Source organism: Pontivivens nitratireducens, assembly GCF_014235845.1.
Lineage (GTDB): Bacteria > Pseudomonadota > Alphaproteobacteria > Rhodobacterales > Rhodobacteraceae > Pontivivens > Pontivivens nitratireducens.
In genome coordinates, this window is the sequence record NZ_JACJUQ010000004.1 from 1 (window position 1) to 113,102 (window position 113,102).

Annotated in this window: 105 protein-coding genes, 1 tRNA gene, 1 other RNA gene and 1 pseudogene (1 of these 108 running past the window's edge); 40 read left to right on the plus strand and 68 right to left on the minus strand. The window is 63.7% G+C overall.

The genetic code is table 11. From position 1 onward, the window contains the following. Positions 1–80: 80 nt before the first annotated feature. From H1S03_RS05845 to H1S03_RS05870, 6 genes are all read right to left on the minus strand, one after another. Positions 81–1,700 carry an alpha-glucosidase gene (locus H1S03_RS05845; protein ID WP_185803588.1) on the minus strand — a complete coding sequence of 540 codons (1,620 nt, stop codon included), beginning with the start codon at positions 1,698–1,700 and terminating at the stop codon, positions 81–83. Next, positions 1,697–3,583, minus strand: a complete 1,887-nt coding sequence (gene glgX, locus H1S03_RS05850) for a glycogen debranching protein GlgX (protein WP_185803589.1) — start codon at positions 3,581–3,583, stop codon at positions 1,697–1,699. The genes H1S03_RS05845 and glgX overlap by 4 nt, the downstream gene beginning before the upstream one ends. A gap of 80 nt (positions 3,584–3,663) precedes the next feature. Then, positions 3,664–5,067 carry a glycogen synthase GlgA gene (gene glgA, locus H1S03_RS05855; RefSeq protein ID WP_185803590.1) on the minus strand — a complete coding sequence of 468 codons (1,404 nt, stop codon included), beginning with the start codon at positions 5,065–5,067 and terminating at the stop codon, positions 3,664–3,666. Positions 5,068–5,070: 3 nt separating this feature from the next. Next, on the minus strand, positions 5,071–6,324 hold the full coding sequence (glgC, locus tag H1S03_RS05860; protein WP_185803591.1) for a glucose-1-phosphate adenylyltransferase: 1,254 nt from the start codon (positions 6,322–6,324) through the stop codon (positions 5,071–5,073). 233 nt (positions 6,325–6,557) lie between these two features. Continuing rightward, positions 6,558–8,732 (minus strand): 1,4-alpha-glucan branching protein GlgB, encoded by a 2,175-nt coding sequence (gene glgB / locus H1S03_RS05865; RefSeq protein ID WP_185803592.1) that lies wholly within the window; start codon positions 8,730–8,732, stop codon positions 6,558–6,560. A gap of 197 nt (positions 8,733–8,929) precedes the next feature. Then, the gene (locus H1S03_RS05870) at positions 8,930–11,377 is read right to left on the minus strand and encodes a glycogen/starch/alpha-glucan phosphorylase (RefSeq protein WP_185803593.1); all 2,448 of its coding nucleotides are present in this window, start codon (positions 11,375–11,377) and stop codon (positions 8,930–8,932) included. 220 nt (positions 11,378–11,597) lie between these two features. Between H1S03_RS05870 and gghA the strand changes: the two genes are divergently transcribed. Then, on the plus strand, positions 11,598–13,952 hold the full coding sequence (gene gghA / locus H1S03_RS05875) for a glucosylglycerol hydrolase (RefSeq protein WP_185803594.1): 2,355 nt from the start codon (positions 11,598–11,600) through the stop codon (positions 13,950–13,952). Here gghA and H1S03_RS05880 read toward each other — a convergent pair. Continuing rightward, complete coding sequence (locus H1S03_RS05880) at positions 13,949–14,464, minus strand: DUF421 domain-containing protein (protein WP_185803595.1); 516 nt, start codon at positions 14,462–14,464, stop codon at positions 13,949–13,951. The two genes, gghA and H1S03_RS05880, sit on opposite strands and share 4 nt — an antisense overlap. 125 nt (positions 14,465–14,589) lie before the next feature. Between H1S03_RS05880 and H1S03_RS05885 the strand changes: the two genes are divergently transcribed. Together H1S03_RS05885 and H1S03_RS05890 are read left to right on the plus strand one after the other, a co-directional pair. Next, the gene (locus H1S03_RS05885; protein ID WP_185803596.1) at positions 14,590–15,819 is read left to right on the plus strand and encodes an LL-diaminopimelate aminotransferase; all 1,230 of its coding nucleotides are present in this window, start codon (positions 14,590–14,592) and stop codon (positions 15,817–15,819) included. Then, a complete protein-coding gene (locus tag H1S03_RS05890; RefSeq protein ID WP_166189893.1) occupies positions 15,816–16,139 on the plus strand; it encodes a ribonuclease E inhibitor RraB in 324 nt (107 codons plus the stop codon). The genes H1S03_RS05885 and H1S03_RS05890 overlap by 4 nt, the downstream gene beginning before the upstream one ends. Before the next feature lie 61 nt (positions 16,140–16,200). On the opposite strand, the gene recN is transcribed toward H1S03_RS05890, so the two are convergent. The 12 genes from recN to H1S03_RS05950 form a co-directional block, all read right to left on the minus strand. Next, complete coding sequence (gene recN, locus H1S03_RS05895; RefSeq protein WP_185803597.1) at positions 16,201–17,853, minus strand: DNA repair protein RecN; 1,653 nt, start codon at positions 17,851–17,853, stop codon at positions 16,201–16,203. 4 nt (positions 17,854–17,857) lie between these two features. Continuing rightward, a complete protein-coding gene (locus tag H1S03_RS05900) occupies positions 17,858–18,691 on the minus strand; it encodes an outer membrane protein assembly factor BamD (RefSeq protein ID WP_185803598.1) in 834 nt (277 codons plus the stop codon). Positions 18,692–18,791: 100 nt separating this feature from the next. After that, positions 18,792–19,724 carry a UDP-3-O-acyl-N-acetylglucosamine deacetylase gene (gene lpxC, locus H1S03_RS05905; RefSeq protein ID WP_185803599.1) on the minus strand — a complete coding sequence of 311 codons (933 nt, stop codon included), beginning with the start codon at positions 19,722–19,724 and terminating at the stop codon, positions 18,792–18,794. A gap of 236 nt (positions 19,725–19,960) precedes the next feature. Then, positions 19,961–21,523 carry a cell division protein FtsZ gene (ftsZ, locus tag H1S03_RS05910; protein WP_185803600.1) on the minus strand — a complete coding sequence of 521 codons (1,563 nt, stop codon included), beginning with the start codon at positions 21,521–21,523 and terminating at the stop codon, positions 19,961–19,963. A 242-nt stretch (positions 21,524–21,765) separates the two neighbouring features. Further along, entirely contained in the window at positions 21,766–23,073 is a 1,308-nt protein-coding gene (ftsA, locus tag H1S03_RS05915) for a cell division protein FtsA (RefSeq protein WP_166193937.1), read from the minus strand. Between the two features lie 32 nt (positions 23,074–23,105). Beyond that, a complete protein-coding gene (locus H1S03_RS05920; RefSeq protein ID WP_185803601.1) occupies positions 23,106–23,972 on the minus strand; it encodes a cell division protein FtsQ/DivIB in 867 nt (288 codons plus the stop codon). Further along, positions 23,960–24,889, minus strand: coding sequence for a D-alanine--D-alanine ligase (locus H1S03_RS05925; protein ID WP_185803602.1), 930 nt, complete (start codon positions 24,887–24,889; stop codon positions 23,960–23,962). Before H1S03_RS05925 ends, H1S03_RS05920 begins: the two co-directional genes overlap by 13 nt. Positions 24,890–24,934: 45 nt before the next feature. After that, the gene (murB, locus tag H1S03_RS05930; RefSeq protein WP_185803603.1) at positions 24,935–25,870 is read right to left on the minus strand and encodes a UDP-N-acetylmuramate dehydrogenase; all 936 of its coding nucleotides are present in this window, start codon (positions 25,868–25,870) and stop codon (positions 24,935–24,937) included. Between the two features lie 9 nt (positions 25,871–25,879). Continuing rightward, complete coding sequence (gene murC / locus H1S03_RS05935) at positions 25,880–27,283, minus strand: UDP-N-acetylmuramate--L-alanine ligase (protein ID WP_185803604.1); 1,404 nt, start codon at positions 27,281–27,283, stop codon at positions 25,880–25,882. Beyond that, complete coding sequence (murG, locus tag H1S03_RS05940) at positions 27,280–28,377, minus strand: undecaprenyldiphospho-muramoylpentapeptide beta-N-acetylglucosaminyltransferase (RefSeq protein ID WP_185803605.1); 1,098 nt, start codon at positions 28,375–28,377, stop codon at positions 27,280–27,282. Before murG ends, murC begins: the two co-directional genes overlap by 4 nt. A gap of 70 nt (positions 28,378–28,447) precedes the next feature. Continuing rightward, the gene (locus tag H1S03_RS05945; protein ID WP_185803606.1) at positions 28,448–29,629 is read right to left on the minus strand and encodes a peptidoglycan glycosyltransferase FtsW; all 1,182 of its coding nucleotides are present in this window, start codon (positions 29,627–29,629) and stop codon (positions 28,448–28,450) included. Between the two features lie 204 nt (positions 29,630–29,833). After that, the gene (locus H1S03_RS05950) at positions 29,834–31,264 is read right to left on the minus strand and encodes a Glu/Leu/Phe/Val family dehydrogenase (RefSeq protein WP_166189872.1); all 1,431 of its coding nucleotides are present in this window, start codon (positions 31,262–31,264) and stop codon (positions 29,834–29,836) included. Between the two features lie 268 nt (positions 31,265–31,532). Here H1S03_RS05950 and H1S03_RS05955 point away from each other — a divergent pair. Together H1S03_RS05955 and ykgO are read left to right on the plus strand one after the other, a co-directional pair. Then, a tRNA-Val gene (locus H1S03_RS05955) sits at positions 31,533–31,607 on the plus strand. Between the two features lie 86 nt (positions 31,608–31,693). Beyond that, complete coding sequence (gene ykgO, locus H1S03_RS05960; RefSeq protein WP_024810264.1) at positions 31,694–31,819, plus strand: type B 50S ribosomal protein L36; 126 nt, start codon at positions 31,694–31,696, stop codon at positions 31,817–31,819. Between the two features lie 149 nt (positions 31,820–31,968). Here ykgO and H1S03_RS05965 read toward each other — a convergent pair whose 3' ends face one another. From H1S03_RS05965 to H1S03_RS05980, 4 genes are all read right to left on the minus strand, one after another. Beyond that, positions 31,969–33,531 (minus strand): peptidoglycan-binding domain-containing protein, encoded by a 1,563-nt coding sequence (locus tag H1S03_RS05965; RefSeq protein ID WP_185803607.1) that lies wholly within the window; start codon positions 33,529–33,531, stop codon positions 31,969–31,971. A gap of 77 nt (positions 33,532–33,608) precedes the next feature. After that, positions 33,609–34,445: a 1-acyl-sn-glycerol-3-phosphate acyltransferase gene (locus tag H1S03_RS17460; protein WP_185803608.1), complete on the minus strand. Its 837-nt coding sequence runs from the start codon at positions 34,443–34,445 to the stop codon at positions 33,609–33,611. Beyond that, positions 34,442–35,230 (minus strand): L-ornithine N(alpha)-acyltransferase, encoded by a 789-nt coding sequence (gene olsB, locus H1S03_RS05975; RefSeq protein WP_185803609.1) that lies wholly within the window; start codon positions 35,228–35,230, stop codon positions 34,442–34,444. Before olsB ends, H1S03_RS17460 begins: the two co-directional genes overlap by 4 nt. 170 nt (positions 35,231–35,400) lie before the next feature. Then, complete coding sequence (locus H1S03_RS05980) at positions 35,401–35,577, minus strand: DUF3553 domain-containing protein (protein ID WP_185803610.1); 177 nt, start codon at positions 35,575–35,577, stop codon at positions 35,401–35,403. Between H1S03_RS05980 and H1S03_RS05985 the strand changes: the two genes are divergently transcribed. Continuing rightward, positions 35,576–36,217, plus strand: coding sequence for a histidine phosphotransferase family protein (locus tag H1S03_RS05985; protein WP_185803611.1), 642 nt, complete (start codon positions 35,576–35,578; stop codon positions 36,215–36,217). The two genes, H1S03_RS05980 and H1S03_RS05985, sit on opposite strands and share 2 nt — an antisense overlap. A 3-nt stretch (positions 36,218–36,220) precedes the next feature. Here the strand turns inward: H1S03_RS05985 and H1S03_RS05990 are convergent, their stop codons facing one another. Then, positions 36,221–38,515, minus strand: coding sequence for a xanthine dehydrogenase family protein molybdopterin-binding subunit (locus H1S03_RS05990; protein WP_185803612.1), 2,295 nt, complete (start codon positions 38,513–38,515; stop codon positions 36,221–36,223). A gap of 260 nt (positions 38,516–38,775) precedes the next feature. Here H1S03_RS05990 and H1S03_RS05995 point away from each other — a divergent pair, with 260 nt between their 5' ends. After that, positions 38,776–39,954: an acetyl-CoA C-acyltransferase family protein gene (locus H1S03_RS05995; protein WP_185803613.1), complete on the plus strand. Its 1,179-nt coding sequence runs from the start codon at positions 38,776–38,778 to the stop codon at positions 39,952–39,954. Between the two features lie 39 nt (positions 39,955–39,993). Here the strand turns inward: H1S03_RS05995 and H1S03_RS06000 are convergent, their stop codons facing one another. Next, complete coding sequence (locus tag H1S03_RS06000; RefSeq protein ID WP_185803614.1) at positions 39,994–40,188, minus strand: hypothetical protein; 195 nt, start codon at positions 40,186–40,188, stop codon at positions 39,994–39,996. Positions 40,189–40,369: 181 nt separating this feature from the next. On the opposite strand from H1S03_RS06000, the gene H1S03_RS06005 reads away from it, so the two are divergent. Continuing rightward, positions 40,370–41,425 carry a G protein-coupled receptor family protein gene (locus H1S03_RS06005; protein ID WP_185803615.1) on the plus strand — a complete coding sequence of 352 codons (1,056 nt, stop codon included), beginning with the start codon at positions 40,370–40,372 and terminating at the stop codon, positions 41,423–41,425. 13 nt (positions 41,426–41,438) lie between these two features. Here the strand turns inward: H1S03_RS06005 and H1S03_RS06010 are convergent, their stop codons facing one another. The 6 genes from H1S03_RS06010 to H1S03_RS06035 form a co-directional block, all read right to left on the minus strand. After that, positions 41,439–42,122, minus strand: a complete 684-nt coding sequence (locus H1S03_RS06010; RefSeq protein WP_185803616.1) for an ABC transporter ATP-binding protein — start codon at positions 42,120–42,122, stop codon at positions 41,439–41,441. Then, positions 42,115–43,401 carry a lipoprotein-releasing ABC transporter permease subunit gene (locus tag H1S03_RS06015; RefSeq protein WP_185803617.1) on the minus strand — a complete coding sequence of 429 codons (1,287 nt, stop codon included), beginning with the start codon at positions 43,399–43,401 and terminating at the stop codon, positions 42,115–42,117. Before H1S03_RS06015 ends, H1S03_RS06010 begins: the two co-directional genes overlap by 8 nt. 126 nt (positions 43,402–43,527) lie before the next feature. Then, positions 43,528–44,730 (minus strand): PQQ-dependent sugar dehydrogenase, encoded by a 1,203-nt coding sequence (locus tag H1S03_RS06020; protein ID WP_185803618.1) that lies wholly within the window; start codon positions 44,728–44,730, stop codon positions 43,528–43,530. Positions 44,731–44,800: 70 nt separating this feature from the next. Then, complete coding sequence (gene proS, locus H1S03_RS06025; protein WP_185803619.1) at positions 44,801–46,138, minus strand: proline--tRNA ligase; 1,338 nt, start codon at positions 46,136–46,138, stop codon at positions 44,801–44,803. 308 nt (positions 46,139–46,446) lie between these two features. After that, on the minus strand, positions 46,447–47,937 hold the full coding sequence (locus H1S03_RS06030; protein ID WP_185803620.1) for a Ppx/GppA family phosphatase: 1,491 nt from the start codon (positions 47,935–47,937) through the stop codon (positions 46,447–46,449). A 79-nt stretch (positions 47,938–48,016) separates the two neighbouring features. Beyond that, positions 48,017–50,206 carry an RNA degradosome polyphosphate kinase gene (locus tag H1S03_RS06035; protein WP_185803621.1) on the minus strand — a complete coding sequence of 730 codons (2,190 nt, stop codon included), beginning with the start codon at positions 50,204–50,206 and terminating at the stop codon, positions 48,017–48,019. 176 nt (positions 50,207–50,382) lie between these two features. On the opposite strand from H1S03_RS06035, the gene H1S03_RS06040 reads away from it, so the two are divergent. From H1S03_RS06040 to recR, 3 genes are read left to right on the plus strand one after another with little or no spacing between them, the layout of a single operon-like run. Then, positions 50,383–50,727, plus strand: a complete 345-nt coding sequence (locus H1S03_RS06040; protein ID WP_185803622.1) for a YbaB/EbfC family nucleoid-associated protein — start codon at positions 50,383–50,385, stop codon at positions 50,725–50,727. Positions 50,728–50,771: 44 nt separating this feature from the next. Beyond that, on the plus strand, positions 50,772–51,899 hold the full coding sequence (locus H1S03_RS06045) for a beta-ketoacyl-ACP synthase III (RefSeq protein WP_185803623.1): 1,128 nt from the start codon (positions 50,772–50,774) through the stop codon (positions 51,897–51,899). Between the two features lie 8 nt (positions 51,900–51,907). Next, positions 51,908–52,504: a recombination mediator RecR gene (gene recR, locus H1S03_RS06050; RefSeq protein WP_185803624.1), complete on the plus strand. Its 597-nt coding sequence runs from the start codon at positions 51,908–51,910 to the stop codon at positions 52,502–52,504. Here the strand turns inward: recR and H1S03_RS06055 are convergent. Next, a complete protein-coding gene (locus tag H1S03_RS06055; RefSeq protein ID WP_185803625.1) occupies positions 52,501–52,863 on the minus strand; it encodes a DUF202 domain-containing protein in 363 nt (120 codons plus the stop codon). The genes recR and H1S03_RS06055 overlap by 4 nt on opposite strands. A 134-nt stretch (positions 52,864–52,997) precedes the next feature. On the opposite strand from H1S03_RS06055, the gene H1S03_RS06060 reads away from it, so the two are divergent. Continuing rightward, positions 52,998–53,402, plus strand: a complete 405-nt coding sequence (locus H1S03_RS06060) for a VOC family protein (RefSeq protein ID WP_185803626.1) — start codon at positions 52,998–53,000, stop codon at positions 53,400–53,402. A 36-nt stretch (positions 53,403–53,438) separates the two neighbouring features. Here H1S03_RS06060 and ffs read toward each other — a convergent pair. Next, positions 53,439–53,537: signal recognition particle sRNA small type (gene ffs, locus H1S03_RS06065), an RNA gene on the minus strand. A gap of 230 nt (positions 53,538–53,767) precedes the next feature. Between ffs and H1S03_RS06070 the strand changes: the two genes are divergently transcribed. Together H1S03_RS06070 and H1S03_RS06075 are read left to right on the plus strand one after the other, a co-directional pair. Beyond that, the gene (locus tag H1S03_RS06070) at positions 53,768–54,727 is read left to right on the plus strand and encodes an aldolase/citrate lyase family protein (RefSeq protein ID WP_185803627.1); all 960 of its coding nucleotides are present in this window, start codon (positions 53,768–53,770) and stop codon (positions 54,725–54,727) included. A gap of 116 nt (positions 54,728–54,843) precedes the next feature. Continuing rightward, positions 54,844–55,800, plus strand: a complete 957-nt coding sequence (locus H1S03_RS06075; protein ID WP_166189824.1) for an acetyl-CoA carboxylase carboxyltransferase subunit alpha — start codon at positions 54,844–54,846, stop codon at positions 55,798–55,800. Between the two features lie 70 nt (positions 55,801–55,870). Here the strand turns inward: H1S03_RS06075 and H1S03_RS06080 are convergent, their stop codons facing one another. Genes H1S03_RS06080 through H1S03_RS06090 form a run of 3 tightly spaced genes read right to left on the minus strand, consistent with a single transcriptional unit; the run spans position 55,871 to position 58,146 of the window. After that, positions 55,871–56,569 (minus strand): lysophospholipid acyltransferase family protein, encoded by a 699-nt coding sequence (locus H1S03_RS06080; protein ID WP_185803628.1) that lies wholly within the window; start codon positions 56,567–56,569, stop codon positions 55,871–55,873. A gap of 9 nt (positions 56,570–56,578) precedes the next feature. After that, complete coding sequence (locus H1S03_RS06085; protein ID WP_185803629.1) at positions 56,579–57,472, minus strand: FtsX-like permease family protein; 894 nt, start codon at positions 57,470–57,472, stop codon at positions 56,579–56,581. Further along, complete coding sequence (locus H1S03_RS06090; protein WP_185803630.1) at positions 57,469–58,146, minus strand: ATP-binding cassette domain-containing protein; 678 nt, start codon at positions 58,144–58,146, stop codon at positions 57,469–57,471. The genes H1S03_RS06085 and H1S03_RS06090 overlap by 4 nt, the downstream gene beginning before the upstream one ends. 172 nt (positions 58,147–58,318) lie before the next feature. Between H1S03_RS06090 and H1S03_RS17760 the strand changes: the two are divergent. Then, a pseudogene (locus H1S03_RS17760) lies at positions 58,319–58,417 on the plus strand (zinc-ribbon domain-containing protein); the annotation flags it as partial. Between the two features lie 21 nt (positions 58,418–58,438). After that, on the plus strand, positions 58,439–59,632 hold the full coding sequence (locus H1S03_RS06095; RefSeq protein ID WP_249777828.1) for a hypothetical protein: 1,194 nt from the start codon (positions 58,439–58,441) through the stop codon (positions 59,630–59,632). A gap of 4 nt (positions 59,633–59,636) precedes the next feature. Here the strand turns inward: H1S03_RS06095 and H1S03_RS06100 are convergent, their stop codons facing one another. The 5 genes from H1S03_RS06100 to argH all read right to left on the minus strand — a co-directional run bounded on the left by H1S03_RS06100 (position 59,637) and on the right by argH (position 65,428). Then, complete coding sequence (locus H1S03_RS06100; protein ID WP_185803632.1) at positions 59,637–62,117, minus strand: DUF4175 domain-containing protein; 2,481 nt, start codon at positions 62,115–62,117, stop codon at positions 59,637–59,639. Between the two features lie 93 nt (positions 62,118–62,210). Then, entirely contained in the window at positions 62,211–63,488 is a 1,278-nt protein-coding gene (gene lysA, locus H1S03_RS06105) for a diaminopimelate decarboxylase (RefSeq protein WP_185803633.1), read from the minus strand. Between the two features lie 13 nt (positions 63,489–63,501). Then, on the minus strand, positions 63,502–63,819 hold the full coding sequence (locus tag H1S03_RS06110) for a DUF2834 domain-containing protein (protein ID WP_166189809.1): 318 nt from the start codon (positions 63,817–63,819) through the stop codon (positions 63,502–63,504). Between the two features lie 80 nt (positions 63,820–63,899). Further along, complete coding sequence (locus H1S03_RS17635) at positions 63,900–64,025, minus strand: hypothetical protein (RefSeq protein ID WP_283810344.1); 126 nt, start codon at positions 64,023–64,025, stop codon at positions 63,900–63,902. Then, complete coding sequence (gene argH / locus H1S03_RS06115; protein ID WP_185803634.1) at positions 64,022–65,428, minus strand: argininosuccinate lyase; 1,407 nt, start codon at positions 65,426–65,428, stop codon at positions 64,022–64,024. Before argH ends, H1S03_RS17635 begins: the two co-directional genes overlap by 4 nt. Before the next feature lie 42 nt (positions 65,429–65,470). Here argH and H1S03_RS06120 point away from each other — a divergent pair, with 42 nt between their 5' ends. Then, a complete protein-coding gene (locus H1S03_RS06120; RefSeq protein WP_249777829.1) occupies positions 65,471–66,061 on the plus strand; it encodes a TlpA disulfide reductase family protein in 591 nt (196 codons plus the stop codon). Here H1S03_RS06120 and H1S03_RS06125 read toward each other — a convergent pair. After that, the gene (locus H1S03_RS06125; RefSeq protein ID WP_185803635.1) at positions 66,058–66,636 is read right to left on the minus strand and encodes a DNA-3-methyladenine glycosylase I; all 579 of its coding nucleotides are present in this window, start codon (positions 66,634–66,636) and stop codon (positions 66,058–66,060) included. The genes H1S03_RS06120 and H1S03_RS06125 overlap by 4 nt on opposite strands. Positions 66,637–66,704: 68 nt before the next feature. Between H1S03_RS06125 and H1S03_RS06130 the strand changes: the two genes are divergently transcribed. Then, complete coding sequence (locus H1S03_RS06130; RefSeq protein WP_221892613.1) at positions 66,705–67,493, plus strand: EAL domain-containing protein; 789 nt, start codon at positions 66,705–66,707, stop codon at positions 67,491–67,493. Here H1S03_RS06130 and phaR read toward each other — a convergent pair whose 3' ends face one another. Beyond that, positions 67,494–68,087 carry a polyhydroxyalkanoate synthesis repressor PhaR gene (gene phaR, locus H1S03_RS06135; RefSeq protein WP_185803637.1) on the minus strand — a complete coding sequence of 198 codons (594 nt, stop codon included), beginning with the start codon at positions 68,085–68,087 and terminating at the stop codon, positions 67,494–67,496. A 118-nt stretch (positions 68,088–68,205) separates the two neighbouring features. Between phaR and H1S03_RS06140 the strand changes: the two genes are divergently transcribed. From H1S03_RS06140 to yddG, 5 genes are all read left to right on the plus strand, one after another. Beyond that, positions 68,206–69,357: an alpha/beta fold hydrolase gene (locus H1S03_RS06140; RefSeq protein ID WP_185803638.1), complete on the plus strand. Its 1,152-nt coding sequence runs from the start codon at positions 68,206–68,208 to the stop codon at positions 69,355–69,357. Between the two features lie 79 nt (positions 69,358–69,436). Then, positions 69,437–70,612 carry an acetyl-CoA C-acetyltransferase gene (locus H1S03_RS06145; RefSeq protein ID WP_185803639.1) on the plus strand — a complete coding sequence of 392 codons (1,176 nt, stop codon included), beginning with the start codon at positions 69,437–69,439 and terminating at the stop codon, positions 70,610–70,612. A 64-nt stretch (positions 70,613–70,676) separates the two neighbouring features. Next, the gene (gene phbB / locus H1S03_RS06150) at positions 70,677–71,399 is read left to right on the plus strand and encodes an acetoacetyl-CoA reductase (protein ID WP_185803640.1); all 723 of its coding nucleotides are present in this window, start codon (positions 70,677–70,679) and stop codon (positions 71,397–71,399) included. Positions 71,400–71,606: 207 nt separating this feature from the next. Beyond that, positions 71,607–72,344 (plus strand): glutamine amidotransferase-related protein, encoded by a 738-nt coding sequence (locus tag H1S03_RS06155; protein WP_185803641.1) that lies wholly within the window; start codon positions 71,607–71,609, stop codon positions 72,342–72,344. Further along, positions 72,341–73,213, plus strand: a complete 873-nt coding sequence (gene yddG / locus H1S03_RS06160; RefSeq protein WP_185803642.1) for an aromatic amino acid exporter YddG — start codon at positions 72,341–72,343, stop codon at positions 73,211–73,213. Before H1S03_RS06155 ends, yddG begins: the two co-directional genes overlap by 4 nt. On the opposite strand, the gene H1S03_RS06165 is transcribed toward yddG, so the two are convergent. From H1S03_RS06165 to H1S03_RS06175, 3 genes are all read right to left on the minus strand, one after another. Then, entirely contained in the window at positions 73,194–73,358 is a 165-nt protein-coding gene (locus tag H1S03_RS06165; RefSeq protein WP_166189787.1) for a YdcH family protein, read from the minus strand. The two genes, yddG and H1S03_RS06165, sit on opposite strands and share 20 nt — an antisense overlap. Before the next feature lie 91 nt (positions 73,359–73,449). Then, entirely contained in the window at positions 73,450–74,208 is a 759-nt protein-coding gene (locus H1S03_RS06170; protein WP_347339209.1) for a tRNA1(Val) (adenine(37)-N6)-methyltransferase, read from the minus strand. Next, on the minus strand, positions 74,205–74,426 hold the full coding sequence (locus tag H1S03_RS06175) for a putative signal transducing protein (protein WP_185803643.1): 222 nt from the start codon (positions 74,424–74,426) through the stop codon (positions 74,205–74,207). The genes H1S03_RS06170 and H1S03_RS06175 overlap by 4 nt, the downstream gene beginning before the upstream one ends. A 116-nt stretch (positions 74,427–74,542) precedes the next feature. Here H1S03_RS06175 and H1S03_RS06180 point away from each other — a divergent pair, with 116 nt between their 5' ends. Beyond that, positions 74,543–75,475, plus strand: a complete 933-nt coding sequence (locus tag H1S03_RS06180; protein WP_185803644.1) for a polyprenyl synthetase family protein — start codon at positions 74,543–74,545, stop codon at positions 75,473–75,475. A 12-nt stretch (positions 75,476–75,487) separates the two neighbouring features. On the opposite strand, the gene H1S03_RS06185 is transcribed toward H1S03_RS06180, so the two are convergent. The 4 genes from H1S03_RS06185 to H1S03_RS06200 all read right to left on the minus strand — a co-directional run bounded on the left by H1S03_RS06185 (position 75,488) and on the right by H1S03_RS06200 (position 80,948). Further along, entirely contained in the window at positions 75,488–76,321 is an 834-nt protein-coding gene (locus H1S03_RS06185) for a 4-(cytidine 5'-diphospho)-2-C-methyl-D-erythritol kinase (RefSeq protein ID WP_347339210.1), read from the minus strand. 1 nt (position 76,322) lies between these two features. Then, the gene (locus H1S03_RS06190; protein WP_185803645.1) at positions 76,323–77,996 is read right to left on the minus strand and encodes a tetratricopeptide repeat protein; all 1,674 of its coding nucleotides are present in this window, start codon (positions 77,994–77,996) and stop codon (positions 76,323–76,325) included. Between the two features lie 140 nt (positions 77,997–78,136). Continuing rightward, entirely contained in the window at positions 78,137–79,786 is a 1,650-nt protein-coding gene (locus H1S03_RS06195; RefSeq protein WP_185803646.1) for an electron transfer flavoprotein-ubiquinone oxidoreductase, read from the minus strand. A 70-nt stretch (positions 79,787–79,856) separates the two neighbouring features. Beyond that, positions 79,857–80,948, minus strand: a complete 1,092-nt coding sequence (locus tag H1S03_RS06200; RefSeq protein WP_185803647.1) for a phosphatase PAP2 family protein — start codon at positions 80,946–80,948, stop codon at positions 79,857–79,859. 127 nt (positions 80,949–81,075) lie between these two features. On the opposite strand from H1S03_RS06200, the gene greA reads away from it, so the two are divergent. Both greA and H1S03_RS06210 read left to right on the plus strand, forming a co-directional pair. Further along, entirely contained in the window at positions 81,076–81,546 is a 471-nt protein-coding gene (gene greA, locus H1S03_RS06205) for a transcription elongation factor GreA (protein ID WP_166189774.1), read from the plus strand. A 28-nt stretch (positions 81,547–81,574) separates the two neighbouring features. Beyond that, a complete protein-coding gene (locus H1S03_RS06210) occupies positions 81,575–82,546 on the plus strand; it encodes a hypothetical protein (protein ID WP_185803648.1) in 972 nt (323 codons plus the stop codon). Between the two features lies 1 nt (position 82,547). Here the strand turns inward: H1S03_RS06210 and H1S03_RS06215 are convergent, their stop codons facing one another. The 7 genes from H1S03_RS06215 to H1S03_RS06245 all read right to left on the minus strand — a co-directional run bounded on the left by H1S03_RS06215 (position 82,548) and on the right by H1S03_RS06245 (position 89,363). Beyond that, positions 82,548–83,726: an MFS transporter gene (locus H1S03_RS06215; RefSeq protein WP_185803649.1), complete on the minus strand. Its 1,179-nt coding sequence runs from the start codon at positions 83,724–83,726 to the stop codon at positions 82,548–82,550. Positions 83,727–83,831: 105 nt separating this feature from the next. Further along, complete coding sequence (locus H1S03_RS06220) at positions 83,832–85,937, minus strand: molybdopterin-binding protein (protein WP_185803650.1); 2,106 nt, start codon at positions 85,935–85,937, stop codon at positions 83,832–83,834. Further along, positions 85,934–86,452, minus strand: coding sequence for a molybdopterin-guanine dinucleotide biosynthesis protein B (gene mobB, locus H1S03_RS06225; protein ID WP_185803651.1), 519 nt, complete (start codon positions 86,450–86,452; stop codon positions 85,934–85,936). The genes H1S03_RS06220 and mobB overlap by 4 nt, the downstream gene beginning before the upstream one ends. Beyond that, on the minus strand, positions 86,449–87,051 hold the full coding sequence (mobA, locus tag H1S03_RS06230) for a molybdenum cofactor guanylyltransferase MobA (RefSeq protein WP_185803652.1): 603 nt from the start codon (positions 87,049–87,051) through the stop codon (positions 86,449–86,451). Before mobA ends, mobB begins: the two co-directional genes overlap by 4 nt. Next, on the minus strand, positions 87,048–87,821 hold the full coding sequence (locus H1S03_RS06235; protein WP_185803653.1) for a hypothetical protein: 774 nt from the start codon (positions 87,819–87,821) through the stop codon (positions 87,048–87,050). The genes mobA and H1S03_RS06235 overlap by 4 nt, the downstream gene beginning before the upstream one ends. After that, the gene (locus H1S03_RS06240) at positions 87,808–88,695 is read right to left on the minus strand and encodes a formate dehydrogenase accessory sulfurtransferase FdhD (RefSeq protein ID WP_185803654.1); all 888 of its coding nucleotides are present in this window, start codon (positions 88,693–88,695) and stop codon (positions 87,808–87,810) included. The genes H1S03_RS06235 and H1S03_RS06240 overlap by 14 nt, the downstream gene beginning before the upstream one ends. Further along, positions 88,692–89,363, minus strand: a complete 672-nt coding sequence (locus tag H1S03_RS06245; RefSeq protein WP_185803655.1) for an esterase/lipase family protein — start codon at positions 89,361–89,363, stop codon at positions 88,692–88,694. The genes H1S03_RS06240 and H1S03_RS06245 overlap by 4 nt, the downstream gene beginning before the upstream one ends. Before the next feature lie 142 nt (positions 89,364–89,505). Between H1S03_RS06245 and H1S03_RS06250 the strand changes: the two genes are divergently transcribed. Together H1S03_RS06250 and H1S03_RS06255 are read left to right on the plus strand one after the other, a co-directional pair. Further along, positions 89,506–90,237, plus strand: a complete 732-nt coding sequence (locus tag H1S03_RS06250) for an AzlC family ABC transporter permease (RefSeq protein WP_185803656.1) — start codon at positions 89,506–89,508, stop codon at positions 90,235–90,237. Then, complete coding sequence (locus H1S03_RS06255) at positions 90,237–90,557, plus strand: AzlD domain-containing protein (protein WP_185803657.1); 321 nt, start codon at positions 90,237–90,239, stop codon at positions 90,555–90,557. The genes H1S03_RS06250 and H1S03_RS06255 overlap by 1 nt, the downstream gene beginning before the upstream one ends. Here H1S03_RS06255 and H1S03_RS06260 read toward each other — a convergent pair. Then, on the minus strand, positions 90,533–91,018 hold the full coding sequence (locus H1S03_RS06260; RefSeq protein WP_185803822.1) for an Lrp/AsnC ligand binding domain-containing protein: 486 nt from the start codon (positions 91,016–91,018) through the stop codon (positions 90,533–90,535). The two genes, H1S03_RS06255 and H1S03_RS06260, sit on opposite strands and share 25 nt — an antisense overlap. A gap of 137 nt (positions 91,019–91,155) precedes the next feature. Between H1S03_RS06260 and ald the strand changes: the two genes are divergently transcribed. Then, positions 91,156–92,262 carry an alanine dehydrogenase gene (gene ald, locus H1S03_RS06265; protein WP_185803658.1) on the plus strand — a complete coding sequence of 369 codons (1,107 nt, stop codon included), beginning with the start codon at positions 91,156–91,158 and terminating at the stop codon, positions 92,260–92,262. Between the two features lie 88 nt (positions 92,263–92,350). Here ald and mscL read toward each other — a convergent pair whose 3' ends face one another. Next, positions 92,351–92,788 carry a large conductance mechanosensitive channel protein MscL gene (mscL, locus tag H1S03_RS06270; protein ID WP_185803659.1) on the minus strand — a complete coding sequence of 146 codons (438 nt, stop codon included), beginning with the start codon at positions 92,786–92,788 and terminating at the stop codon, positions 92,351–92,353. Between the two features lie 147 nt (positions 92,789–92,935). On the opposite strand from mscL, the gene H1S03_RS06275 reads away from it, so the two are divergent. Next, complete coding sequence (locus H1S03_RS06275) at positions 92,936–93,637, plus strand: glutathione S-transferase N-terminal domain-containing protein (protein WP_185803660.1); 702 nt, start codon at positions 92,936–92,938, stop codon at positions 93,635–93,637. Between the two features lie 2 nt (positions 93,638–93,639). On the opposite strand, the gene H1S03_RS06280 is transcribed toward H1S03_RS06275, so the two are convergent. Both H1S03_RS06280 and H1S03_RS06285 read right to left on the minus strand, forming a co-directional pair. Continuing rightward, positions 93,640–94,089, minus strand: coding sequence for a YtoQ family protein (locus H1S03_RS06280; RefSeq protein WP_185803661.1), 450 nt, complete (start codon positions 94,087–94,089; stop codon positions 93,640–93,642). 69 nt (positions 94,090–94,158) lie between these two features. Continuing rightward, a complete protein-coding gene (locus tag H1S03_RS06285) occupies positions 94,159–97,773 on the minus strand; it encodes a hydantoinase B/oxoprolinase family protein (protein ID WP_185803662.1) in 3,615 nt (1,204 codons plus the stop codon). Positions 97,774–97,857: 84 nt separating this feature from the next. Between H1S03_RS06285 and H1S03_RS06290 the strand changes: the two genes are divergently transcribed. The 6 genes from H1S03_RS06290 to H1S03_RS06315 all read left to right on the plus strand — a co-directional run bounded on the left by H1S03_RS06290 (position 97,858) and on the right by H1S03_RS06315 (position 103,409). Next, on the plus strand, positions 97,858–98,325 hold the full coding sequence (locus H1S03_RS06290; protein WP_185803663.1) for a GNAT family N-acetyltransferase: 468 nt from the start codon (positions 97,858–97,860) through the stop codon (positions 98,323–98,325). A 170-nt stretch (positions 98,326–98,495) separates the two neighbouring features. Beyond that, positions 98,496–99,320: a PhzF family phenazine biosynthesis protein gene (locus H1S03_RS06295; RefSeq protein WP_185803664.1), complete on the plus strand. Its 825-nt coding sequence runs from the start codon at positions 98,496–98,498 to the stop codon at positions 99,318–99,320. A gap of 46 nt (positions 99,321–99,366) precedes the next feature. Further along, positions 99,367–100,053: a molecular chaperone DjiA gene (locus H1S03_RS06300; RefSeq protein WP_185803665.1), complete on the plus strand. Its 687-nt coding sequence runs from the start codon at positions 99,367–99,369 to the stop codon at positions 100,051–100,053. A gap of 140 nt (positions 100,054–100,193) precedes the next feature. Beyond that, positions 100,194–100,628: an OmpA family protein gene (locus H1S03_RS06305; RefSeq protein WP_185803666.1), complete on the plus strand. Its 435-nt coding sequence runs from the start codon at positions 100,194–100,196 to the stop codon at positions 100,626–100,628. Between the two features lie 229 nt (positions 100,629–100,857). Continuing rightward, positions 100,858–101,397: an OmpA family protein gene (locus H1S03_RS06310; RefSeq protein WP_185803667.1), complete on the plus strand. Its 540-nt coding sequence runs from the start codon at positions 100,858–100,860 to the stop codon at positions 101,395–101,397. Between the two features lie 248 nt (positions 101,398–101,645). Then, complete coding sequence (locus H1S03_RS06315; protein ID WP_249777838.1) at positions 101,646–103,409, plus strand: M3 family oligoendopeptidase; 1,764 nt, start codon at positions 101,646–101,648, stop codon at positions 103,407–103,409. A gap of 61 nt (positions 103,410–103,470) precedes the next feature. Here the strand turns inward: H1S03_RS06315 and H1S03_RS06320 are convergent, their stop codons facing one another. The 3 genes from H1S03_RS06320 to H1S03_RS06330 form a co-directional block, all read right to left on the minus strand. Next, positions 103,471–105,141 carry a chloride channel protein gene (locus tag H1S03_RS06320; RefSeq protein ID WP_430700883.1) on the minus strand — a complete coding sequence of 557 codons (1,671 nt, stop codon included), beginning with the start codon at positions 105,139–105,141 and terminating at the stop codon, positions 103,471–103,473. 228 nt (positions 105,142–105,369) lie between these two features. Continuing rightward, entirely contained in the window at positions 105,370–105,714 is a 345-nt protein-coding gene (locus H1S03_RS06325) for a DUF427 domain-containing protein (protein WP_166189724.1), read from the minus strand. 74 nt (positions 105,715–105,788) lie between these two features. Next, positions 105,789–107,582: an aminopeptidase P family protein gene (locus tag H1S03_RS06330; protein WP_185803669.1), complete on the minus strand. Its 1,794-nt coding sequence runs from the start codon at positions 107,580–107,582 to the stop codon at positions 105,789–105,791. Positions 107,583–107,649: 67 nt separating this feature from the next. Between H1S03_RS06330 and H1S03_RS06335 the strand changes: the two genes are divergently transcribed. Continuing rightward, positions 107,650–107,955 carry a hypothetical protein gene (locus tag H1S03_RS06335; RefSeq protein WP_185803670.1) on the plus strand — a complete coding sequence of 102 codons (306 nt, stop codon included), beginning with the start codon at positions 107,650–107,652 and terminating at the stop codon, positions 107,953–107,955. Between the two features lie 13 nt (positions 107,956–107,968). On the opposite strand, the gene H1S03_RS06340 is transcribed toward H1S03_RS06335, so the two are convergent. After that, positions 107,969–108,286, minus strand: a complete 318-nt coding sequence (locus H1S03_RS06340; RefSeq protein ID WP_185803671.1) for a DUF6476 family protein — start codon at positions 108,284–108,286, stop codon at positions 107,969–107,971. On the opposite strand from H1S03_RS06340, the gene H1S03_RS06345 reads away from it, so the two are divergent. From H1S03_RS06345 to H1S03_RS06355, 3 genes are all read left to right on the plus strand, one after another. Next, a complete protein-coding gene (locus tag H1S03_RS06345) occupies positions 108,285–109,316 on the plus strand; it encodes an RluA family pseudouridine synthase (protein ID WP_185803672.1) in 1,032 nt (343 codons plus the stop codon). The two genes, H1S03_RS06340 and H1S03_RS06345, sit on opposite strands and share 2 nt — an antisense overlap. 67 nt (positions 109,317–109,383) lie before the next feature. Then, the gene (gene rpoH / locus H1S03_RS06350) at positions 109,384–110,286 is read left to right on the plus strand and encodes an RNA polymerase sigma factor RpoH (RefSeq protein WP_185803673.1); all 903 of its coding nucleotides are present in this window, start codon (positions 109,384–109,386) and stop codon (positions 110,284–110,286) included. A 46-nt stretch (positions 110,287–110,332) separates the two neighbouring features. After that, positions 110,333–111,031, plus strand: a complete 699-nt coding sequence (locus H1S03_RS06355) for an NAD(P)-dependent oxidoreductase (protein ID WP_185803674.1) — start codon at positions 110,333–110,335, stop codon at positions 111,029–111,031. 18 nt (positions 111,032–111,049) lie between these two features. On the opposite strand, the gene upp is transcribed toward H1S03_RS06355, so the two are convergent. The 3 genes in view from upp to H1S03_RS06370 are tightly spaced (each overlapping or abutting the next) and all read right to left on the minus strand, a layout consistent with a single transcriptional unit that may run on beyond the window. After that, complete coding sequence (upp, locus tag H1S03_RS06360; RefSeq protein ID WP_185803675.1) at positions 111,050–111,682, minus strand: uracil phosphoribosyltransferase; 633 nt, start codon at positions 111,680–111,682, stop codon at positions 111,050–111,052. Further along, on the minus strand, positions 111,679–112,668 hold the full coding sequence (gene add / locus H1S03_RS06365; protein ID WP_185803676.1) for an adenosine deaminase: 990 nt from the start codon (positions 112,666–112,668) through the stop codon (positions 111,679–111,681). The genes upp and add overlap by 4 nt, the downstream gene beginning before the upstream one ends. Beyond that, positions 112,665–113,102, minus strand: the 3' portion of a protein-coding gene (locus tag H1S03_RS06370) for a phosphopentomutase (protein WP_185803677.1). Its footprint extends 777 nt past the window's final position; 438 of the gene's 1,215 nt are visible here — the last part of the coding sequence; its start codon lies off the right edge, out of view; its stop codon occupies positions 112,665–112,667. Before H1S03_RS06370 ends, add begins: the two co-directional genes overlap by 4 nt.

Consider the following 113,102-nt stretch of genomic DNA (forward strand, 5'->3'; position numbering starts at 1 on the left):
CGCCGCATCACAACCTCCTCTGTCGGAGATACTGAATCACGCGACGAACGAATGGGGAAGCCTGATTATGGGGACAGGCCCTAGGCCGTCATTGCGAAGCCGAGCGGCGGCAGGATCAACTCACCGCCCTCCTGCGTTGCCAGCAGGTCACGTGCGGCTGGGAAATCCGCTATTTCGTCCAGTGACATGGCGATCCGCCGTTCCTCACGCGCGAAGTTGAACACGCAGGTCCGGCGGGCGCCCTCATGCTCGCGGGTGAACGCCAGCACATCGTGCGGCAATCCGTCGATGAATTTGACATCCCCCTTGACCAGAGCCGGATCGCCCTGCCGCGCGGCGATGGCATCACGGTAATGGGCCAGAACGCTGCCGTCGCCTTGCTGATCGACAGCCAGTTCAATGTGCTCCTGCGGGACGGGCAACCACGGCTTGTCCGCATTCGTCTTGGAAAAGCCGCCGAACGGCCGGTCCCCCTCCCACACCATGGGGGTGCGACAACCGTCACGCCCCTTGAAACCGGGCCAGAAACGAATGCCATAAGGGTCAGTCAGATCCTCATAGGCCACGTCCGCCTCGGGCAGGCCCAGTTCCTCACCCTGATACAGGCAGATCGAGCCGCGCAGCGAGGTCAGAAGCGAAATGCAGAACTTGGCGAGCCTCTGCCGGTCGTCGCCCGGCTCGGCCCAACGGGTAACATGGCGCGTCACATCATGGTTCGAGAAGGAGTGGCACACCCAGCCATCCGAGACCTTGTCCCCGATCCGCTCGATCGTCTGGCGAATGAACCCGGCGGTAAACTGATCCGCCAGCAAATCGAACGTATAGGCCATGTGCAGGCGACCGTCGCGCGTATAGGCGGCGACCGTGTCGTAGCTGCGATGCTCATCCCCGACCTCGCCCACCGAGGTGCGGGCATCGTATTCATCCAGCAGGGCGCGGACCCGTTGCAGGAATGCCAGGTTTTCCGGCTGCGACTTGTCGTAGAGGTGATCCTGAAAGGAATAGGGGTTGGAGGCCTCGATGAAGCTGGAGCCGCTGCCCCGCTGCGCCGGTGGGTTGTTGCGCAACTTGTCGTCGTGGAAATGATAGTTGCACGCATCGAAGCGGAAGCCATCCACGCCGCGATCCAGCCAGAACCGGATCTCCCCCAGCATTGCCTCCTGAACGTCGGGGTTGTGGTAGTTCAGGTCGGGCTGACTGGCGAGGAAGTTGTGCAGGTAGTACTGCCTGCGCACGCTGTCCCATTCCCAGCTTGGCCCGCCAAAAACGCTGAGCCAGTTGGTCGGCGCGGAGCCGTCCTCCAACGCATCGGCCCAGATGAACCAATCTGCCTTGGGGTTGTCGCGCGACTGGCGGCTTTCCCGGAACCACTCGTGTTGATCCGAGCAATGGGACATCACCATGTCCATCGTCACCTTCAGCCCCAGTTCGTGCGCACGGGCGATCAGCGCATCGAAATCGTCCAGAGTACCGAACATCGGGTCCACGTCGCGGTAATCGCTGACATCGTAGCCGAAATCCTTCATCGGGGATCGGTTGAACGGGCTGATCCAGATCGCATCCACCCCCAGCGCCGCGATATGATCAAGCCGCCGGGTGATCCCCTTGAAATCACCGATGCCGTCGCCGGTCGTGTCCTGATAGGAGCGTGGATAAATCTGATAGATCGTGGCACCGCGCCACCAGTCGTTGTCGGTCATGTCTCGTCCTTGATCCAGTAATCGACACTGCGCGCCGGCATCTCACCGTTCCAGCCGTTGAGTGAGCGCCAGCCCCCCTCGGGCGGGGTGAAGGTGATGGGCGCATCGGCTCCGTTCACGTCGATGATGACGGTTTCCATCGCCTTGCGCATCGCGCGGGCGTCGTGCCAATCCTCGTCCTGCTTGGGGCTGCCATCGGGGCGGCACCAGTCCACCTCGTCATCCGACAGGCGCGCGACATCGCGCAGTTCAGGGGTTTCGGCGCGCGCACGGGCATAGGCCTGCGACTGGGCCAGAAGCTCGGGGTCCAGGCCCTGCCAGTCCACCCAGCCGATTTCGTTGTCCTGACAATAGGCGTTGTTGTTGCCGCCCTGCGTGCGGCCGAACTCATCCCCGGCGGTCAGCATGACGCTGCCCCGACTGGCCAGCAGCGTGCCGATCATAGCGGCCACGTCGCGGCGGCGGGCGGCATTCACCGCCTCGTCGTCGGTCACGCCCTCGACCCCGTTGTTCCAACTGAGGTTATCGTTGTGGCCGTCGCGGTTATCCTCACCGTTCGCGGCGTTGTGTTTCTCGACATAGGCGGTGGTGTCCCACAACGTATAGCCGTCATGGGCGGAGATGAAGTTGACCACCCGCGTCCTGTCCCCCGGAAACGTGTCGGAGGACCCGGCCATGCGCGTCGCCAGCACGCCCATCTTGTGCGGCTGCCCCTGCCAGAACGCCCGCAGATCGTCGCGGTAGCGGTCGGACCATTCCAGGAACGGCTCGGGGAAGTTGCCCACCTGATAGCCGCCCGGCCCTATGTCCCACGGCTCCGCGATCAGGACGGACTTGCCGATCACCGGATCGTCGATCATGGCGCGCAGGGTCTGCGCCTGCGGATCGAAGCCCTCGGCCGTGCGGCCCAGAATTGGCCCCAGATCGAAGCGGAAGCCATCGACGCCGGTCTGCGTCAGGAAGTGGCGCAGGCTGTCCACGATCATCCGGCGTATGACCGGATGGTCACAGGCGACGGTGTTGCCGCACCCGCTGTCGTTGATCATCACGCCATCGATATGGCGGTAATATTCCTCATTCGCGAGGCCGCGGAAGCTGACGGTCGGCCCGCCATTGTCGCCCTCGCCCGTATGGTTGAACACCAGATCGAGCAGAACGCCGATGCCTGCCTCACGCAGTTTGGCCACCGTTTCGCGCAGTTCCGCCACACCACCGGGGCACAAACGCGGGTCCAGCGCCATGAATGTCACCGGATTGTAACCCCAGAAGTTGCTGAGGCCGAGCGGACCAAGGTGCCTCTCATCTATCCAGGCCGTGATCGGCATCAATTCGATCGCGTCGATATGCATCGCCTTGAGGTGGTCGATAATGGACGGATGCGCCAGCGCCGCAACGGTGCCGCGAATATCCTCGGGCACGTCGGGATGGGTGGCGGTGTAGCCCTTGACGTTGGTCTCATAGATCAGGCCGCCGGGCTGGAACAGCGGGGCGAGGTCCAACGGTTCCATCGGGGCGCGCAGGATCGAATAGGGCGTGCGTTCGCCGGTATCCATCCCCTCGATCCCCATTGAGGGGTCATAGGAATAGGGCCGGTCCAGTTCCACGGCCCAAGGGTCCACCAGCAGCTTCGAGAAGTCGAACCATGTGCCGGCCTCGGGATCGTAGGCCCCTTCGGCGCGGTAGCCGTACCGCGTGCCGTCGCCCAGGCCATCGACCTCCAGTTGCCACCAGCCCTCATGTTCGAGGGATCGCAGCATCTCCTGCCGATCCTCGACCTGATCGCCGGCCGTGCACAGCCACATATGATCCGCGCGAGGCGCATAGACGGTAAAGCGGGCGCCGGTGTCGGTCAGCGTCGCGCCGGGGCGAAGGTCGTCCTGCATGTCATCTCCTAAAAGGCGCGCACCGATTCGGCACTGCCGCGATGACACCTATGGTGCAATGCACAATTGGCAAGGTCGTGTCAGACTGCAATGGTTTTGTAGAGCGCGGCATATTCCTCGGCCGAGGCGTTCCAGCTTACATCCGCACGCATGGCGTTGCGCTGCATCACACCCCATTCGGGCGTGCCGTGCAACGCCACCGCATCCGCGATCGCATCCCCCAGCGCGGGGCCGCTGTCGGTATCGTGAACGAAGCCGGTTGCAACCGCTGCGCGACGGGCCGCACCGTTTGCATGAATCACGGTGTCGGCCAAACCACCCGTGCGCGCCACAACCGGCAGGCAGCCATAGCGCAGGGCGTATAGCTGCGTCAGCCCGCAAGGCTCGAACCGCGACGGCAGCAGGATCGCGTCGGACCCCGCCTGAACACGGTGGCTCAGCTTCTCATCGAAGCCGATATGGGTCGCCACATGACCGGGATGCCGCCGCGCCGCCTTGCGAAACGCATCCTCCAGCCCCGGTTCCCCCGTACCCAGCACCATCAGCTTGCCGCCCAAGCCCACGAGGTGGTCGATATTGTCCGCCAGCAGGTCGAGCCCCTTTTGCCAGGTCAGGCGAGAGATCACGCAGAACAGCGGACCGCCGGGCGTCAGGCCGAACTCATCGTTCAGCGCCTGGCGATTCACCCGCCTGCGCGCCAGCGTGCGGGCCGTATAGTTGCGGGCAAGGGCATCGTCCGTTTCGGGGTTCCACACGTCGGTGTCGATGCCGTTGACGATGCCGCGCACCAGATGGGCGCGGGGCGCGATCACGCCCTCCATGCCCATACCGAAATGCGGGGTCAGGATTTCCCGCGCGTAGGTCGGACTGACGGTGGTGATGGCATCCGCGGTGACCAGCCCCCCCTTGAGGAAACTAACATCGTCGTAATATTCGACTCCATCGACGGACCAGACGGCATCGGGCAGGCCCAGTTCGCCAAAGACCTGTCCGCCGAAACGGCCCTGAAACGCGATGTTGTGGATCGTCAGAACACTGGGTGGCCCGCCGCCGAAGCGCAGATGCACCGGCACCAGCGCCGCCTGCCAGTCATGCGCGTGCACGACATCGGGTTGCCACCCGGCCTCACCCCGCGCGATGCGAGCGGCGATATGCGCAAAGGTTGCGAACCGCCGGGCGTTATCGTCCCAGTCGCGGCCCGACGCATCGCCATACGGCCCGCCTTCACGGTCGAACAGCGCGGGAATGTCCAGCACGTAGAGCGACAGCCCGTCCTGCGTTGCGTGGCGCACCTGACCGCCATCGACCTTCATCACGGTCTTGGTCCTGCCCAGCGCGGCCATCACCTTGGGATAACCGGGCACCAGCGTGCGCATCTCGACCCCGGCGCCGACCAGCGCGGCGGGCAAGGCGCCCGCCACATCGGCCAGCCCACCGGTCTTGATGAGGGGATAAACTTCCGACGCGACGGACAGGACCTTCATCGTTCAGCCTTCCAACGCGTCGATCATCTTTTGCGTGATGAGGACGACCCCGCTATCCGTGCGCCGGAACCGGCGGGCGTCCAGTTCAGCATCTTCACCCACGATCATGCCGTCGGGAATCCGCACGCCGCGATCCAGCACGACCTTGGTCAGCTTCGCATGACGGCCGATCTCGCAACCGGGCAGGATCACCGCCTGATCGAGACGAGAGAAGGAATTGGTGCGCACACCCGTAAAGCATAGCGAATTCGACATCTCCGTCCCCGAGATGATGCAATCCCCCGCGACAAGCGATTGCACCGCGTAACCGCGCCGGCCTTCCTCGTTGTGCACGAACTTCGCGGGCGGCAGCGTTTCCGCATAGGTCCAGATCGGCCAGTCACGGTCGTACAGGTCCAGTTCCGGCACCGTTGTCGTCAGATCGACATTGGCCTGCCAATAGGCGTCCACGGTGCCGACATCCTTCCAGTAGGAGGTCGCCTCAGACGAGGAGCGTACACAGGATTGGCTGAACCGGTGCGCCTGCGCGTGGCCGTGCTTGACGATATGGGGAATGATGTCGCCGCCGAAATCGCGGTTCGAGCCGGGCGTCTCCGCGTCGCGGCGCAACTCTTCCATCAGGAACGACGTGGTAAAGACGTAGATTCCCATCGAGGCCAGCGCCATGTCGGGCTGACCCGGAATCGCGGGCGGGTCGGAGGGTTTTTCCACGAAATCGGTGATGCGGTCCGTCTCATCCACATGCATCACGCCGAAGCCGCTGGCCTCGGAACGCGGAACCTCCAGACAGCCGACCGTGACGTCCGCGCCGGAGTTCACGTGCTGTTGCAGCATGATCTCGTAGTCCATCTTGTAGATATGGTCGCCCGCCAGGATCACCATGTATAGCGGCGCGTAATCCTCGATAATGTCGATGTTCTGGAACACGGCATCGGCCGTCCCCTCGTACCAGCTGTCCGAGGTGCGTTGCGAGGCGGGCAGGATGTCGAAGCTCTCGTTCCGCTCCGTCCGCAGAAATCCCCAGCCGCGTTGCAGGTGGCGGATCAGGGAATGCGCCTTGTACTGGGTCGCCACGCCCATGCGACGGATTCCGGAATTCAGCGCGTTGGACAAGGCAAAGTCGATGATGCGGGTTTTTCCTCCGAAATAGACGGCGGGTTTTGCACGTATATCCGTAAGCTCCCTCAGCCTGGATCCACGGCCTCCGGCCAGAACGTACGCCATTGCATCGCGGCTCAACGGTCCTTGTCTTTGCATTGTCTTCCTCCTGTTATGGCGCCCCCCGTCGTCGCGCGAGGTAGCTTCGTTTTCTTTAACCCTAGTGCAAAGTTGGCAAATCGCATCCGCTAATTTCCATCGAGCGGAATGTAGGGGTCTCAATCGCTTCTGCGCGCGCATCCCATGCGTGTGATCGGCGCGCAGATGCACGCGCCGGGCAAATACCACAACGGCAAGCGATGCCAGGGTCGGAAAGACCCCTGCATCGCGATCTAGCCTTCGTATTCGAAAAACAGGGTCGCCAGAGGCGGCAACGTCATGGTTGCCGCACCGTTCGATGAATCGACGCCCCCCATATTGCCCACCCCGGAACCGCCATAAATCGGGGCATCAGTGTTCAACACCTCACGCCAGCGGCCCGACAACCGGTCTGGCAACGGAACGCGGTAATCGTGATGCACGTTCGGGGTCATGTTGCTGACCACCAGCACCGGGTTGCCGCCCGGCGCGTGGCGCAACCATGCGAAGACGGAGTTTTCGGCATCGTCGCCCAGCACGACTTCGACGCCGTCGGCCTCGTTGTCCCGACCGTGCAGCGCGGGCAGCGATTTGTAGATGCCGTTCAGATCGCGGACCAGATCACGCATTCCCCGCTTGAGAGGCTGATCCATCAGATACCAGTCCAGGCTGCGGCTCTCGGACCATTCCTGCTCCTGCGCGAATTCCTGCCCCATGAACAGCAGCTTCTTGCCCGGATAACCCCACATCAGACCATAGTAAGCCCGCAGATTGGCGTGTTTCTGCCACGTATCGCCGGGCATCTTGGCCAGCAGCGATCCCTTGCCGTGCACGACCTCATCATGGCTGATGGGCAGCACGAAATTCTCGGACATGGCGTAATGGAACGTGAACATCATGTCGCCGTGATGATGTTTGCGATGGATCGGGTCCTTGGACATGTATTCCAGCGTGTCGTGCATCCAGCCCATGTTCCATTTGAACCCGAAGCCAAGCCCCCCCGCGCTTGTCGGTTGAGAGACGCCGGGAAAGGCCGTGCTTTCCTCCGCGATCGTCATGATGTTGGGGTGCGCGCCATAGACGGCGGCATTCATCCGGCGAACGAAGGCCACGGCCTCCTTGTTGATATTGCCGCCCTCATCGTTGGGGATCCACTCCCCCTCCTCACGCGAGTAGTCGAGGTACAGCATCGAGGCCACCGCATCCACGCGCAGGCCGTCCACATGGTATTTCTCAGCCCAGAAAAGCGCGTTGTTCACGAGGTAATTCTCCACCTCCTTGCGCCCGAAATTATAGATCAGCGTGTTCCAGTCGGGGTGGTAGCCCTGCTTGGGATCTGCATGTTCGTACAGCGCGGTGCCATCGAAATTGCCAAGCCCGTGCGCATCGGTGGGAAAGTGTGCCGGAACCCAATCGAGGATCACGCCCAGACCCGCGCCGTGCGCACCCTCCATGAACCGGGCGAAGCCGTCAGGCTCACCGAACCGGGCAGTCGGCGCGTAGAGGCCTGTCGTCTGATAGCCCCAGGACGGATCGTAGGGATGTTCGGACACCGGCAGGAATTCGATATGGGTAAAGCCCATCTCGACGCAATACGGGATCAGGCGGTCCGCCATCGCATCCCAGCTGAGGAACCCGCCATCGTCCGCGCGCTGCCAACTGCCCGGGTGCACCTCATAGATCGAAACGGGTGTGCGGCGCTTGTCCGTCCTGGCCCAATGCGCGATATGGCCCTGATCGTGCCAGTCCTGGTTGCCCAGCCGGTGCACGATGCTGGCCGTGGCGGGGCGGTATTCGGCGGCGAAGGCGAAGGGGTCGGCCTTCAGCGGCAGCAGCCCGCCATCGGGTCCGATCAACTCGAACTTGTATGAGGTGCCGGGGCCAATTTCCGGTATGAAAATCTCCCACACGCCGGTGCTCTGACGCAGACGCATCGCGTGCTTGCGCCCGTCCCACATGTTGAATTCGCCGACAACAGAAACCCGACGGGCATTGGGCGCCCAGACCGCGAAGTTGGTCCCCTCCACGCCCTCATGCGTCATCACCTGCGCGCCCATGCGGTCGAACAGACGGGAATGTGACCCCTCATTATAAAGGTAGTCGTCCATCTCACCCAGAACCGGCGAAAAGGAATAGGTGTCGATCAGCCGCCACGACGCCTCCTTGTTCGAGGCGTGATAGCGAACCGGCTGGCGTTCGGTCAGGCTCACCGGCCCGTCGAAGAAGCCTTGCACATCGCGGCAGGTCAGCTCCCCCACGACCGTTCCGTCGAGCGTTTCGACCTCCACCCGCCTTGCACCGGGGATAAAGGCGCGGGCGATGAAACCGGCGCTGGTCTGGTGTACGCCCAACAATCCGAACAGGTCGGAATGTGTTCCCGAGAGCACCGCGGAAATGGCGCCGGGTTCGGTCAACTGGGTGTCTGCCATGCGAAATGCTCCTTGGGTCTCTTTGAGCGTCACCTAGTGCCACGCGCGGTACAATCAAAACCGGTACAGGCAAAACCGGTACAGGCAAAACCGGAGCAGGCAAAACCGGAACAGGCAAAACCGGAACAGGCCCCGGTTCGCCTGAATCTTCGCGGTTCCGGCGATCCAGGTGCAAGACCGGATCGCCGGAAACCCTATCAGGGCAGCACGGACCAGATTTCCCGTCCGTACTGGCGGATCGTGCGGTCGGAACTGAAATACCCCATACGCGCGGTGTTGCGGATGGAGATAGCGTTCCAGCGCGACCGGTCGCGCCAGATGTCGTCCACCTCACGCTGAGCGGCGGCGTAGGCGTCGAAATCCGCAGCCAGCATGAACCAGTCGCTCATCCTGATGCCGCCGATCAGATCGTGGTAGCGGCTTGGATCATCGGGTGAGAAAATCCCGCTTTCGATCGCGCTCAAGGCCTGCGCCAGTTCGGGGGAGGCCGCGATGACCTCCTCGGGGACATACCCGTCGGCACGTTTCTGGGCGACTTCGCTGGCGGTCATGCCGAAGATGACGATGTTGTCCGCGCCCAGATGCTCGCGCATTTCGACATTCGCACCGTCCAGCGTGCCGATGGTCAGCGCGCCGTTCAGGCCGAATTTCATGTTGCCGGTGCCCGACGCCTCCATCCCGGCGGTGGAGATTTGCTCGCTCAGATCCGCAGCGGGGACCATGACCTCGGCCAGGGAGACATTGTAGTTCGGCAGGAACGCAACCTTGAGGATATCGCGTGTCGCGGGATCGGCGTTGACGACCTTCGCCACGTCGTTCGCCAGCTTGATGATAAGCTTGGCGTTGTGATAGCTCGCCGCCGCCTTGCCCGCGAACAGCTTGACCCGTGGCACCCAGGGCCGCTCCGGATGGGAGCGGATCTGATCGTAGAGCGCCACCGTCTCCACTATGTTGAGCAACTGGCGCTTGTATTCGTGGATACGCTTGATCTGGATGTCGAACATCATCGCAGGGTCGATGGACAGGCCCATGCGATCCTGAATCAGATTGGACAGGGCGGCCTTGTTCTCAGCCTTGATCGCGGCAATGCGCTGTTGCACCTGCGCGTCTTCGGCCACGTCGTTCAGCGCGGTCAGCCGGTCCAGATCCGTCATGATGCCGTCGCCCGCGACCTCACGCGCCAGATTATAGAGCTTCGGGTTCACCTGCATCAGCCAGCGGCGCGGCGTCACGCCGTTCGTCTTGTTGTTGATGCGCAGCGGATAAAGCTGATGCAGATCGCGAAACACGGTCTGCTTCATCAGGTCGGTATGCAGTCCGGACACGCCGTTGATCGAATGCGCCCCGACAAAGGCCAGGTTGCCCATCCGCACCCGGCGACTGCCGTTTTCGTCGATCAGGCTCATCGCGGAGATCTGCTCAGGCTCGAACGTCCCGACGGAGCGCGCTTCCTTCAGCACACGCGCATTGATCGCATAGATCAACTGCATGTGACGCGGCAGCAGACGCTCGAACAGGGGGACAGGCCAGCTTTCCAGCGCCTCGGGCAGCAGGGTGTGGTTGGTATAGGCGAAGGTCCGCTTCGTGATGTCCCACGCCAGATCGAAATCGAGGTGATGAACGTCGATCAGCAACCGCATCAGTTCCGCGACGCTGACCGCAGGGTGGGTGTCGTTGAGCTGGATCGCCGCCTTGTCGGGCAGCGAAGTTATGCGCCCGAATTGCGACAGGTGCCGCCGCAGGATGTCCTGAAGCGATGCGGATGAGAAGAAATACTCCTGACGCAGACGCAGCTCCTGACCGGCCTCCGTCTCATCCGCGGGATACAACACGCGGCTCAGCGCCTCGGCCTTGTTGCTTTCGCGCAGGGCGCCGATATGGTCGCCCGCGTTGAACTTGCCCAGCAGGATCGGGTCCACCGGCTCCGCCCGCCAAAGGCGCAGAGTGTTCACGCGCTTGGCCTGCCAGCCGACGATGGGGGTATCGAACGCTTCGGCCACGAAGCGTTCCGCCGGGGTCCAGGTGCAGGCGTCCCCTTCGCCGGTCTCGATGCTGCCGCCGAAACCGATGTCATATGCGCTTTCGCGCCGGCCGAACTCCCACGGATTTCCATGCTCCAGCCAAGTTTCGGGCAATTCGACCTGCCAGCCGTCGCTGATCTCCTGCCGGAACATGCCGTTCTGATAGCGGATGCCATATCCGTAGGCGGGAATGTCCACGCTGGCCATCGATTCCATGAAACAGGCCGCCAGACGCCCCAGGCCCCCATTGCCGAGTGCGGCATCCGGTTCCAACTTGCGAATCACGTCCAGATCGACGCCCAGATCGTCCAGCGCCTGCTGCAACTCGTCCACCAGTTCCAGATTGGTCATGGCATCGCGCATCAGACGCCCGATCAGGAATTCGAGGCTGAGGTAATAGACCCGCTTGCCCTCGCGCCGATAGGTGTCGCGCGTGCTTTCCATCCACTTCGTCACGACCCTGTCACGCACCACCAGTATAACGGCCGTCAGCCAATCGTCCTGCGTGGCCACGGTCGCATCCTTGCCGATGCGATAGGTCAGGCGGTTGACGATGTCGGTGGCCAGCAGCGCAGGATCGGACGACTTGGGTGTCGGCTCCAGGGCACCTCCGTGCGGCTTCATATCTGGGTCTTGCGACGTTTGGGTCATGCGTATGTATTCCCGGAATAGGCCCGGGTTAGCCGGGGCGTGGATGTACCACTTCGTTATGCGCGGTTTATGCTGCAATGCAAGAGAATCAACTCAAACCGCTTTGATACTATGGGGCGAAATACGGAAAAGTCGTTTGACGCAACCCGCCCCACGGGCCATCTGTGGAACGAAACGGACCAAGGAGCGCATCATGATCGACCGCAACGAAACCGCGAGCGAGGCACTGCGCGACTGGCTTGAAACGACCCTGAACGGCACCGACGCCGCGTTCGAGGTGCAACAACAGATCGCGCCACGGGTCGGCGCCCATCTGCGCGATGACCGCGCGGAGGTCATTTTCTGGACGCCCGAGCTGCTGGAACAGCGGGTTCCTTCCGGCGATGTCTTTCTGGAATGCCTGCAACCGGACAGCACGCCCGACCTGACCCGTGCCCGGCAGAACATCCGGTTCACGCGCACCTGGATCGCCATGGACCGGGTTCATGATTATTCCTGCGTCAGCATCGACGGCATGGATGCGGGCACCCGTGATCGGATCGGCACGTTCTACCGCCTGGCCTGGCGCGACGCGGCGGGCGACTGGCACCATATCCTGGACCCGATGGCCTGGTCCCTGCCCTTCGGCGCGTTCGCACCAGCCGAGTTCTATGATGTGGAGGGGATGCTGGCGGCCCGCACCGATGGCGACTATTGGACTCAGCGCCGCGAAGACGAGGTCACGAAGTTCGGGCCGCCCGTGAACATCCAGCAAATTCACGTCCCGACCGCCACCGCTGGCGGAACGCTCGCATCGCTGACCGCACTGTATGAGCGGCTGGCCGAGAAGGTCGCCGCAGGTGCTGAACTGGAACCGGCCGAGGAATTGTTCGCAGGCTACGACGCCGTGCAATTGCTGCCGGTCGAACCGACCACGGTGTATGAGGCCGGACCCGCCTTTTGGGAGGAGGAGGACCACGGCAGCGACAGTCTGACCGTCGATCTGACCCGGCCCGACACCACGAACTGGGGCTATGACGTGGTGATCGCGGGCATGGGCACGGTCAACCCGGTGCTGCTGGAATCAGGTCGCCCGGATGAATTGCTGGATTTCGCCTGCGCGTTGCACAATTTCCCCCGGCCCAAGAAGCTGGTGCTGGACGTGGTGTTCGGGCATTCGGACAATCAGGGCACGAACGTACTGAACTCCAACTGGTTCGCCGGGCCGAACATGTATGGCCAGAACATGAACTACCGCCACCCCACCGTGCGCGCACTGATGCTGGAAATGCAGCGGCGCAAGGTGAATTTCGGAGCCGATGGCGTGCGGGTGGACGGGGCGCAGGACTTCAAGTGGTGGGATCCCGAGGTAGAGGCGATGCGCCATGACGACGAGTATCTGCAATCCATGTCCGATATCGTGCAGCAGGTCGCAGGCACATCCTATCGCCCGTGGTTCGTGTTCGAGGACGGCCGCCCCTGGCCGCAGGAGGATTGGGAGCTGTCCTCCACCTATCGCGCGGTGATCGAGGGGCAGCGCGATCCCGATGTCTTCCAGTGGGGACCGCTGACATTCGCGCACAACACGCCGTTTCTGTACGGTTTCTGGCTGTCGAAGTGGTGGCGGATTCGGGAGATTCTGAATCACGGCTCCAACTGGATTTCGGGCTGCGCCAATCATGACACGCTGCGGCGGGGAACCCAGGTTGATACCAAACTGAACGTGAACACGCGTCTGGGTCACACCCGTATGGAGATCCTCGACAAGGCCTATGACAACCCGGCCATCCAGCTGGTGACATATGCCGCGTTTCCCGGGGTGCCGATGGATTTCGTCAATGCCTCTGCCCGGGCCTCGTGGGGGTTCATCCGCAATCAGGATGACAAATACGGGGTCAAGGTCGTGGCGGAGGAAGCCATCAGCCTGAAATGGCAGGTCGATGAATACAGCTACTCCCTGCCGCAGAGCTTTCCACGGCTCAAGGCCATGGGCTTCGAGGATCGTGAAAGTCTGGTAAGGTTCATGGAATTCCTGCCCGCCCTGGTCGAGGTTACGGATTACGACCTGAACGTCATCGCGAAACTGCTCAGCGAAGTGGATCCAGCGCTGGACGGCCCGCGACCGCTCAGTGTCAGTGCTCTCAAGGATATCGCGCGGGCGTGGATGGACGACATGCACGAATATTGCAACGTTGCACGCCACCACGCGGGTTTGAGCGCGACCCAGACCCACTTCAACCACCAATTGCGCGAATTCCGCCGGGACCGTCCATGGCTGCGCGATAATCTGGGAGAGAGGGACCGATTCGACTATCGCCGCCCGGTGGACGGAACCGTGCTGTTTACATCCTTGCGCCATGCGCCGGATGGCGAACAGGTCTTCATGGTCGCCCATATGGAAGGCGGAGAAACCGGTGAGTTCGATCCACTGCGCCTGCCGATACAGGGATTGGAGGGCTTCGGCTGGGAGGTGGCGTTGCGCACCGCTCAAATCGGGTCCGATTTCGTCGGCGGCCCCCTGTCACTGCACGATTCGATGGGGCTGGTTTATACCCGCCGCCCGAGCTAGCGGCGCACCCCGTCCAGCATCATATCCCAATCCAGCGCGGGGCCATCCGCGTCGCCGTGCAGAACACTGACGTCGCCGGTCGTTTCCAGTACGACCGCGCGCACCTGACCCGTATGCAGCACGTTGGCCTCCCGCAGCTTCGCGATCAGATCGGAACGTGTCATTCGCGCGGCCAGCAGGTTCTCCTCAAGGATATGAGGGCCCTTCATCAGCAGCAGCGGGGTATTGTCGATCACCTTGCGCACCGGCTCGAACGAAGAACGCAACCGCGCGGCGGTCCATTGCACGGCGAAGATCATTACCAGCCCGGCCACACCGCGCAATACCGGTATATCCGGTGACAGCAACGCGGACGCAACGATAGAGCCGGTCGCAACCGTCAGCGCGAAGTCGAAGCCGGACATCTTGGTAAAGCTGCGCAAGCCGACAATTCGTGTAATCACCACGATCGCCACAAGCAGCACCACGGCGCTGCCCGCCAGATTTAACAGTTCGGAAATATACTCATTCATGTCCAGCGAGATAGCGCAGAAACACGATCGGTCGATATCAATCTTCGAAAAGCAGGATTCTGTCGTTGCCCTCCCCATTGGCCAGCTACATAAAGCTTCAACCCCATGCCAAATCCGGACACGCCATGACCGAAGAATTCTACCGCATCAAACGCCTGCCGCCCTACGTTTTCGCAGAGGTCAATCGGCTCAAGGCGGAATACCGTGCAGGCGGCATGGATATCATCGACTTCGGCATGGGCAATCCGGACATGAATACGCCCAGCCATATCGTCGATAAACTGGTGGAGACGGTGCGCCGCCCCCGGACGCATCGCTACTCCTCCTCCAAGGGCATTCCGGGTCTGCGCAAGGCTCAGGCCGGCTATTACGCGCGACGCTTCGGGGTGAAGCTGGATCCCGAAACGGAGGTGATCGCCACCCTCGGATCGAAGGAAGGCCTGGCCAACCTTGCCATGGCGATCACGGCCCCCGGCGATGTGATGCTGGTGCCGAACCCTTCGTATCCCATCCACCCTTACGGCTTCATGATCGCGGGCGGCACCCTGCGCCATATCCAGACGCTGGTGAACGGTCAGTTCAAGCCCGAGGCGTATTTGCGCCAGCTTGAACTGGCCGTGGTGCATTCGGTGCCCAAACCGGTCGCGGTCGTCGTCAGCTTCCCCTCGAACCCGACGGCGCAGGTGACGGACCTCGATTTCTACCGCGATCTGTTGAAGTTCGCGAAAAAGCACCACCTGTGGCTGCTGTCCGATCTGGCCTATTCCGAGATCTACTTCGACGACAATCCGCCCCCCTCCCTCTTGCAGATCGAGGGCGCGAAGGACATCGCGGTCGAGTTTACGTCCCTGTCCAAGACCTATGCCATGCCCGGCTGGCGCATGGGCTTCGCCGTGGGCAATGAGCGGTTGATCGGCGCACTGGCGCGCATCAAGTCCTATCTGGACTACGGCGCCTTTACCCCCATTCAGGTCGCCGCCGCCGCCGCGCTGAACGGGCCGGACGATTGTATCGGGGAAATCCGCGATACATACCGCTCACGCCGCGACACGCTGGTGGAATCCTTTGCCCGCGCGGGGATGGATATCCCCTCACCGCCCGCGACGATGTTCGCATGGGCACCGGTGCCCGAGAAGTTCCGCCATCTGGGCTCCATGGAATTCTCGAAGATCCTGCTGCGTGAGGCAGAGGTCGCGGTATCACCCGGCGTCGGATTCGGGGAATACGGTGAGGGCTACATCCGCCTGGGACTGGTGGAAAACGAACAGCGGATCCGGCAGGCCGCACGCAATGTGCGCAAGGTGATGGAGGATGCCGACCGCATCCTTGCGCAATATCAGGGGGCAGAAACATGAGCTGGGACTACGAATTCCAAAAAAACGTGACCGCTGTCACCCTCAAGGAACTGCGCGATAGCGGCGATCTGGCCACCGGGGCGCAGGTGACGCTTGATCTGGAATTCCTGCCAACGGACACTGCGGATGCCGATGCCTGCGCCAAGGCGCTGCGCACCTTCGGATATGAGGTCGAGATCCACGAGGATGGCATGATCGCCGCCTCCATCGGCAACGTTCCCCTGACGTTGGAGGGTGTCTGGCAGCAGGAGGAGCGCGCCACCAAGATCGCGCTGGATCGCGGATACGAACCCGACGGCTGGGGCTTTTGGGAGCCGTGAATCCCTCCAACGATCCGGACTGACCGACATCCGGCGATCTGGCCTCAATCGCTCACTGGCCTCAATCGCTCAGCAAGGTCCGCGCGGCGGCCCGCGCCTCATCCGTCACACGGTCGCCTGACAACATCCGGGCAATTTCATCCACACGCTGTTCCGGCCCCAAGGGGGTGACATCCGTCGTCGTCATCCCGTCCGTGACCGATTTCGCGATCCGCCAGTGATGTCCGCCCCGTGCCGCGACCTGGGGCGAGTGGGTGACGACCAGAACCTGCGCCTTTTGCGCGATGGAGCTGAGCCTGCGCCCGACCGCATCCGCCGTCGCACCGCCGACGCCGCGGTCAATCTCATCGAAGATCATCGTCAGACTGTCGGCCCGTGTCGTCAGGCAGACCTTGAGCGCCAGCAGGAACCGTGACAGCTCCCCCCCACTGGCAATCTTGTTGATCGGGCCGGAGGGGGCACCGGGATTCGTGGCGACAGTGAACACGACAGTATCCGTGCCCTCGGCTGAGGGAGGGGCTTGCGTGATCTCCGTCGCGAAGACCGCCCGCTCCATCTTCAACGGTGCCAGTTCCGCCGCCATGGCCGCGTCGAGCCGGGCGGCTGCCGCGACGCGATGTGCGTGCAATGCCTGTGCCGCCATGTCGAAATCGTGCTGTGCGCGGGTCAGGTCAGCCTCCAGCCCGGCGATCTGATCGGCGCCGCTGTCAATCTCGCCCAGCTTGCCCCGCATATCCTCGGCAAAGGCGGCCAGATCATCCGCCAGAATACCGTGCTTGCGGGCCAGGCCCCGTATTGCGAACAACCGCTCCTCGATCCGTTCCAGTTCCAGCGGATCGAAATCGAGTGTATCCAGTAGCGTACTGACACCTGATTGCGCGTCCGACAGTTCCGACAGCACCCGCTCCAGCGCCGCGACCGAGGGATCGGCCAGACCGTCCAGCGCGGCGGCCGCCCCCTCAATCCAGCGCAGGGCATCGTTCAGCGGACCCTCCGCGCCCTGCGGACCGATGGCGGTGTCGGCGCGCTGCACATCCTCCCGCAGCCGTCCCGCCGCCTGCATTTGGCGGCGCACGATGTCCAGTTCGGCGTCCTCACCCTTTTGCGGGTCTAGGCTGTCCAGCTCCGTGATGGCGTGGCGCAGGAATTCCTCATCCTTCCGCGCCTCCTCCAACTGCGCACGGGCGTCACGCAATGCCCGTTGTGCTTTGGCCAGGGCGAGCCAGTTTGCGCGCGTCGCCTCAACCAAGGGGGCGGACCCGGCGTAGTCATCAAGCAGATCGCGGTGGCCCTTGGGGTCCAGCAAGCCGCGGTCGTCATGCTGGCCGTGGATTTCCACCAAAGCGGCGGACAGGGTGCGCAGAACCTCACCACTGCATCGGCTGTCGTTGACCCAGGCAGTCTTGCGCCCATCGCGGGTGTTCGTGCGTCGGATCAACAGGCTGTCCTCGTCGCCGGGCAGCCCGGCCTGCGCCAGCACATCCGCCACGGTCGCATTGCCGCGTACGTCGAACTCCGCCACGACCTCGCCCTGCTCCGCCCCGCTGCGGACCAGATCGGCCCGCCCGCGATGCCCCAAAGCGAAGCCGAGCGCGTCGAGCAGGATCGACTTTCCGGCCCCGGTTTCCCCGGTCAGCACGTTAAGCCCCGGGCGAAAGGTCAGATCCAGCCGATCGATAAGGATGATGTCACGAACCGCAAGGCTCAACAGCATGAGCTTATAGCCACTCGCCCAGGATCACCTGCCGATAGATGCGGCCCAGAACACCCCCTTCGTCCGAGGCATTCAGCGCGCCGTCGGTTTCCAGCAATCGGTAGCTGTCCGCATACCAGTCGGAACCGGGGAAGTTGTGCCCCAGAACGGAGGCGGATTTGATCGCCTCATCATCCAGACCCAGCGCCAGATAGGATTCGACCAGCCTGTGCAACGCTTCGGGCGTGTGCGAGGTCGTCTGATACTCATCCACCACGGCCTTGAACCGCCCGATGGCGGCGATGTACTGACCCCGCTTGAGGTAATAGCGCCCGACCTCCATCTCCTTGCCGGCGAGGTGATCGAGGGCGAGGTCGAACTGCAATTCCGCCTCACGTGTGTATTCGGAGTTGGGGTAGCGCTCAATCAGAACGCGCAGCGCCTGCAAGGCCTCCAGCGTATTGCCCTGATCGCGACCCACATCGTTGATCTGGTCATACCAGCTTTGCGCGATGAGGTATTGCGCATATGCGGCATCGGGATCGGCGGGATAGAAACTGATGAACCGTTCCGCCGCCGAACGCGCCTCGACGAAATCCGTGGCCTCGTAATAGGAAAAGGCGGACATGATCAGCGCGCGCTTGGCCCATTGCGAATAGGGATACAGCCGCTCGACCTCACTAAAGGTCCGCGCGGCCTCACGCTCCGCGCCGCGGTCCAGATCCGCCTGGGCCATATCGAAAATCTCCTGCGCGGAGCGGGCTTCGATGGGAACTTCTTCTTCACTGCTGAAAACGCCACAGGACGAGAGTGTGGCCGTAACCAAAAATGCACTGAGCAATGTCTTAGCACGCATCATCTTCGACGATCCTAACTGTCCTCACGAGCGCCGCGGCACCCAGTTTCACGAGCAATAGCATAGATCGAAACCAAGGGGAAAGGCCGCCTGCGCACCGCGATCAGGCTATGCGCCGCAGGGCCTCCTCGCCCCGCGCGACACCGGGCAGGCCGTCCACATCCGTGGCGGCACAACTGTCCAGCCGATATGCACCGGGTGTGGCGAAAAGCTTGCGCAACAGTCGGTTGGTGACACCGTGACCGGCGCGGATCCCGGTATACTTTCCGATGATCGGCGCACCGGCCAGGGCCAGATCACCGACCGCGTCCAGCATCTTGTGCCGCACGGCCTCATCCGGGTGACGGAACCCTTCCGGGTTTTCGACGACGTTGCCGTTGACCACCACCGCATTCGCGTGGGAGCCTCCCAGCGCCAGACCGTTCTCACGCAGGCGGGTGACATCGCCGCTGCGCACGAAAGTCCGGCTGTCCATCAGATGTTCGACAAAGGCGCCGTTCACCACGGCGAGGCGTTTGGCCTGCCGTCCGATCGCCGTGCCGGGAAAATCGATGCGGAAATCCACCTCGAACTGACGCGCGGGTTCGAGCGATGCGCGCGCCGCGTCCTCGATCAACTCGACCTTCTTGAGGATACGCAGAACGCTGCGATGCTCCATCTGCTCAGCAAAGCCGGCGGCCAGGATGTGGCGCACGAAGGGCGCGGAACTGCCGTCCATGATGGGCACTTCCGGTCCATCCACCTCGATCAGCGCGTTCGAGATACCCGTGCCCTGAAGCGCCGCCATCAAATGCTCGATCGTCGAGACGGTGACGCCAGCCGCGTTCGAAATCCGGGTGTTGAGCATCGTATCGCTGACCGAATCCCAGCTTGCCGGGATCATCGTGTCGACACCGATCAAATCGGTGCGGCGAAACCAAATTCCATGAAAGGCGGGCGCAGGGCGGATGCACAGCGTCGAACTGACGCCGGAGTGAAGTCCGATGCCCTGAATGCGTACTGGCCGACGCAAGGTCGTCTGATAGATCGATTGCATATCTGCCTCATTCCCACTGTGACGCTCTTCGTCGTCCGATCGTTAACGCTCTGCGCGTCTGTCGTTCCCTGGGTAGTAACGAAGTAATAGCCTTTTGCGCCTCAGACCGGCAAATCAATGAATGTGACGGTTTATGTCACATGATGAGCGCCCGAAGACAAACACCTGTTTTCATAAAGAAAAAGCCGCCCCGCTTATGGCGGGACGGCTCAATTCGATATGATGTGACGTCAGGTTCAGTTGGCCTGACGGCGCAAGAATGCGGGGATCTCGATGCGCTGACGCTCATCATCGTCCAGCCGGTCCGCCGGGCGCGGGGCGCTTTGCACCACGCGCGGTTTCGGTGCTGCCGCCGGGGCGGGTGCTGCCGGGCGTTCCGCCACGGGTTGTTGACGCGGCGCCGGGGCCGCATCGCTGTGACCGGTCATGCGGTTTATCAGCGAGTTGATGCCGAAAGCGGGCTTGCGCTCCTCACCGGTCCGGGTCGTGGGCCGGGGCGGAGTCGAATGGCTCGGCTGTTTGGCAACGGCGGCCTGAAGGCGGCGCATCGTGTCCGGCGTCGGTTCAGCGGCGGGTTCGCCTGCAGTAGCGGGCTGTTGCACGGGCAATTCAGGCTGCCGTGCGTCGGACGCAGGTGCCAGCGGCTGTTCCTCCGCAATCACATTACGGGCGCGGACCAGATCCGCGACAGTCGTGGGCGTTGCTGCGGCGGGCTGCGACAGGGGTGCCGGTGCCGCATCCGCAGCCGACCGGTTAACCGATTGGGGTGCAGGCTCGGCAATGGCGGCAGGTGCAGGCTGCGAAGCTGCGGCGGGAAGCGGCTTCTCATGTGCCACAGCCTCGATGCCGGTTGCCACGACGGAGACACGCAGGATGCCGTCCAGCGACGGGTCCATGGTGGAACCGACGATGATGTTGGCGTCGTCGTCCACTTCCTTGCGGATGCGCCCTGCCGCCTCATCCAGCTCGAACAGGGTCATGTCGGGGCCGCCGGTAACGTTGATGAGCACGCCGCGCGCGCCCTTCAGGCTGATTTCGTCCAGCAGGGGGTTGGCGATGGCACGTTCGGCGGCCTCGATGGCGCGATTCTCGCCCTCGGCCTCTCCGGTGCCCATCATCGCCTTGCCCATCTCATCCATCACGGAACGAACATCCGCGAAGTCGAGGTTGATCAGGCCCGGACGCACCATCAGATCGGTCACACCTTTTACGCCCTGATACAGCACGTCGTCGGCCATCATGAACGCTTCGGTGAAGGTGGTCTTCTCGTTAGCCAGCCGGAACAAGTTCTGGTTGGGAATGATGATCAGCGTATCGACGTGCTGTTGCAGCTCGGCGATGCCCTCATCCGCCTGACGCATCCGCTTCGAGCCTTCGAACTGGAACGGCTTGGTCACGACGCCAACGGTCAGGATGCCCATCTCCCGCGCGGCCTGCGCGATAATCGGCGCACCGCCCGTACCGGTTCCGCCGCCCATGCCGGCAGTGATAAAGCACATATGCGATCCGGCGAGGTGATCGACGATTTCCTCGATGCTCTCCTCGGCTGCGGCGGCGCCGACGGTCGGCTTGGCGCCAGCGCCCAGCCCCTCCGTCACCAGCGCGCCGAGCTGGACCTGACGTTGCGCGCGTGACTGTGTCAGCGCCTGCGCATCGGTGTTCGCGACGACGAATTCAGCACCTTCGAGCTGTTTGTCGATCATGTTGTTGACCGCGTTGCCGCCCGCACCGCCCACGCCGAAGACGAGGATGCGCGGCTTCAGCTCGGTCTGCTCGGGCATCCGAAGATTCAGACTCATGGTGTAATCCGCCTGTGTTTGCTCTGCTCTACCTACAGCGGGACCCTCATTTGTCAGGGGCACCCTACTGATTCGTTAGCGTAACCCATAGGGTTGAGTCGGTCACGGATTAATAGGTTAAAATCCTGATGACACGCTGCGAAGTTATCGCTCCGGTGAATCAGATAGGCGAAACTCCGCCGAAATGGCACCTGGATGCGTGCGCCGTGCGGCCACGCAGCGTTTGGTCTGCTGTCCTGCGCCTACCAGTTGTCGCGAAACCAGCGCATCGCCTTGCGAATCCGCTGCTTTCCGGTTCGGTCTGCGGGCATTTCGAAATCCCAGCATTCGTCCTGTGGCTTGGCCAGATGCAATGCCATCCCGACGGCGGCCGAAAACTGCGCCGCCGTCTGGGCCTGTGGCAATCCGGGAATGCGCAGTGGACGCCCCGGACGCACCTGACGGCCCAGGATACGGGTCGCGATCTCCTCAAGCCCTGGAATCTGGCTGCCCCCGCCGGTCAGCACGATGCGCCGTCCCGGCATATGCTCAAAACTCGCCGCGTCCAGACGGTCGCGCGCGGCCTCCAGAATCTCCTCTACGCGGGGGCGCATGACGCCGATCAGTTCGGCGCGTGAGATCATCTGACGCCCCGGTGCGTGATCGTTACTGTCACGCGGCAATTCGATCAGGTCACGATCATCGCGGGAGGTAGCGACCAGTCCGCCATGCACGGTCTTGATCCGCTCCGCCGTTTGCGCGGAAATTTCCAGCCCCTTGCAGATATCGAGGGTGACGTGATCGCCCCCCAGCCGCACCGCATCAGAATAGATCATCTGACGCTTCATGAAGATCGACAACCCGGTCGAGCCGCCGCCCAGATCGATGCACGCGCCGCCCAGTTCCAGCTCATCCTCGGTCATCGCAGCCAGCCCGGCGGCGTAGCTGGAATGCACCAGCCCCGACAGCTCCAGATCGCAGCGCCGCATGACCTGCACCAGATTCAGAATGCTTTCCTGACTGACGGTCATCATGTGCATGTCCACGCTCAACTGCGCGCCCGTCAGGCCGCGCGGATCGGTCAGGCCGGTGCGATGGTCCAGCGTGAAGTTCACCGGCAGCGCATGGATCACCTCGCGCGCGGCGCCGTAATCGGGAATCTCACCATCGGCCAGCGCCGCGCCGATATCGCTTTCGCTGACCTCGCCATGCTCGACCTCCGCCGTGCCGAGCAGCCCGTAGGAGCGGGGCTGCCCGCCGGAATAGCAGGCGATGACGTGGTCCACGCGGACCTCTGCCATCTTCTGCGCCGACTGGATGACGGTGCGCACACCACGCTCTACCTCCTCCATTGAGGCGATCTCACCCAGTTCGATACCGCGCGAGCGGGTCGTGGCGGCACCGATCACCTTCAGCCCCGCATGACCATCGAGCCGCCCGACCCCATCGGCACGCGGCGCGCGCAGCAGGGCCGGGTCGATGGCCAGGATCAGGCATGTGATCTTGGACGAACCCAGATCGACGATCGCGACCAGCCCCTTGCGCAGCGCGCTTTCGCGGCGGGCGCGCATGATGCGCTGGCTGATGAAAAGGTCACTGTCACTCACGCGTCTTCCCCCGATTCCATGGCGCGCAGGCGCCGCATTTCATGAACGGCGTGTTCGCCCAGCCGCACGGTAGGGCGCGCACGGTTGCGCATGTCAAAGACGGCCACGTCGCGGTCCATCACTTCCTCGCTCAACTGCAAGGCCAGTACGTGCATCAGCGCGTCCACAGCCCCCGTTTCGGGCAGCATGATCCGTTTATCGTCGTCCAGCACCACGTCCCAGCGCCGTTCGCCCACGCGCACGACACCCTCGATCCGTGTTGCCAGTGGGCCGGCAGCTTCGGCCAGGGCCAGGGCTTCGCGAACATGCCGTTGCGCGCCCCGCCCCACGATCAGGGGCAGATCCGAACGAAGCTCCCGTCTTTCCAGCGATCCGATCACGACGCCCTCGGCATCCAGCAGCCACAGCCCGTCCGCGCGACGCCACGCCGCCACCGGCGTGCGGGCGCGGACGCGAACGACCAGTTGGCGATCCGCGCCGACGGCGATCTGCGCGCTGGCGATGGGTGGCAGGCCCTCGACCCGGTCGCGGGCGGCCTTCAGATCCAGCGTCAGGGAGCTGGCCGGAAGGTCCACCGCCAGAGCCGTCCGAATCCTGTCGGACAGGACCGGACCCGCACCGTCGATGCGCACACCGGTAACGGCGAATTCGGGGCGGGCCTCGATATAGGCCCAGGTCTGCTGATACCGCTCCACCGCATAGGCCTGATTGGCGGGATCGGTCGCGACCAGCCCCACGATTCCGGCCAGCGCCCCCAGCGGAACCCAGCGCGTCACCGTCCTGCGCACACGCGGCGACAGCCACCACCGCGCCAGGCGATAGCGCAAGCGCGAGGGTGCGTAATCTCTCTTTACCGGTCGCATGAGGCATCCTCGATCAGCATCCTGCACAACTGCGCGAAGGTAATCCCCTCATGCGCGGCCTGCTCGGGCGAGAGGGATGTCGGCGTCATGCCCGGCTGGGTGTTCGTCTCCAGCAGGAACAGGCCGTCGGCGCCCCGGCTTTCGTCCCAGCGCAGATCGGTGCGCGAGACACCGCGACAGCCCAGCACCTGATGCGCGCGCAGGGCGTAATCGCGACACAGCACCGTGATTTCATCCGGCAGGTCGGCGGGCAGAACGTGGCGTGAGCCGCCATCGCCGTATTTCGCCTCGTAATCGTACCAGCCGGTATTGCTGATAATGTCCGTCACGCACATCGCGCGCGCCGGTCCGCCTGCATCCAGCACCGAAACGGTCAGCTCACGCCCCGGCACGAACTGTTCGGCCATCAGCATGTCGGGCATCTTCTCATCAATCACGGCAGGACCGTTCGCGCCCTCATCCACGATATAGATGCCGACTGAGGACCCTTCGTTATAGGGCTTGATGACATAGGGCGGGTCCATCGGATGCGCGTCCATCGCCTCCGCCTTGGTCACGCGCCGGTCGGGAACCACCGGCAGACCGGCCCGGCGATAGGCGGCCTTGGTCCGCAGCTTGTCCATGGCGAGCGCCGAGGCCAGAACCCCGGAATGCGTATAGGGGATGCGCAGCCATTCCAGCAGCCCCTGCACGCAACCATCCTCGCCCCAGCGCCCGTGCAGGGCGTTGAACACAACATCAGGTTTGATGCGCTGCAAATCCGACACCAGGTCCGGGCCTGCGTCGATTTCGAATACTTCGCTACCGTCTTCCCGCAATGCGTCCGCGCACAGCCGACCGGACACGAGCGATACGTCACGCTCCGCCGAAGGGCCGCCCAGAAGGACCGCAATACGGGGCTGTCCACTGCTCGACATACCCGCCTCACTCAAATGGTCGCCCCGGTTGGTCCAGGGTCGCCGTCACGCGCCGACGTGTTCGCCTATCCGCATGATTTCCCACTCTAGCTCAATGCCCGAGTGGTCCAAAACCCTTTTTCGCACTTCTTCGCCAAGTCCCTCCAGATCGGTGGAGGTCGCGGTGCCCGTGTTGACCAGAAAGTTCGGATGTTTCGGGCTCATGATCGCGCCGCCACGGGTCAACCCACGGCATCCGGCGTCGTCAATCACCTTCCACGCCTTCAGATCGTGCACGTCGTCGTCGCGCCCGGTTGAGGAATATCCCACCGGGTTGCGAAAGGTCGAACCGCACGACAGGTCGTCCACGGGCTGGCTGTCGGCACGCTTCGCCAGTTGCTCGGCCATCTTGGCGGTCAGCGCATCCGGATCGCCAGCAGGGCCACGCAGCAACGCGGACACCACGATCGCCCCGTCCGGCAGCGCGGAGGACCGATAGCCGAATCCCAGATCGCCCGCGGCGATGGTCTGCCGCGACCCGTCGCGCAGCAGCACGTCCACCTCCACCACCGCATCCGCAGTATAAGTGCCGTAACAGCCCGCGTTCATCCGCACCGCGCCGCCGATGGCGCCGGGGATAGTGCGCAGGAATGTCAGGTCGATCCCCGCCTCCGCCGCGCGCTTGGCCACCTGCGCATCCAGCGCGGCACATCCGGCGCGGACCTGCCCGTCGGCGATGTCCACTTCGTTGAAGCCGCGCCCCATGCGAATCACCACGCCGCGCACGCCGCCGTCGCGCACGATCATGTTCGAGCAGACGCCGACCGGCAGCAGCGGCACGTCATCGGGACAATCGCGCAGAAACCCGGCCAGATCGTCCACATCCGCCGGCATGAACAGAACGTCAGCCGGGCCACCGGTGCGCAGCCAGCTCATCGCGGACATGTCGCGGTCCGGCATGTAGCGGCCACGTATCGGGGGCAATCGGTCGATCAGGCTCATGATCCGCCCTCAGGTCAGGCTGCGCGGCAGGGCATGCGCCCATTGCGTGATGGTCCCCGCGCCGAGGAAGACGACCATGTCCCCCGCCCCGGCCACCTCTCGCACGAAGGCGGGGATGCCCTTCGGCGCGTCCAACGCGCGCACGTCGCGGTGGCCATGCGCCGCGATCCCCTCGACCAAAGCACCCTGATCGGCACCGGCGATAGGCTCCTCCCCCGCTGCGTAGACGGAGGAGATCGCAACCACGTCCGCCTCGTTGAAGCAGGTGCAGAACTCATCGAACAAGCTTTCGACGCGGCTGTAACGGTGGGGCTGGTGGATGGCGATGACCTTGCCCTTGGTGGACTTGCGCGCGGCCTTCAACACGGCGGAAATCTCGACCGGGTGGTGACCGTAATCGTCGATGATGGTGATGCCGCCAACCTCGGCCACATGGGTGAAGCGTCGGTTCACGCCGCCGAAACCGCTCAACCCCTTGCGGATCGCATCATCGGGAATTTGCAGGTCCAGCGCCACGGCAATGGCCGCCAGCGCATTCTGAACGTTGTGATCGCCCGGCATGGGCAGCCGCAGGTTTTCGATCCGACGCTCACCATGACGGTGCCGCGCGATCACGTCGAAACAGGCGACCGGCCCGTCATAGCTCAGGTTCACCGCGCAGATATCCGCTTGCAGGCTGAAGCCGTAGGTGATGACGCGCTTGTCCTGCACCCGCCCCTTCAGCGCCTGACATTCCGGATGGTCGATGCAGATTACCGCCGCGCCATAAAACGGAATGTTCGACACGAAGCTGTCGAACGCCGCGCGGATCGCATCGAAGCTGCCGTAGTGGTCCATATGCTCGGGGTCGATATTGGTGATGATGCCGATGGTCGCGGGCAGTTTCAGGAATGTGCCGTCGCTCTCATCTGCCTCGACCACCATCCAGTCGCTGGCCCCCATCCGCGCGTTGGAGCCATACGCATGGATGATCCCGCCATTGATGACCGTCGGATCGACCCCGCCCGCATCCAGAATGGCCGAGACGAGCGACGTCGTTGTCGTCTTGCCATGCGTGCCCGCCACCGCGACATTGGACTTCATGCGCATCAGTTCGGCCAGCATTTCCGCCCGCCGCACGATGGGCAGACCCCGCTTGCGCGCGCCATCCAGTTCCGGGTTGCCCCTCTTGATCGCGGTGGAGATCACGACGACCTCCGCGTTGGTCAGGTTGTCCTCGGACTGGCCGATGAAGGTCGTGGCCCCCTTGCTGCGCAACCGCTCCAGAATCGGGCCGTCCTTCAGATCCGATCCCTGAACCTTGTAGCCGTGGTTCAGCATCACCTCGGCGATGCCGGACATGCCGATACCGCCCAGTCCGACGAAATGGATGGAGCCGATATCCTGCGGCAATCGTGTGGGGCGTTCGCTCATGTGGCGGTTCCTTTAGACATGCGTTCGACCAGATCGGCCAGGCGCTGCACCGCATCGGGGCGCGAGGCATTCCGCGCCGCCTCCGCCATGGACGCCGCCCGCGTCGGGTCGCCGAGTATTGCCGCGATTTCAGTCGAGAGGCCACCACTGTCAAGTGCATCCTCACGTATCATCAGCGCCGCACCCGCCTGGACCAGTCCACGTGCATTTGCCGCCTGATGGTCGTCGGTGGCCAGCGCATAGGGGATCAGGATCGAGGGGCGCCCGACCACCGCGATATCCGCGACGGAGGACGCGCCCGCACGGCTGATCACCAGGTGACAGTCGGCCAGACGCTGCGGAACGTCGTCGAAAAAGCTCCGCACATCCGCCTCAATACTGGCGGCGGCATAGGCCTCGCGCACGCGGGTCTCATCCTCGCCACGGGCCTGATGCGCAACCTTCAGCCTCGCACGCAATTCATCCGGCAGCGCGGCCAGCGCCGCAGGCACGACCCGTGACAGGATCGCGGCCCCCTGCGATCCGCCGATCACCAGCACGTTTCGGGTATCGGATCGGGCCAGATCATAATCCGCCCCCGCCATGGCAAAGACCGATCCACGCACCGGGTTGCCTGTATGCTCCGCCGTCGCCCCGCTGGGCAGGACCGTCGGCTCGACCGAGCAGGCAACGATATCGACGCGCGGCGCGAACAGCCGGTTCACCCGGCCCGGCACGCCGTTCTGCTCATGTATCAACGTGGGTATGCCCAGCATTTTCGCGGCGCTCATCGCCGGAACGGCAGGATACCCACCAAAGCCCGCGACCACGGCGGGCCGGTCCCTGCGCATCGCGCGCCAAGTATCCCAGACCCCCCGCGCGATCAACAGGGGGGCCGTCAGCTTGCCCCGCAACCCGCCCCGTGCAGGCGTTGCGGCGCGCACGACCTCTCGCGTGACGGCATCGGGAAACGCCCCGGCATATCGTGCGCCCCGTGCATCGGTTGACAGCGACACCTGCCAGCCCCGCCGCAGCATCTCCTCCGCCAGGGCCTGCGCGGGAAACATATGTCCCCCCGTACCGCCCGCTGCGATCACCAGTTTGCGCGGCTTCATCTCGCCCCCTTCACTTTCCTCAAATATCCCCGCCGGAGGCGACCGCCTCAAGCATTCGACCAGACCTGACTCAACCCGAAATGGCCCGATCGCGTGAGATGCCAACCAGATCACCGAAATCATCCTGCGGGCGGCGACGCGTCAGCGCCATCAACATGCCCAGCGCAATTCCCGCCGCAACCACCGACGATCCACCATAGCTGACGAAGGGCAGCGTCATCCCCTTTGCGGGCAGCAGACGCACCGCCACGCCCATGTTGATGATTGCCTGCATTCCGAACAATGCGGCCAGACCGGTTCCGGCAAGGCGGATGAACGGATCACGCTCCCGGCTCAACCGAAACAGCGCGCGCAAGGTGACGAATCCGAACAGGCCGATGATGATCCAGACCAGCAGCAGGCCGTATTCCTCCGCCGCGACGGCGATGATGAAATCGGTGTGCGCGTCGGGCAGGCGCCACTTTACCTGCCCCTCTCCGATGCCGACGCCCAGAAAGCCCCCCTCGCGGATGGCGGCGGTGGCGTATCCGATCTGGGTGTTGGGGTCGATGTTCGGCGTCAGATAACCATCGATGCGCCGGGCGAAGTGCTCGGAATTCTCGTAGGCGAAGGTTCCCGCCGCAACCACCGCGCCCGCCAGCCCCAGCAACAGCGGCATCGGCGCACCGGCCACGAAATACATCAGGCCCCATGCCGCCAGGATCAGGCTGGCCTGTCCGAAATCCGGTTGCAGCGCCAGACAGGCCGTCACCGCCAGCGCGACCGCGAAGGACAGCGTCTTGCCCGGCGGACCGCCGCGCACCATCGACCCTGTCATCAACCATGCGGCAAAGACGACAAAGACCGGCTTGAGGAACTCGGACGGCTGCACACTGGCAAAGCCCAGCGAGTACCAGCGCACCGCGCCCTTTCCGAAATCCGTGCCCAGCACCGGCAGCAACAGGATCGCCACGAACGCCCCCGCAAAGCCCAATGTCGCCCACCGGCGAATCTGGCGCGGGCTCATCATCGACACGATCAGCATCGTCCCCATGCCCATCACACCGAACACCGCCTGACGGGTCACGTAGTGAAAAGGATCCAAGCCGTTGCGTGCGGCCAGCGGCGGCGACGCGGCTAGGCCCAGCAGCAATCCGACCAGAAACAGGATCGCCACGGCGGACAGGGTCCACCTGTCCACGGTCCGCCACCAATGCGACAGGATCGGTTCTTCTTCGGGCGCGTCCTGCGCTCCGAACACCATATCGGTCATCGGCTTGCCTCACACTGCCGCGGTACTCTGCTCCGGCATCCGATCTTATGCGTGACACGGTATGCCCTGCCCTCACCCTATCCTGAATTTCGCCGTCGGGCCAGATATCTGTGCGTACACGCTATTTCGCCGCAAAACCCGCGATGAACCGACCGTGCGCGGGGGTGCCCCCCCGCTCGACCAGCCCCGGCCACAGGTTTGTTCCTACAGCCCCATGGTTGCATAGCTCGCGGCGACACGCTGGATGCTAACCAGATAGGCGGCGGTGCGCAGGTCCTTCACATCCGCCCGTTCGTGCCAGATCGCCTGCATGGACTGGTAGGCGTCGCGCATCGTGTCGTCGAGGCCGGAGCGGACCAGCTCCAACTCCCCCGCACCATGCAGGTATTGCTTCTTGAAGTTCTCGGACAGGACCAGGTTGTTGCCGCCTGCGGTCTTTACCTTCTCCAACTCGTCGACCAGCAATTCGTGGCGCGCCTCCTCCTGACGCCGCTCCATCCGGCCAAAGCGGATGTGGCTCAGGTTCTTGACCCACTCGAAGTAGGAGACCGTCACACCGCCCGCATTTGCGTACATGTCAGGGATGATGACCGTTCCCCGCTCACGCAGAATGTCGTCGGCACCGGCGGTAATGGGGCCGTTCGCGGCCTCGATGATCAGGGCGGCCTTTATCCGCTCGGCATTGTCGAGGTTGATGACCCCCTCCAGCGCCGCGGGAATCAGGATATCGCATTCCAACTCCAGTCCGGCCGCGCCGTTCTCGATAAACTTGGAACCGGGAAAGCCCCTGACGCTGCCGGTTTCCCTGAGGTGGTTGCGCACGTCCTCGACCTTCAGACCGGTGTCACAGATGATTGCGCCGTCCCGCTCGACAATGCAGGTGATGCAGCAACCGTCCTGTTCCTCAAGGAACTTCGCCGCGTGATAGCCCACATTGCCAAGCCCCTGGATGACGACGCGCTTCCCGTCCAGCTTGCCAGACAGGCCAGCCTTTGCCACGTCCTGCGGATGGCGGAAGAATTCGCGCAGTGCGTATTGCACGCCGCGCCCCGTCGCCTCGACCCGGCCGGCAATGCCACCAGCGTTCAGCGGTTTTCCGGTGACGCAGGCCCGCGCGTTGATGTCGGTTGTGTTCATGCGGCGGTACTGATCCGCGATCCAGGCCATTTCGCGCGCGCCGGTGCCCATGTCGGGTGCCGGGACGTTCTGCGCGGGGTTAATCATGTCGCGCTTGATAAGTTCGTAGGCGAAGCGGCGGGTGATCCGTTCCAGCTCCTCCTCGTTCCAGTCCAGCGGGTTGATGGCCACGCCCCCCTTGGAGCCCCCGAACGGCGTCTGAACGAGGGCACATTTGTAGGTCATCAGCGCGGCCAGTGCCTCAACCTCATCCTGATTGACGTTTCCGGCGTAGCGGATGCCGCCCTTGACCGGCTCCATATGCTCCGAGTGTACGGCGCGATATCCAGTGAAGGTCTGGATGCCGCCGCGCAGGCGCACGCCGAACCGGACGGTATATGTCGCGTTGCACACGCGTATCTTCTCAACCATCCCCGATGGCAGGTCCATCAGCGCGACCGCGCGATTAAACATGATATCGACGGATTGGCGAAAGCTCGGCTCTGACGTGGTATTCATCGGTTTGTTACCTCCAAACCTTGTGATTTCCCCTTTGGAAGACCTAAGCGTAGGGGGGTTTTGCATGATTGAAAGGCACGCGAAGCGATATTCGACATCGCGCGCGCACCGCCCCGGTAAAACCTCCGTGTCCTCCCCCGGACGGGCGGGGTGGGGCCGCCGCTTCCAGAAACATCACCGCCGGTTGCAAAAGTGCGGTTGACGACCCCCCCGACTCGTGGCAATTACCGCGTCAATTCCGGCGGGGCAACTTCCCGGTCGGACGGATGGGCGTATAGCTCAGCGGGAGAGCACTTCGTTGACATCGAAGGGGTCACAGGTTCAATCCCTGTTACGCCCACCATCCATTCCGCCGCTGCCGATACGCGACAGCGGTCATCGCAACCGAGGCGCCGGGTCCGCTCGCGCCGCTGAAATTGGAGAGATGCCATGAAGGTCAAGAACTCGCTTCGCTCCCTGAAGCAGCGCCACCGCGATTGTCGTGTCGTGCGCCGCAAGGGTCGAGTCTACGTGATCAACAAGACCCAGCCTCGTTTCAAGGCACGTCAGGGCTGATCGCCCTGCTTCCCGCCTGACCTGCGCAGCCAGATTTGCGCAATCAGCTGGACAGCCTGCGGTTGCTGAATACACCTACAAATACGACACGAATACAAAAGGGCCGCTCCATCAAGAGCGGCCCTTTCGCTGTGCATCACAGACAGGGATCAGTTACCGGCCAGGGTGATCAACTGGCGCACGGTTGCCTGATCGACATACCCGGTCGCGTTCAAGCCGAAATCGCGCTGGAACTGGCGCAGCCCCTGACGTGTCGTCTCATCAAAACTGCCCGAGATATTGCCCACGGGATACCCCTGCGATTGCAGGCGGATCTGGACGAGCGCCCGGTTGATCGAGTTCAGGCCCAGTGCCTGCTCGGTCGCTTGCGGGTCCTGCGCCGGGTCGGGTTGCTGCGTTTCCTGCGAGGCCCGCAAGGTCTCGATCTGAGCACGGGCGGTTGCCGCGAACTCACTGTTCGGGAAGTTGGCGACGAAGGTTTCGTACCCCTCGATCGTGTTCGCGTTCCGGGCCCGCTGCCAGGCCGCATTCACGTTTGCGTTCGCATTCGCGCGGTTGTTCTCGGCCTCGATCGCGTTCAGCTCGCTGCGGGCGCGCTCGGCGAAAACACCGTTCGGGAACGAGTCGAGATAGCGGCGCAACGCGGCCTCTTCTCCGCTTGCGCCTGTCGCATCCCAGAATGCGCGATCCTCCCGCTCCCTCTCCGCTTTCTCGGCTGCCTGAGCGGCCTCCTGCTCGGCGCGCGCATTGTCGGCCTGAACGCCCAGCAGGTCGATCTGACCGCGCGACAGGAACCCGCTCGCCGTGAAATCCTCGGATTGTTGCCATGCCGCGATGGCGCTGCGCGATCCCGGCCCGAAGATACCGTCAACGCCGCGCGTGTTGTATCCAAGTGCCACCAGATTCTGCTGGATCTGGCGCCGTTCGCTCCGCGACAGATTCAGCTGCTGCTCACGCGCCTCCGCCGGATTTTCCTCGACTTCAGGCTGCGGCTGCGGGGTCACGGTCGCAGGTTCGGGCCGGGCCGCGGGCAGTGGGGCAGGCTCGACCCGCTCTACCGCCAAAACGGCATCGCGCGGGGCGAATCCGAAGCGATTCAGGTCGTCGGGCAGATCATTGCCCATCTCACGCATTGTCATTCCCGGCTCCAACGCGGTGTTGCGCACCAGCGAGGACACGTCCGCGATTGATCCGGTGACGACCATCGTATCGCGCGGGGCGAACAAGCGCCCGATACCCGCCTCATAGCCTTCACCCTCGAATCCGCCATCCTCGTCACTGCCGACGAAAACGACGCCCAGTTCCTCGGCCTCGTCCACCAGCGACACGAAGAAATCTATCGTCGGCGCGGTCAGTCCGATTCGCACCACGCTGTCACCGTTGATATCCACCGGCATGAACCAGCTTTCGGTATCCGTCGTGACAGTGTGCCCGTTGAGATGAACAACGATCCGTTCCGCCCCGTCGATCTCATCCATGAAGCCACCCAGCAGGCTGAACAGCTGCGTACGCGTCAAATCCTCGCCCTGTGTCACGTCAAATCCAGCCGCGCGATAGGCATCGACCAGCCGGTCATGCTCACGCGAAGTCACATCATCGGCGTTGGCGTAGTCTGAATTTCCGATGACCAATGCGACATCCTGCGCAAATGCAGGTGCGGCAACGGCCAGCAATGCCGTGCTGGCGAGCAAAGTCTTGAGTGTGGATCTCATACCTGTGAACCTCCTGATATCGGGTCAAATATCAGGTAGAACGCCTGATACAGCGTCCCAGTTGCGTATTAAGACGCTCAGCTAATCGTGATCGCCTGCCCCGCAGGGGAATGAAGGGCCCAATGCGCACGAACCTGCTCACCGCAATGGCGCGCCAGTTCCTTGCGGCCCGCGAAATCGGCGGCTTCGACAGCGGGCGCGAAGCTGAGGTGCAGCGTGCCGCCATAGGAATGCGCCAGCAGGGTCCATAAACTCCCCCCCAGACTCATATCCCCCCACCAGCCATAGAACGTTGCCGGCAGGTGCGGCGCGGGCACGTAGATCGCGGCGACCGGCTGAATCTTGACGCCGCTTTCCATGTCGGAAAATGCGGCGAACAGGGGGGATTTGAAGGGCAGGACCCGCTGCCCGTCGGTGCTGGTCCCCTCGGGGAAGAACAGCAATTGCTGCCCTTGCGCCAGACGCTCGGCCATTTCGAGCTTCTGCCTGGCCGCTGCGCTGGACCTGCGTTCGACGAACATCGCGTCCATCATGCGGGCACACCACCCGATGGCAGGCCAGTCCGCGACCTCGGACTTCGCGACGAAGACCGTGCGCCCGATGGAACAGAACGCCATGATGTCCAGCCAGCTGGAGTGATTGGCAACCAGCGCCGCCCCGTCGGGCGGGGGGGTGCCGTGCACGATCCGCCGCAACCCGATCAAGCGCAGACTGCCACGGGCCCACAACCGCATGACGGCATAGCGAGGACGCCTGCCCCCCAGCAAAGGCTGCACCCATTTCAAGGGCAGATAGATCGCGATCGCCAGCACCAGCCACAGGATGAGCAATACGCCGCGCAGGACCGCGACGACGGCGCGCAACGGGCCGGTGGGCGGAGGGGCCGGCGGATCAGCTTCGTCCCACGTGCTCACGCAATGCCTTTTCCGGTCGTGCGGGTGTACATATCCTTGTAACGCTCCGTCATCGCTGCCGTGTCCATCAGCAGGCAGACATCTATGGTGTTGAAATCGTGGTCGATAAATGCCCCCTCGCCCACGACGCCGCCCAAACGCAGATACGCCTTGATCAACGGCGGCATCTGCCGCATCGCCTGCCGCGCGTCGATCTGTGAGGCCGGCATGCGGTTCATCTCGACATAATGATCGGCCAGCGTGCGGACCCGCAACGCAGGTGGGGCCAGATGGCTATGATACAGATGGGACAGAGGTTGCGCCACCGCGTCCACATCCGTTCCGGGGAAACTGGCCACACCGAAAAGCACTTCGATACCGTGGCTCAGGACATATTCGCCCAAACCGGACCACAACAGATGCATTGCCACACCGCCGCGATAGTCCGGGTGCACGCAGGAACGGCCCAGTTCGACCGTTTCGCGCCCCAGTCTGGTCAGCGGCTCCAGATCGTATTCGCTTTGGCCGTAAAACCCCGGCCCTGCCTGCGCGACCGAGCCGCGCAGCAGGCGATAGACGCCGACAACATTTATCCCGTCCTCACCCGGGTGGAGCAGATCAATCAGCAACAGATGGTCAAAGAAGGGGTCGAAGCGGTCACGCTCCAGCCGCAGGGCGTGCTCCTCAGCCGAGGCGGACGCGCCCATCTCCTCGACGAACACGGTATATCTGAGGCGTTGAGCGGCGCGGATCTCGCCTTCGTCACGGGCGAGCCGTACCTGAAATCGCTTGGCATCGACCTTCATCATAGGATCCGTGCTGGCGCCGGTATGCGTTCCGGCAGTCGGGGGGAACCTATTAGGACCACGCGCCGACTTCAACGCGATAGGTCACCTGCCGGCAAAAGCGCCGCAGGGCTGCGCATTAACCTTTTGTGCACTTTTTGTTAAGCATATCGTGTAAGATTGGATCCACGTTATAGCTGATCGTGGATTTGGTGGAGGACGATGCGTGACCCATCGATCACCACCTTGCCGCGATTTTGAAAATTTACCGTGATCTTCCGCCCGATCACGGATTGCACCTGCCCGATACCCCAGTCCGGCTCATCAGGATGGCGCACCAGCGCGCCCGGTTCGAGGAATTCATTCATGGCCACTGCACCCCTGCTTCAAAACTCAAACATCTCCTCGCGGATCGAGGACGATCTGATCGGCTTGGTGACATCGCGTATCTGCCATGATCTGGTCAGCCCCATCGGCGCGATCGACAATGGGGTCGAACTGATGACTGCGCTGTCCGGCACCTCACACTCCGCCGAAATGGGCCTGATCGGGCAAAGCGCAAGGGCGGCGGGCCTGAAACTCAGGCTGTTTCGCATCGCGTTCGGCGCCGCCTCCCCAGACGCGGTCAGCCGGGGTGAGGATCTGCGGCAGGTGTTCGAGGGGACGTTCAACCGGTCCCGGTTGAAATTCAGCTGGGTGGATCAGACGACGGCGATGTCCCGTCCGCAGGCAAAACTGCTCGCCCTGTCGCTGCTGTGCGCGGACACGGCCATGCCTTTCGGCGGATTGCTGACGCTGACCGTACTCGACAGCGGGGTGACGCTGAGCATGAGCAGCGAACGGTTCCGCTGGCAGGACGATCTGTGGGCCGCGCTGTGCGGCGATGGCACGTTCACGGATGTCGGTGCCGGGAACGTCCAGTTTCCCCTTGCCCGACTGCACGCCGATCAGATGGGGCGCCGGTTCGCCTTGCGTGAGGATACACAGAGCTGGATCCTCAGCGTCTAGCCGTCATTCCGCCGCGATCCGGGCGGCGTTGAGCCAGCTCCACATACGCACCGGGGTGATCGGCATGTCCACATGCCGCACGCCCGCGTCCCAGACCGCATCCAATGCGGCATTTGTCACGGCGGCCAGCGCCCCGACAGTTCCCGCTTCGCCACAGCCCTTCATACCGATCTCGTTCGCGGTGGAGGGGACCAGTTCCGCGTGAAAATCCATCCACGGCACGTCATAGGCACGCGGCATCGCATAATCCATGAAGCTGCCTGACAGCAATTGCCCGTCCGCGTCATAAACCACCTGTTCTGTGATCGCCTGCCCGATGCCCTGTGCAACGCCGCCATGCACCTGCCCCTCGGCCAGCATCGGGTTCATCAGCACGCCGAAATCGTCCACCACGGTGTATTTGACGACCTGCGTCTTGCCGGTATCGGGATCGACCTCGACCTCGCAGAAATGTGCCCCGTTGGGATAGGAGCGTCCCCCGACCGTATTTTCCAGTTCGGTGACCAGCAGGTCGGCCTTGCCGCGCTTGCGGGCGATATCGCTCAATTCCATCAGGCTGACGGACCGGTCGGTGCCTGTGATCTGGAAGGCGCCGTTCTGGAATGTCAGATCGGCGCCCGCGACCTCCAGCTCCTCCTCCGCCAGAGGACGGAAGCGGCGGATCATTTCGTCCGCGGCGGCATTGATGGAATTGCCCTGCATGGTGACGGAGCGGGAGCCGCCGGTGCCGCCGCCCTTCGCGATGCGGTCGCTGTCGCCCTGAACGAAACTGATACGATCGAACGGAATGCCCGCCCGCTCATTCAGGATCTGGGCGAAGACCGTTTCATGCCCCTGCCCGTTCGACTGGGTGCCGACATAGAGGTTCACGCGGCCATCGTCGCCGAACTCGATCTTCGTCGTCTCATCCTGCGAGCCGAGGATGGACTCGATATAATAGGCCAGTCCCAATCCGCGATATTTACCCGCCTGCGCGCTCTGCTTCCGACGCTCCTCGAAGCCGTCGATATCCGCCTCGCGCAGGGCGCGGTCGAGAACCTTGTGAAAATCACCGACGTCGTATGTCTCACCACTGGCAGAAGTATAGGGGAAGCTGTCGCGCGGAATGAAGTTTATCCGCCGCAATTCGACCGGGCTGATCCCCAATTCGCGTGCGCACTGATCCATCAGCCGCTCCACCGCATAGATCGCCTCGGGCCGTCCGGCGCCGCGATAGGAATCCAGCGGCGTTGTGTTCGTATAGACCCCTTCGACGTGGAAAAACGTGGTCTGCACGTCATAGCTTCCAGGCATGACCTTCAACGCCAGTTCGGACTGGATCAACTGGCCGTGAGGCGAATTATAGGCACCCAGATTGCTGATGGTGTGAAACCGAAGGGCCAGCAGCTTGTGATCCGCATCGAAGGCCGCCTCAGCCGTTGTGACCAGATCGCGGCCGCCGGCATCGGTCAGATGCCCCTCGCCCCGATCCGCCATCCAGCGCAACGCCAGTCCCGTTTCGCGCGCGGCAAAGGCCAGAACGAAATATTCGGGGTAATCGAAGCTCTTCATCCCGAAACCACCCCCGACATCCGGGTTGGTGACACGAACCTGCGTCCTGTCCATGCCCAGCTTGCGCGCCAGATTGTCGCGCAAGCCCCACACACCCTGACCGTTCACGGTAAAATGCAGACGGCCGTCGACCATGCGGGCCAGCGCACCGCGCGGCTCCACCGGATTTGCGATCACCCGGTTATCGACCAGTTCGAGAGATACCGTGCGCGCGGCTTTGGCAAAGGCGGCCTCGGTCGCGGCCTCGTCACCATGCGCCCAGTCATAGGCGCGGTTGTCCGGTGCCTCGGAGTGGATCGTCTCACCCCCCACGGCAGTCGCGACATGCACGGGCAGATCCTCATAATCCACCTCAACCAGATCTGCGGCATCCAGTGCGTTCTGACGGGTTCGGGCAATCACCACGGCGACCGCCTCACCAACGTAGCGCACGCGCCCGGTCGCCAACATCGGGCGTACAGGAGCCGCCGCCTTGGTTGCGTCACGGTTGTTCACGAGCGCGAAGTTCATCGCGTTCTTCAGCTTTCCCTCCAGATCGGCGGCAGTGTAGACTGCGACGACCCCTTCGGCCTCACACGCGTCGGCGGTGTCCAGATTCACGATATCGGCATGGGCGACAGGCGCCCGTACAAAGACCGCAAAGGCATCCGCCCCGATCGAGAGATCATCGACATATTGGCCCTGCCCGGTCAGGAAGCGGTTGTCTTCCTTGCGTCGCACGGATTGGCTGATACCGAACTTTGTCATGACCTGGCCCTTTCGAAAGGTTACCTTGCGAACCTAACATTTCGCGGTGCGCTGTCCATGCCGCCATTGACGCGGGCAGGATTTACGCAGGCAGGCCAAATCCGGTTTGGCAGACTGTCCGATCAGACACGGATTGATGGTGAAAACCTTGACCCGTACGGCCCAAGCAGCCGGCCAGCGATGATCCTGACGCCGCATTCGACTTGACCTGAGCCGGTCGATAGGCATCGTGCGCGCAAAGACAACAGAAGGAAACGTCTATGACCCGAGAAATCGTCATCCTGGGCGGTGCACGCACCGCAATCGGAACCTTCGGCGGCGCGCTGGCCTCCACCCCGCCGATCGATCTTGCCGCTATAGCAACCAAGGCCGCGCTGGAGCGTAGCGGTGTCGAGGGCGACCGCATCGGTCATGTCGTCTTCGGTCACGTCATCAACACCGAACCGCGCGACATGTACCTCAGCCGTGTGGCCGCAATGCAGGCTGGCATCCCCGACACGACCCCCGCGATGAACGTGAACCGTCTGTGCGGTTCGGGCGCGCAGGCCATTGTTTCGGCAGCGCAATCGCTGATGCTGGGCGACGCCGATTTCGCCGTTGCCGGTGGTGCGGAAAACATGAGCCGTTCGCCCTACATCCTGCCCGAGGCCCGCTGGGGCCAGAAAATGGGCGATACCCGCGCACTCGACATGATGCTGGGCGCGCTGAACTGTCCGTTCGGCACAGGCCATATGGGTGTGACGGCGGAAAACGTCGCGGATGAGCACGACGTGACCCGTGAGCAGATGGACGACTTCGCCCTGCAATCGCAGGAGCGTGCGGCCAACGCCATCGCAAAAGGCTATTTCAAGGATCAGATCGTGCCGGTCGATGTGAAGGTCAAGCGTGGCACCGTCGCCTTCGACACGGATGAGCATCCCAAGGCAAGCACGGCTGAGACTCTCGCCGGTCTGCGCCCGGTGTTTCGTAAGGACGGCCGGGTCACGGCGGGCAACGCGTCGGGCATCAATGACGGCGCGGCGGCGATGGTGCTTGCAACCGCAGATGCGGCAAAGGAAGCGGGTCTGACCCCGCGCGCGCGCATCGTAGGCTACGCCCATGCAGGTGTGCGCCCCGAGGTGATGGGAATCGGGCCAATTCCGGCGGTCGAGAACCTGTTGGCCAAAACCGGCCTGAAGGGCTCCGATTTCGATGTGATCGAATCGAATGAGGCATTCGCGTCACAGGCCATCGCAGTCAATCGCGGCTTGGGCCTCGACCCGGCCAAGGTCAACGTGAACGGCGGCGCGATCGCTCTGGGCCATCCGGTCGGCGCGACCGGTGCCATCATCACGATCAAGACGCTCTATGAGCTGGAGCGGACCGGCGGTCGTTACGGCCTGATCACCATGTGCATCGGCGGCGGTCAGGGCATCGCCATCGCCATCGAACGCATTTGATCCCCTGTCGCGCCGCCGCTCACCGGCGGCGCGACATGCTCAGGCGGCGTAGGGGCAGTCGTCCTTGTGCGTCAGATGCTCCACATCCTCGGCAATTGCACCGCATTCCACACATCGCAGCCCGTCGGGCGTGCTTTGCAGGAAGTCCGGCAACGTGCCATCCGGGTCATGCCCGGCCGTCAGATCGGGTGCGCCGGCCCGCGCCAGACTGGTCTTATCGGAAAAATCACTCATCTCGGCCTCCTGTCTCTCCTACCTCTTCAACGTCTGAGGGCTGGGCACAGTTGCGTCAGGAATAAGAGCTTTCCATAGTTCCCTTGGGTTGCCTGCTGTATTTCGGAAACCCCAAGGAATGTGATCTCTCGCCTCGCCCTGCAAACGCACTAAATATGGGGCGAGGCAGAACAGGCACGCGATGACCGCACTGGATCAGTATCAACGGCTCGAAGCCGTCGCATTGTGGCGCTCGTCGCCCGATGAGGACCCGCGCGAGGTCGTGGTCAGTTTCGGCAATGCCACCCTGACCCTGATGAGCATGGAGGAGGAGCCGTGGGGCCACTGGTCCCTCGCCGCGCTGGAGGAGCTGGGAAGCGATGAGCACGGCCTCGTCCTGACCCCGGACCCCGACTGTCAGGAAACGCTGTCGCTCGACGATCGCGACATGATCTCGGCCATTCGGGCGGTGCGCGGCAATGCACAGCGTGAGATCGTCGAGCGTCGGCGGATCAAGCTTCTGGCGCCGGCGCTGCTGTTTCTGGTGGTGCTGATCGGTGCCGTGCTGCTGGCGCGACAGCCCATCGCCACATTCCTGATGCAGCGCGTGGACGATGTAACATGGGAACGGGTCGCCATCGCGCTGGCGACGGACCGGATGCAGGCCGACGATGCGCGGTTCTGTCGGGTGAACGGATCGGCCGGGTTGCGCACTTCGCGCGGGCATCCCCTGCTGCTGCGCATCCACGGGCGGCTCGACCCCGGCGCGACGGCCATCCGCCCGGTTCTGGTCCGGTTCGACGGGCCACCCGTGCTCAGCCTGCCCGGTGCGTTGGTCCTGTTGAACGCCAACGCCGTCGATCTGAGCGATCAACCCGAGCAGATTGCCGGGCTGCTGGCACTGGCTCAGGCCCGCTATGATCTGAAACTGGATCGACAGGTTGTAACGCAGACGCTGGGACTGATCGGCACGGTCCGTCTGGCCGCGTCCGAGGTGCTGCCCCGCGCGCGTCATGACAATGTTCTGGAGGCGCTGATCAGCGCCGCCCTGCGCGACCCTCAGGCCGACAGCGCGGCCCTGCGTCTGCTGACGGCAGCGCAACTGCCCAGCCTGCCGGTCAGCCTGCTGCTGAACGAATATGGCGCACCCCGCGCCCGGATCGAGACCTTGCAGGCGGGCGACAGCATTGGTCCCGCCGTCTACACCCCCGCATTGGACGACGCGGACTGGCTGCGACTGAAGGCAGCCTGCGACTGAAAACAACCTGGGGCTAGACCGGTTGAACCGCCCCCGATGTCAGGCGCAGCGTCCGATCCATCCGACCGGCCAGTTCCAGATTATGCGTCGCGATCACCGCAGCCAAACCGGTTTCGCGCACCAGCCCCATCAGGACTGCGAAGACCTGTTCGGACGTGTCCGGGTCCAGATTGCCCGTCGGCTCATCCGCCAGCAGGAGGCCGGGATTGTTCGCAAGCGCCCGGCAGAAGGCCACACGCTGTTGTTCGCCGCCCGACATTTCCGAGGGGCGATGGCCCATCCGATCCGCCAGACCGACCGAGCTGAGCAAATCCTTCGCCCGCGTTCGCGCGGCGGCGGTGCCCACGCCCGCGGCGCGTTGGGGCAGCTCGATATTCTCGCTCGCCGTGAATTCGGGCAGCAAGTGGTGGAACTGATAGACAAACCCGATGGTGGACCGGCGCAGTCGCGTGCCGGCGCGATCGCCCAGCCGCGTGGCGTCCTGCCCCTCGATCTCTACCGAGCCGCTGTCGGTGGAATCGAGCAGGCCCCCGATGTGCAGCAGCGTCGATTTTCCCGAACCGGATGGCGCAACCAGTCCGACGATCTCACCCCGTCCGACGCTCAGATCCAGGTCGCGCAAGACGCGAATTTCACCGGGCTCCCCCTCGTTGTAGGTCTTGGAGATGCCTGTCAGTTTCAGAACCGGATCACTCATAGCGCAACGCCTCCACCGGGTTCATGCGCGCGGCACGGCGCGCCGGAAAATAGGTCACGACGAAGGATAGTCCCAGCGACAGCGCCGCCGCGCGCAGCACGTCCACCAGCCGCAATTCGGCGGGCAGTTCGCTGATGAACCGGACCGAGGGGTCCCAGACCCCGCCGCCCAGCAACCAGTTCACGAACCCGAAGATCGGGTCGATATAGATCGCGAAGGCACAGCCCAAGATTACGCCCAGTGTCGTGCCGATCAGCCCGATCCCCGATCCGCAAATGAAGAACACCCGCAGGATCGACCCCTGCGACAGCCCCATCGTGCGCAGGATGCCGACGTCGCGGCCCTTGTTCTTGACCAGCATGATCAGGCCCGATGTGATGTTCAGCGTCGCGATCAGCACCAGAATGGACAGGATGACGAACATGATGTTGTCCTCCATCTCCAACGCCCGCAGGAACCCGCCCGACGATTGCAGCCATGTCCACGAATAGGTGCCCGCCCCTGCGGCGGCCAGGATCGGCGTCACCAGATCGTCGATATCCTCGGGATCCTCGACCAGGACTTCCAGTTCATCCACCACGCCATCACGGTTGAAGAATCGCTGCGCCTCGGCCAGCGGCATGTAGACCCGGATGCGGTCGATGTCGTAGCGCCCGACCTGGAAGATATGGACGACCTCGTAGGTCGAAGTACGCGGCGTGGTCCCCATCAGCCCTTGCACCCCGTCGGGGGAGATGATCTGCACGCGGTCCCCGACCAGAACGCCCAACTGGTTGGCGACCCCGGTGCCGATGGCGATCCCGTTCGCCAGATCGTCGATGCTGCCATAGCTGACCTCCGGCTCGGCCAGCAGAGGCAGGGTCTTGATATCCGCGATGGTCTGGCCCAGCACCTGCACACCGGCATTGCGCCCGTTGGCCGAGGCCAGAACCTCACCCCGAACGGTGGGGGCCACACGGGTGACGCCCGGAACCTGCCGGACAGCATCCGCCCTGACGTCATAGTCGTCCAGCGTGCGGATCACTTGCCCCGTCTCAGTGGCGTAGGGCGTTTGCAGAACCTGAACATGCGCGTTGGCCCCCAGGATCGTCGCCACGAACTCACTGCGAAAGCCGGAGCGGACGGACAGCGTCGCGATCAGCGCGAACACGGCCAGCGCGATGCCGATCAGGCTGATCCACGTCATGACGCTGACGCCGCCCTCGCGCCTGCGCGCGCGCAGGTAGCGCCAAGCGATCAACCATTCGAAAGATGCAAAGGGGGTGGCACTGCCTGCCATGATGTCCTCCGGCCTTGATGCCCGCGCGGACAATGCGTTCGCCCCTCTCCAGGGTCAAGGGGCTGTGAGGCTGCTGGTTGACGGGGCCCGCGCAGCATCATCGCCGCGCGGGCCCCGCCTGATGGGTCAGTTGGCGGGGGTGACCCGCAGTACCGCGCCGTCATCCGCGTCGATCAGAACCAGCAAGGACCCGTCCGCGTCCACCGCGACATCGCGCACCCGGCCCACATCGTTCAGCAGGCGTTCCTCACCCACCACAGTATTGCCGTCCATCTCCAGCCGCACCAACGCACCGGGGTTGAGCGAGCCGATCAGCACATCGCCCTGCCAATCCGCGAAGACATCACCCTGATAGAAGACCATGCCCCCCGGCGCGATCACCGGGTCCCAGTAATAGCGCGGCTCGGTAAAGCCTTCCGCCGCGTGGTCGGCACCGCCGGTGCCAACCGGGGTTTCGTCGTAATTCTCACCATAGCTGACGACGGGCCAGCCGTAGTTTTCGCCTGGCGCGATCAGATTCAACTCGTCCCCCCCAGCCGGACCATGCTCGATCGCCCACAACTCCCCGGTATCGGGCCGGATCGCAGCGCCTTGAATATTGCGATGACCGTAGCTGAAGATCTCGGGCAGCGCGTCGTCCTGACCGATGAACGGATTGCCTTCCACTGCGTCGCCATCGGCGGTGACACGCACGATCTTGCCATAGGTCTTGTCCAGATCCTGAGCGAAGACGCGCTCCTGCGGCACGAAATGTTCGCCGGTGGTGACATAGATTTCATCCCCGTTCGGCACGACCCGCGACCCGTAATGCATCGGGTTGGGTGAGGGCGGCGACTGCACGAAGATATCGACCACATCGCTGAGCGCGGTCAGATCGTCCGACAGGGTCGCGCGCGCGGCAGCTGTGGACGATCCGCCCTCAGGATGCGGTTTTGAATAGGTAAAGTAGATGTGGCGCGTCTTTGCAAAATCCGGGGCCAGCTCGACATCCAGCAGGCCACCCTGCTGTTCGGCCAGCAAGTCCGGCAAGCCGCTGACAGGCTCCTCCACCAGATTGCCGTCCGCATCAATGACGCGCAGTTGCCCGCTGCGCTCCGTCACCAGATAGCCGCCACCGGGCAGGACCGCGATGCCCCAGGGGTGGCTCAACCCACCCGCGACCTCAGTGGTTTGCAACTCGATACCGCTCAGGCTTTCGGGGGCGCGGGTCTGCTCGGGAAAGGCGGGGGTGAATTCCGGAACGTTTGACGCGCTTTGCGCCACGGGATTGTTGGATTGAGCCAAGGCGGGGGCGGCCACGATCATTGCCGTAAACAATGCATATTTCATATCAAATCCTCCTCTGTATGAAGGGGAGGTAGTGCGGCCCGGCCGGCTTTCACCAACCGGGGCGGAAACGTCACAGCCCTGTGAAGATGTCCTTCAGCCGCTCCACCGCCGCCTGCGGGTCCAGCGTTTGCGCATCGCCCGTGCGGCGCGAGGTCAGTTCGACCACGCCGTCCTTCAACCCGCGCGGCCCGACGGTGATCCGCCACGGTGCGCCCATCAGATCAGCGGTCGCGAACTTGGTCCCGGCCCGTTCCTCACGGTCGTCGTACAGCACTTCGATCCCGGCCTTGCCAAGGGTCGCGTACAATTCCTCGCACACCCGGTCGGTATCGGTATTGCCTTGCTTGAGGTTCACGATCGACACGCCGTAGGGGGCGACGCTTTCAGGCCAGATGATGCCGTTCTCATCGTGATTGGCCTCGATCAGCGCGCCCACCAGACGCGAGACACCGATGCCGTGGCTGCCCATGTGCACCGGCACCGGCTTGCCGTCCGGCCCCTGAACGGTGGCGCCCATCGGCTCGGAATACTTGGTGCCGAAATAGAAGATCTGCCCCACTTCGATGCCGCGCGCGGTCTTGCGACGATCCTCGGGCACCTCGGCGAAGAGGACCTCGTCATGCGTCTCGTCCGTACGGGCATACGGGGTGGTGAACTCCTCCATGATGGCGCGGCACTGGTCCACGTCATCATAATCCACGTCCCGCGCGCCCAGGCTCAGGTCGGTGACAGCGCTGTCATAGAAGACCTCACTCTCACCAGTGTCGGCCAGAACCAGAAACTCATGCGTATTCTCACCACCGATGGGGCCGGAATCCGCCCGCATCGGGATCGCCTTCAGGCCCATCCGCTCATAGGTGCGCAGATATGTGACCATGTGACGGTTATAGGCGTGCATCGCGTCTTCTTTGGTCAGGTCGAAGTTGTAGCCGTCCTTCATCAGGAATTCCCGACCCCGCATCACGCCGAAGCGCGGGCGCACCTCATCGCGGAACTTCCACTGGATGTGATAGAGCGTCAGCGGCAACTGCTTGTAGGAGCCGACATCGCGACGGAAAATGTCGGTGATCAACTCCTCGTTCGTGGGGCCGTACAGCATGTCGCGGTCATGCCGGTCGGTAATGCGCAGCATTTCCTTGCCGTAATCCTCGTAGCGGCCCGATTCCTTCCACAGGTCCGCGGACTGGATCGTGGGCATCAGCATCGGCAGGTGGCCCGCGCGCTGTTGTTCCTCATCCACGATCTGTTCCAACCGGCGCAGCACCTTGAGGCCCAGCGGAAGCCAGGAATATATTCCGGCGCTGGCCTGCCGGATCATTCCGGCCCGCAGCATCAGGCGATGACTGGCGATCTGCGCCTCCGCCGGCGTTTCCTTGAGGACAGGCATGAAGTATCGCGACAGACGCATCCGTATTCTCCGACAATCGGTTTCGGACCCGGTCTAGTGCAGCCCGCACGATGGAGCAATGGGGCAGCAAGGGGCCACAGGCGCGGCATCTGTCGCCGTCATTTCATCTGCCTGTTAATAGGGCATCCCTGCCCATCATCTCGCCAGTTTTTACACCGGAAAGAAAGTTTCGGGGTGACGCGAGGGAAAAGTCCGTTTATTGTTGGATGACACACCGCATAGACGGCCCAAGTCTGGGGAGACTTTCTGAACGGATCGGCATTGCCGGTCCGTTTTGCTTTTTGGGCCAAACTGCCGGTTTTGCACGGTTATTCGACCTGAATGCTGAAATCTCGGCCCAGATTCGCCGCTAATTTGGCCAAACGCTTCTCCACCACCTCACCGCGCAGGGCGCCCATCGTGCCATCCAGAACCAGAACCAGCTTGCTGTCGGACAGAATCAGTCGTGACTGTTTCAGGGCATCGACCGACGCCCCGGTCAGCATCGCGCCCAATCGCAATGCCCTGCCGACCGTTTCCGCAAGCTGTTGCTGCTCCGGCTCCAGCAGCGCGACCAGATCGTCGTCCGGCCTGACTCTGCGCCCGCTTTTGTAGCGATTGGTCAGCATCAGACCCAGAAAAACCCGGCCCCGATGCGTGATGCCGCCCAGATTGGCCCGCGTCACGGATTCGAAACTGGCGGTGGGCCGGAAATCGGGATGGGTCCGCCAATTCACGTCGTGCAGCAGGCAGGCGGCATGGATCAGACGCAGCGTCCATTCCTCCTCCAGCGCGAAGATCGGCCTGACCCAGTCGAACAGCGCCTCACCGAATCCGGGGAACCGGGCGGCCGCGATCTCCGTGTGGCGGCAGGCTTCGATCAGGGGGTCCAGTTGCCGGGCTTCGGGCGACATCTGTTCATAGAGCACCCCCTCGCGCAGGCCATAGGACGACACGGCGATACGCTCCGGCTGGAACACCGTGATCACCTGCCGCAAGACCTGCGAGGCGAGCGGAACCAGCGACAGCCGCGCCTCGGAGGTTGTGACCAGTTCGCTGAAGGCCGCCACATCCTGCCCCACCGCCCATTCTGCGGTCTCCAGCAAATCCTCGGGCGCGACCTCGTAGGCGTGCAACACGTTCAGCGGATAGGCCCGGCGCGCCATGTGCAGGTTCGCGATCGCCCGCCACGAGCCGCCGACCAGAAACATCTCTTCCACCCGGCCCGGCAATTTCTGTCGCAAATCACGCAAGGTCTCCGCGATCACCTTCTCACGCTTCTTTTCGGGAATGTCCGCCAAGGACAGCGGCGCCAGATTGGACGTGACGCAGGTGCCGATCCGCCCGCCGTGAACGCGGGCCAGTTCCATGGACGCGCCGCCGATATCCACCGTCAGGCCAACCGCATCGGGCCAGCCGACCAGCACGCCCTGCGCGGAGAGCCGGGCCTCCTCGATCCCCTCGATCACGCGCAGTTCCAGCCCGGTCTCACGCGCGACCTGCTTGACGAAATCGGGGCCATCCTTCGCCTCCCGCACGGCAGCGGTGGCCACGCAGGTCAGCGAAGACAGGTTCATCCGCTCCGCCAGCGCCACGAATCGTTTCAGCGTGGACAGGGCGGAGCGGCGTCCCTCGGGGTTCAGCTTGCCCGTGGCCCCGACCCCCGCGCCCAACCCACACAGCACCTTTTCGTTGAAGAAATACGCAGGTGACCGCGCCGCGCCATCGAACACCACCAGCCGGACCGAGTTCGAGCCGACATCCACCACGCCCACGCGGGACAGGTCCAACCCCTCGAACTGCTTGATCCGCTTCGCCATCGCGCTTCCCCTCATCTTATTCGAGGACACGATAGCCTGCTGATCGCCCATGACCACGGCAAAAGCCGTGAGGCCCGGCTCAGCGACCGCCGGACAGCCGCAATTTCGTCAGCAGCGGCGCATCGCCGGCCCCGGCACGACCCCGCCCGCTCAACGAAGGATTGCGCATGAAGAATTCGTGGCAGTTGAACGGCTTGTCCCCGTCGATCGCACCGGGGCGCAGATAGTCGCCCTTGGCGTCCAGCACCCAGGTCTGCGCCTCATCCGCCAGATTGGCCGCCATCACCTGATGGATGATCTGGGCGTGCACGGTGGGGTTCTTGATCTCCACCAGCGTTTCCACCCGCCGGTTGAGGTTGCGCCCCATCAGATCGGCGGAGGAGATGTAAACCCGAGCCCCGTCCGAGGGCAGGCCGTGACCATTTCCGAAACACGCGATCCGGCTGTGTTCCAGAAACCGCCCGACGATGGATTTCACGCGGATATTCTCGGACAATCCGGTAATGCCGGGACGCACGCCGCAAATGCCGCGGATCACCATGTCGATCCGCACTCCGGCCTGACTGGCACGGTACATGGCGTCGATGATGTCCGGCTCGATCACCGAATTGCACTTGAACCACGCCGCGGCGGGCCGACCGGCGCGGGCGTGCTCGCTCTCCCACTCCAGGCTGTCGATGATGTGGCTTTTCAAGTTGTGGGGGGAGACGTACAGATTCTCCAGCATTTCGGGCATCGCATAGCCCGAGACATAGTTGAACACCCGCGTCGCATCCCGGCCCAGCGCCTTGTCGCAGGTCATCAGGCTCAGATCGGTGTAGAAATTCGCCGTGATCGGGTGGTAGTTGCCGGTGCCGAAATGCGAATATGTGACCAGATCCTCCCCCTCGCGCCGCACGACGGTGGACATCTTGGCATGGGTTTTCCAGTCGATGAAGCCATAGACGACCTGCGCACCGGCGCGTTCCAACTGACGGGACAGGCGGATGTTCGCGGCCTCGTCGAAACGGGCCTTCAATTCGACCAGCGCGGTGACGCTCTTGCCATCCTCCGCCGCCTCACACAGGGCCGTCACGATGGGGGAGTTCTTGGACGTGCGGTACAATGTCTGCTTGATGGCCAGCACGTCCGGGTCGTGCGCGGCCTGCTGAACGAACCGCACCACGGTGTCGAAACTCTCATACGGGTGGTGCAGCAGCATGTCCTTCTGCCGGATGGCGGCGAAGATATCGCCTTCGAAATCCTGAACCCGCTCGGGCGTGCGGGGCTTGTATTTTTTCCACAACAGGTCGGGATAATCGTCGACCACCAGTTCGCTGAGGTCCGCGATCCCGATCACGCCGCCCAGCTCGATCACTTCGTCGGCATTGGCGTGCAGTTCCTCGATGATCATCGCGCGCAGGTCCGGGGGGGCGTTCATCGAGATTTTCAGCCGGATCACCTCCCCCCGCCGCCGCCGTTTCAGCGCACTCTCAAACTCGCGCACCAGATCCTCGGCCTCCTCCTCGACCTCCAGATCGCTGTCGCGCAACACGCGGAAGGTACACAGCCCCGCTGTCTCATAGCCCGGAAACAGTCGCGTCAGGAACAGTTCCAGCAGGCCCTCCAACGGCAGAAACCGCAGAACACCGGGGCGTCCGCCTTCCAGCCGGATGAAGCGATTGACCTGATTGGGCACCGGCAACAGCGCCTCCAACGGGGCGCCGTCGGCCACGCGCCGCAGTTGCAGCGCCATGGCGAAACCGGCATTGGGGATGAACGGGAAGGGATGCGCCGGGTCGATGGCCAGCGGCGTCAGGACCGGGAACACCCGATCCATGAAGACCTGCTCCAACCGCTCCGCATCGACCTTGGTCAGATCGTCCACGCCGACGACATCGATATTGACGTCCTTCAGCAGACGTTTGAGCGTGGCCCAGCATTCCTGCTGGCGCAACATCAGCGCGCGGGCATCCGCGTCGATCCGCTCCAACTGCTGCGCGGGGGTCAGCCCGTCTGCCGAGGGTTTGACCACCCCTGCCCGCACCAGCCCACGCAGACCCGCGACGCGGACGGTAAAGAACTCATCCAGGTTGGACCCCGAAATGGACAGGAACCGCACCCGCTCCAACAACGGAACGGCAGGGTTCTCCGCCTCCTCCAGCACGCGCCAGTTGAACGACAGCCATGACAGCTCCCGGTTGAAGAACCGCTGAGGTCCGGTGACGTCGAAGTCGGAAAGCTCGACGGACGGGCCGGGCGCGGAATTGAGGAAATCTGGATCGATCATGCGGGTTTGTATCGTATGCAGGTGTGACAGGTAAATGACGCCGCGCACAGCTTGCTGCGCCGGTCGCGACGACGCAAGCCGTTAGCGCCCTTACGGAACTTCAACAGCCTCAACTTGTCGCGCCCCTGTCGGCACAGTACATATTCAGGCAACACTCCATTCACATGAGGAACAACATGCTAAAGGGACTGGGACAGCTGGGCGACATCGGCAAGCTGATGAAGCAGGCGCAGGAAATGCAGGGCAAGGTCGAGGAGGCGCAGGAGCGTCTGAACACCATTGAGGTCGAGGGACAGTCCGGCGGCGGTCTGGTCACGGCCCGTGCCACCGCCAAGGGGGAGCTGACCGGCCTGACCATCTCGGACGATCTGTTCAAGCCGGAGGAGCGTGAGGTGGTCGAGGATCTGATCCTCGCCGCGATCAAGGATGCCCAATCGCGCGCATCCGATGCAGCACAGGCCGAAATGGCCAAGGTGACAGAGGGCATGGAACTGCCCCCCGGCATGAAGATGCCCTTCTGATCACTACCGCCGCTTTCGGCCCATAAAACATGAGGAAACGTTCCATGCACCAACCCGCCATTACGGGAACCGGCGTGTTCACTCCGTCGCAGATCATCACGAATGACGAGTTGGTGGTGGCATTCAACGCCTATGTGGACCTTTTCAATGCGGAACATGCCGATGCCATCGCGGCGGGGGACATACCGGCCAAGACCCATTCCAACGCCGATTTCATCTTTGCCGCCTCGGGTATCGAACAGCGGTACGTGTTGGACAAGGAAGGCGTTCTGGACCCCACCCGCATGTTTCCCCGCTTTCGCGAACGCGCTGACGACGAACCCTCGCTGATGGCGGAAATCGCGGTCAAGGCAGCGACCACCGCACTGGAACAGGCCGGCCGCACCGCTGGCGACGTGGACGCCGTGATCTGCGCCGCATCCAACATGGAGCGCGCCTATCCCGCGATGGCGGTGGAAATCCAGCAGCTTCTGGGGATCGAGGGGTTTGCCTTCGACATGAACGTCGCGTGCTCCTCCGCCACGTTCGGCATCCAGCAGGCGGCGGACATGATCCGCTCCGGCTCCGCCAGATCGGTGTTGATGGTCAACCCCGAGATCACCTCGGGCCATCTGGAATGGCGCGACCGCGACTGTCACTTCATCTTCGGCGATGTGTGCACCGCCGTGTTGATCGAACGGGCCGAGGATGCAACCGGCATTCGCTTCGACATCGTCGACACCCGCCTGCTGACGCAGTTTTCCAGCAATATCCGCAACAATAACGGCTTCCTGCGCCGCACCCGCCCTTACGGGGTCGAGGATCGCCGCGACATGCAGTTCATGCAGGAGGGGCGCAAGGTCTTCAAGCAGGTGGTGCCCATCGTGGCGACATTGATGACCGCACATCTGGCCGATAACGGCATCGCACCCGAGGATCTGAAGCGGATGTGGTTGCATCAGGCCAACAAGTCGATGAACGACCTGATCGGCAAGAAGGTCATGGGGCGTGAGCCGACCCGCGACGAACAGCCGAACATCCTTCAGGATTACGCCAACACTTCCTCCGCCGGATCAATCATCGCGTTCTCGAAACACTCCGACGATTTCGAACCGGGGGATCTGGGTGTGATCTGCTCGTTCGGGGCGGGCTATTCCGTCGGCTCCGTCATCGTGCGCTGCGCCGGAGCATAGGAGCGGGGATGAGCAGTGGTCCCCTTGATGAGCTGATCGGCCTGCTGGCCCGGCTGCCCGGCCTCGGCCCCCGCTCCGCCCGGCGGGCGGCGCTGGCGCTGGTGCAAAAACGGCGCGTGCTGCTCGAACCGCTGGCCGAGGCGATGACCGAGGTTGCCCGCACCGCCCGCGAATGTCTGATCTGCGGCAATATCGGCACGTCGGAGCGATGCGATATCTGTAGCGATCCGAAACGCGACGGCTCAACCATCTGCGTAGTTGAAAGCGTCGCCGATCTGTGGGCGATGGAACGCGCGCAGGTGTTTCGCGGGCGCTATCACGTCATGGGCGGCACGCTCAGCGCGCTGGACGGGATCGGGCCAGAGGATCTCAACCTGCCCCGCCTGGCCGAACGCATCGCGCAGGACGGGGTGACGGAGGTCATTCTGGCACTGGGCGCGACCGTAGATGGCCAGACCACCGCGCACTACATCGCGGACATGCTGGCGGATCGCGGTATCCCCGTCACGTCGCTGGCGCAGGGTGTGCCCGTGGGCGGGGAACTGGATTACCTGGACGACGGCACCATTACTGCTGCCCTCAGCGCCCGGCGGCAGATGCGTTAGAGCCACCACAGGATCGCACCGGACGCCAGTGCGCCTGCGCTGAATATGGCGGTAAGCAACGTGATGCCCTTGGTGTTTTGCGGCTCCGCCCGGTGGGAATCGAGCCGGGTCTGCACCTTGCACGCGGCACGCCGCGCCATCTGAAAGATGATGAGCGCGATCAGAATAAAGATCATCGCGACCGATTTCGCCACCCAGGTCGGCTCCGCCTCCTTGAACACCGCCGACAGACCGATCGCGATTCCCAGCGAGGCCATGCCGGTCCGCATCCAGCCCGCAAACGTGCGCTCATTCGCCATGACCGTGCGGTCCTCGGCCCAATCGGTTCTGTCCTCGGCCAGTTTGTCTGTATCCGTCATGCGGATCAATTTGGATCGGGACGCGGGTTTGGCAAAACTTTTGTGAACGGGCGCGCCCCGGTCTATTCATACTCCGGTCTATTCATATCGGGCGCATCGCGTGCCACGGCACACTCAACCACGGGATCTCCCACATGATCAGTTATGTCTGCGTCGGAGCCGATGACATTCCACGGGCGAAGCGGTTCTACGGCGCCATCCTGCCCGCGCTGGGCTACAGGGTGAAGGAAGGGCCGGAGGGGTTGAGCTATGCGCTGGCCCAACCATCCGACCAGCTGGCCCTCCTGCCGGAATTCTACGTCAAACCGCCCTTCGACGGCAGCCCGGCATCCGCAGGCAACGGCACGATGGTCGCGTTTCAGGCGCGCGACCGGCAACAGGTTCGCACGCTGCACAGCGCCGCGTTGCAGGCCGGTGGTTCGGATGATGGGCAACCGGGATTGCGCGATACCTACGGGGCGAATTTCTACGTCTGCTACCTGCGTGATCCGCAGGGCAACAAGATCGCGCTGTTCGCCAACGCCCCAAACGACGCATGATTTTCGAAGGGGGAATACCTATCCATGCGGGAAGGTGGGTGAGAGGCTGGACGACGACCCAAGCGAGTCTCGTTGTGGCTGCTGCCTTCCGGCCCTGACCAGGTTGGCGAGGTGCCTGCCCGCGCCAACCTCTCGACTCACCAGATAGGGCAAAGTTGCGCGGGTCGCAAGACGTTGACCATTGACCTTTCGATGGCGCGGCTGACATCCTCGATACCGGCTGACATCCTCGATACAAGGGCGCGCCAAGCTGCGGGCCAGGGCGTCAGCCTTCGCAGCCGCAGCATCCCCCCTTGACGATTTGATCGCACGGAAATATCCCTCCGGGTAAGCGCTACGCAACATTATGTCCCAAAGGAGAGCCCGTGTCCTTCAAGGTCCAGCCACAAGCCCCGGCCGTTCCCAACCGATGCCAACTGTTCGGCCCCGGTTCGCGCCCTGCTATCTTTGAGAAGATGGCCAGCTCCGCCGCCGATGTCATCAACCTCGACCTGGAGGATTCCGTCAGCCCGTCGGACAAGGACAACGCGCGCAAGAACGTTATCGAGGCGATCAACGACATCGACTGGGGCACCAAGACGCTGAGCGTGCGGATCAACGGTCTCGACACGCCTTACTGGTATCGTGATGTGATCGATGTGCTTGAACAGGCCGGCGACCGCATTGACCGCTTCATGATTCCCAAGGTCGGCAATGCCGGTGACATCTACGCCGTGGACGCGCTGGCCAGTGCCGTGGAAATGGCCAAGGGCCGCAGCAAGAAGGTCGGCTTCGAGGTCATCATCGAAACCGCCGCCGGACTGGCGCATGTCGAGGAGATCGCCGCCGCCTCCCCCCGGATGCAGGCGATGAGCCTGGGTGCCGCAGATTATGCCGCCAGCATGGGAATGCAGACCACCGGCATCGGCGGAACGCAGGAAAACTACTACATGCTGACCCCCGATGGGCAGAAGCACTGGGGCGATCCCTGGGTCATGCCCATCACCGCCATCGTCGCCGCCTGCCGCACGCACGGCCTGCTACCCGTCGATGGTCCGTTCGGTGATTTCTCGGACGATCAGGGCTTCACGGCGCAGGCACGCCGCTCCGCCACGCTGGGAATGGTCGGCAAATGGGCGATCCACCCCAAGCAGGTCGCGCTGGCGAACGAGGTGTTTACCCCGTCCGAGGCGCAGATCACCGAAGCCCGCGAAATCCTCGCCGCGATGGAGGAGGCGGAAAAAACCGGCCAGGGTGCCGCCGTCTACAAGGGGCGTCTGGTCGACCTCGCCTCGATCCGTCAGGCCGAAGTGATCGTCAAACAATCCGAGATGATCGCAGGGTAAAAACGGGTTGGCCCGGGCGACCGGGCCACCCGCATCTACATTGCATCTACACGGGGGGAATTGCATTTCGGTCCCCCAGCCGCCTATATCCCCCATAGTAACGCACGAGGGGCCATATGCAGAACTATCTCGACTTCGAAAAGGGTTTGGCTGAAATCGAAGGCAAGGCGGAGGAGCTGCGCGCCCTCGGCAGGCAGGACCCGACGATGAAGGTCGATGAGGAAGCGGCCGGCCTGGACAAGAAGGCCAAGACGATGCTCGCCGACCTCTACGGCGACCTGTCCCCCTGGCGCAAGGCGCAGGTGGCGCGGCATCCCAACCGTCCGCACTGCAAGGATTATATCGACGCGCTGTTCACGGAATACACGCCCTTGGCCGGCGACCGTAACTTCGCAGACGATCCCGCCGTCATGGGCGGTCTGGCCCGCCTCGACGATCGCCCGGTCGTGGTGATCGGTCAGGAAAAGGGCAATGACACGGCCAGCCGCATCGCCCGCAACTTCGGCATGATGCGGCCCGAGGGCTATCGGAAGGTCGTGCGCCTGATGGATCTGGCCGACCGGTTTGGCCTGCCCGTCATCACCCTCGTCGATACACCCGGCGCCTATCCCGGCAAGGGCGCGGAGGAACGCGGCCAGTCCGAGGCCATCGCCCGCTCGACCGAGAAATGTCTGTCGCTGCGTGTTCCGCTGATCTCCGTCATCATCGGTGAGGGCATGTCGGGCGGTGCCATCGCACTGACCACCGGCAACCGTGTCGCGATGCTGGAACACGCGATCTACACCGTCATTTCGCCGGAGGGCTGCGCCTCGATCCTGTGGAAAAACGCCGAGAAGATGCGCGAGGCTGCCGAGGCCCTGCGGCTGACCGCGCAGAACCTGCTGAAATTGCGCGTCATAGATCGCGTGATCGCGGAGCCGGTCGGCGGCGCGCAGCGCGATCCCGATGCGGCGATTGCATCCGTTGGTCAGGCATTGAGCGCAATGCTGGCGGATTTCGACGGCAAGAGTGGCGACCAGATCCGCGATGACCGGCGCAAGAAGTTCCTCGATATGGGCATGGTCGCGCTATAGCGCAGATGCTCCGCTCCAAAGCCTGAGAAGCCAACTATGAACTTTCGTCCCCTATCGCCGGGGGGCGATCTCAACGGTCTAGCAATCGGTCAGAAGCTGGCTCTATTTCTGCTTCGAGCTGGGTGATAAACACCGCCGGGTCTAGCCCTACGGGAATTTCCGGCAGGAACTCGACCACCGCGACGCCGGGCTTGCGCAGCAGGGAGTTGCGGCCCCAGAACATGCCTGCATTGGTCGCCGCTGGCACGCAGGGCAGCGCGAAACTCTGATAAAGCGCCGCGGCGCCCCGCTTGTACCGCGCCACCACACCGGGCGCGACCCGCGTTCCCTGCGGATAGATCACGATCTGTCCGGGATCGGCGCGTTGCTCCGCGACATTTTCCAACATCGCGCCCATCGCGCCTCTGGACTGCCTGTCCACCGGCGCGCAGCCGATCTGCATGGCGTAAAAGCCGACGATCGGGGTCCACTTCACGGATTTTTTCATCACGAATTTCGGGCGAGGCAAGGTGCCCATCAGGATGATGATGTCCAGAAAGCTCTGGTGTTTTGCCGCCACGATGCATTCGCCCTGGGGGACCTGCCCCCGAATCTCGACCTTCAGTCCGACGATGGTCCGCATCAGCCAGAACACCACGTGGCAGTAACGGCTCATGAACCAGTACGCCCAATCCTTGGACAGCATGGCCGGTATCGCGCCCGCCACTCCCATGACCAGCAGGGCGATGTACATCGCGGCGGTAAAGATCAGGGATCGGATCAGTAGCATGGAATGTCCTCAGCGGTCTTCGAGGTGACGCAGCGCGCGGAATGCGGCCATTCGGGTTGCGATAAACGCGGTCGCCGCGGCGATCAAGGGCACGGTGAGCAACAGCGCCCATTGTGCGCCCTGCGGGCCCAGCCGCGTGACGAAGGCTGCCTCCCGCGCCATGTCGGGCATGAACAGCAATCCCAGCGCCGCCAGCACGGTTCCGGCCACCCCACCGCCCAGGGCCCGCAGCGTGAAGCGGCGCACGAAGGCACCGGCGATGTAGTTGTCCTGCGCCCCGATCAGGCGCAGCGTTCCGATGATCTGTTCGTTTGCGGCCAGTGAGGCCTGTGCGGCCAGCGTGATCATGCCCGCCGTGGCCAGCGCGATCAGTCCCAGCGCGCCCAGCCCGAACAGACGCAGACGTTGCGCCGCCGCCACCATCGGGCGGCGCCAGCGGGTGTGGTCGTCATAGACGGCATCAGGTGCCTCTCCCTCCAGCCGCAGGCGCAGACTGTCGGCGTCGGGGCCGGCGACCGTCTCCTCCATCACGATGACGCGGGGCACAGGCAGCACGTCCAGCGTCAGGTCGCTGCCCAACCAGGGGGCCAGAAGGGCGCTTTGCTCCTCCTCGCTCAACAGCCGTGCGGACTGGATGCCGGGGGTCGTGCGCACGGCAATCAGGGCTGCCTCGGCCTGCGCGTCCATCTGCCCCTCGGGGGCCAGGATCGTCACGGTGGAGGAGCGCGCCAGCTCCGCCGACCATCTGTCGGCCAGTCGGTCCGTGGCGAAGCAGACCGCCAGCGCCGCCACGGCCAGCGCCGCCATGGCCAGCGACACCAGCGACACCAGCCATGCGGTGAAGCCGGAGGTCGGGACGATACCGTCCGCCGCCCCGCCCGAAAGCAAGCGATGCAGTTTCACAGGTCCGCCCCCGCCATTTGCAACCGACCCCGGGCCAAGCGCAGGACACGGGCGTTCACGTCCGCCTTTGCGGTTCGAATCAGATTCATATCATGGGTCGCGATCACCACGGCCTTGCCCAGCCTGTTCAACTCGACCAGCAGACGCAGAACCCTCTCAGCCATCGCCCAGTCCAGATTGCCCGTCGGCTCATCCGCCAGCACGATGTCCGGCGCACTGATGACTGCGCGCGCCAGGGCGGCCCGCTGGCGTTCCCCGCCCGACAATTCAGGCGGCAGGGCGTAGGCGCGACTGGCCAAGCCGACCCAATCGAGCAGATCGTCCAAATCCCGCTCGACCTCGGGACCGAGACGGCCTGCGACCTGCAATGGCAGCACGACGTTTTCGCGCAGCGTCAGATGATCCAGAAAGACGCAGTTCTGGTGCATCACACCGATCCGGCGGCGCGTCAGCGCCACATCGTTCCGGTCAAACGTCATCACATCGCGATCGAACAGTTGCATGCGGCCGTCGGTGGGTCGCAGCGCCAGATAGCACAGCTTGAGGAACGTGGTCTTGCCCGCTCCCGACGGGCCGGTCAGGAAATGGAAGGACCCGGGCGCGATGTCGAGCGTTACATCCGACAGGATGCGATCTTGCCCGTAGCTGAAGCCAGCCTGCTCGAAACCGATCACGTTCTTCCCCCAAACCGTTGCTTGCGGACCATTGCAGATGCGTATCGCGGGAACAATAGTTCGGCACGGGGGTTGGGGCCTAGGCACCGTCGGAATTGCGGGTTAATGTCCGTCATTGCGGTTGATCCTGAGGGGGGCGACCGGCTTGAAACAGTATTTCCGGGGGAATGACGTGCGCCTGATCTGTCCGAACTGCGCAACCCAGTACGAAGTTGCGGATGCCGATGTTCCGGTAACAGGCCGCGTGGTTCAATGTGGTGTTTGCGACAACGAATGGACCGCCACGCGACCCGTGAGCACGCAGGATTCGGCCGCGCCGGACTCCCCGGATGAGACTCCCGAAATGATCACCCCGGACTTCGCGGCGCCGGAGGAGATCGCCAGCGCCATTTCCGATGCCTTGGGGGAGCGGCCCGATTCCACACCCGAAGCTGTGCCTGATACTGCCGAAGAATATGCCGTGGATGACCGGTTGAGCATGGACCTCGATGAAGAGGAGGAGCAGCCGGATATGGCCGGGGCCTCCGATTTCGACGTCGAGGCATTGCGCTCGCTTCTGTCGCGACAGGTCTCCTCCCGTCAGGATCCTGCGGAAGCGCCCGCCGATCAGGCGACGAACGCGGGCGAGCCGGAACGCACCGACAGCGGCCCCACGATCGACGCGACTCCAGCGCCGATGCAGCACGAATATGCCGACGAACCGCATCCACCTGCCGCGCAGCCCGAGGAACCGGACATATCCACCGATTTCAGCATTCCGCCGGTGCCGCAAAGCGATACGATCCGCGCCGGGGCCGATGCCGCGTTCGAGGCGATGCGCGCGCGCCGCGCCGAAAGGCGGGCCGCCCGCCAGTCGGACGCAACGCCACCGACGTCACAAACCCTGATTGAGGAACCCGCAAGCGAGATTGACGAGGCGGATTCGGTTCTGAACGATCTGCGCCGTATCCTTGATGAGCCATCGCAGCCCGCAGCGACGTTGACACATGAGGCGGAGCCCGATGGGGATGCCGACGCTCTGGCGCCTCCGCCTGCCGCGCGGATCGAGCCGGAAACTTCCGATGTCACGCCCTTCCCCCCGGCGCGCGCCCGTCCACAACGCTCGGGCCGCCCTGGCGCGCATCCGGTATCCGATCATCCGGTGGAGCCTGCCGCCCCGCGAACCGCACGTCCTGCGCGACCCGGGCGACCTGGCGCCACCCCACCACCTGCCACCACGCTTCCTGCGGCTGCGAACGACAATGTGCCGCAGGAAAATGCGCCGGAGGATGGGCGCGCACCACACGAACAGACCGCCCCGACGACCGGTGGCAGAGGTGGTCTGGGTTTCGTGATGGCACTGATGCTCGCCCTGATCGCGGCGGCGGTCTATTTTCTGGCGGCCGATCTGGCCGCCGCCCTGCCGCCCATCGCGCCGGCGCTGGAGGCTTATGTTTCCACCATCAACTCGTTGCGGGCGTCCATCGCGGCCCTTGTGAACGGCTGACCCTTCAGAAACGGTCGAGCAGGCGGCGCAGGTAGTCGCGCTCCTCCACCGTTCTGTCGCGGTCGCCTGACCTGCGCCGGATTTCGTCGAGCAGATCGCGTGCGGACCCGATGGAGCCGCCCTCGGGGACCATATCCTCACCACTGTGCAGGGCCTGACCGTTCTGGGTCGGCCGGCCCAGCGGGTCGCGGCTTGCCGATTGCTGATCGGCTTCCGCTGCGGGATCGCCCTCACGCGGGGGGGCGTCCTCATCGTTGCCTTCGTTATCCAGCGCGCGAAGTGCCTCGCGCAATGCATCCATCGCCTGAGCCTGACTGTCGAGGGCCCCGCGCCCGTCGCCACGTTCCAGCGCATCGCGGGCATCGGCCATGTTGCGTTCCGCCTGATCCAGACGCTCCTGCGCCTCGGCGCTGCCCTGTCCATCATCCGAGCCTTCGAGCATGTCGCGCAAGGCTTCCTGCGTCTCGGCAAGACCCTCCAGCCCCGAACCGCCCTCGGAACCGGGGCCCTCACGGAACTGGCGCTGCAATTCTTCGAACGAACGGTCGGCAAGCTCCTGCTGTTGTCGCAAGGTGTCCTGCACACCGCCCTGACCTGTGCCGCCCTCGCCCCCCTGCTGCGGTTCGCCGCCCTGTCCCTGACCGTTCAGGGTCATTTGCATGTTTTCCATCATCTGCGCCAGTTGATCGAGCAGGCGCTGCGCTTCCTCACGCTGGCCGTTTTCGGACAGTTCCTGAATGCGGTCCATCAGATCCTGAATGTCCTGACGGCTCACCTCCATCCCGTCATCGCCCTGCTCCTGCGCGCGTTGCTGGGCGTCCGGATCGTTCTGCAAGGCCTCGGCCATCTCGCGCATATACTCACGCGTCGCCTCGCGCAGGTCCTGCATCAGATCCGCGATCTCGGCGTCGCTGGCGCCGTCCTGCAAGGCTTGGCTCAACCGCTGCTGTGCGCGGCGCATTTCAGCGGCGACATCGGCAAGGCGGCCGTCCTCGATCATCAGCGCGATGTCCCAAAGATGCTGGGCCAGAGTGTCGATCTGCTCCAATGTCGGGATGCCCTGACGGGCGGTATCTATCGCGGCGATGCTGTCGCGCAGGGCGTCCGTGACCCCGTCGGGCGTGTTCAGTTCGTCCGGCTGATACGAGACCGCACGCAACAACTGACCGACACGGCGGATGTTCTCCTCAGGAGCCCAAAGCAGGTCGCGGCGCTGCTCGACAATGGCACGGGCAAGCGGATCGTAAAAGGCGCGTTGCGGCAACACCAGTTCGCGCACTTCGCTGCGCCCGGTCTGGCCTGCGCCGTCCGTCGCCTCAAGCACCATCCGGACAGGAAGCCCGGCAAATGGATGTGTGGACAGATCGCGGGTAAAGACCTCAGCCCCGCTGCCCTGATCGCGCGAGGGCAGATCCAGATCGACGGTCAGATCAGAGCGCGTCACGGGATCGGGGATCAAGCCATGTCGCCGCTCGACCGCATCCAGATCGCGGGTGACGATCATCCTGGCGGAGGCAACCTGAAAATCATCCGCGACAGCGAAGGGAACCTCGGTCGCTCCGGCGCGCGCGCGGGTCACGTCGCCATCGAACCGTATCGTCGGGGCCTGATCGCCACTGACCGAGAAATTCCATTTGGCCAGCTGCGCCCCGCCCCGGCTGAGCGTGATCGCGCCGTCCTCCTGCAACAGCAGACGCGCATCGTTCAGGCCGGGGGCGACCTGACGCAGCGCACCGTCGCTGCCGACGCTGTGATCCAGCTCGAAACCCTCACCATAGGCACGCAGGGCGATTTCGGTGCCGGTGGGCAGGGACAGCAGATCGCCCTCACGCTCGGTCAGATAGATGGTGGGCAGCCCGGTATAGGACGGCGGGGTGGCCCAGGCCTCGAATGTAGGTCCGGCGGCGCGGGCACCGCCGATCTTGCCCAGACCTCCCGGATCGGTGCCCTGCACGAACAGCACCCCCGCCATCGCAGCCGTTGCCGCAACCAGCCGCAATGCGTAGCGGTCCTGACGCGAAACTTGCAGGTTCGGCGCGGGAACGCCGACGCCCTGCGCCGCAGCCTGCGCCCGTGCCATATGCGCGGACCAGACGGCGGCCTGCGCGGGATCGGTGGGCATGGCGGGGCGGTCGGTCAGCGTGGTCAGCAGGTTTCGGGCCGTGCCGCGATCCAGCCGCGTAATCGCATCGCCGGTCGTGGGCCAGCGAAAGCGGCGCAAACCCAAGGCGATCAACAACACCACAACGAGAGCAAATCCGGCGACGACCGGCCACAGGCCGGCATGCCCCGCCATCCAGGCGATGCCCCCGAATCGCAACGCCGCGTAGCCGCCCAACAACAATGTGCTGACCGGCCAGAAGGCCCGCGCCCCCCGTTCCGCCGCGATGACCAGACGCGTTGCGCGCAGGCGTCCGCGAAAGGCGTGCAGCGGGTCGAACTGAGGATCGGGCTCGTGTTCAGGCTGGCGATCGGTCTGGCGCATGAATGCTCCCTTCGCCATGGAAGGTAGCGTCTTGCCGCCCGATGGCCAAGCGTCCGGCAGCGTCACCCGCGATGACGTGATCGCGAGGGCGGCTCAGCCCTCGTCTTGCAACCAGTCGGGCACCGTGTCGCGGGCCAGCATTTCCTCAAATGTCGGACGCGCCCGCACCACGGCGAAGCGGTCGCCGCTGACCAGAACCTCAGGTATCAGGGGCCGCGAATTGTACTCCGATGACATGACCGCACCATAGGCCCCGGCGGACCGGAACGCGATCAGGTCGCCCGCCGCCATACCCGGCAGATCGCGCCCCTTGGCAAAGGTATCGCCGCTCTCGCAAATCGGGCCGACCACGTCGTAGCGGTGCGGCTCCAACCCCGGCTCAGGCTCGTTGACCGGAACGATATCGTGCCAGGCCTCGTACATTGCGGGGCGGATCAGGTCGTTCATCGCCGCGTCCACGATCAGGAAGGACCGGTCGGCACCGGTCTTGTCATAGATCACCTCGCTGACCAGCAGTCCGGCATTGCCCGCGATCAGACGGCCCGGCTCGATCTCGATCTCGCAGTCCAGATCACCGACGGTGCGGCGCACGACCTCACCGTAATCGAAGGGCAGCGGCGGGGCCTCGTTCGCGCGGACATAGGGTATGCCCAGCCCGCCGCCCAGATCCAGCCGCTTGATCGTATGGCCATCGGCGCGCAATTGCCGGGTCAGTTCCGCGACCTTGCCGAACGCGGCCTCGTAGGGAGCCAGATCGACCAGTTGCGAGCCGATATGAACGTCGATGCCGACAACCTCGATCCCCGGCAGGGCGGCGGCGCGGGCATAGGTGTCACGCGCGTTGGCGATGGGGATGCCAAACTTGTTCTCGGACTTGCCCGTCGCGATCTTGGCGTGGGTCTTCGCATCCACGTCGGGGTTCACGCGCACTGTGATCGGCGCGACCTTGCCCAGGGCGGTGGCCACGGCGGACAGACGCTCCAGTTCCGGCAGGCTCTCGACGTTGAACTGGCGGATGCCGTGTTGCAGCGCGTAGGTCATCTCCTCGGCGGTTTTTCCAACGCCCGAGAATACGATTTTCTCACCCGGCACCCCGGCGGCGCGGGCACGGCGATACTCACCGATGCTGACCACGTCCATCCCCGCGCCCAGCCGCGCCATGATGCGCAAGACGGCAAGGTTGGAGTTTGCCTTCATCGCATAGCAGATCAGATGCGGCAGACCGGCCAGCGCCTCCTCGAACACCTTGAAGTGACGCTCGAGCGTCGCGGTGGAATAGACGTAGAACGGCGTGCCGACGCTGCGCGCGATCTCCGTCAGGGGGACGTCTTCGGCGTGCAGGACACCGTCGCGGTACAGAAAATGGTCCATGTCGCAGCGCCTTTCAGTCCTGCCCGCGTGATCGCAGGAGGAGGTAGAGGGGCAATGCACATGACACCCCGATGCAGAAGATCGCGGGGATCGCCACCAGCGACGACCAGTCGCGGCGCACGCGCACCTCTGCCACGATCCAGATGATCAGGGCGGCCGCCGTGACGTTCAGGTCGTAGACCAGGCCGGTCGTCGCATCCGAGACATTCCACGCGCCGATCATCGCCGCCATCGACCAGTCGTTTTTCGCTAGCCAAGGCAGGAAATACGCCATCGGCAGGATCGTCCCCACCAGTGTCAGGATCAGATAGGTAATGCGCAGCGCAGACATCTCGCCCTCCGAATTTCGATTGCGCCCCGACCTAGCCACGCGCCCCGCGCATTGCAAGCAAACACCGCCGGCGCTCGGGATCAGTCGGTTGGCTGTACCTGCGCCCCCAACGCGGTGGAGGCTTCGGACGGTGGCAGCGGGTCGCCCTTGCGCCCGCAGGCGGCGGGGGCTGTCAGCAGGGCCGCGACGATCAGGATGCGGATCATGCGAGGGCCTCCTTCCACCGGGCGATCTGTTCGCGCACGCGCTCGGGCGATGTGCCGCCATAGCTGATGCGCGAGGCCACCGAAGCCTCGACCGTCAACACGTCGAAAACGCCCGCCGTGATCGACGGGTTCACGGACTGCATGTCGTCCAGCGTCAGGTCGGCAAGGTCACAACCGCGTTCCTCCGCCATTTTCACCAGCGCACCCGTCGCGTGATGCGCATCGCGAAACGGCAGGTTCGCCTCACGCACCAGCCAGTCGGCAAGGTCCGTGGCGGTGGAGAAGCCCGAGGCCGCAGCGGCGCGCAGCACCTCGGCGTTGGGGCGCAGATCCGCCACCATGCCGGTCATCGCGGCGAGGCTGAGCATCATGGAATCGGCGGCGTCGAACACCTGTTCCTTGTCCTCCTGCATGTCCTTGGAATAGGCCAGCGGCAGCCCCTTCATCACGGTCAGCAGGGCCACGGTCGCACCGACGATGCGGCCCACCTTGGCGCGCAGCAATTCGGCCGCATCGGGGTTCTTTTTCTGCGGCATGATGGATGACCCGGTGGAGAACCGATCGCTCAGCGTCACGAACCGGAACTGCGCCGACGCCCAGATCACCAGCTCCTCCGCGAAGCGGCTGAGGTGCATGGCGCAGATCGAGGAGGTCGTCAGGAACTCCAACGCGAAATCCCGGTCGCTGACCGCATCCAGCGAATTGGCCGAGGGTCGGTCGAAGCCCAGCGATTCTGCCGTCATGTGGCGATCAATGGCAAAGCCGGTGCCCGCCAGTGCCGCCGCCCCCAGCGGACTTTCGTTCATGCGCGCACGGGCATCGCGCACGCGGCTGCGGTCGCGGGCGAACATCTCCACATAGGCCATCATGTGGTGGCCCCATGTCACGGGCTGGGCGGTTTGCAGGTGGGTAAAGCCCGGCATCACCATGTCCGGCCCGGCCTCCGCCTGCGCAACGAAGACCTTCATCAGCGCGGTCAGCCCCGCATCCATCGCGTCGAACTGGTCGCGGGTCCACAGCTTGAAATCCGTGGCGACCTGATCGTTGCGGCTGCGTGCGGTGTGCAGACGCCCGGCAGGTTCGCCCAACAGCTCCTTCAACCGTGCCTCGATGTTCATGTGGATGTCTTCGAGCGCGGTGGAGAACGCGAAGTTTCCAGCCTCGATCTCTGACAAGACCGTGAGCAGCCCTTCCCGAATGAGCTCGGCATCGCTATCCGTCAGTATACCGGTGGCGGCCAGCATGGCGGCGTGGGCGCGTGAACCCTCGACATCCTGCGGGGCAAGTCGCCGGTCATATCCGATGGAGGCATTGATCGCCTCCATCAACGCATCGGGGCCGTCGGCGAAACGGCCGCCCCACATGGCATTCGACGATTTGGTTCCAGTGTTCTGGTCGGACATTCGGGGCCTCTAAACGGGGAGTATGGCGGGATGAGCGCTTGGATGACGGGACGCGGCGGCAGGATGCTGGCCGCAGTTGGATTGTTCTCGGGCCTGTTCTACGCAGGCTTTGGCGGCATGGCAAACCACGCTGTCGCACAGGGCGCATCGCAACTGGAACAAATCCGCCGCGATGACATGCGCAAACTGGACGTCCACGCCGAACCGCAGCAATTGCCGGGTGAGACGTTCACCGATCCCGAGGGCAATGCCTATACCCTGGCCGATTATGCCGGAAAGATCGTTCTGGTGAACTTCTGGGCCACGTGGTGCGCCCCCTGTCGTGAGGAAATGCCCGATCTCGACGCGCTCAACGCCGATCTGGGCGGTGAGGATTTCGAGGTCGTGACCATCGCCAGCGGGCGCAACAGCCTCAGCGGGATCCGGGCCTTCTTCGAGGAGGAGCAGATCGAAACCCTGCCGATCCTGCTGGATCCGCAGGGGCAATTGTCGCGCCGCGCGGGCGTTCTGGGCCTGCCAGTCAGCATTCTGATGAACCGTGAGGGGCGCGAAATCGCGCGTCTGCAAGGCGGCGCCCATTGGAACGACGCCCCCGCGCGTGAGATCATTGCAGCAGCCATCGCGGCGGACTAGACCTCGCTCCCCGCGCGGATAGCCTCGGCCCGGTGGCAGTCGCGCACGTGGTCGTTCACCATGCCCGATGCCTGCATGAAGGCATAAACGATGGTCGGGCCGCAGAACTTGAACCCTGCTTTCTTGAGGTCCTTGGAAAGCTGTCTGCTCACCGGCGTTTCGGCGGGCACATCCGCCATCGTGCGGGGGGCGTTCTGCTGCGGGTCGCCATCGACATGCGACCAGATGAAGGACGCGAATCCCTCCCGCTCCTCAATGGCGATGAACGCGCGGGCGTTGCCGATCGTCGCCTCGATCTTGCCCCGATGGCGCACGATTCCCGCGTCGCCCAGCAGGCGGGTCACGTCACTCTGATCATATCGTGCGATGCGGTAGGGGTCGAAATTGTCGAAGGCGGCGCGAAAGCTCTGCCGTTTGCGCAGGATGGTGATCCAGCTCAGACCGGCCTGAAACCCCTCCAGCACCAGCTTTTCCCACAGGTCGCGCCCGTCACGAACCGGGACACCCCATTCGGTATCGTGGTAATCAATATAGAGCGGATCGGTTCCGCACCACGAACAGCGTTCAGCCATCATTTCACCCTTTAACGATTCGTTCAGAACGCTGTCAGAACATACAGTCGAACTCGGAAAGGGGCGAGAAGATGCAGGCGCGGCTGGACGAGAAACCCTTTGATGATTCGCATGATCGAATGATCCTCGACGCGCTGGCCGCCGGCGGGACGGAGCTTGCCTTCCAGCCGATCCTGCGCAGCGGACCCCGGCAACGGATCGGTTTTTTCGAGGGGCTGGCGCGCCTGCGTCTGGAACGGGGTGAGGTGCTGATGCCCGGCGCATTCCTGCCCGTGATCGAGCAGGCGGGGCGCGGGCCGCAACTGGACCGCTATGTGCTGCGCCACGCGCTGGGAACTTTGGAGGACCGGCCGCGACTGCGCGTCTCGATCAATGTCGGCCTGCAAACGATGACCGATCCCGGCTGGATCAACCTGCTTCAGCGTGAGGTGGCGGACCGTCCCCATCTGACCGACCGCCTGATCGTGGAAATGACCGAACTGGCGGTGGCAGACCCCGACATAACCGTTCCGTTCACACGCACGGTGCGGGCACTGGGCGTTACGGTCGTGCTGGACGATTTCGGTGCGGGCCATACGGCCTTTCGCCAATTCCGCGATCTGGCACTGGATGGGGTCAAGATCGACGGCTTCTTCTCACGCGGGATCGAGAATGATGCCGACAACCGCTGCCTGATCAAGGCGCTGGTCGATATTGCCCGCCATTTCGAGATGTTCACCGTGGCGGAGTTCGTAGAAACCCCGGAACAGGCGCAGTGCCTGACCGATCTGGGCGTCGATTTCCTGCAAGGTCACCTGTTCGCCCCGGCCCGGCAACACCCGGACTGGATCACGGCAAATATCGCACAAGCCGCGATGTAATCAGGATTTTCGGACCAACTCGGACAACTGCTCCTGCATCTTGGCAAGCTGGCTCTTGAGATCGTCCAGCTCCACATCCTTCGCCTTTTCTGTGGGCGAGTCGGCGGTATCGGGTGCAGGTGCCACCGCAGTGGCAAAGGGGGTGAACATGCGCATGGTATTCTCGAACCATTCCATGTTGGAACGCGTCATCGCCTCGAAATTCGCGATGGCGGGGTTCGCCTCGAACGCCGTGCGGACCTGGGCGCGCATGTTTTCCTGATTTCGCGAAAAAGTGTCCATCGACGCGTCAAGATAGCCCGGTACGAACCCCTGAAGCGTGTCCCCGTACAGGCGAATCAACTGTCGCAGGAAATTGGTCGGCAGCATGTTCTGCCCCTTCGCTTCTTCTTCGAATATGATCTGAGTCAGGACGGATCGCGTGATGTCGTCCCCGGATTTCGCATCGTTCACCACGAAATCCTCACCGTCACGCACCATCTGTGCCAGATGTTCCAGCGTCACATAGCTGGATTTCGATGTGTTATAGAGCCGCCGATTGGCGTATTTCTTGATGATGATCGGCTGGTCCGGATCAACGTTCTTGTTCGCCATCGTATCGCTCCCCGGTGCGGTCTTAGGTGCCGTTAGAAAACCATAGTGCGCCGCACCCTCGCATCGCAACGCATATTTCGCACGCGCGCTGCCGTGCTGTCGTGCTATGAGCGCGTCGATGTCACATAGCGCCGAACCTGTCCGAAACCCGTCCGCCGGAACGCCTCCGGACTTCCGCGCGGCGGCGCCGGTGCCATTGCCGCTGCACCTTGCCCAATCCATCGTGCAACCGGGCGTGCCTCTGGATGTGCAAATGGACCGGCTGGACGCGATGCTGCGCGGGATCGAGATGTGGCGGGCGGCCCCCTGGCGCCGCCCCGACGATGAGACGGCCGTTTTGTGGTCGGAGGGTGCAACCACGCTGCGCGATTACGGCAACGGTCGGGGCAAGCCGGTATTGATCGTGCCCTCGCTGATCAACCGGTCCTACATTCTGGATATCACGCCGGAACGGTCCTTCCTGCGCGCTCTGGTCGAGGACGGCTACCGCCCATTATTGCTCGATTGGGGCGTACCGGGAGAGGTCGAGAAAACCCTGTCCCTCAACGATTATGCCGATACGCGGCTGCGTCCCGCGCTGGCCATATCCCGGGTTCTTGCAGGCGGTCCGGTTCCGGTGATCGGGTACTGCATGGGCGGGGCGCTGGCGGTCGCAGCCGCCGTGCGACGATCCGACGACGTGCGCGCGCTCGTGACCCTTGGCACACCGTGGAATTGTGCGGCGGCCTCTGCGATGGTGCGGATGATGCAGGATACCGCCCGCCCGCAGATCGGCACGTTGCGGGTCTTTTTCCGCACGGCGGCGCAGGTTTTCGGGGTGGTTCCGTCTGACCTGATGCAGGCACTGTTCGCAACGCTCGACCCCGGATTGGCGCGCCGCAAATTCGCGCGTTTCGCCCGGATGGACCAAGGCTCGTCCGAGGCGGGCCTGTTTGTTGCGGTCGAGGATTGGCTGAACGATCCCGTCACGGTCGCCCCCCGCGTGGCGGAGGAAGTCCTCCTCGACTGGCACGTGACCAACATGCTGGCCGCTGGCCAGTGGTCGTTGATGGGGGGGCCAGTCAGACCTGCGGACATTGCTTGTCCCACGCTGAGCTTCTGTGCGGCGAACGACCTGATCGCGCCGCCGCAAAACGCCGAGGCCCTGCCGCAGCAGATCCCTCAGGCGCGCATTCTCAAACCCGAAACCGGCCATGTGGGCATGATTGTCGGTTCGAAAGTTGCGCAATCCGTTCATGAACCCTTAAAAAATTTCCTGAAAGGGATCTAAAGTCGTAGAGATTCGTGGGTGCAAACGACAGAAGCTGCTTTTACGCTGCATTGCATGATACTGGGATTGGGAGAGTTACATGACTAATGTCGTCATCGCCGCAGCCGGGCGTACCGCTGTCGGCTCGTTCAACGGTGCATTTGCCAACACCCCCGCGCACGATCTGGGTGCCGCCGTCATTCGCGGCGTTCTGGAACGCGCGGGTGTGGACGCGGGCGAGGTCTCCGAAACCATTCTGGGGCAGGTTCTGACCGCCGCGCAGGGTCAGAACCCCGCCCGCCAGGCGCATATCAACGCCGGATTGCCCAAGGAAAGCTCCGCCTGGGGCATCAATCAGGTTTGCGGCTCTGGCCTGCGCGCGGTCGCGCTTGGCGCGCAGCATGTGCAACTGGGCGATGCCGACGTGGTGATCGCGGGCGGTCAGGAAAGCATGAGCCTGGCACCGCACGCATCCCACCTGCGTTCAGGCACCAAGATGGGCGATACAAAATTCATCGACACAATGATCCGCGACGGGCTGTGGGACGCCTTCAACGGCTATCACATGGGCCAAACCGCTGAAAACGTGGCGAACCAGTGGCAGATCAGCCGCGATCAGCAGGATGAGTTCGCCGTAGCCTCGCAAAACAAGGCAGAGGCCGCACAGAAGGCCGGCAAGTTCGACGATGAGATCATCCCCTTCACCGTGAAGGGCCGCAAGGGCGACACGATTGTCGACAAGGATGAGTATATCCGCCACGGCGCCACGATGGAGGCGATGCAAAAACTGCGCCCCGCCTTCACCAAGGATGGGTCCGTTACAGCGGCCAATGCCTCCGGCCTGAACGACGGCGCGGCGGCGACCCTGCTGATGAGCGTGGAGAACGCCGAACGGCGCGGCATCCAGCCCCTCGCCCGCATTGCGTCCTATGCCACCGCCGGTCTGGATCCCTCGATCATGGGGGTCGGCCCCGTCTATGCCAGCCGCAAGGCATTGGAGAAGGCCGGCTGGTCCGCCTCCGACCTCGAACTGGTCGAGGCGAACGAGGCCTTCGCGGCGCAGGCCTGCGCTGTGAACAAGGAAATGGGCTGGGATCCCGAGATCGTGAATGTGAACGGCGGCGCGATTGCCATCGGGCACCCGATCGGCGCGTCGGGCTGCCGTGTGCTCAACACGCTGCTGTTCGAAATGCAGCGACGTGACGCCAAGAAGGGTCTGGCAACCCTGTGCATCGGCGGCGGCATGGGTGTCGCCATGTGTGTCGAGCGCGACTGAGTTTCAATCGGGGAGGGTCCGAACGGCACCTCCCCCCAATCCAAAAAAATCGAGAGGAAACATAATGGCAAGAGTGGCAGTGGTTACGGGTGGCTCCCGCGGGATCGGAGCGGCAATCTCCAAGGCGCTGAAGGCGGCCGGATGCGAGGTCGCAGCGACCTATGGGGGCAACGACGAGGCCGCAGCGGCCTTCACCAAGGAAACCGGCATCAAGACCTACAAGTGGTCCGTCGGTGACTATGACGCGTGCAAGGAGGGCATCGCCCAGATCGAATCCGATCTCGGCCCGGTGGATATTCTGGTCAACAATGCCGGCATCACCCGTGACGCCCCGTTTCACAAGATGACGCCGCAGCAGTGGCATGAGGTCATCGACACCAACCTGACCGGCGTGTTCAACATGACGCACAATGTCTGGCCGGGAATGCGTGAGCGCAAGTTCGGCCGCATCGTCACGATCTCCTCCATCAACGGTCAAAAGGGTCAGTTCGCGCAGGCGAACTATGCTGCCTCCAAGGCAGGCGATATCGGCTTTACCAAGTCGCTGGCCCAGGAGGGCGCACGTGCGGGCATTACCGTGAACGTCGTGGCCCCCGGCTATGTCGGCACCGACATGGTCATGGCCGTGCCCGAGAAAGTGCGTGAAAGCATCATCGGCCAGATCCCCGTCGGTCGTCTGGGTGAGCCGGAGGAGATCGCGCGTTGCGTGGCGTTCCTCACCGCTGACGATGCGGGCTTCATCACCGGCTCCACCATCACTGCGAATGGTGGGCAGTACTTCACCTGAGGTGATCTGACCGCGAACCTGGCAAACGGCCCGCAGCACCCCTGCGGGCCGTTTGTCGTTCACACCATGCTTGCGGCCAAGCGCATCGCCACGGCGACGAACGCGGCACTGATGCGGGATCGTGAAATCGTGACATTGCAGTGATTCTCACCCTTGGCGCGGGGAGCCCGCAGGCCTATCGTCCGCACGATTCGGAGGAGACGAACGATGCGCATCGGCATTCTGGAGACGGGTGAAGTCTCAGGTGATATGGCGGACAAGCACGGCTCCTACCCGCCGATGTTTCGCCGCCTGCTCGACGCGGCGGATGGTGATCTGACCTACCAGACCTTCAGCGTCGTGCGCGGTGTCATGCCCGACGATCCCGAACAGGCCGATGCGTGGCTTATCACCGGCTCGCGCCACGGTGTCTACGATCCGTTCCCGTGGATGGAACCGCTCAAGTCGTTTCTGCGCGATTGCCTTGCCCGGCGGGTTCCCGTTGTGGGCGTCTGCTTTGGCCATCAGCTTCTGGCGGAGGCGATGGGCGGAAAGGTCGAGAAATCCAGCAAAGGCTGGGGGCTGGGTGTGCATACCTATCAGATCACGACCCGCCCCGATTGGATGGAGACGGCCGGCGATACATTCTCGACACGCGCCTTGCATCAGGATCAGATCGTCGAATTGCCGCCCGAAACCGTGGTTCTGGCACGGTCCGAATTCTGTAACTACGCGGCCCTCGCCTATGGAGACGCCGATGCCCCCATCGCCATCAGCGTGCAGCCGCATCCCGAATTCGACGCGGACTTCGTGCGCGAAATCATCTTGAGCCGGATTGGCGATGCGGTCCCGGAAGATGTCGGCACCGCCGCGCTGGAAACGCTTGACCAGCCGGTGCATAACGTGGACTGGGCGCGCTGGATGGTCCGCTTCATGCGGGAGGCAGCCGCACGGCGCGCGGCATGAATCCCACTCTCATCGGCGCGGGCGCGGTTGGTTTGTGGGCGACACTGGCGCTTTTGACGGTTCTGGCGGGTGACGTGCCGCCGTTCCAGTTAACCGCGTTCTGCTTTGCGATCGGCGGCGCGATCGGTGTGATCTGGACCGCTCTGGGACGGGGCTTCGGCGCGATACGCGGGCTTGGATGGCGGGTCTGGATGCTGGGTATCGGCGGGTTGTTCGGCTATCATTTTTTCTACTTCACCGCCCTGCAAAACGCACCACCGGCGGAGGCTGGGCTGATCGCCTATCTGTGGCCCCTGCTGATCGTGCTGTTTTCGGGATTGCTGCCCGGGGAAACCTTGCGCCGCGGGCACATCATCGGCGCCTTGGTCGCGTTCATGGGGGCCGTGCTGATCCTGGCCGATGCGAACCTCAGCTTTTCCGGCGAATATGCCTTGGGATACGCAGCCGCGATCCTGTGCGCGGTGCTGTGGTCCGGCTATTCCGTATTGTCGCGCCGTTTCGGCAGCGCCCCCACGCAAAGTGTCGCATTGTTTTGTCTGGTGACGGCGGTACTCTCGACCGGGGCACATCTGCTGTTGGAGGAAACGGTCTGGCCATCGCAGCCGAGCGGCTGGCTGGGGCTGGTGATGCTGGGTCTCGGCCCTGTCGGTGCCGCGTTCTATCTGTGGGATATCGGGGTGAAGCACGGGGACATCCAGCTTCTCGGAACGGTATCCTATGCCGCGCCATTGCTGTCCACTCTACTTCTGATTGCAACCGGGTTTGCGCCGTTGACGTGGACGCTGGCCGCGTCTGCAATTCTGATCACCGGCGGGGCGGTCATAGCCGCCCGCGCCGGATCAGGAAAATCTAGGAGCGGAGCCGGCTGATTTCCTCCTTCAGTCGCAGCTTTTCCCGCTTCATCTCGGCAATCTGAAGATTGTCGGAGGCTGGGCTGCGTTGCTCCGTTTCAATGGTCTGGGACAGGATTTGATGCTTCTTCTGAAGTGCGCTGACATGTGAGGTAACGCTCATTCTTGGGGTACTCCTTCCATCCAGATGACAGTCCGAGTATTTCGCCACATATTCATATAACTGTCATGTCTGGTTTTTTACGCAATTTTACTTATATTGCGGCGAGCGAAAGGCAGGCCCCTTCGCGCAGCACCCCGGACGCCAGCGCGCTGAAATGCGAAACGTCCCCCGGATGCGAATCCCCCTCGTGCACAACCATAGGTGGCAACAGCTTCAAGGGTGCGCGTGCGCCCTTGATGGCCTGTACGATAACCCGCTCCGCCGCCCGCCCTGCCCGCGCGGCCAATGGCAGGATCAACACACCGCCGGTGCGACCTTGCAGGGGTGCCAGAATATCCGCCAGCCGGTCGGTGCGGTTGATCATGGTGAAGGTTCCACGATCCCGCAGCCGCCGCAGGCCCGAATCGATCCACGTAGCCAGGGGCGTATCCTCGACATGTGCCGTTCCGCGCCCCGGATCGTTGGGCCGAATCCCCTGACCTGCGCCGAAAAAGGGCGGGTTGGCGATAACATGATCGAATCGTTGGGCGCGCAATTCCGGCGGCATTCGCGACAGGTCCCCCTCCAAAACACGCGCGCCTTGGGGCAGGTTGCGCCGCGCCAATTCGGCGTAGTCGCGCTGCATCTCGATACCGGCCAGATCCAGCCCCGCCACGCGCGCGTTCAGACAGGCCAGTGCCGTGCCCGCACCGCAACCCAGTTCCAGCACACTCTGCCCCGAAACCGCAGGGCAGGCCGCTGCCAGCCAGACGGGATCGGTCGCGGCGCGGTATCCCTTTCGTGGTTGCCAGATATGCACACGGCCGCCCAGAAATGCATCATGGGTCAGATCCGTTTGGGCAAAGCTCACCTGCGCTCACTCACTTCGACGTCATTGTCGCGCAGGATCGCACGGGCGCGAAAGGCGTCAGCGCGCGCGACTGACATGCGTCGTGGCAGCACACCTATCGAACCTTCCAGCACGCTCATATGGACGTCCATGACGAACGTCTCTATCTGTTCACCGCGTAGCAATGCTTCGGCAAAGCTGAGTGTGACCGGATCGTTGGTGCGCAGTATTTCTTCCATGTGCCGGGTGTAGCCGGTGCCCCACAAACCGTCGAGTCCCCCCAGGGGCCGGTGCGAGCAAGGATAGTGAATTGACCTCTCCGATAATACGCCTTCAATCTCTGCTCGAGACGCGCATGAATGCGGTGAACCACCTGATCGCCACCCGGATGGAGAGCGAGAACGCCCCCCGCATCCCCGAGGTGACGGCCCACCTTATCGGCGCGGGAGGCAAACGGATACGCCCGCTGCTGACCCTCGCGGCGGCAGGGCTGTACGGCTATGACGGTGAGCATGACGTGAAGCTGGCAGCGACGGTGGAATTCATCCACACCGCCACCCTGCTGCACGATGACGTGGTGGACGAAAGCGATCAGCGACGCGGGCGTCCGACCGCCAACCTGCTATGGGACAATCAGTCCAGCGTTCTGGTGGGCGATTATCTGTTCGCACGCTCGTTTCAGTTGATGGTCGAGGCGGGCAGTCTGCGCGTGCTCGACATTCTGGCCAATGCAGCCGCCGTGATCGCCGAGGGCGAGGTCCTGCAATTGTCCGTCGCGCGCAACCTCGCCACGCCGGAGGAGACCTATATCCGCGTTGTCCGCGGCAAGACGGCCGCCCTGTTCGCCGCCGCAACCCAGGTGGGCGGTCTGGTCGCCGGCGCGTCCGAGCGGGACATCACGGCCCTGTGCAATTATGGGGACGCGTTGGGCATCGCGTTCCAGATCGCCGACGATCTGCTGGATTTGACCGGCGACGATATCGGCAAGGATACTGGCGACGACCTGCGTGAGGGCAAGCTGACCCTGCCCGTCATCCGCGCCATCGCGGCCTCTGACGCGCAGGAGCGTAGCTTCTGGGAACGTCTGATCGGACGGGGCCGGTATCAGGAGGGTGATCTGGACATCGCGCTCGGCATCTTCGCCCGGCACAACATTCTGGAAACGGTGCGCGCCACCGCGTTCGACTATGTGGCAAAGGCGCAGGCGGAACTGGAGATTCTGCCCGATACGCCGATCCGCGCGGAACTGCACGATCTGGCGGATTTCGTGGTCTCGCGCCTGCGCTGAAGGCGGCCTGGCCTAACGTCCGACGGGCGCCGCCGCGACCCACCAGCCGGGATGGGCATCACGCACCCGGTCCGCCGCGCGCAGCGCCGCCGCCTGCTCCGCATAAAGACCAAAACATGTCGCGCCCGAGCCTGACATCCGCGCGAACGGCGCGTCATGATGCAGGGCCCTGAGCACCTCACCGATCACCGGCGACAACTGCTCGGCCGGGAATTGCAGATCATTGCGCTGCCTGGTGAGCCATTTCACAAAGCCGTCAAAGTCACCGAAGCTGTCGGGCATATCCATCGGCGCTTTGTCGGCATGATCCAGGCGCGCGAAAACCGCAGGGGTCGCCATGCCGACACCCGGATTGACCAGAACCAACCATGCGGGAGGCAACGCGGGCACCAGCTGCAACACCTCCCCTATGCCGCGCATCCGGGTCGGGACCGATGCCAGACATACCGGCACATCGGCACCCAGCGGCGTCAGATCGGCAGCGGCTGGCAGGGTGAGGCCGTGCAACCGGGACATTGCGCGGATCGTCGCCGCAGCGTCAGCCGAGCCGCCCCCGATACCGGATGAGACCGGCAATGCCTTGGTCAGACGCAGCGCCCCGCTTACACCCAAATGCCGTGCCGCGCGCAACACCAGATTATCGGGCGTAGCGCCGATTCCGCTGCCGAAGGGGCCGTCGATGGCCAGGGACAGTCCTGGTCCGGCCTCCACCTCCACCACGTCTCCAAGATCAGCGAAGACCACCAGCGAATCGAGCATATGCAGCCCGTCGGGCCTGCGTCCTGTCACGTGCAGTGTCAGGTTGATCTTGGCCCGGGCGAGCTCCCGTATCGACGCGTCTACCACCTCAGTTCGCAGCCTCCTGCGCCAGAACCGCGTCCAGACCGATGTCGAGCTTCAGGCGGATGCGGCTCTCTTCCTCAGGCTCCGGCTCGAAGGACAGGGCGCGCTTCCACTGAAACTCCGCCTCGCGCTTGCGCCCGACGGCCCAGTAGACATCACCCAGATGGTCGTTGATGATCGGATCGACGGGCGCCAGTTCCACCGCACGTTCCATCGGCTCGATCGCCTCCTCGAAACGCCCGAGGCGGTACAGAACCCAGCCAAGGGAATCGGTGATGTAGCCGTCATAGGGGCGCTGATCGACGGCACGGCGGATCATCTCCAACGCCGCATCCAGATCGCGCTTCTCCTCGACCAGCGAATAGCCCAGATAGTTCAGAACCAGCGCGTTGTCCGGCTCCAGTTCCAACGCCCGGCGCAGGTCAGCCTCCGCCGCCGTCCAGTTGTCCGCATTGTGATGCGCCACCGCACGTTGATAATAGACCAGCCAGTGCTGTGGCGACGGCTCCCCCAGCAGTGACACAGCCATGTCGAAGGCCTCTATCGCCTCAGCCGGGCGGTCGGCGCGGCGCAAGGTATCGCCGTGCAGGTAATGCAGGCGCATGCTGTCGGGATAGGCGCGCGTCAGACCGGCCAGAACAGCGATTGCATCGTCCTGACGCCCATCATTGGCAAGCGCTTGCATGCGACCCAGTTCCGCCTCCACGAATTGGGGTGAAGTGCTGGACACCGCATCGAATGCATCGGTTGCCAGCGTGTACTGCCCCTGCTCGTTCAGCACGGTGGCCACCAATAGCTGCGCCTCGGCGAAGTCCGGCTGAATATGCGCGGCAAGGCGGCTGTAGATCAATGCGACGTCAGCGCCTTCCTCCCCCAGAACGGAGGCGAGGTCGAACAGAACCTCCGCGATGCCGTCATCCGGGGTCTGCACCAGATCGAACTGCACGGAATCGTCCTGTTCGATCCGGGTGCGCAGCACCTCGAACGTGCGGTCGCCGAAGCCTGTGGCCAGCACATCGTCCGCAACCGCCAGCGCCGTTTCCTTCTGTCCGGTGGCGGCCAGCAACTGGATGCGCGCCTGGGTGGACCGGCGGTTCAGGCGAACCGGACCGGTATCGCCCCCCTCCATCCTGCGCGATGCGGCCTCGACCTGTCCGGTCAGCGCCAACGCCAATGCGGAGTGAAAGGCCGCGAAGACCTCGTAGGTCTCATTCCCTGAAACCGCATCGAACAAGTCCAGCGCCGCAGCCTCATCCCCCAGTGACATCATCAGCCAGCCGCGCAACAGCTCCGCCAACAGGGGCGTCATGCCCTGCTCACCCTGATCCAGCCGCGCCAGGGCGCGGGCCGGATCGTCGCGACGGATATCATGCGTGATCGCAACAAGGGTTGCGAACTGGTTCTCGGAATTCAGCGCCAGCAGCCGTTCCGCGATGCTGGCCGCGACACCGACCCGCCCGGCGGAGACTTGCGCCTGCATCGCACGTTGCAGCAATTGCGTGTCTTCACCGTCATAGCCGAGGGCACGGGTGTAGTAGAGCGCCGCCTGCACATGATCGTCGCGCAGCTCCGCCTGCGCGGCCGCCAGATAGGATCCGGACAGACTGCGTGCCTCGACCATTGTGGGCAGCAGCACCGACAGAGCTGTCGCGAATGCGAAAAGGGAGCGGACGGGCATGGGCAAACCTCGGAATTCTCGTTTTGCACACCCTAGGCATCCGACCGGAGGAGGGCAACGCGACACGACCCGAACCGGCCCGTGGCAGGATCGCGGGGTCGGGCGCGCGTCGCAGCGCACGCCCGAAAGTTCTCAGCCGATTACATGTTCGGATAGTTCGGCCCGTCGCCGCCCTGCGGAACCGTCCAGACGATGTTCTGGAGGGGATCCTTGATGTCGCATGTCTTGCAGTGGACGCAGTTCTGACCGTTGATCTGGAACGATTTCTCACCTTCCTGACCCACGAATTCGTAAACGCCCGCAGGGCAGTAGCGCTGCGAAGGTCCGGCATATTTCGGCAGGTTCACATGCGTGGGCAGATCCGCATCCTTCAGCTTGAGGTGCGTCGGTTGATCCTCGGCATGATTGGTGCCCGAAAAGGACACGTTGGTCAGCCGGTCAAAGCTGAGCTTCCCGTCCGCCTTGGGATAGTCGATGGGCTGGTGACGCCGGGCGGGTTCGGTGCTTTCCGCATCGGTCTTGCCGTGCTTCAGCGTGCCCAGCAGGGGCTTTCCGAACAGCGACGCCCACCACATATCGAGGCCGCCCACGACCATCGAGGCGATCAGACCATAGCGGGACCACAACGGCTTGACGTTGCGCACCTTGATCAGATCCTTGCCGATCGCGCCGGTCTTGACCTCCTCGGTGTAGTCGGACAACTCATCCGACTGGCGACCAGCCGCGATGGCAGCATGCGCAGCCTCGGCCGCGGCCTTGCCCGACAGCATCGCGTTGTGGTTGCCCTTGATCCGCGGCACGTTGACGAGGCCGGCGGAACAGCCCAGCAGCGCGCCGCCCGGGAACGCCATCTTGGGGATGGATTGGAACCCGCCCTCGGTGATGGCGCGCGCGCCATAGGCGACCCGCTTTCCCCCCTCGAACACAGGGGCGATGTCGGGGTGATGCTTGAACCGCTGAAACTCCTGATAGGGCGACAGGTAGGGGTTCTTGTAATTCAGGTGCGTCACGAAACCAACGTAGACCTGATTGTTTTCAGCGTGATACAGGAACGAACCGCCGCCCGCATTCTTGCCCAGTGGCCAGCCCATGGTGTGCGTGACCTGCCCCAGCTTGTGATGCTCGGGCTTGATATCCCAAACCTCCTTGATGCCCAGTCCGTATTTCTGGACATCGCAATCCGCGTCGAGACCGTAGCGCGCGATGGCCATCTTGCTCAACGAACCGCGCACGCCCTCGGCCAGGAAGACGTACTTGCCGTGCAATTCCATCCCCGGCTCGTAGCCCGCGCCCTTGGTGCCGTCCTTCTCGATGCCGAATTCGCCTGCGACGACGCCCTTGACCTCTCCGTTATCGCCATAGACCAGTTCGGAGCAGGACATGCCGGGAAAGATTTCGACGCCCAGCGCCTCGGCCTGCTCGGCCATCCAGCGGCAGACATTGCCCATTGATACGACGTAGTTGCCATGGTTGTTCAACAGCGGCGGCATCGGAAAGTTCGGGATCTTGACCGATCCGTTCGGGGCGAGGACGAGGAAGCGATCCTCGGTCACTTCGGTCGTGACAGGGGCCCCCTTCTCACGCCAATCGGGAATCAGCGCGTCCAGGCCGATGGGATCCAGCACAGCACCGGACAGGATGTGCGCTCCGACCTCGGACCCCTTTTCCAGAACGACGACGTTCATGTCAGCGTCGAGTTGTTTCAGCCGGATCGCAGCCGACAGGCCAGCAGGCCCCGCACCGACGATGACGACATCGTATTCCATGGCTTCACGTTCGACTTCAGACATATTTCGGCTTCCTTTGCATGGGTCCGGGCAATTTCATTTCGTGACAGGTATGGGGCCGGGCATTGCCCTGTCAATCGTATGCACGTGTATCAGGTGGCATCTCTTGCATCTTCTGCCCTGTTCTGGCGGGATTTTTCGTCAACCATCCCGCACCGATCCAGACTGCGATCACCGATATGATAGAAGCGTATCCATCAATGGCATAGTGCCAGCCATAGATCACACTGCTCCACTGCGTCAGTACACAGAACCCGATCCCCAACACCCCGGCAAGGCGCCCCAGCGACATCAGGTATACCATCACCAGCGCCGCAATGCCGACATGTACCGAGGGAAACGCCGATATGCCAAGACCCAGCCGGCCCTGCCGCAGCTCCACGTTCGCCCACAGCAAGTCCTGCAAGACCCGCACTGCATGATCGGGCGGCAGCAGGCCCTCCCGATGCTGCATGTATTCGGCATATCGGGGAATGCCGCTCAATGATTCGTAATATACCGGACCGACGGATGCGAACGCTGTCGCCGCGATATTGCCCAATCCGATCCAGACGAAGACATAGACGATCAGCATTCGATCACGCCGTGCCGTATCGGTATCCAACGCAGCCACCAGAACCGGCAACACCATGGATATGACGGCCCAGCCGTAATTGTAGCCGATAAAGGCGAGCCTGGGGGGAACGACCTCGACCAGGGGCCAGTACAGACGCCATGCGTCCTGCCCGCCATGCAGCGCATGATCCAGCCGCGCCAGCCACGGATCGGCCCAGAAGCCGAAGGGTAAAGACACCATGCCCTTGACCACGGCAAAGGCCGGCAGGAGGTACAGGTACAGACCGCAGCCGATCAGAATCGCTGCCAGCAGCCGCGTGGCCAGCCCCTGGGCCGCGCCGCGCCACAGTCCGTAGAACGTCACGAACAGGCTCAGCCCCAGCAGGACGAGGACCAACACGGCGTCCCGCGTCCCCCGCATCGCCATTTCGACGACGCCGTGCGGCTCACCCAGCAATTGCGTCATCACCACCGTGGCCAGCAGATAGATGCCGAATGCCAGATTGAACAGGATCGGACCCGACAGCGCGGCGCGCGGCGACCTCTCACCCGCTGCCCGCGCAGGCCCTGTTCGCGCAGGCCCGGTTTCAGCCGTTCTCAGTTGCCGCACGCCTCGGGTTCCCTTGCAACTCACCAACTGCGAACCTATCGTCAATTGACAGGCCGTGCCAATCGAGTGCGGCCCTTTTTTTGTATTTCGCGCGGCGTGGTCCGCCACCGATTGACGGAGACGAACGATGGAGAAGGTTCCCCTGACCGAGCGGGGTTTTGCGAAACTGGACGCCGAACTCAAGAAGCTCAAGCTTGAGGAACGCCCCGCCGTTATCAAGGCGATCGCGGAGGCCCGTGAGCATGGCGATCTGTCCGAAAACGCCGAATACCACGCCGCCCGCGAAAAGCAGTCCTTCATCGAGGGGCGCGTCAAGGAGTTGGAAAGCGTGATTTCCCGCGCCGAGGTCATCAAGGTCTCGAAAATGACCGGCGCGATCAAGTTCGGTGCCACGGTCACGATCGTGGATGAGGATACCGATGAGGAGAAGGTCTATCAGATCGTGGGTGAGCAGGAGGCCGATATCGAAAACGGTCTGCTCAACATGCGCTCTCCCATCGCGCGGGCCCTGATCGGCAAGGAAGAGGGCGACAGCGTCGATGTGCGCACGCCCGGCGGCACGCGCAGTTACGAGGTGCTGAAGATCGAATTCAAGTAGAGTGCAATTCAAGTAGTGGAGTAACCGGATGCAGAGCGTCTGGAAGGGTTGGCCCATCGCGGGCGCTGCAATTTTCTGCTGGCTCGCGTTGATCGCGGCATGGTGGATCACGACAGAAAGCGGTCAGGGGTCGGGGCTGTTCGCCTTCATGGCGGCAATTGTGCCGTCCCTGCTGATCGGAATGCTTGCCTATGTCATCGAACGTCTGGGTGAGACGCGGGCACAAGTTTCCGATCTGGCGCAAACGGTGTCCAGCCAGCCGCGTGGCACCGCAAATCTCAGCCGGTCGGAAATAGACGCGATGTTCCAGAAGCTGACCGCGCGCCAGCAGGTCAGCGACCGGGCGCTGCTCTCCCTGCTCGAAGGGCGCGCGGCAGACAGGACGGTTCTGGCCGAGGTCGCGGAAAACTCGGCCCGCGCGGCCAGCGTGCGCCCGGTCCCGCGCCCGAAACCGATGGTCGCGCCCAAGCGTGAAATCGGCCAATCCTCCCTGCCCCTGAACGAAGAGGCCGCCCCATCGGATGAGCCCCCCGCCTGGGCCGATCTGGTCCGCGCGCTAAACTTTCCGCAGGATCAGGATGATACGGCGGGATTCCGCGCCATGCACCGCGCCAACCGCGACAGACAGGTCGCACAGGTCCTGCGCGCGGCGGAGGATGTGCTCAACCTGCTGTCGCAAGACGGCATCTACATGGATGACCTCGATCCGATTGCCATCGACCCGGCATTGTGGCGTCGCTTCGCCGAGGGGGAACGTGGCGATGTGACCTCGGGCCTTGCCGCGATAGACGACCAGACGGCGCTGTCGCTGACGCGGGGGCGGATGCGTTCGGACGACGTGATGCGCGACGCCGCGCTGCACTTCATCCGGCATTTCGATCTGTTGCTGAAATCCCTGTGCGCGCGCATGGACGACGACACGCAGATCGCACGGCTGGCGGATACCCGGACGGGGCGGGCCTTCATGCTGCTGGCCACGGTCACGGGGGCGTTGGAGTAACTCACTCCAGCGTCTGCTCACCGCTCCAGATACGGCGCAACCACAGCGCGAAAACCAGTCCTGTCAGCGACATCGCCAAAGCCACCCCGTAGGTTGCCCCCCCCGCATAGGGATAGACCAGCGCCGCGATGGCCATCGCAATGGCGAACAGAACACCACCGATGACGGAGGAAAACATGCCCTGCGCCGAGGCGGCCAATCGCTCCGGCACCGCCGCCCCTATGAACGCGATCCCCCCCAGATGACCCGCCGCGAAGGTCAGTGCATGCAATGATTGCGTCACCCACAGCGCCACCCCGGTCGGATCGGTCATCATGATTCCCCACCGCACGATGCCGGCACATGCACTGATAGCGATAGCCCCCACTGCGCCGAAACGGGCGATCAGCCAGGTGCCCACGAACAGCATCAACGCCGTTTCGACCGCGACGCCAAAGGCCCAAAGCTGACCGATCACAGCCTCCTCCACCCCCAGCGCCCGCCAGTGCAGCGAGCCATAGACATAAAGCACCGCATGGCTGGACTGCGCGAACCCGATTGCCGCGAGGAAAACCAGAAACCGCTTCTCGCTCAGCAAGCGTCCCAGATCGCTCAGCCGTGGCGGCGTGGACTGGCGCACCTTGCCCCCGCCGGGATGAGTCGCGCCGAACCAGATCGTCAGCGCCAGGCTCGCCACGATCCACCATTGCGCGACCCCGATGCCATATCGCCCGACCAGCCAGCCGACGCCGAGGCTGGCAACCAGAAAGGCGAACGACCCCAGCGACCGGGCCGGCGCATAGGCAAATCCTGCCGTGCGCGCAGCCGCCCCGCCCAGCGCATCGGCAATCGGGATCATCCCCGCGAAGACGATGCCGCTGCACAACGTGGCCAGCAACAGCACCGCCTTGTCAGCGAGCAAGCCGTGCACTGCGAAGATCAGGGCACCGAACGCCGCGACAACGGCCAGAACCAGCCTGCGATTGTCGATCCGATCCGCCAGCGCGGGCACCGTCAAACCGGCCACGACGCGAATGACCATGCCGGCGGCGGTGAAGGTGCCGATCTCCGCCTCGCTCAATCCCCAGTCCGACAGCCATAGCGGCCAGAACGGCAGGTGCGCGCCCAGGGCGGCGAAAATCGCGGCATAGGTCAGCGCCGTGCGGATACCCGCAGGTTGCAGCACAGGATTTCGAAGCATGGGAGGCCCCTTTCAACCATCCCTTAGCAGCCGGATTGGCACCCGGAAACCCTTTCACTTTCCGTAAATATCCGCGCCGCAGGCAACCGTGCCGGTGTCACCACCTCAAATCCCGAACGACGACCATGCGTGATAGGTCACGGGCGTCCCCGGGCCGATATCGAGCGCCTCATCAGGCAGTTCACACAGCCCCTCGGCCCAGCTCAACCCGGCGATCCGGCCTGATCCCTCCGAAGGGTACACCTCGACCCGACCGTCGCGCACCCGCGCGCGCAGGAACTCGCGGCGTCCGGCCTTCTTGCGCTTGGTGAACGCAGCGGGCAGCGTTGAGCCCGTCAATACAGGCCAGTCCGCGCCCGCCAATGTCAGCAGTGCCGGACGGGCGAAGATCACGGCGCAGACCAGCGCGGCAACCGGATTTCCCGGCAGGCCGAAAACCGGAACGTCGCCCCACACTCCCAGCGCCAGCGGCCGCCCCGGCTTTATCGCGATCCGCCACGTTTGCAGGGCATTCGCCGCGCGCAAGGTTGCCGAAACGTGATCCTCATCCCCGGCGGAGGCACCGCCGGTGGTCAAGATCGCATCGGCCTGCGCGGCACCAGCATCCAGCGCCGCCCGCACGTCTTCGCGGCGATCCCCCGCGATGCCCAGATCGACGGCCTCCATGTTCCAGCGTTGCACCAGATCGATCAGCATGGGGCGGTTGGCATCTGGCAGGGTCGCATCGCCAGGCTGCCAGCGATCCGACAATTCGTCCCCGGTCGACAGCACGGCGACCCGCAATTTGCGCCGCACCGCGACCTGCCCCGCTCCACCCGCAGCCAGCAGGGCCAGATCAGGCGCACGCAGCCTGTGCCCCTGAGGCAGAAGGACGCTGCCCTGCGCGAAATCCTCCGCGCTTTGGCGGACATTGGCACCGGGACGCAGCCCGCTCTCGAACGAGATGGTGCTGCCGGTGCGGCTGGTGTCTTCCTCCATGATGACGGTATCGCATCCTTCAGGAACGGCCGCGCCCGTCAGGATCCGCAGCGCGGCATCGGGCGGGACCACACCGTCGAACGGCACCCCGGCCGCGGCGCGCCCTGGGGTGAGCGGCAGCGTGATCGTCGCGTTCCCTTCCCCCGCGCGCCATGCGAAGGCATAGCCGTCCACAGCCGCGTTCGCCACCGACGGGTTGGAGCGGCGGGCAACGGCATCCTGCGCCAGAACACGCCCGCCCGCCCTGCGCAACGCGACCGTTTCCGTGCCGACCACGGCTGTAAGGCTTCCCCGCAACCGATCGAGCGCGGTGGCGACAGGCGTCCAGTGGACCCCCGGCGGCAAGGCGAAGCAGTCGTTGCGCAAACGCGGCGCGGTGCCCGTGGCCGGAACGCCAAGGATCCAGCCTTCCTCCTGCGTGATCACGTCACCCAGCGCGTGAATGTCCATCAGATCTGCCAGAACGCCCAACCGGTCCAGTCCGGCCAGATGTGCCGCCGTGACCCGCACCTGCGCACGGTCGGGAATTTCATCGCTTTCCCCTGAGGCGGCGATCTGCTCACGGAACAGACCGGGATAAATCTCGGCCAGCACCACATCGCCATCGGGCACGGCGCCGTCCGTGTCGAACGGCCAGACCTGCGCCCCGATAGCCTTGCGCAAGGCGTGCAGCCGCGCGACACCCAGCAGGGATTGCGATCCGACACTGCCTGCCCCGGCAAGCTGCCAGACCGATTTCGTGCCCTTGGCGCGCCGCTCGACCATCCGGCGTTCGGGCATCCGGTGGTCTGTGCGCGTGTCGGTATAGGGAATTGCGGCCCAGCGGTCGCGATGCGATTTTGCCCAGAACGGACCCCCGTGGGGCAGTCCGGCGTTCAGAACTTCGGCCACGTCATAGCGGTTGTTGGCATTGTCGGCGGCGTCCACGATCCGGGCCGCCAGATGATCCCAGACGGCCAGCGCGCGCGCCTGCCCCGTGACCGCCGCGGCGAAGCCCTGTGGCCAGCCGAACGCGAAATCGAAGCCGATCAGCACCCTGCGCCCGGCCGCGCGGTCCCGTTCCACCATCCGCATCAACTGCGCCATCGCCTCGGCCCGTGTGCGACAGTAGAGCGGAGCCTCATCCACGCCATCGCACGTGCGACCAATCCAGATAGCATCCCGGCAAGGCCCGGCAGGGGACGGGGTGGAGCGTGCCGACCAATCCACCGCCACGACGCTGTCGAAGATCATGATGCCCCGCCTTCCTCCTTGTGCAGACCGACTTCGCGCAGGATGAACGCGGCAATGGCCCGGGTGTCGTTCAGATCGAGCACGGGAACGGCCAGATCCTTCGGGGTGCTGTCGCTTGCCACCGCGCGGATCGTGTCGTCATCCGGCGCGATCAGCGGTTGGCCGGTGGCGTTGCGATGCGCCTCGATCTTGGGATGGCGGTCGCGCTTGTACCCCTCGATCAGGACCAGATCGACCGGGCTCAGACGGTGCAGCAATTCATCCAGCGCAGGCTCAGGCTCGCCACGCAGCTCGTGCATCAGAGCCCAGCGATTGCGCGACGCCAACAGCACCTGCCGTGCGCCGGCCATGCGGTGACGAAAACTGTCCTTTCCGGGGTGATCCACGTCAAAGGAATGGTGCGCGTGCTTGATGGTCGAGACGGAATATCCCCGCGCGGTGATATCATCCACCAGACGTTCCATCAGTGTCGTCTTGCCGGAGTTTTTCCAGCCCGTGATACCGTAAAGCCTCATCCGATGCGTCGCCTTGCCTGTTGCAGATCGTCGGGGGTGTTGACGTTGAAAAACGGGTCGTCGCCTGCGAACACCACACGTGCGCAGCCGTGGCGGTCCGTCCACGCGACCACCTTACGCGTGCCATCGCTCAATGCGCGGCGCAAATCGTCGCGCAGATCGACGGACCACAGGCCGAAGGTGGGGTGCCGGTCGAACCCTCCACCCGGACGCTCGGTCTCGGCGCGGGCCAGCAATTTGCCCTCGGACGCCATGCCGGCCCACAGATCGGCAACCAGGCCGGGGGGGAAGAACGGCGTATCCGCCGCCGCCGTCGCGATCAGGTCGAAGCCTTGCGCGGCGGCCCAGTCCATACCGGCCAGAACTCCGGCCAAAGGCCCTGCGCGGGTGTCATCAGCATCGGCCACCACCGGCAGGCCGAACGGCGCAAAGCGTCGCGGGTCCCCATTGGCGTTCAGGGCCAGCACCGTGACCTGAGGCGACAGGCGATCGACCACATGCGCCAGCAAGGGTTTTCCCCCCAGATCGAGCAGTCCCTTGTCGCCGCCCCCCATCCGGGTGGCGCGCCCCCCGGCCAGAATGATCCCCGCGACGTTCATGCCTGTACCTCACACTCACGAGCACGCAGGATGTCAGCCTCGTCCTGGTCGACCTCGCTCATCATGATGCGTGACCAAACGGACGGTCGTCGGTCGAAGATGCATTCCGCCACCCGCCGCTCGATCTGCCGGCGCGCCTCGAACCGGGTGAGCAGCTCCGTCTCGAACCGCCGGGCGCCGGTTCTGATCTTGTCCACATCCAGCCGCAGCCACCGCATCGGGTCTGTCACGGCCTCGGGCGGGCAGCTCAGATGGCTGGAGGCGAAGGCATGTTGCGTCGCGCGCGACAGGAAGCGGTCGTGCACCAGCGTGATACACCCGTCGATCCGCGCGAACTTGCTGGCGAAATCGCCGATGAACGAGGCCGAAAGCTCCGCACGCAGTCCCTCCGCCGCATCGAACCCGTCCAGAGTGGCGAGGATCTGCGGCAGTTGCGTGTTCCATCGTTGATAGATCGCATCGTAGAGGATCTTGCGCTCCAACACTTCGTGCATGACCTGCCGTTGCAGCGCGGAGCGCAGCAGATCGGTCATCGCCGCCCGTTCGAACATCAGGGTCGTGATGCGGTTCGCGTGCGATGCATCATCCTGCCAGCGCGCGGCGATCTGGACCAGGCTGTCGTCATAGCTGCGGCGGGCGTCGGCGTTGCGCTGGATGCTCTGGTTGATGAACGTACCGATAATGCTGGACAGGACGAACACCACGAAGGTCAGAAACAGCGGATGGGCCAGCCATGCCGCCCGGCCCGGGGGGTGGTTATCCTCGCTCATGACGTGCCCTTTCCTGCGGATTTGCCCCTGTGGATTTGCGCGGCTCTTCGGCCACATGCGCGGGGTTTGCGTCGCGGATCAGACGATCCTCACCCGCCAGGCAGACGAACCGCCTGCCTCGCATCCGCCCGATCAGCGTCAGTCCGACCTGACGCGCGATTTCCACCCCCCACGCGGTGAAGCCGGAGCGGCTGACCAGCACGGGAATACCCATCAGCGCCGTCTTTATGACCATCTCGGATGTCAGACGCCCCGTGGTGTAGAGGATCTTGTCCGACGGGTCGGCGCCTTGCATTCGCATCCAGCCCGCGATCTTGTCCACCGCGTTGTGGCGACCGACATCCTCCATGTAGACCAGCGCCCGATCCTGTCGGCACAGCACGGTGCCGTGGATCGCACCCGCCTCCAGATACAGGCTGGGCGTTGTGTTGATGCGATGGGCGAGCGTGTAGAGCCAGCTTGTGCGCAGTTCGGCCAACGGCAGGCGCACGCCCTCCAGCCCCTCCATCATGTCGCCAAAGACTGTGCCGACCGCGCAGCCAGAGGTCCGGGTCTTGCGCTTGAGCTTATCCTCGTAATCCGTGGCGCGGGCGGTGCGCACGACGACGGTTTCCACCTCCTCGTCGAAATCGACGGCGGTGATCCGGTCATCGGACAGCAGCATCCCCTGATTGGACAGATATCCCACGGCCAGCCAGCGCGGGTGATCCCCGATGGTCATTGCCGTCACGATCTCCTGCGAATTGAGATAGATCGTCAGGGGCCGTTCCTCGACCACGCGCAGATCGACCTCCCGCCCCTCATGGTCGCGCCCGCTGAGCGCGCGCGTCAGCGTCAGATCGTCGGGGGATGGGCCGATCAGGTAGTCGCTCATGCCGATTTCTCCGTGTCGAAGCGTCCGTTGCGCAGGAACGCGGCCGTCTGCCGCGCCGCGCCCATCGACAGGGGCAGCATTCCGTGCACCGTCCGCGTGATCAGCGCATCCGCATGATCTATGCCCAGTGCGGAGCTAACCGGGACCATGCCATCCGACGGCTCCGCCAGCCCCCAGAAACCACTTACCGGGCCGATCGGCGCAGACCCGGCAATGATGCCCAGATCCCGCGCGACCTCCGGCGGCAGATGATCCAGCCCCATATCGGCTGCGGCCAGCCGTTCCAGCGCCGGGCCCATCAAATCCGCGACCAGGCGATAATCGCGAAAGAACGTGGCCATGGGCGAGCCCAGATTCGGCGGCCCCAATTGCACCACCCGTCCGATGCGGTCGGGCTGCGCGATCTTGATCCGCAACGCCAGCACCCCGCCCAGTGAATGCCCCACCAGATCGCAAGGTCCCGGCGACAGCGCGTCCAGTTGCTGGACCAGATCGGCCTGTGCCTCGGCCGGAACGACATGGCGTGAGCGATAATGCATCAGGAACGTGCGAAAGCCTGCTGCCTCCAACCGATTTGCCATCAGCGTCATCGAGCCCGGACCACGGCCCAGCCCGTGGATCAGACCCACCGCGCGACGATCATCCGAATTCTGTGCCAAATCACTCATCGTTCGAGATAGGAACTTTTGCGCGATCATGTCCACACCGATACGCTCCCATCAGATTGCAGATCGTTATGGACACAATTCCCGTCTTGGCCTCACCGCCCGGATCGCCAATAGTCCGCACGATCCGAAAAGGAGCGTTTCTATGGCCGAGATATCTTCTATCCAAGCCGGCACCTCGGCATGGTTCTGGCGCGGCGTGCGCGACGGCGCACCCTTCACCCTGGTCATTGCACCGTTCGCGCTGCTGTTCGGCGTTGTCGCGACCGAGGCCGGGCTGCCGCTGCTGGAAACCATGGTGATGACCGTACTGGTGATCGCGGGCGCGTCGCAATTTACCGCCGTGACGTTGATGCTGGACAACGCCCCGCTGTTCATCGTCATCCTCACCGCGCTGGCGGTCAACCTGCGCATGGCGCTGTATTCCGCATCGCTGAGCACGCATCTGAATTCATTGCCCCTGTGGAAGAAAGCTTTCGTCGCCTATTTCCTGGTCGATCAGGCCTATGCCGCGTCGGTGGCGCAATACGAGACGGAGCCGAGCGCCCCAGTCCGGTCCAAATTCGCCTATTTCATGGGTGTCGTGACGCCGATCGCGCCCCTGTGGTACGGCTGCACATGGATCGGCGCGGTGGCGGGCAGCGCGATCCCGCAGGAATATGCGCTGGATTTCGCGGTGCCGATCACATTCATCGCCCTGATCGCGCCGATGTTGCGCACCATTCCGCATGTGATGACGGCTATCGTTTCCATCGTGGCGGCGCTGGCGCTGGTCTGGGTGCCCTACTCGCTGGGCCTGATCATTGCGGCGGCATTGGCGATGGCCGCAGGGGCCGCGACGGAAATCGCGCTCGAACGCCGGGGAGGGGACTCGTGATGGACATGCGCGATATCTGGATCGTCATCATAGCACTGGGGATCGGCACATTCGCGATCCGCTTCTCGTTTCTGGGCCTGATGACAGGCCGGCGCTTTCCTGACTGGACCATGCGCCTGCTGCGCTATGTTCCGGTTGCCGTCATGCCGGGACTGGTGGCCCCGCTGGTGGTCTGGCCCGCCGCGACAGATGGCGACTTCGACCCGGCCCGCATCGGCGCGGCACTGGTGGCGCTGCTCATCGGTGCGGGGACGCGAAACACGCTGGGCGCGATCTTCGGCGGTCTGGCGACGCTCTATCTATTGTTGTGGCTTCTGTAGGCAGGCACCGGCAACTCCCCACCCGCGCGCACCGTGCGCAGGGCGAAGCTGGACTGCATCTGGACCACTCCGGGCAGGCGGGACAGATGCTCGCGGTGAATGCGGGCGAAATCGTCGCTGTCCGCAGCCATCACCTTGGCCAGATAATCCGCTGATCCCGCCATCAGATGGCATTCCACCACGTCGGGAACCAACAGGATCGCGGCCTCGAACAGGTCGAGCACAGCCTGACTTTGCCCGTTCAAGGTGAACTCCACATAAACGACCGTGCGCCGCATGATCGCCACCGGGTCCAGCCGCGCGCCATAACCTGCGATCACGCCGCCTGCCTCCAGCCGCCGCACCCGGCGATGACAGGCGGAGGCGGAAAGATTCGCCGCCTCCGCCAGCGCCGCGTTCGACTGTCGCGCATCGCGCTGCAGCAAGGTCAGCAACTTCAAGTCCTGCGCATCCAAGTCCACTGTCGGAAAATCCTCCCGCAATACGGCGGAACCACGCCTGAAATCGGTCACATTCTGGCGAAGTACCACACATCTTCGCAAGCACTTTGCACGCAAGTTCAGGCATGATGCACGTTATAAAATCAACGGAGGTTTCCATGCATATCGGTTGCCCTACTGAAATCAAAGTTCGTGAATACCGCGTCGGCCTGACGCCCGCCGCCGTCCATTCCCTGACCGGGCGCGGTCATTCGGTCACCATCCAGGCGGGGGCCGGTCTGGGCGCAGGCTTCTCCGACGCCGACTATATCGCCGCCGGGGCTCAGATCGGGGATGTCGATGCGGTCTTTGCCGCTGACATGATCGTAAAGGTCAAGGAGCCGCAGGCGGATGAACGCGCCCGCCTGTGCAAGGGGCAGACCCTGTTTACCTATCTGCACCTCGCCCCCGATACGCCGCAGACGCAGGACCTGCTCGCGTCCGGCGCCACCTGTATCGCGTATGAGACTGTGACCGACCGCAACGGCGGCCTGCCCCTGCTGGCCCCGATGTCCGAGGTCGCCGGTCGTCTGGCCCCGCAAGTCGGTGCGTGGTCCCTGCAAAAGGCCAATGGCGGGCGCGGCGTTCTGATGGGCGGCGTGCCGGGGGTCGGTCCGGCGGATGTTGTCGTCATCGGCGGTGGCGTCGTGGGCACCCACGCGGCGCGGATCGCGGCGGGCATGGGCGCGCGCGTCACGGTGCTGGACCTGTCCCTGCCCCGTCTGCGGCAGTTGGACGACCAGTTCGGCGGCGTCTTTGGCACCCGCTACGCCAGCCCTGCCAATATCGCGGAACTCGTCAGGCAGGCCGACATGATCGTCGGAGCCGTCCTGATCCCCGGTGCGGCCGCGCCCAAGCTGCTCACCCGTGCCGATCTGTCCACGCTCAAGCCAGGGGCGGTTCTGGTCGATGTGGCCATAGATCAGGGCGGATGTTTCGAGACGTCGAAGGCCACGACCCACGACGATCCGATCTACGAGGTGGACGGCATCGTGCATTACTGCGTCGCGAACATGCCCGGCGCGGTCGCGCGTACATCCACCATCGCGCTCGGCAATGCGACGATGCCCTTCGTTCTGGCCCTGGCCGACAAGGGCTGGAACGCGGCGTGCGCCGCTGACCCTCACCTTGCCGCCGGTCTGAACGTCCATGAAGGCACCCTTACGAACGAAGCAGTGGCCACGGCACAGAACCTCGACTGGGTCGCGCCCGAGACGTTGCTGTAACCGAAACGACAAAGGGCCGGAGGTTCGCCGCCGGCCCATTCTCCTTCCGGAAATATCCCCGCCGGAGGCTCCCCGGCGTGCAGCAGGCTCAAACCTGCGTGGTGCCGCGCGCCATCAGGTCGCGGATTTCGATCAGGAGTTGTTCCTGCGTCGGGCCCACGGGTCCGGGCATCACTTCTTTCTCTTCCTCGGCCATGGTTTCCTTGACGCGGTTCACGCCCTTGACCAGCAGGAACACGACGAAGGCAATGATCAGGAAGTTGATGACGGCGTTGATGAACGAGCCATAGGCGAAGACGGCGGCACCGGCCTGCTGCGCCTCGACCAGCGAAGCATATTCGGAGCCGTCCAGCACGACGAACAGGTTGGTGAAATCTATCCCCCCGGTGAACAATCCGACGAACGGGTTGATCAGGTCCTTCACCACGGATTGCACGATCGCGGTAAACGCGGCGCCGATGATGATGCCGACGGCCATGTCCATGACATTGCCCTTGGCGATAAACTTCTTGAATTCTTGCAGCATCCCTTGCCTCCCCCTGTGTGGCGCGCATACGATCCCTAGCGTGTAGCGGATGGGAGCAGGCGGTCAAGAAACTTGCGATTCGCGCCCGTGGTTGGTTGCGCGCGGTTTCGCGCCTACCTTCGAGGGACAATCCCCAAGGAGATGACGATGACCAAACTGACAGACCATCCGATCACCAAGTTGCGTCCACCGGAATTTCCCGAGCGAATTCAACTCTATTCCTTCCCGACACCCAACGGTATCAAGGTCTCCGCCATGCTGGAGGAAACCGGCCTGCCCTACGAGGCGCATACCATCAACATCATGCAGAACGACCAGATGACACCGGAGTTTCTGGCGCTCAACCCCAACAACAAGATCCCCGCAATCATCGACCCCGGCGGCCCCGGCGGCGACCCGGTCGAAATTTTCGAAACGGGTGCGATCATGATCTATCTGGCGGAAAAGTCGGGAAAATTTCTGCCATCCGCACCGCAGGCGAAGGCCGAAGTGCTTAGCTGGCTGATGTGGCAGATGGGCGGGCTCGGCCCGATGCTGGGGCAGTTCGGACATTTTTATAAATTCGCCGCCGACAAGACGACCGACGATTATGCCAAGGATCGCTTCACGACGGAGGCAAAGCGGCTGCTGGGCGTTCTGGATGAGCATCTGCGCGCGAAGGATTTTGTCGCAGCCGGTCAGCATACGATAGCGGATATGGCGATCTGGCCATGGCTGAACGCGGTCAGCTTCTATGAGGGGGAGGAAGCCCTGGGCATGTCCGACTATGGCAATGTCGCGCGCTACCTGACCCTGCACGCCGGACGTCCGGCGAGCAAGGCGGCGATGAACATCCCTCCGCGAGAGTGACCCTAGCCCGGCAGCGTTCCGGCGATGACGTAGCGCAGCATGTCCACGACCTGCTGCGGCGTTTCGCACACGGCATTCGCGGCTGCGTCCACTTCCTTCAGGGCGTGGGCGTGGTCGGAACCGTGCATGATAATCAATGACTTGCCCAGCGCCGCCGCGTAGCCAGCATCGAAGGCGGCGTTCCATTGTTTGTACTTTTCACCAAAGCGCACGACGACGATGTCGGCTTCCTCGATCCCCTTGCGAGTGCGGATCGCGTTGAGGCCAGCGCCCTTGCGATCATGCCAGAACTTGTCGGATTCCGCGCCCAAAATGGCGACACCGCAATCGTCGGAGGCGGCGTGATCCGTTACTGGGGAGCTGAAGGACACCGGCAGGTCTGCCGCGCCCTGGGCGATTTCATCGCGCCAGTCAGTGTGGATCTCGCCTGAAAGGTACACGCTCAGATGCATTGGGATAACTCCTGTTTTCGTGGGCTGCGGCTGCCCAGTGGTTGGCAAATTGCCGGCTGCGGCCCCGGATCAGACCTCTGGCGTGAAACCGCCGCCCGACGGCGTGTCGAGCCAGTAGGTATCGCCGGGGGCCATTTCGGTGCGGTCGGCGGATTTCAGACGCTCCACCTCACCGTTCGCGCGCAAGATGCGGCTGGCGCCGACCTCGCCGGGACCGCCCCCCTCCAGCCCCGGTGGGGGAACGATGCGGTGGCCGGACAGAACGGCGAGGGTCATCTCCTCCAGAAAGCGAATCCGACGTGTGGTGCCGTCGCCGCCGCGAAACTGCCCCGCCCCGCCTGAATCGCGGCGCAGGCTGAATTCATCGAGCACGACCGGGAACCGCCATTCCAGAACCTCGGGGTCGGTCAGGCGTGAATTGGTCATGTGGGTGTGCACGCCGCCAGTGCCCGGATGGCCTGTGCCGTCGGTCAGACGCCCCGCGCCGGAACCCCCGCAGATCGTCTCGTAATACTGGTAGGTTGCGTTGCCCCATGTGGTGTTGTTCATCGTGCTCTGCGCCGCCGCCTGCACGCCCAGCGCCAGCAGCAGGGCGGAGGTCACGGCCTGCGATGTCTCGACATTACCGGCGATCACCGCGGCGGGGTATCGGGGGCTGAGCATGGTGCCGCCGGGCAGGATCACCCTGAGCGGTTTCATCACCCCCTCGTTCATCGGAATGTCGTCATCCACCAGCAAACGGAAGACATAGAGCACGGCGGCCATCGTCACCGGTTCGGGTGCGTTGTAATTCGTGGCAAGCTGCCCCGTGGTGCCGGTGAAATCCACGGTGGCGGACCGGGTGTCGCGGTCCACGGTGATCTTGACGCGCACCTCACGCGGGTTGCCATCGAAGTCGGGGTCCATCGGGTAGACATATTCGGCATCGTGAAGCGTCTGGATCGCACGGCGCACGCATTCCTCAGCGTTGTCCTGCACGTGGCCCATATAGGCGCGCACCACGTCGAGCCCGAACAGCTCGACCATGCGGCGCAGTTCCGCCGCCCCCTTGGCACAACTGGCCACCTGCGCCTTGAGGTCGGCAATATTGGTGTCGACGGCCCGCACGGGATGCTGTGCCGACAACAGCAGATCGCGGGTTTCCTGTTCGCGAAACTGCCCGGCATCCACCAGTTTCCAGTTGTCGATCAACGCGCCCTCGTCATGAATGGTGCGGCTGTCGGGCGGCATCGAACCGGGGGTCAGACCGCCCACATCGGTATGGTGCCCACGGGCGGAGGTGAAGAACAGCAGTTCCCCCCCGTCCGAGAAGATCGGCTGCACCACCGTAATGTCGGGCAGATGCGTGCCGCCATTATAGGGCGCGTTCAGGACGTAGACGTCGCCCTGCCCCATATCGGGGTTCTGGGCGATAATCGCCTTGACGCTGGCCCCCATTGAGCCGAGGTGCACCGGCATGTGCGGCGCGTTCGCGATCAGATCGCCCGCCGCATCGAACACAGCGCAGGAAAAATCCAGCCGCTCCTTGATCGTGACGGAGGCGGCGGTGTTTTCCAGCACCGCGCCCATCTGTTCGGCGATGGACATATAGAGGTTGTTGAACACCTCCAGCATCACGGGGTCGGCGCGGGTGCCGATGGCGTGGGCATCCTCACGCGCTGCGATCCGATGCAGGGTGACGTGGTCGTGTGCGGTGATGCGCGCCTGCCAGCCCGGCTCGATCGTGATGGAGGTGTGCGGCTCGACCAGCACGGCGGGACCGGTCAGGGTGTCGCCGGGGCGCAGGACCTCACGCTTGACGAAGCGGGCGTCGTGCCAGCCGCCGACATAAATCGGAGCGATAAGCGCGGTGTCGTAGGTCTCCTCCCGCGCGGCCATGTCCAGCGTGGGCTCGGACAGGTCGCCCGCCTCGCCCACAACCTCGACCGCGACGCTTTCGATCACCAGCGGCGCATCGGGCGATGCGAAGCCGAACCGTTGCAGATGCGCCTTGTCAAAGGCGGCACGCAGATCGGAGAGTGACCCGAACGGGATCGGCAGGGAGGTGTCGGTGCCCTGCACCTTGAGGTTCAGGATACGGTCATAGTGCACGGTATTGGCTGGAACGCCCTGCCCCATCACTTCATTCGCCGCCTGCGCCGACAGCGATTCGATGATATTCGCGGATTCCAGTCGACTGCTGTCGTCCAGCACCGCCTCCACCGCTTGCTGGCGTGCGGCGCGAATATCGGCCAGGCCCATGCCATAGGCGCTGAGCAGCGAGGCAAACGGATGGATCAGACAGGTTTCCATGCCCAGCGTATCCGCGATGGCGCAGGCATGTTGCGCCCCGGCCCCGCCGAACACGGTCAGGCAGTATTTCGACACCTCGTAGCCGCGCTGGACGGAGATTTTCTTGATGGCATTCGCCATGTTCTCAACCGCGATGCGCAGGAAACCGTCGGCCAGCACCTCCGCGCTTTTGCCAGTCTGAATGACTAGCATATCGAAGGCGGCCTTGGTCGCGGCCACATCCAGCGGTTGGTCGGCATCAGGGCCGAAGATGGCCGGGAAGAATTCCGGCCGCAGCTTGCCCGTCATCACATTGGCATCGGTCACGGCCAGCGGTCCGCCGCGGCCATAGCAGGCCGGGCCGGGATCGGCGCCGGCGCTTTCAGGGCCCGCACGCATCCGCTGGCCGTCAAAGGTCAGCAGCGACCCGCCGCCCGCCGCGACGGTGTGAATGTTCATCATCGGAGCGGTGATGCGCACGCCCGCAACCTCGGTGTTAAGCACACGCTCGAAATCACCGGCGAAATGGCAGACATCGGTGGAGGTGCCGCCCATGTCGAATCCCACGATCCGCTCGAACCCCGCGATCTGCGAAGTGCGCACCGCGCCCACGACGCCGCCCGCCGGACCCGACAGGATCGCATCCTTGCCCTGAAACAACCGCGCATCGGTCAGCCCGCCCGAAGATTGCATGAACATCAGCTTGCCCGCTGGATCGCCGTCGAACGCATCCGCCACACGGTCCACATAACGACGCAGGATCGGGGACAGATAGGCGTCCACCACGGTGGTGTCGCCCCGGCTGACCATCTTCATCAGGGGGGAGACCTCGTGACTGACGGAGACCTGAGAGAAGCCGATCTGACGCGCGATCTGTGCGGCGCGTGCCTCATGCGCGGTGTGGCGGTAGCCGTGGACGAACACGATGGCCAGCGCGTCGAAACCGTCGGCTCGCAAGCGGTTCAGGTCATCGCGAAGGCGATCGGCGTCCAGCGCCCGCTCCACCGTGCCATCGGCGCGCACACGCTCATGCGCCTCGACCACCTCATCATAGAGCATTTCGGGCAGCACGATATGGCGATCGAACAGACGCGGACGGTGCTGGTAGGCCAGTCGCAACTGATCCCCCAGCCCCTGCGTGATGACCAGCGCGGTGCGGTCGCCCTTGCGTTCCAGAAGCGCGTTGGTGGCGACGGTTGTGCCCATCTTGACCGACCCGACGCGGCTCAGCGGGATCAGCGCATCGGGCGCGAGGCCCAGGAACCGGCGGATCCCCGCAAGTGCCGCATCAGCGTATTGTTCGGGATTTTCGGACAGCAGCTTGGCCGTGGACAGCCCCCCCTCGGGGTCGCGGGCGACAATATCCGTGAAGGTTCCACCGCGATCGATCCAGAAATCCCAGTTGTCGCTCATCTGATGCTCTATGCTCCACCCATGTTCAGCCCCAGTCTTGGACCGGGAAAATCGGAAGGGCAAGCAATGCAAGGTGCGGTACGCATGGCACAGGACGCGGACATTCCCGCGATCGAGGCAATCTGGAACCGGGTGATCGCGCTGACGACCGCCACGTTCACGTCCGAGGCAAAGGACTTGCGCCACTGGCTGACCGCGAAGGCCACCGCAGGGGAGCCGGTTCTGGTCCTCGATACCGACACCAACTGCACCGGGTTTGCCACCTACGGGACCTTTCGCGGCGGCACCGGCTACGCGCATGTCGCGGAACATACCGTGATGCTGGCTGAGGGGGCCCAGCGCGGCGGTGGCGGGCGTGCCCTGATGCACGCGCTGTACGACCAGGCGATCCGGGATGGAAAAACCGCGATGATCGGTGGAATCAGCGGGGAGAATACCGCCGCGATCCGCTTCCATGCCGCCCTGGGCTTCACCGAAGTCGGGCGCATACCCGGGGCCGGGCGCAAGTTCGGGCGTGATCTGGATCTGGTGCTGATGCATCGCAAGCTTTGAGAACGCTGCGCGAAGCCCCGTTCCAGGAAGGTCTGCGGCAAGAGAAAGGCATGCCTCCGGCGGGGATATTTCAGGAAAGTGAAAGGCTTGATGGATCGCATCAAGGATTGGCGTTGGACCGCCTCGCCGGCGCGCCACATCGTAGCGGGAGCCTGAACAGGAGAGATATCATGGATGTACAGCGGCTTGCGGCCTTCGCCGATGGGGATCTCGGTGGCAATCCGGCAGGTGTGGTGATCCGCGATAGCCTGCCGGATGTGGAGACCATGCAGGATGTGGCGCGCGAGGTCGGGTATTCCGAGACCGTCTTCGCCGCCCCGGTCGGGAATCGTTGGTCCGTGCGATATTTCGCGCCCGTGGGGGAGGTGCCCTTTTGCGGTCACGCAGTGGCACTGGGGGCCGCGCTGGGGCAGGCCCATGGCGCGGGTGCTTTTCACCTGGATACCTTCGCCGCGGGCCCGGTCGAGGTTCGGGCCGAAGCGGAGGGCGATCACTGGCAGGCGGAGCTGACATCCCCGCCTGCGCACCACGACGCACCGCTGGCCGGAACGGTTGCCCGCGCGATGCTGCTCTTCGGGCTGACGGGGGGCGATCTGGATCCCACCCTGCGACCGATCTGCGCCCATGCCGGGGCCGATCACCTGATCATCAGCCTGCACGACCGCAGCCGCCTCGCGACGATGACCTACGACCTGAGTGAGGGGGCCGCCCTGATGCGTGAGGTCGGGCTGGTAACGATTTCGCTGATCCATGTGGCGCAGGATGGCATTGTGCATGCGCGCAACGCCTTCGCCTCGGGCGGTGTGATCGAGGACCCCGCGACCGGTGCCGCGGCGGCTGCACTGGCGGGTTGGTGGCGCGATGCGAATCTGCGCCACGGCCGGATCGAAATCGCGCAAGGCCATGATATGGGTGTGCCCAGCAGGTTGTTCGCCACCGCCCTGCCGGGGCAAGGCGCGGGGGTGCGTGTCGCCGGTCGCGTTCGTGTGATCTGATAAATCGACGCATGGTTCTCCGCCCTGATTCTGCTATGGTCGGGGCATGTCGATCTGGACCCGCATAGTTGAGGCGCTGTCAGCTCTTCGCGCAGGCGAAGGGCTTTCGGTCGTGTTCGACAGACTCGCCTCGAATCCGGAGCGCAGCGTCGGCTTCACCATCGCGGTCATCGCCTTGGGCGCCAAGATGGCGAAGGCCGACGGTCAGGTGACGCGGGACGAGGTGACAGCCTTTCGCGAGGTCTTTCAGATCGCCCCCGAGGATGAGGCAAAGGCCGCGCGCATCTTCGACATGGCCCGCACCGATTCGGCAGGCTTCGAAGCTTACGCCACCCAGATCGCCCGCATGTTGGCCTATGACGAAGCCGTGCGGCAGGATTTGCTGGAGGGGTTGTTTCATATCGCCGCCGCCGACGGGTTCTATCACCCGGCGGAGGATCGGTTCCTGCACCGCGTGGCCGAGATCTTCGGAATTGACGAGCGGTGCTTTCGCGCGATTCGCGCCCGGCAGGTCCCCGATGCGGAACAGGATCCCTACGATGTGTTGGGCATCAGCCCCGACATGACGATGGACGAAATGCGTGCGCGCTGGCGTGCGCTGGTACGCGAGACCCATCCCGACAGCATGATCGCACGGGGCGTCCCCGAGGAAGCCGTTCAACTGGCAACCAAGAGAATGGTCGCGATCAATCGCGCATGGGATGAGATCCTGCGCGAACGAACTGCGGCCTGAAAACCAACCATTCCGTTTATCACGAAGAATTTGTCCCAAATGGGAACCAATACCGCACCGGGTCGTTGGTCGGACACATCGACATATCCGCATATTGCTCGATCCACCGTGATCTTGGCATTCTAAAAAGGAAAATTACCATGAAGACCTACGCAACTCTCCTCCTCGCTGGTTCCGCATTCGCCCTGGCTGCATGTGGCGGCAATGAAGAAGTGGTCGTCGCAGAGCCGGTCGTCGAAGTCGTCGCGGAAGACTACACGGTGTATTTCGGGTTTGACCGCGCCGATCTGACGCCGGTCGGTGCAGAAACTGTCGCAACTGCATCCAACCTCGCGACAAATACCGGGTCGTCCACCGTTTCCGTCGTGGGTCACACCGACACTGTCGGTTCCGTTGCCTATAACCAGGCATTGTCCGAAGCACGGGCTGCAACCGTCGTGGGTGCGATGGTCGGCAATGGTGTGAACCCTGCAATCATCACCGCAGCGGGCCGTTCCGAGCTGGACCTTGCCGTGCCGACAGCAGACGGCGTGCGCGAAGTTCGCAACCGTCGTGTTGAAATCGGTGTAGAATAAAAGACTCTGCTGGCGGACCTGCGTTCGCCAGCATACTACCGTTGGAGCGTGCTTCGTGATGAAGGTCATATTGCGCATAAGGCCGATGCGGAAATGCATCAGTCCACAATAATCGGAGCCGCGTGATTGCGTGACGCTGTACTTAAATCAATTAATACCGCGTTCTAACCCGGATGGTCCGGTGAATTTACTGGGCCGAAATCACCTCTAACAAAGAATGGAGAGAGGGATGAAAACTGCTTCCGTTATGATGATCGGCGCGGCTGCGTTCCTGGCAGCATGTGCTAGCGAACCCACAACTACTGCGGCTGTCGCCGTGGACCCTACACCGACGCCTGCGGCCACCGATTACACGGTCTTCTTCGCGTTCGATCGCGCTGACCTGTCGGCGCTCGGCGCTGAAACTGTGGCCGAAGCCTCCGGCGCGGCTGAGGGCTCCACGTCCGTGTCCGTCGTGGGCCACACCGACACCGTTGGTTCCGTCGCCTACAACCAGGCGCTGTCCGAAGCACGTGCGGCAACTGTCGTTGGCGCAATGGTCGGCAATGGTGTGAACCCCGCGATCATTACCGCTTCGGGTCGTTCCGAGCTGGACCTGGCCGTCCCCACTGCAGATGGCGTGCGCGAAGGACGTAACCGTCGTGTTGAGATCAGCGTCGATGGCGTTGCGGCACCGGTTCAGGAAGTCACCTATGACTGCGTGATCGTCGCTTCCGACGGCCTGTGCGAATCCGCCTCCACGAAGGACGGCATCGTTCTGCACAACTGATTTCAGTGAAGGTTTGAACGCCTTCGATTTGAAATTTGAAAACGCCTCGGCATCACTGTCGGGGCGTTTTTGCGTTCGCACGATCGCCTGAACGATCAGGAAACTTTATCTGCGCATTGTCTCTTGCCTGGCATGGCTTACCTGAGGGTCAGCACATCCATACCAACCCGGAGCCTCCGATGAATTCGATCCGTCCCCTTCGCCCGCTGACCTGTCTGCAACCCGGTGAAGGTGGTGGCGGCGGCGACATGGCCGATCTGCCGGAATGGGATTTTTCCGCCCTATATGCCGGACAGGACGACCCCAAGATCGCCAGCGACCTGAACTGGTTGGCCGAGGAGGCGAAGAGGTTCCGCGCGGATTACGAGGGGCAGCTGTCCGACAAGACCGCCATCGCTTTGGGCACCTGCATCCAGCGATATGAGGGGATGCAGTCGGTCATGGGCCGGATCATGTCCTTTGCCGGATTGCGCTATTATCAGAACACCACGGATGCGAACCGTGCGAAGTTCATGTCGGACATGCAAGACAGGATCACCACGATCTCCTCCGATCTGGTGTTCTTCAGTCTGGAAATGAACCGGATCGAGGATGAACGCTTCGACCTGCTGGTCAGTCAGGATGAGACGCTGACCCGCTACAAACCCGTTCTGGATCGGATGCGGGCGATGAAGCCCTATCAGTTGAGCGACGAGTTGGAGACATTCCTTCACGATCAATCCGTCGTCGGGGCCGCCGCGTGGAATCGCCTGTTTGATGAAACGATGGCCGGGCTGGAATTCGACGTCGAGGGGAAAAAGCTGAGCCTTGAGGCAACGCTGAACCTGCTCAGCGATCCCGACCGCGCCCGTCGCGAAACCGCCACCCACGCCCTGATCGCCGTGTTCCGGCATCACTTGCCGCTGTTCGCCCGGATTACCAACACGCTGGCCAAGGATAAGGAGATCGAGGATCGGTGGCGCAAACTGCCGACGCCGCAGGCCTCCCGCCACCTTGCGAACCATGTGGAGCCTGAAGTGGTCGAGGCGCTGCGCGACGCGGTTGTCGCGGCCTATCCCCGATTGTCGCATCGCTATTACGCGCTGAAGGCAAAGTGGCTGGGGCTGGAGACGATGCAGGTCTGGGACCGCAACGCGCCTTTGCCGATCTCCGACGATCGGACCATCGGTTGGGAGGAAGCAAAGCAGACCGTGCTGGACGCCTATTCCGGCTTCGATCCGCGGCTGGCCGAATTGGCGGAGCCGTTCTTTACCAAGGGCTGGATCGACGCGCCGGTAAAACCGGGCAAGGCCCCGGGCGCCTTCGCCCACCCAACTGTCGTGGATGCCCATCCGTTCGTGATGTTGAACTATCTGGGCAAGCAACGCGATGTCATGACCCTGGCACACGAACTGGGCCACGGCGTGCACCAGCGTCTGGCGGCGAAGCAGGGTGAGATGCTGTCCTCCACCCCGCTGACGCTGGCCGAAACAGCCAGTGTGTTCGGTGAGATGCTGACCTTCCGCAAATTGCTGGAGGGCAAGGAGGGCACCGCGCGCAAGGCGCTTCTGGCCTCCAAGGTCGAGGACATGATCAACACGGTCGTGCGCCAGATCGCCTTTTACGATTTCGAGTGCAAGTTGCACGCCGCCCGGCGCGAGGGCGAACTGACCCCCGACGACATCAACGCCATCTGGATGAGCGTTCAGGCCGAATCCCTGGGCCCGGTGTTCGAGTTCGTGGAAGGGTACGAGACATTCTGGAGCTATGTGCCCCACTTCATCCACTCGCCCTTTTACGTCTATGCCTATGCCTTCGGTGACGGCTTGGTAAACGCGCTCTATGCCGTTTACGAAGACGGCGACGAGAATTTTCAGGAGAAGTACTTCGCGATGCTGGAGGCAGGCGGCTCAAAGCACCACAAGGATTTGCTGGAGCCGTTCGGGCTGGATGCAAGCGACCCCAAGTTCTGGGACAAGGGCTTGAGCGTCATCGAGGGCCTGATCGACGAGTTGGAGGCGATGGAGGACTGATCAGCGGAGTGTGATGCACAGTTCCGGTTGCCGCCACGTCGGACTTGGCCATCCAAGCCCCCTATGAATGTTCCTCCTCCGCGATCTGGGCCAATGCGCGGTTGTAGGCTTTCAACGCCTCGACGTGAAACACTGCGCCCAGCAGTTCTGGCGGGCTGTCGTCGCCGGTAGGTTGCACCACGGGGATCATGCCGCCGCTGATCTGGTCGAACATCGGCAGGGCGGTTTCCAGCGTGTCACCGCGCGTGAAGAAGGCCCCCTGCTCCACCAGCGCCCAGCTTTGCGTGTCGGAGGCGCCGTTTTCCGCCCCCCGCGGGCGCATGAGGGAGCCGACCGTGATGGTGCACAAGACATAGTCCTGCGGCCCGGCGGCGACATGCCGCCCGCTGCGTTCCAGTTGGGTGAGAAAGAAGGACCGGTCCACAAACTTCACCGCCACGGCGGAGGCTAGCGACACCGCCACCATCACCGCGATTCCGGCCTGCCAATCGCCCGTCATCTCGAACACGATCAGCGTGGTGGAAATCGGCGCCCCCAGCACCGCCGCCGCAACCGCCCCCATCCCGGCCAGCGCATAGAGCGCCTGCGACCCGGAGACTGAAGGGAATATGGAAGTCGCGATCCAGCCAAAGGCCAACCCCGTCAGCGCGCCCAGCATCAACGAGGGTGAGAAGACACCGCCCCCCATGCGCCCCGCCATGGTGATGGCGACGGCCACGACCTTGACCACGGCGAAAATGATCGCGGTCCACAGCAGCAGGTGGCCGTTCAGGGCGTTGGTCGTCGTCTCATACCCGACGCCGATGATATGGGGGAACTGCGTCGCGATCATACCCAGCAGCAGACCCGCCAATGCCGGGCGTAGCGGCAACCACAGATTCAGCCGCTTCGCGATCCAGTCGCCTGCATCCTCGGCCAGAAAGATGGCGCGCATCATCACCACGGCCACCAGACCGCAGACCAGACCCAGCACCATGAAGGCCGGAATCTCAACATAGAAGGCCAGCGTGCTGACCGGTTGCGTGAACTCCGGCACATTGCCCGACCACATGCGGCTGACCACCGTGGCGGATACGGAGGCCACCACGATCGGGGCAAAGGCGTGGATGGCAAAGTGGCGCAGGATCACCTCCAACGCGAAAAGCGCACCCGCGATTGGCGCGTTGAAACTGGCGCTGACCGCACCCGCCACGGCGCAACCCATCAGATCGCGCGCGGTGATATCCGGCGCGCGCAGCCAGTTGGACACAGCGGAGGAGATCAGCGACGCCAGATGAACCACCGGCCCCTCTCGCCCGGTTGAGCCGCCGGTGGACAATGTGATCAGTGACGCGGCGGCGGAGGCAAGCCCGGCCTCCTGCTCCACCCGGCCGTGGCCCAGGGCCGCGCCCTCGATCGCATGGGCGACGGAGCGACCCCGCCCGTCGGGCGTGAAGCGCCACAGGATCAGGCCAACGACAAAACCGCCGACGACCGGAATCCCCAGCACCCAATACCACGGCAAGGTGGACAGGTGGGAATGCAACATCTCATCCGTTTCACCGTAAACGGTGCGTTGCAGCAGCGCGATACCCTCACGAAACCCGATGGCGGCCACACCGGCCAGCGCACCGATCACCAGCGCGATCAGCCAGAATTGAACCTGATCGGGACCGCGCGTGCGCATACGTCGCAACATGCCTGCCAGGCCATCGCGGTGGCGCGCAAAGTTCGCTTTGATGACGTCGCGCATCGGTCCTCCTGCCCTTCGGTCCTAGCACCGCAAATGACACGGTGGAAGATCGCAGATGACCCGCGCGCACAAAAGAACGCGCGACGTGCCATGACCTGAAATGGAAAGGAGCGGGGCCGCACCGCCCCGATCAGCCAAAAATACCGGGCCAGCACAGATCGCGCGGAACAAAATCCCGGCGAGATCCGACAGGGCGGATGCCCCGCGGAGGACGCCCGCCTTCGCGGTTCAGAACCGCTCGACAGTTACACGATCAGTGTGGAACGCGATGTGGCCGGCAATCTGCTCCACCCCTTCGTTCGGCTGGGGATAGGACCAGGCGACATCGACCAGAGTGCCGCTTTTCGTAACGATGGAAAAATACTCGGCCTCGCCCTTATGCGGGCAGTGTGTCGTCTTGTCCGAAGGATCCAGAAAGGCCATCGCGATGTCTGCGCGGGGGAAATAGATCACGGCGGGATTGTCGCCCTCGATCAGTTGCAGAGCGTTGGCGCTCTCCGCGATGATTGCGCCGGCGGTGCGGACGGTCCAGGGTTCGCTGGCCTCGACGATGGTAATGTGCTTTTCGACCATTGCGGTCTCCTCCTCAAACGGAACGTCCGCAACCGGTCTGCCATGCAGGGCATGACAGGTCGGTGACGCGTTCTTCAATCTTTCGGTAGCGGCGCGCAGGCGGCTTTGAGCCAGTCGCGTGTCGCAGGGGGAACGAGGGCGCCAATCTGGGCGCACACTCGGTTGTGATATCGGTCGAGCCAGTCACGCTCCTCCGATGTCAGAAGGTGGGGGAGGATCAGCCTGCGGTCAATGGGTACCAGTGTCAGCGTCTCGAAGGACAGCATCGGCGCATCGCCACCGGGCACGTCCGAAGGCGGCTGGACCACCAGCAGGTTCTCGATCCGTATGCCGAACGCGCCCTCGCGGTAATAGCCCGGTTCGTTGCTGAGGATATTGCCCGGCTCGAACGGCACGGTGGACCGGCGCGACAGGCTTTGCGGGCCTTCGTGAACGCCCAGATAGGCCCCGACGCCATGCCCCGTGCCGTGGGCGTAATCCATGCCGGCCGACCACAGCGGTGCCCGCGCCAGCGCGTCGATATGCGCCCCGCCCAAACCCGAAGGCCATCGCAGACGGCTGATTGCGATCATGCCCCGCAGAACCAGCGTGAAGGCCCGCGCCGCCTCCGGATCGACCGGCCCCACCGACACCGTGCGTGTGATATCGGTCGTTCCGTCGGGATATTGCCCACCGGAATCCACCAGCATCACCTCCCCCGGTGACAGGATTCGGTCGGAGGCTTCGGTAACGCGGTAATGCACGATCGCACCATTCGGGCCTGCACCCGATATCGTTTCGAAGCTGATGTCGCGCAACTGACCGGTGGCATTGCGGAATGATTCGAGTTCGCGCGCGATGGCGATTTCGCTCAAATTACCGCTCGGCGCGTTCTGATCCAGCCAGTGCAGGAACTGCGCCATCGCGACGGCATCGCGGACATGCGCGTTGCGCGCGCCCTCGATCTCGGCTGCGTTCTTGCGGGCCTTGGGCAGGCGCACCGGCTCGAAATCCAATGCATCCGCCACCCGGTCCGCGATCCAGACGGGCGCGGAGGATCGGTCGAGCGCGACCTTGCCCTGCAATGCGTCCAGCGTCGCGGCGAAGGCATCCATCCCATGCAGATGCACATCCGGGCCGAGATGCGCGCGCAGGGCATCATCGGCACGTTCCGCCGCATTGAACAGATCGACGGAGCCATCGGCATACAGGATCGCGAACAGCAGCGCGACAGGAGTGCGGGCGATATCCGCCCCCCGGATATTGAGGAGCCACGCGATGCTGTCCGGCAGACTGAGGATGGCCGCCTCGGCACCCTTCCCGCGCAAATCTTCGGCCAGCCGCGCGCGCTTGTCCACGCTCGCCTCACCCGCCAGGTTCAGCGGGTGCACGACAATGGGCGCGTCGGGCGGCGGCGGCTGGTCGTGCCAGACGGCATCCAGCGGGTTGGAGTCCAGCGCGTGTAGCTCGACCCCAGGCGGCAGTTTTTCGCGCAACGCCGCGATTTCCCGTGGGGTATGCAGCCACGGATCGAATCCGACGACACCTTCGGACAGATGTTGCGCGATCCACGGGCCGACCTCCTGCCCCGTCCAGGCGACAGGCGTAAAATGGTCGAGGTCGATCTGTCCGCGCACCTGCAAGGTATACCGCCCGTCGATGAACACGCCCGCATGATCCGGCAGAACCGCGCAAAGACCGGCCGAGCCGGTGAACCCCGTCAGCCATGACAGCCGCTCATCACGGGCGGCGACGTATTCACCCTGATGCGCGTCCGCACGCGGAACCAGAAATCCGTCGATGCCGCGCCGCGACAGTTCGGCGCGCAGCGCGCGCAGTCGAGCGGCACCCGTCTCGGGCGAGGTGGTCATCTCGAAGGATTGATACATTTGCGTTCCTCAGGCGGCGGCGTACTGTTCGGGCGCAGGCTGCGCGAACATTCAGGGGAAGATCAAGATGCGGAAGACATTCAAGGCCATCGGCTACATCTTCATGGCGCTTGCGCTGCTGCGGGTCTGGTTCGACTTTTCCGCCACCACCTTGCAGGACCGCGAATTCAAGCTGGCCGAGACCGGTGCGGTCTGGGCCGGGTTCCACCGCGAAAGCTTGCTGGGATTGCAGCCGGGGGTCGAACGATATCTGGCGCCGTGGATCTGGGAAAGCGTCATCGCGCCCATCCTGTATACGCCGCTGGCGCCGATTCTGGTCGTGATGGGGGTGTTTTTCCTGATCGCCGGGGCCGCCGCGCCGAAATTGCGCTGACCGGTTCGGGCCTTCAATCCACCGTCACCTCAACCGTCTGGCGAATCGTGCCGTCCGGGCGCAGGATGTGAATACGCTCCACGCCGCTGTCATCGCGGGTGACGATTGCGTTCCATCCGGTGCCCATGGTGGCGGCGCGCACGCTCTCTCCTTGCGGGGCGGTGACGTGATCGGGAAATTCGGGGGGGGCTGAAATCCGGCTCAACCGGATGACAAGCAGGACAACTACGACTATGACCCCTGCGATCAGCACGATCGTCAGGGTCGTGACCAATCGGCGCAACGCGCGCAACCTTGGCGGTTCGGGCGGAAACTCATCTGGAGATGTCATGTCGCATCCTTTCCACATTGTGGCAGGCAGTTCTGGCCGCCTTGATAAGGTGCTGGCCGACGCAGCGCCAGAGGGGGTCGGGCTGAGCCGCTCGCGCCTGCGCAATCTGGTGGAAAGCGGCGCCGTCACCGGGCCGGACGGGGTTGAGACGGACATCAAGCGCAAGGTCGTCGTGGGCGAAAGCTTCACCGTGCAACCGCCGCCGCCCGCCGATGCCGCGCCCGAACCGCAGGACATTCCGCTGGATGTCGTGTTCGAGGATGACGCCCTGATCGTGGTCAACAAACCTGCCGGCATGGTCGTGCACCCCGCCCCCGGTGCGCCCGACGGCACGCTGGTCAACGCCCTGCTGCACCATTGCGGCGACACGCTATCGGGCGTAGGCGGTGAACGACGGCCCGGCATCGTGCACCGGATCGACAAGGATACCTCCGGTTTGCTGGTGGTGGCCAAGTCCGACGCGGCGCATCAGCCCCTGTCCGCCGCTTTCGCACGTCATGACATTGCCCGCCATTACACGGCCCTGTGCCACGGTGTTCCCGATCCGGCCGACCCGCGTCTGCGCGGCATTTCCGGCGTCACATTCGAGGCAGGCGGCCTGATCCGCATCGCGACCGAGATCGACCGCCACCCTGCGGATCGCAAGAAGATGGCCGTGCGTGCAGGCGGGCGCCATGCCGTGACGCGAGCGAAGATTCTGGAACGCTTCGACTTGGCCCGCCCCCTGGCGGCGCTGCTGGAATGCCGTCTGGAAACCGGGCGCACCCATCAGATCAGGGTGCACATGACCCATGCCGGACACGCGCTGGTCGGCGATCCGGTTTATGGCGGGCATTGCACCGTGCCGCGCGGGGCGGAGATGCTCAAACGCTTCCCCCGGCAGGCGCTGCACGCGACCAGCCTGGGCTTCGTCCATCCGATCAGCGGTGAAAACCTGTATTTCGAGGCCCCCCTGCCCGCAGATTTCGCGCAATTGTTGCAAGAACTGCGAAACCTCACGCGAACACGTGAACAATCGCAACATTTGTGACGGATTGCTTGTCTTCATCCGTACAATCCTTAAATGACCACTGAGACCGTTACGAGGGAGACGCACCATGGCCAGCACTTACACATCACTTCCAGCCCCGTCACCCGAACAGGGGTTGAGCCGTTACATGCAGGAAATCCGCAAGTTTCCCATGCTGGAGCCCGAGCAGGAATACATGCTGGCCAAGGCATGGGTGGACCATCAGGATTCCGACAGCGCGCACCAGTTGGTGACGTCGCACCTGCGGCTGGCAGCAAAGATCGCCATGGGCTATCGCGGCTACGGCCTGCCGACGGCTGAGGTGGTATCGGAGGCGAATGTCGGTCTGATGCAGGCGGTCAAACGCTTCGATCCCGAGAAGGGATTCCGTCTGGCCACCTATGCGATGTGGTGGATCCGCGCCAGCATTCAGGAATACATCCTGCGGTCCTGGTCGCTGGTCAAGATGGGCACGACCGCGGCGCAAAAGAAGCTGTTCTTCAACTTGCGCAAGGCCAAGAACAAGATCGGCGCGTTGGAGGATGGTGATCTGCGCCCCGACAATGTTTCGCGCATCGCCACCGATCTGGGCGTGACGGAGGAAGAAGTCACCTCGATGAACCGGCGACTGTCGGGCGGTGACGCCTCATTGAACGCACCGCTGAAATCCGATGGTGAGGGCGCGTCCGAATGGCAGGATTGGCTGACCGACGACGATGCCGATCAGGCCGAGGCCTATGCCGAGCAGGACGAGCTGGACAACCGCCGCGCCATGATGATGGAGGCGATGCAGGAGCTGAACGAGCGTGAGCGCCATATCCTGACTGAGCGCAAGCTGAAGGATGAGCCGCAAACGCTCGAAGATCTCAGCCAGGTCTACAATGTCAGTCGGGAACGCATCCGTCAGATCGAGGTCCGTGCCTTCGAGAAGCTGCAAAAGAGGATGCGCGAACTTGCCGCGGAGCAAAACATGATTCCTGCCCTGAACTGAACCGCAGACGGTATAGTTGTCCTGCATGACATTGCGGGAGGGATTCATGACGAAACGCATCCTATTGCTCGGCGCGACCGGGGGCACCGGCGCGCTGGTGATGCAAGCCGCGCTGGATGCCGGGCTGGCGGTCACAGCCGCCGCCCGCGATCCCGGGGATATCGAGATATCTTCCCCCGAGGTTCGCCCGGTGAAAGTGAACGTCATGTCCGGCGAAGGCTTGGACGTGGCTTTGCGGGATGTCGATGCCGTCATATCGGCATTGGGCGTTGCGAATGACCCGAAAACGCTGCTCAATCCGCCACCGCTCTACACGGACGGGCACGAAAACGTCATCGAAGCGATGCAACGCGCAGGCGTCGACAGGCTGGTATGCATTTCAGCCCTGTGGTCGCGCAGCAATGATTTCGGGCCGTTGTGGTTCCGCACCGGCCCCGTCATGGCGCTGACTCGTATTTATTCGCAGATGCGCAGCATGGAGCGGATGTTGAGCGGATATCCCAGCCTGCAATACACCGCCGTTCGGGCTGGATACCTTCAGGATGATGTGATCGCATCGCCCCCGCCCCAAGCCTGCGCAGATCGACCGCCCGAGGGGCATTGGCTGACCCGCCGTGCCGATCTGGCGGCGTTCATGGTGCAATGCGCCGTTCAGGACGACTGGTTGCGCGCCACGCCCTGCTATGTGCAGAGCGCAGACGGGCACGTTCTCAACCGAAAACTGCCCAATCTGCGCACCTATTGAACTGGCCGCGCGGTCGGATCACTTCGTCCCGAACATCCGGTCACCCGCATCGCCGAGTCCGGGCAGGATGTACCCCTTCTCATTCAGACGCTCGTCCAGCGCAGCCGTAATGATCGGCACGTCGGGGTGGCGATCCTTCATCAGGGCCACACCCTCGGGCGAGGCCAGCAGGCACAGGAAGCGAATATCGGTGGCGCCCGACTGTTTGAGCAGGTCAATCGCGGCAGCGGAGGAGTTGCCCGTCGCCAGCATCGGATCGACCGCGATCACCACGCGGCTGTTCAGCTCCGACGGCACCTTGTAGTAATACTGCACCGGCTTGAGGGTTTCCTCATCCCGGTACAGACCGACAAATCCGACACGGGCGGACGGAATCAGGTCCATCACCCCATCCAGGAGGCCGTTGCCGGCCCGCAGGATCGAGATCAGGGCCAGCTTCTTACCCTTGAGCGTCGGGGCGTCCATCTCGACCAGCGGCGTGTCGATATTGGTGGTGGTCATGGGCAGGTCGCGCGTCACCTCATAGGCCAGCAGGTGGCTGATCTCTCGCAGCAACTGCCGGAAGACGGCGGTGGAGGTCGATTTCTCCCGCATCAGCGTAAGCTTGTGCTGCACCAGGGGGTGATTCACGACGGTCAGGTGGTCGCTCATGCGGCAAGCTCCTCGAAATGTTTCATCAGGCGCGCGCGGGTCGCCTCGTCACAGAATGCCGCGCTGAGTGCGACGCGGTTGATGGCATCGAATTCCAGCTTCGTCCAGCCGAAGACCCGCGCCAATTCGCTGTATTCGTCCCGCATCGTGGTGCCGAAATACGGCGGATCATCGGTGGAGACGGTGACGGCCACGCCGGCCCGCAGCAAACGGTCGATGGGATGATCGTCCAGCGTCGGATACACGTCCAGCCGCAGGTTCGAGCCGGGGTTGACCTCCAGCACGATCCCCTCCGCCGCCAGCCGGTCGATCAGGGCGGCATCCTCGATGGCGCGCACGCCATGGCCGATCCGGCTGGGTTTGAGGTAGTCGAGACTGTCGAGGATGCTTTGCGGGCCCTCAACCTCACCAGCATGGGTGGTGATGCCCAGCCCGGCCTGCCGCGCGATGTCGAAGGCAGGCACGAAATCGGCGGGGCAGAACATGCTCTCGTTCCCGCCCATGCCCCACCCGGTCAGGCGGGGGGTCAGGTGAGCCACCGTCACCTCCGCCGTCTGGCGGGCGATTTCGGGGCCGAGATGACGCACGGCCGTGGAAATGAAGCGGCATTCGACCTGCGGCACATCGTCGGCGCCAGCCTCCATCCCGGCGAGGTATTGCGGCCAATCGGCCATCGACGTTCCGGTGATTGCAGGGGCCACGAACAGTTCGGTATAAATGACGCCCTGATCGCGGGACTGTTCCAGCACGGCACGCACCAGACGGCGATAGTCATCGGGCGTCTGCAAAATGGAACTGACGGCCTCGTAAGCGGCCAGAAAGGCTGGAAAATCAGTGTAGATATAGGTGTCGCCGTCGATCACGGCGCTGAGGTCCAACCCCTTTTCCGCCGCGAGGGCCGACATGAAGGCGGGCGGGGCCGCGCCCTCCAGATGCAGGTGCAACTCGACCTTGGGCAGATCGGCCACGTCTATTCCAGTACTCATAACAGTGATTTTCCATGTTTTCCGGGCGCGAGTTCCAGATGCGCGGCGATGGTTTCGCCCACATCGGCAAAGCCGTGCAGACCAAGTTCGCGCGCGGGACCCAGACCGGCCATCAGCACGGGCACCCGTTCGCGGGTGTGATCGGTGCCGCGCCAAGTGGGATCGTTTCCGTGGTCCGCGGTGAAGATCACCAGATCATCCGGGCGCATCCCGCCGAGGATCTGCGGAACGCGGGTGTCGAACACCTCCAACGCGCGGGCATAGCCGGACACGTCGCGGCGGTGGCCATACTTGCTGTCGAACTCGACATAATTGGCAAAGACGAAGGCCCCGTCCGGCGCCTCGTCCAGCAGGCGCAGGGTGTGGTCCACGAGGGCCATGTCGTCCTTGCCCTTGTGCAACTCGTCGATCCCGCGATGGGCGAAGATGTCTCC

Excerpts from the sequence above, each read along its gene's own strand:
- H1S03_RS05845 (WP_185803588.1), bottom strand. The coding sequence starts at position 1,700 with ATGACCGACAACGACTGGTGGCGCGGTGCCACGATCTATCAGATTTAT.
- glgX (WP_185803589.1), bottom strand. The coding sequence starts at position 3,583 with ATGCAGGACGACCTTCGCCCCGGCGCGACGCTGACCGACACCGGCGCC.
- glgA (WP_185803590.1), bottom strand. The coding sequence starts at position 5,067 with ATGAAGGTCCTGTCCGTCGCGTCGGAAGTTTATCCCCTCATCAAGACC.
- glgC (WP_185803591.1), bottom strand. The coding sequence starts at position 6,324 with ATGCAAAGACAAGGACCGTTGAGCCGCGATGCAATGGCGTACGTTCTG.
- glgB (WP_185803592.1), bottom strand. The coding sequence starts at position 8,732 with ATGGCAGACACCCAGTTGACCGAACCCGGCGCCATTTCCGCGGTGCTC.
- H1S03_RS05870 (WP_185803593.1), bottom strand. The coding sequence starts at position 11,377 with ATGAAGCCGCACGGAGGTGCCCTGGAGCCGACACCCAAGTCGTCCGAT.
- gghA (WP_185803594.1), top strand. The coding sequence starts at position 11,598 with ATGATCGACCGCAACGAAACCGCGAGCGAGGCACTGCGCGACTGGCTT.
- H1S03_RS05880 (WP_185803595.1), bottom strand. The coding sequence starts at position 14,464 with ATGAATGAGTATATTTCCGAACTGTTAAATCTGGCGGGCAGCGCCGTG.
- H1S03_RS05885 (WP_185803596.1), top strand. The coding sequence starts at position 14,590 with ATGACCGAAGAATTCTACCGCATCAAACGCCTGCCGCCCTACGTTTTC.
- H1S03_RS05890 (WP_166189893.1), top strand. The coding sequence starts at position 15,816 with ATGAGCTGGGACTACGAATTCCAAAAAAACGTGACCGCTGTCACCCTC.
- recN (WP_185803597.1), bottom strand. The coding sequence starts at position 17,853 with ATGCTGTTGAGCCTTGCGGTTCGTGACATCATCCTTATCGATCGGCTG.
- H1S03_RS05900 (WP_185803598.1), bottom strand. The coding sequence starts at position 18,691 with ATGATGCGTGCTAAGACATTGCTCAGTGCATTTTTGGTTACGGCCACA.
- lpxC (WP_185803599.1), bottom strand. The coding sequence starts at position 19,724 with ATGCAATCGATCTATCAGACGACCTTGCGTCGGCCAGTACGCATTCAG.
- ftsZ (WP_185803600.1), bottom strand. The coding sequence starts at position 21,523 with ATGAGTCTGAATCTTCGGATGCCCGAGCAGACCGAGCTGAAGCCGCGC.
- ftsA (WP_166193937.1), bottom strand. The coding sequence starts at position 23,073 with ATGCGCGCCCGCCGCGAAAGCGCGCTGCGCAAGGGGCTGGTCGCGATC.
- H1S03_RS05920 (WP_185803601.1), bottom strand. The coding sequence starts at position 23,972 with ATGCGACCGGTAAAGAGAGATTACGCACCCTCGCGCTTGCGCTATCGC.
- H1S03_RS05925 (WP_185803602.1), bottom strand. The coding sequence starts at position 24,889 with ATGTCGAGCAGTGGACAGCCCCGTATTGCGGTCCTTCTGGGCGGCCCT.
- murB (WP_185803603.1), bottom strand. The coding sequence starts at position 25,870 with ATGAGCCTGATCGACCGATTGCCCCCGATACGTGGCCGCTACATGCCG.
- murC (WP_185803604.1), bottom strand. The coding sequence starts at position 27,283 with ATGAGCGAACGCCCCACACGATTGCCGCAGGATATCGGCTCCATCCAT.
- murG (WP_185803605.1), bottom strand. The coding sequence starts at position 28,377 with ATGAAGCCGCGCAAACTGGTGATCGCAGCGGGCGGTACGGGGGGACAT.
- H1S03_RS05945 (WP_185803606.1), bottom strand. The coding sequence starts at position 29,629 with ATGACCGATATGGTGTTCGGAGCGCAGGACGCGCCCGAAGAAGAACCG.
- H1S03_RS05950 (WP_166189872.1), bottom strand. The coding sequence starts at position 31,264 with ATGAATACCACGTCAGAGCCGAGCTTTCGCCAATCCGTCGATATCATG.
- ykgO (WP_024810264.1), top strand. The coding sequence starts at position 31,694 with ATGAAGGTCAAGAACTCGCTTCGCTCCCTGAAGCAGCGCCACCGCGAT.
- H1S03_RS05965 (WP_185803607.1), bottom strand. The coding sequence starts at position 33,531 with ATGAGATCCACACTCAAGACTTTGCTCGCCAGCACGGCATTGCTGGCC.
- olsB (WP_185803609.1), bottom strand. The coding sequence starts at position 35,230 with ATGAAGGTCGATGCCAAGCGATTTCAGGTACGGCTCGCCCGTGACGAA.
- H1S03_RS05985 (WP_185803611.1), top strand. The coding sequence starts at position 35,576 with ATGGCCACTGCACCCCTGCTTCAAAACTCAAACATCTCCTCGCGGATC.
- H1S03_RS05980 (WP_185803610.1), bottom strand. The coding sequence starts at position 35,577 with ATGAATGAATTCCTCGAACCGGGCGCGCTGGTGCGCCATCCTGATGAG.
- H1S03_RS05990 (WP_185803612.1), bottom strand. The coding sequence starts at position 38,515 with ATGACAAAGTTCGGTATCAGCCAATCCGTGCGACGCAAGGAAGACAAC.
- H1S03_RS05995 (WP_185803613.1), top strand. The coding sequence starts at position 38,776 with ATGACCCGAGAAATCGTCATCCTGGGCGGTGCACGCACCGCAATCGGA.
- H1S03_RS06000 (WP_185803614.1), bottom strand. The coding sequence starts at position 40,188 with ATGAGTGATTTTTCCGATAAGACCAGTCTGGCGCGGGCCGGCGCACCC.
- H1S03_RS06005 (WP_185803615.1), top strand. The coding sequence starts at position 40,370 with ATGACCGCACTGGATCAGTATCAACGGCTCGAAGCCGTCGCATTGTGG.
- H1S03_RS06010 (WP_185803616.1), bottom strand. The coding sequence starts at position 42,122 with ATGAGTGATCCGGTTCTGAAACTGACAGGCATCTCCAAGACCTACAAC.
- H1S03_RS06015 (WP_185803617.1), bottom strand. The coding sequence starts at position 43,401 with ATGGCAGGCAGTGCCACCCCCTTTGCATCTTTCGAATGGTTGATCGCT.
- H1S03_RS06020 (WP_185803618.1), bottom strand. The coding sequence starts at position 44,730 with ATGAAATATGCATTGTTTACGGCAATGATCGTGGCCGCCCCCGCCTTG.
- proS (WP_185803619.1), bottom strand. The coding sequence starts at position 46,138 with ATGCGTCTGTCGCGATACTTCATGCCTGTCCTCAAGGAAACGCCGGCG.
- H1S03_RS06030 (WP_185803620.1), bottom strand. The coding sequence starts at position 47,937 with ATGGCGAAGCGGATCAAGCAGTTCGAGGGGTTGGACCTGTCCCGCGTG.
- H1S03_RS06035 (WP_185803621.1), bottom strand. The coding sequence starts at position 50,206 with ATGATCGATCCAGATTTCCTCAATTCCGCGCCCGGCCCGTCCGTCGAG.
- H1S03_RS06040 (WP_185803622.1), top strand. The coding sequence starts at position 50,383 with ATGCTAAAGGGACTGGGACAGCTGGGCGACATCGGCAAGCTGATGAAG.
- H1S03_RS06045 (WP_185803623.1), top strand. The coding sequence starts at position 50,772 with ATGCACCAACCCGCCATTACGGGAACCGGCGTGTTCACTCCGTCGCAG.
- recR (WP_185803624.1), top strand. The coding sequence starts at position 51,908 with ATGAGCAGTGGTCCCCTTGATGAGCTGATCGGCCTGCTGGCCCGGCTG.
- H1S03_RS06055 (WP_185803625.1), bottom strand. The coding sequence starts at position 52,863 with ATGACGGATACAGACAAACTGGCCGAGGACAGAACCGATTGGGCCGAG.
- H1S03_RS06060 (WP_185803626.1), top strand. The coding sequence starts at position 52,998 with ATGATCAGTTATGTCTGCGTCGGAGCCGATGACATTCCACGGGCGAAG.
- H1S03_RS06075 (WP_166189824.1), top strand. The coding sequence starts at position 54,844 with ATGCAGAACTATCTCGACTTCGAAAAGGGTTTGGCTGAAATCGAAGGC.
- H1S03_RS06080 (WP_185803628.1), bottom strand. The coding sequence starts at position 56,569 with ATGCTACTGATCCGATCCCTGATCTTTACCGCCGCGATGTACATCGCC.
- H1S03_RS06100 (WP_185803632.1), bottom strand. The coding sequence starts at position 62,117 with ATGCGCCAGACCGATCGCCAGCCTGAACACGAGCCCGATCCTCAGTTC.
- lysA (WP_185803633.1), bottom strand. The coding sequence starts at position 63,488 with ATGGACCATTTTCTGTACCGCGACGGTGTCCTGCACGCCGAAGACGTC.
- H1S03_RS06110 (WP_166189809.1), bottom strand. The coding sequence starts at position 63,819 with ATGTCTGCGCTGCGCATTACCTATCTGATCCTGACACTGGTGGGGACG.
- H1S03_RS17635 (WP_283810344.1), bottom strand. The coding sequence starts at position 64,025 with ATGATCCGCATCCTGATCGTCGCGGCCCTGCTGACAGCCCCCGCCGCC.
- argH (WP_185803634.1), bottom strand. The coding sequence starts at position 65,428 with ATGTCCGACCAGAACACTGGAACCAAATCGTCGAATGCCATGTGGGGC.
- H1S03_RS06120 (WP_249777829.1), top strand. The coding sequence starts at position 65,471 with ATGACGGGACGCGGCGGCAGGATGCTGGCCGCAGTTGGATTGTTCTCG.
- H1S03_RS06125 (WP_185803635.1), bottom strand. The coding sequence starts at position 66,636 with ATGATGGCTGAACGCTGTTCGTGGTGCGGAACCGATCCGCTCTATATT.
- H1S03_RS06130 (WP_221892613.1), top strand. The coding sequence starts at position 66,705 with ATGCAGGCGCGGCTGGACGAGAAACCCTTTGATGATTCGCATGATCGA.
- phaR (WP_185803637.1), bottom strand. The coding sequence starts at position 68,087 with ATGGCGAACAAGAACGTTGATCCGGACCAGCCGATCATCATCAAGAAA.
- H1S03_RS06140 (WP_185803638.1), top strand. The coding sequence starts at position 68,206 with ATGTCACATAGCGCCGAACCTGTCCGAAACCCGTCCGCCGGAACGCCT.
- H1S03_RS06145 (WP_185803639.1), top strand. The coding sequence starts at position 69,437 with ATGACTAATGTCGTCATCGCCGCAGCCGGGCGTACCGCTGTCGGCTCG.
- phbB (WP_185803640.1), top strand. The coding sequence starts at position 70,677 with ATGGCAAGAGTGGCAGTGGTTACGGGTGGCTCCCGCGGGATCGGAGCG.
- H1S03_RS06155 (WP_185803641.1), top strand. The coding sequence starts at position 71,607 with ATGCGCATCGGCATTCTGGAGACGGGTGAAGTCTCAGGTGATATGGCG.
- yddG (WP_185803642.1), top strand. The coding sequence starts at position 72,341 with ATGAATCCCACTCTCATCGGCGCGGGCGCGGTTGGTTTGTGGGCGACA.
- H1S03_RS06165 (WP_166189787.1), bottom strand. The coding sequence starts at position 73,358 with ATGAGCGTTACCTCACATGTCAGCGCACTTCAGAAGAAGCATCAAATC.
- H1S03_RS06175 (WP_185803643.1), bottom strand. The coding sequence starts at position 74,426 with ATGGAAGAAATACTGCGCACCAACGATCCGGTCACACTCAGCTTTGCC.
- H1S03_RS06180 (WP_185803644.1), top strand. The coding sequence starts at position 74,543 with ATGAATGCGGTGAACCACCTGATCGCCACCCGGATGGAGAGCGAGAAC.
- H1S03_RS06190 (WP_185803645.1), bottom strand. The coding sequence starts at position 77,996 with ATGCCCGTCCGCTCCCTTTTCGCATTCGCGACAGCTCTGTCGGTGCTG.
- H1S03_RS06195 (WP_185803646.1), bottom strand. The coding sequence starts at position 79,786 with ATGTCTGAAGTCGAACGTGAAGCCATGGAATACGATGTCGTCATCGTC.
- greA (WP_166189774.1), top strand. The coding sequence starts at position 81,076 with ATGGAGAAGGTTCCCCTGACCGAGCGGGGTTTTGCGAAACTGGACGCC.
- H1S03_RS06210 (WP_185803648.1), top strand. The coding sequence starts at position 81,575 with ATGCAGAGCGTCTGGAAGGGTTGGCCCATCGCGGGCGCTGCAATTTTC.
- H1S03_RS06215 (WP_185803649.1), bottom strand. The coding sequence starts at position 83,726 with ATGCTTCGAAATCCTGTGCTGCAACCTGCGGGTATCCGCACGGCGCTG.
- H1S03_RS06220 (WP_185803650.1), bottom strand. The coding sequence starts at position 85,937 with ATGATCTTCGACAGCGTCGTGGCGGTGGATTGGTCGGCACGCTCCACC.
- mobB (WP_185803651.1), bottom strand. The coding sequence starts at position 86,452 with ATGAGGCTTTACGGTATCACGGGCTGGAAAAACTCCGGCAAGACGACA.
- mobA (WP_185803652.1), bottom strand. The coding sequence starts at position 87,051 with ATGAACGTCGCGGGGATCATTCTGGCCGGGGGGCGCGCCACCCGGATG.
- H1S03_RS06235 (WP_185803653.1), bottom strand. The coding sequence starts at position 87,821 with ATGAGCGAGGATAACCACCCCCCGGGCCGGGCGGCATGGCTGGCCCAT.
- H1S03_RS06240 (WP_185803654.1), bottom strand. The coding sequence starts at position 88,695 with ATGAGCGACTACCTGATCGGCCCATCCCCCGACGATCTGACGCTGACG.
- H1S03_RS06245 (WP_185803655.1), bottom strand. The coding sequence starts at position 89,363 with ATGAGTGATTTGGCACAGAATTCGGATGATCGTCGCGCGGTGGGTCTG.
- H1S03_RS06250 (WP_185803656.1), top strand. The coding sequence starts at position 89,506 with ATGGCCGAGATATCTTCTATCCAAGCCGGCACCTCGGCATGGTTCTGG.
- H1S03_RS06255 (WP_185803657.1), top strand. The coding sequence starts at position 90,237 with ATGGACATGCGCGATATCTGGATCGTCATCATAGCACTGGGGATCGGC.
- ald (WP_185803658.1), top strand. The coding sequence starts at position 91,156 with ATGCATATCGGTTGCCCTACTGAAATCAAAGTTCGTGAATACCGCGTC.
- mscL (WP_185803659.1), bottom strand. The coding sequence starts at position 92,788 with ATGCTGCAAGAATTCAAGAAGTTTATCGCCAAGGGCAATGTCATGGAC.
- H1S03_RS06275 (WP_185803660.1), top strand. The coding sequence starts at position 92,936 with ATGACCAAACTGACAGACCATCCGATCACCAAGTTGCGTCCACCGGAA.
- H1S03_RS06280 (WP_185803661.1), bottom strand. The coding sequence starts at position 94,089 with ATGCATCTGAGCGTGTACCTTTCAGGCGAGATCCACACTGACTGGCGC.
- H1S03_RS06285 (WP_185803662.1), bottom strand. The coding sequence starts at position 97,773 with ATGAGCGACAACTGGGATTTCTGGATCGATCGCGGTGGAACCTTCACG.
- H1S03_RS06290 (WP_185803663.1), top strand. The coding sequence starts at position 97,858 with ATGGCACAGGACGCGGACATTCCCGCGATCGAGGCAATCTGGAACCGG.
- H1S03_RS06295 (WP_185803664.1), top strand. The coding sequence starts at position 98,496 with ATGGATGTACAGCGGCTTGCGGCCTTCGCCGATGGGGATCTCGGTGGC.
- H1S03_RS06300 (WP_185803665.1), top strand. The coding sequence starts at position 99,367 with ATGTCGATCTGGACCCGCATAGTTGAGGCGCTGTCAGCTCTTCGCGCA.
- H1S03_RS06305 (WP_185803666.1), top strand. The coding sequence starts at position 100,194 with ATGAAGACCTACGCAACTCTCCTCCTCGCTGGTTCCGCATTCGCCCTG.
- H1S03_RS06310 (WP_185803667.1), top strand. The coding sequence starts at position 100,858 with ATGAAAACTGCTTCCGTTATGATGATCGGCGCGGCTGCGTTCCTGGCA.
- H1S03_RS06315 (WP_249777838.1), top strand. The coding sequence starts at position 101,646 with ATGGCCGATCTGCCGGAATGGGATTTTTCCGCCCTATATGCCGGACAG.
- H1S03_RS06320 (WP_430700883.1), bottom strand. The coding sequence starts at position 105,141 with ATGCGCGACGTCATCAAAGCGAACTTTGCGCGCCACCGCGATGGCCTG.
- H1S03_RS06325 (WP_166189724.1), bottom strand. The coding sequence starts at position 105,714 with ATGGTCGAAAAGCACATTACCATCGTCGAGGCCAGCGAACCCTGGACC.
- H1S03_RS06330 (WP_185803669.1), bottom strand. The coding sequence starts at position 107,582 with ATGTATCAATCCTTCGAGATGACCACCTCGCCCGAGACGGGTGCCGCT.
- H1S03_RS06335 (WP_185803670.1), top strand. The coding sequence starts at position 107,650 with ATGCGGAAGACATTCAAGGCCATCGGCTACATCTTCATGGCGCTTGCG.
- H1S03_RS06345 (WP_185803672.1), top strand. The coding sequence starts at position 108,285 with ATGTCGCATCCTTTCCACATTGTGGCAGGCAGTTCTGGCCGCCTTGAT.
- H1S03_RS06340 (WP_185803671.1), bottom strand. The coding sequence starts at position 108,286 with ATGACATCTCCAGATGAGTTTCCGCCCGAACCGCCAAGGTTGCGCGCG.
- rpoH (WP_185803673.1), top strand. The coding sequence starts at position 109,384 with ATGGCCAGCACTTACACATCACTTCCAGCCCCGTCACCCGAACAGGGG.
- H1S03_RS06355 (WP_185803674.1), top strand. The coding sequence starts at position 110,333 with ATGACGAAACGCATCCTATTGCTCGGCGCGACCGGGGGCACCGGCGCG.
- upp (WP_185803675.1), bottom strand. The coding sequence starts at position 111,682 with ATGAGCGACCACCTGACCGTCGTGAATCACCCCCTGGTGCAGCACAAG.
- add (WP_185803676.1), bottom strand. The coding sequence starts at position 112,668 with ATGAGTACTGGAATAGACGTGGCCGATCTGCCCAAGGTCGAGTTGCAC.